This is a genomic window from Tunturiibacter lichenicola (genome assembly GCF_051013355.1).
Taxonomy (GTDB): Bacteria; Acidobacteriota; Terriglobia; order Terriglobales; family Acidobacteriaceae; genus Edaphobacter; species Edaphobacter lichenicola_F.
Genome location: NZ_CP132945.1, coordinates 1 through 115,343, shown reverse-complemented (window position 1 = coordinate 115,343; position 115,343 = coordinate 1). Strand labels below are relative to the sequence as shown.

The 115,343-nt window shown below is 55.3% G+C and carries 70 protein-coding genes and 4 pseudogenes (1 of these 74 running past the window's edge); 38 read left to right on the top strand and 36 right to left on the bottom strand.

Features of this window, described 5'->3' with window-relative positions:
- A protein-coding gene (locus tag RBB82_RS23480) for a carboxypeptidase regulatory-like domain-containing protein (protein WP_433975536.1) crosses the window boundary here: on the bottom strand, window positions 1-1,271 show its beginning. The gene continues 2,191 nt to the left of window position 1, outside the view; only the first 1,271 of its 3,462 coding nucleotides appear in the window; it begins with the start codon at window positions 1,269-1,271; its stop codon lies beyond the left edge, outside the window.
- 200 nt (window positions 1,272-1,471) lie between these two features.
- On the opposite strand from RBB82_RS23480, the gene RBB82_RS23475 reads away from it, so the two are divergent.
- From RBB82_RS23475 to RBB82_RS23460, 4 genes are all read left to right on the top strand, one after another.
- The gene (locus tag RBB82_RS23475) at window positions 1,472-2,917 is read left to right on the top strand and encodes a sensor histidine kinase (RefSeq protein ID WP_433975535.1); all 1,446 of its coding nucleotides are present in this window, start codon (window positions 1,472-1,474) and stop codon (window positions 2,915-2,917) included.
- Complete coding sequence (locus tag RBB82_RS23470; protein WP_433975534.1) at window positions 2,914-3,609, top strand: response regulator transcription factor; 696 nt, start codon at window positions 2,914-2,916, stop codon at window positions 3,607-3,609. Before RBB82_RS23475 ends, RBB82_RS23470 begins: the two co-directional genes overlap by 4 nt.
- Window positions 3,610-4,146: 537 nt before the next feature.
- Entirely contained in the window at window positions 4,147-9,006 is a 4,860-nt protein-coding gene (locus tag RBB82_RS23465) for a hypothetical protein (protein ID WP_433975533.1), read from the top strand.
- Between the two features lie 16 nt (window positions 9,007-9,022).
- A complete protein-coding gene (locus RBB82_RS23460; RefSeq protein WP_433975532.1) occupies window positions 9,023-12,883 on the top strand; it encodes a hypothetical protein in 3,861 nt (1,286 codons plus the stop codon).
- A 313-nt stretch (window positions 12,884-13,196) separates the two neighbouring features.
- Here the strand turns inward: RBB82_RS23460 and RBB82_RS23455 are convergent, their stop codons facing one another.
- The gene (locus RBB82_RS23455; protein WP_433975531.1) at window positions 13,197-14,480 is read right to left on the bottom strand and encodes a vanadium-dependent haloperoxidase; all 1,284 of its coding nucleotides are present in this window, start codon (window positions 14,478-14,480) and stop codon (window positions 13,197-13,199) included.
- Between the two features lie 184 nt (window positions 14,481-14,664).
- Between RBB82_RS23455 and RBB82_RS23450 the strand changes: the two are divergent.
- The 3 genes and pseudogenes from RBB82_RS23450 to RBB82_RS23440 all read left to right on the top strand — a co-directional run.
- Window positions 14,665-14,940, top strand: a pseudogene (locus tag RBB82_RS23450) (winged helix-turn-helix domain-containing protein); the annotation flags it as partial.
- Window positions 14,941-15,090: 150 nt separating this feature from the next.
- Window positions 15,091-16,686 carry a tetratricopeptide repeat protein gene (locus RBB82_RS23445; RefSeq protein ID WP_433976003.1) on the top strand — a complete coding sequence of 532 codons (1,596 nt, stop codon included), beginning with the start codon at window positions 15,091-15,093 and terminating at the stop codon, window positions 16,684-16,686.
- Window positions 16,687-17,052: 366 nt separating this feature from the next.
- Window positions 17,053-17,619, top strand: a complete 567-nt coding sequence (locus RBB82_RS23440) for a hypothetical protein (RefSeq protein ID WP_433975530.1) — start codon at window positions 17,053-17,055, stop codon at window positions 17,617-17,619.
- Window positions 17,620-17,946: 327 nt separating this feature from the next.
- Here RBB82_RS23440 and RBB82_RS23435 read toward each other — a convergent pair whose 3' ends face one another.
- Window positions 17,947-20,784, bottom strand: a complete 2,838-nt coding sequence (locus RBB82_RS23435; RefSeq protein ID WP_433975529.1) for a protein kinase domain-containing protein — start codon at window positions 20,782-20,784, stop codon at window positions 17,947-17,949.
- Window positions 20,781-21,374, bottom strand: coding sequence for a sigma-70 family RNA polymerase sigma factor (locus tag RBB82_RS23430; RefSeq protein WP_433975528.1), 594 nt, complete (start codon window positions 21,372-21,374; stop codon window positions 20,781-20,783). Before RBB82_RS23430 ends, RBB82_RS23435 begins: the two co-directional genes overlap by 4 nt.
- A gap of 566 nt (window positions 21,375-21,940) precedes the next feature.
- Here RBB82_RS23430 and RBB82_RS23425 point away from each other — a divergent pair.
- Entirely contained in the window at window positions 21,941-24,487 is a 2,547-nt protein-coding gene (locus tag RBB82_RS23425) for a tetratricopeptide repeat protein (RefSeq protein ID WP_433975527.1), read from the top strand.
- A 520-nt stretch (window positions 24,488-25,007) separates the two neighbouring features.
- Here the strand turns inward: RBB82_RS23425 and RBB82_RS23420 are convergent.
- The 4 genes and pseudogenes from RBB82_RS23420 to RBB82_RS23405 all read right to left on the bottom strand — a co-directional run bounded on the left by RBB82_RS23420 (window position 25,008) and on the right by RBB82_RS23405 (window position 27,402).
- On the bottom strand, window positions 25,008-25,451 hold the full coding sequence (locus tag RBB82_RS23420; protein ID WP_433975526.1) for a transposase: 444 nt from the start codon (window positions 25,449-25,451) through the stop codon (window positions 25,008-25,010).
- Window positions 25,452-25,730: 279 nt separating this feature from the next.
- On the bottom strand, window positions 25,731-26,138 hold the full coding sequence (locus RBB82_RS23415) for a type II secretion system protein (protein WP_433975525.1): 408 nt from the start codon (window positions 26,136-26,138) through the stop codon (window positions 25,731-25,733).
- A gap of 22 nt (window positions 26,139-26,160) precedes the next feature.
- Window positions 26,161-26,548 (bottom strand): annotated as a pseudogene (locus tag RBB82_RS23410) (arsenate reductase ArsC); the annotation flags it as partial.
- Between the two features lie 5 nt (window positions 26,549-26,553).
- The gene (locus RBB82_RS23405) at window positions 26,554-27,402 is read right to left on the bottom strand and encodes an arsenite methyltransferase (RefSeq protein ID WP_433975524.1); all 849 of its coding nucleotides are present in this window, start codon (window positions 27,400-27,402) and stop codon (window positions 26,554-26,556) included.
- Between RBB82_RS23405 and RBB82_RS23400 the strand changes: the two genes are divergently transcribed.
- Complete coding sequence (locus RBB82_RS23400) at window positions 27,390-27,869, top strand: ArsR/SmtB family transcription factor (protein WP_433975523.1); 480 nt, start codon at window positions 27,390-27,392, stop codon at window positions 27,867-27,869. The two genes, RBB82_RS23405 and RBB82_RS23400, sit on opposite strands and share 13 nt — an antisense overlap.
- A gap of 248 nt (window positions 27,870-28,117) precedes the next feature.
- Here the strand turns inward: RBB82_RS23400 and RBB82_RS23395 are convergent, their stop codons facing one another.
- From RBB82_RS23395 to RBB82_RS23380, 4 genes are all read right to left on the bottom strand, one after another.
- Window positions 28,118-30,928, bottom strand: a complete 2,811-nt coding sequence (locus RBB82_RS23395) for a tetratricopeptide repeat protein (protein ID WP_433975522.1) — start codon at window positions 30,926-30,928, stop codon at window positions 28,118-28,120.
- Between the two features lie 126 nt (window positions 30,929-31,054).
- Window positions 31,055-33,307, bottom strand: coding sequence for a xanthine dehydrogenase family protein molybdopterin-binding subunit (locus RBB82_RS23390; protein WP_433975521.1), 2,253 nt, complete (start codon window positions 33,305-33,307; stop codon window positions 31,055-31,057).
- Between the two features lie 10 nt (window positions 33,308-33,317).
- The gene (locus RBB82_RS23385; RefSeq protein ID WP_433975520.1) at window positions 33,318-34,325 is read right to left on the bottom strand and encodes an FAD binding domain-containing protein; all 1,008 of its coding nucleotides are present in this window, start codon (window positions 34,323-34,325) and stop codon (window positions 33,318-33,320) included.
- A gap of 13 nt (window positions 34,326-34,338) precedes the next feature.
- Complete coding sequence (locus tag RBB82_RS23380) at window positions 34,339-34,989, bottom strand: (2Fe-2S)-binding protein (protein WP_433975519.1); 651 nt, start codon at window positions 34,987-34,989, stop codon at window positions 34,339-34,341.
- A 599-nt stretch (window positions 34,990-35,588) separates the two neighbouring features.
- Between RBB82_RS23380 and crtI the strand changes: the two genes are divergently transcribed.
- From crtI to RBB82_RS23350, 6 genes are all read left to right on the top strand, one after another.
- Window positions 35,589-37,172, top strand: a complete 1,584-nt coding sequence (crtI, locus tag RBB82_RS23375; protein WP_433975518.1) for a phytoene desaturase family protein — start codon at window positions 35,589-35,591, stop codon at window positions 37,170-37,172.
- Between the two features lie 2 nt (window positions 37,173-37,174).
- Entirely contained in the window at window positions 37,175-38,674 is a 1,500-nt protein-coding gene (locus RBB82_RS23370; RefSeq protein WP_433975517.1) for an aldehyde dehydrogenase family protein, read from the top strand.
- Window positions 38,675-38,706: 32 nt separating this feature from the next.
- Complete coding sequence (locus tag RBB82_RS23365; protein WP_433976002.1) at window positions 38,707-40,227, top strand: phytoene desaturase family protein; 1,521 nt, start codon at window positions 38,707-38,709, stop codon at window positions 40,225-40,227.
- Window positions 40,224-41,066 (top strand): lysophospholipid acyltransferase family protein, encoded by an 843-nt coding sequence (locus tag RBB82_RS23360; RefSeq protein WP_433975516.1) that lies wholly within the window; start codon window positions 40,224-40,226, stop codon window positions 41,064-41,066. The genes RBB82_RS23365 and RBB82_RS23360 overlap by 4 nt, the downstream gene beginning before the upstream one ends.
- A complete protein-coding gene (locus tag RBB82_RS23355; RefSeq protein ID WP_433975515.1) occupies window positions 41,053-42,192 on the top strand; it encodes a glycosyltransferase family 2 protein in 1,140 nt (379 codons plus the stop codon). Before RBB82_RS23360 ends, RBB82_RS23355 begins: the two co-directional genes overlap by 14 nt.
- A gap of 219 nt (window positions 42,193-42,411) precedes the next feature.
- Window positions 42,412-42,657, top strand: a complete 246-nt coding sequence (locus RBB82_RS23350; protein WP_433976023.1) for a hypothetical protein — start codon at window positions 42,412-42,414, stop codon at window positions 42,655-42,657.
- Window positions 42,658-42,674: 17 nt separating this feature from the next.
- On the opposite strand, the pseudogene RBB82_RS23345 reads toward RBB82_RS23350, so the two are convergent.
- Window positions 42,675-42,749: pseudogene (locus RBB82_RS23345) on the bottom strand (hypothetical protein); the annotation flags it as partial.
- Between the two features lie 368 nt (window positions 42,750-43,117).
- Window positions 43,118-44,293: an alpha-hydroxy acid oxidase gene (locus RBB82_RS23340; protein WP_433975514.1), complete on the bottom strand. Its 1,176-nt coding sequence runs from the start codon at window positions 44,291-44,293 to the stop codon at window positions 43,118-43,120.
- A gap of 300 nt (window positions 44,294-44,593) precedes the next feature.
- Between RBB82_RS23340 and bglX the strand changes: the two genes are divergently transcribed.
- The 8 genes from bglX to RBB82_RS23300 all read left to right on the top strand — a co-directional run bounded on the left by bglX (window position 44,594) and on the right by RBB82_RS23300 (window position 61,046).
- Window positions 44,594-46,879: a beta-glucosidase BglX gene (gene bglX, locus RBB82_RS23335; RefSeq protein WP_433975513.1), complete on the top strand. Its 2,286-nt coding sequence runs from the start codon at window positions 44,594-44,596 to the stop codon at window positions 46,877-46,879.
- 308 nt (window positions 46,880-47,187) lie between these two features.
- The gene (locus RBB82_RS23330; RefSeq protein ID WP_433975512.1) at window positions 47,188-47,841 is read left to right on the top strand and encodes a TetR/AcrR family transcriptional regulator; all 654 of its coding nucleotides are present in this window, start codon (window positions 47,188-47,190) and stop codon (window positions 47,839-47,841) included.
- Between the two features lie 155 nt (window positions 47,842-47,996).
- The gene (locus RBB82_RS23325) at window positions 47,997-49,010 is read left to right on the top strand and encodes an alcohol dehydrogenase (RefSeq protein WP_433976001.1); all 1,014 of its coding nucleotides are present in this window, start codon (window positions 47,997-47,999) and stop codon (window positions 49,008-49,010) included.
- Window positions 49,011-49,120: 110 nt separating this feature from the next.
- Window positions 49,121-50,491: a TolC family protein gene (locus RBB82_RS23320; protein ID WP_433975511.1), complete on the top strand. Its 1,371-nt coding sequence runs from the start codon at window positions 49,121-49,123 to the stop codon at window positions 50,489-50,491.
- 143 nt (window positions 50,492-50,634) lie between these two features.
- A complete protein-coding gene (locus RBB82_RS23315; protein WP_433975510.1) occupies window positions 50,635-51,813 on the top strand; it encodes an HlyD family efflux transporter periplasmic adaptor subunit in 1,179 nt (392 codons plus the stop codon).
- 12 nt (window positions 51,814-51,825) lie between these two features.
- Entirely contained in the window at window positions 51,826-53,427 is a 1,602-nt protein-coding gene (locus RBB82_RS23310; RefSeq protein ID WP_433975509.1) for a DHA2 family efflux MFS transporter permease subunit, read from the top strand.
- 609 nt (window positions 53,428-54,036) lie between these two features.
- Entirely contained in the window at window positions 54,037-55,584 is a 1,548-nt protein-coding gene (locus RBB82_RS23305) for a malectin domain-containing carbohydrate-binding protein (protein WP_433975508.1), read from the top strand.
- Window positions 55,585-56,021: 437 nt separating this feature from the next.
- Entirely contained in the window at window positions 56,022-61,046 is a 5,025-nt protein-coding gene (locus RBB82_RS23300; RefSeq protein WP_433975507.1) for a malectin domain-containing carbohydrate-binding protein, read from the top strand.
- Between the two features lie 205 nt (window positions 61,047-61,251).
- On the opposite strand, the gene RBB82_RS23295 is transcribed toward RBB82_RS23300, so the two are convergent.
- From RBB82_RS23295 to RBB82_RS23280, 4 genes and pseudogenes are all read right to left on the bottom strand, one after another.
- Window positions 61,252-62,187, bottom strand: coding sequence for a tyrosine-type recombinase/integrase (locus RBB82_RS23295; protein ID WP_433975506.1), 936 nt, complete (start codon window positions 62,185-62,187; stop codon window positions 61,252-61,254).
- Between the two features lie 96 nt (window positions 62,188-62,283).
- Window positions 62,284-62,466: a hypothetical protein gene (locus RBB82_RS23290; protein WP_433976022.1), complete on the bottom strand. Its 183-nt coding sequence runs from the start codon at window positions 62,464-62,466 to the stop codon at window positions 62,284-62,286.
- Between the two features lie 86 nt (window positions 62,467-62,552).
- Window positions 62,553-62,837 (bottom strand): annotated as a pseudogene (locus tag RBB82_RS23285) (PDDEXK nuclease domain-containing protein); the annotation flags it as partial.
- Window positions 62,838-63,004: 167 nt separating this feature from the next.
- Window positions 63,005-63,337: a DUF1016 N-terminal domain-containing protein gene (locus RBB82_RS23280; protein ID WP_433975505.1), complete on the bottom strand. Its 333-nt coding sequence runs from the start codon at window positions 63,335-63,337 to the stop codon at window positions 63,005-63,007.
- Window positions 63,338-63,830: 493 nt separating this feature from the next.
- Between RBB82_RS23280 and RBB82_RS23275 the strand changes: the two genes are divergently transcribed.
- On the top strand, window positions 63,831-64,019 hold the full coding sequence (locus RBB82_RS23275) for a hypothetical protein (RefSeq protein WP_433975504.1): 189 nt from the start codon (window positions 63,831-63,833) through the stop codon (window positions 64,017-64,019).
- A gap of 364 nt (window positions 64,020-64,383) precedes the next feature.
- Here RBB82_RS23275 and RBB82_RS23270 read toward each other — a convergent pair whose 3' ends face one another.
- Window positions 64,384-65,088: a ParA family protein gene (locus RBB82_RS23270; protein WP_433975503.1), complete on the bottom strand. Its 705-nt coding sequence runs from the start codon at window positions 65,086-65,088 to the stop codon at window positions 64,384-64,386.
- Between the two features lie 1,165 nt (window positions 65,089-66,253).
- Between RBB82_RS23270 and RBB82_RS23265 the strand changes: the two genes are divergently transcribed.
- On the top strand, window positions 66,254-67,783 hold the full coding sequence (locus RBB82_RS23265) for a replication initiator protein A (RefSeq protein ID WP_433975502.1): 1,530 nt from the start codon (window positions 66,254-66,256) through the stop codon (window positions 67,781-67,783).
- Between the two features lie 54 nt (window positions 67,784-67,837).
- Here RBB82_RS23265 and RBB82_RS23260 read toward each other — a convergent pair whose 3' ends face one another.
- Entirely contained in the window at window positions 67,838-68,197 is a 360-nt protein-coding gene (locus RBB82_RS23260) for a DoxX family protein (RefSeq protein ID WP_433975501.1), read from the bottom strand.
- A gap of 44 nt (window positions 68,198-68,241) precedes the next feature.
- Here RBB82_RS23260 and RBB82_RS23255 point away from each other — a divergent pair, with 44 nt between their 5' ends.
- Window positions 68,242-68,613 carry a DoxX family protein gene (locus tag RBB82_RS23255; protein WP_433975500.1) on the top strand — a complete coding sequence of 124 codons (372 nt, stop codon included), beginning with the start codon at window positions 68,242-68,244 and terminating at the stop codon, window positions 68,611-68,613.
- 226 nt (window positions 68,614-68,839) lie between these two features.
- Here the strand turns inward: RBB82_RS23255 and RBB82_RS23250 are convergent, their stop codons facing one another.
- The 4 genes from RBB82_RS23250 to RBB82_RS23235 all read right to left on the bottom strand — a co-directional run bounded on the left by RBB82_RS23250 (window position 68,840) and on the right by RBB82_RS23235 (window position 72,576).
- Window positions 68,840-70,117: a sensor domain-containing diguanylate cyclase gene (locus RBB82_RS23250; protein ID WP_433975499.1), complete on the bottom strand. Its 1,278-nt coding sequence runs from the start codon at window positions 70,115-70,117 to the stop codon at window positions 68,840-68,842.
- Window positions 70,104-70,469: a PAS domain-containing protein gene (locus RBB82_RS23245; protein ID WP_433975498.1), complete on the bottom strand. Its 366-nt coding sequence runs from the start codon at window positions 70,467-70,469 to the stop codon at window positions 70,104-70,106. Before RBB82_RS23245 ends, RBB82_RS23250 begins: the two co-directional genes overlap by 14 nt.
- 276 nt (window positions 70,470-70,745) lie before the next feature.
- On the bottom strand, window positions 70,746-71,966 hold the full coding sequence (locus RBB82_RS23240; protein WP_433975497.1) for an AMP-binding protein: 1,221 nt from the start codon (window positions 71,964-71,966) through the stop codon (window positions 70,746-70,748).
- A gap of 250 nt (window positions 71,967-72,216) precedes the next feature.
- Window positions 72,217-72,576, bottom strand: coding sequence for a hypothetical protein (locus tag RBB82_RS23235; RefSeq protein WP_433975496.1), 360 nt, complete (start codon window positions 72,574-72,576; stop codon window positions 72,217-72,219).
- 813 nt (window positions 72,577-73,389) lie between these two features.
- On the opposite strand from RBB82_RS23235, the gene RBB82_RS23230 reads away from it, so the two are divergent.
- A complete protein-coding gene (locus RBB82_RS23230; RefSeq protein ID WP_433975495.1) occupies window positions 73,390-73,593 on the top strand; it encodes a hypothetical protein in 204 nt (67 codons plus the stop codon).
- Window positions 73,594-74,018: 425 nt separating this feature from the next.
- Here RBB82_RS23230 and RBB82_RS23225 read toward each other — a convergent pair whose 3' ends face one another.
- Window positions 74,019-75,368, bottom strand: coding sequence for a glycoside hydrolase family 6 protein (locus tag RBB82_RS23225; RefSeq protein ID WP_433975494.1), 1,350 nt, complete (start codon window positions 75,366-75,368; stop codon window positions 74,019-74,021).
- A 1,060-nt stretch (window positions 75,369-76,428) separates the two neighbouring features.
- Between RBB82_RS23225 and RBB82_RS23220 the strand changes: the two genes are divergently transcribed.
- Together RBB82_RS23220 and RBB82_RS23215 are read left to right on the top strand one after the other, a co-directional pair.
- Window positions 76,429-76,602, top strand: a complete 174-nt coding sequence (locus RBB82_RS23220) for a hypothetical protein (RefSeq protein WP_433975493.1) — start codon at window positions 76,429-76,431, stop codon at window positions 76,600-76,602.
- 950 nt (window positions 76,603-77,552) lie between these two features.
- Window positions 77,553-80,606 carry an alpha-1,6-glucosidase domain-containing protein gene (locus RBB82_RS23215; RefSeq protein WP_433975492.1) on the top strand — a complete coding sequence of 1,018 codons (3,054 nt, stop codon included), beginning with the start codon at window positions 77,553-77,555 and terminating at the stop codon, window positions 80,604-80,606.
- Between the two features lie 578 nt (window positions 80,607-81,184).
- On the opposite strand, the gene RBB82_RS23210 is transcribed toward RBB82_RS23215, so the two are convergent.
- From RBB82_RS23210 to RBB82_RS23190, 5 genes are all read right to left on the bottom strand, one after another.
- Complete coding sequence (locus tag RBB82_RS23210; protein WP_433975491.1) at window positions 81,185-82,006, bottom strand: hypothetical protein; 822 nt, start codon at window positions 82,004-82,006, stop codon at window positions 81,185-81,187.
- A gap of 66 nt (window positions 82,007-82,072) precedes the next feature.
- A complete protein-coding gene (locus RBB82_RS23205) occupies window positions 82,073-84,358 on the bottom strand; it encodes a tyrosine-type recombinase/integrase (protein ID WP_433975490.1) in 2,286 nt (761 codons plus the stop codon).
- A gap of 1 nt (window position 84,359) precedes the next feature.
- On the bottom strand, window positions 84,360-85,100 hold the full coding sequence (locus RBB82_RS23200; RefSeq protein ID WP_433975489.1) for a hypothetical protein: 741 nt from the start codon (window positions 85,098-85,100) through the stop codon (window positions 84,360-84,362).
- Window positions 85,097-86,755 carry a hypothetical protein gene (locus tag RBB82_RS23195; RefSeq protein WP_433975488.1) on the bottom strand — a complete coding sequence of 553 codons (1,659 nt, stop codon included), beginning with the start codon at window positions 86,753-86,755 and terminating at the stop codon, window positions 85,097-85,099. Before RBB82_RS23195 ends, RBB82_RS23200 begins: the two co-directional genes overlap by 4 nt.
- A 1,733-nt stretch (window positions 86,756-88,488) precedes the next feature.
- The gene (locus tag RBB82_RS23190) at window positions 88,489-91,926 is read right to left on the bottom strand and encodes an FG-GAP-like repeat-containing protein (protein WP_433975487.1); all 3,438 of its coding nucleotides are present in this window, start codon (window positions 91,924-91,926) and stop codon (window positions 88,489-88,491) included.
- A 636-nt stretch (window positions 91,927-92,562) separates the two neighbouring features.
- On the opposite strand from RBB82_RS23190, the gene parS reads away from it, so the two are divergent.
- The 5 genes from parS (at window position 92,563) to RBB82_RS23165 (ending at window position 100,986) form a co-directional block, all read left to right on the top strand.
- A complete protein-coding gene (gene parS, locus RBB82_RS23185; protein ID WP_433975486.1) occupies window positions 92,563-92,976 on the top strand; it encodes a type II RES/Xre toxin-antitoxin system antitoxin in 414 nt (137 codons plus the stop codon).
- Window positions 92,976-93,443 (top strand): RES family NAD+ phosphorylase, encoded by a 468-nt coding sequence (locus RBB82_RS23180; protein ID WP_433975485.1) that lies wholly within the window; start codon window positions 92,976-92,978, stop codon window positions 93,441-93,443. Before parS ends, RBB82_RS23180 begins: the two co-directional genes overlap by 1 nt.
- 1,066 nt (window positions 93,444-94,509) lie before the next feature.
- On the top strand, window positions 94,510-94,848 hold the full coding sequence (locus RBB82_RS23175; RefSeq protein ID WP_433975484.1) for a PEP-CTERM sorting domain-containing protein: 339 nt from the start codon (window positions 94,510-94,512) through the stop codon (window positions 94,846-94,848).
- 1,303 nt (window positions 94,849-96,151) lie between these two features.
- Entirely contained in the window at window positions 96,152-99,631 is a 3,480-nt protein-coding gene (locus RBB82_RS23170) for a carboxypeptidase regulatory-like domain-containing protein (RefSeq protein ID WP_433975483.1), read from the top strand.
- Window positions 99,632-99,762: 131 nt separating this feature from the next.
- Window positions 99,763-100,986, top strand: a complete 1,224-nt coding sequence (locus RBB82_RS23165) for a glycoside hydrolase family 5 protein (protein WP_433975482.1) — start codon at window positions 99,763-99,765, stop codon at window positions 100,984-100,986.
- 32 nt (window positions 100,987-101,018) lie between these two features.
- Here the strand turns inward: RBB82_RS23165 and RBB82_RS23160 are convergent, their stop codons facing one another.
- The gene (locus RBB82_RS23160; RefSeq protein ID WP_433975481.1) at window positions 101,019-101,264 is read right to left on the bottom strand and encodes a hypothetical protein; all 246 of its coding nucleotides are present in this window, start codon (window positions 101,262-101,264) and stop codon (window positions 101,019-101,021) included.
- Between the two features lie 309 nt (window positions 101,265-101,573).
- On the opposite strand from RBB82_RS23160, the gene RBB82_RS23155 reads away from it, so the two are divergent.
- Complete coding sequence (locus RBB82_RS23155) at window positions 101,574-103,256, top strand: patatin-like phospholipase family protein (protein WP_433975480.1); 1,683 nt, start codon at window positions 101,574-101,576, stop codon at window positions 103,254-103,256.
- Window positions 103,257-103,693: 437 nt separating this feature from the next.
- Here RBB82_RS23155 and RBB82_RS23150 read toward each other — a convergent pair whose 3' ends face one another.
- On the bottom strand, window positions 103,694-103,831 hold the full coding sequence (locus RBB82_RS23150; protein ID WP_433975479.1) for a hypothetical protein: 138 nt from the start codon (window positions 103,829-103,831) through the stop codon (window positions 103,694-103,696).
- Window positions 103,832-103,976: 145 nt separating this feature from the next.
- The gene (locus RBB82_RS23145) at window positions 103,977-104,711 is read right to left on the bottom strand and encodes a sensor histidine kinase (protein WP_433975478.1); all 735 of its coding nucleotides are present in this window, start codon (window positions 104,709-104,711) and stop codon (window positions 103,977-103,979) included.
- A 297-nt stretch (window positions 104,712-105,008) separates the two neighbouring features.
- On the opposite strand from RBB82_RS23145, the gene RBB82_RS23140 reads away from it, so the two are divergent.
- The 3 genes from RBB82_RS23140 to RBB82_RS23130 all read left to right on the top strand — a co-directional run bounded on the left by RBB82_RS23140 (window position 105,009) and on the right by RBB82_RS23130 (window position 110,621).
- A complete protein-coding gene (locus RBB82_RS23140) occupies window positions 105,009-106,421 on the top strand; it encodes an amidohydrolase family protein (protein WP_433975477.1) in 1,413 nt (470 codons plus the stop codon).
- Between the two features lie 238 nt (window positions 106,422-106,659).
- Window positions 106,660-109,290, top strand: a complete 2,631-nt coding sequence (locus tag RBB82_RS23135; protein ID WP_433975476.1) for an LpqB family beta-propeller domain-containing protein — start codon at window positions 106,660-106,662, stop codon at window positions 109,288-109,290.
- A 263-nt stretch (window positions 109,291-109,553) separates the two neighbouring features.
- Window positions 109,554-110,621: an IS110 family transposase gene (locus RBB82_RS23130; RefSeq protein ID WP_433975475.1), complete on the top strand. Its 1,068-nt coding sequence runs from the start codon at window positions 109,554-109,556 to the stop codon at window positions 110,619-110,621.
- A 1,025-nt stretch (window positions 110,622-111,646) separates the two neighbouring features.
- Here RBB82_RS23130 and RBB82_RS23125 read toward each other — a convergent pair.
- The 3 genes from RBB82_RS23125 to RBB82_RS23115 form a co-directional block, all read right to left on the bottom strand.
- A complete protein-coding gene (locus RBB82_RS23125; protein WP_433975474.1) occupies window positions 111,647-112,297 on the bottom strand; it encodes a Crp/Fnr family transcriptional regulator in 651 nt (216 codons plus the stop codon).
- 265 nt (window positions 112,298-112,562) lie between these two features.
- Entirely contained in the window at window positions 112,563-114,158 is a 1,596-nt protein-coding gene (locus RBB82_RS23120) for an oleate hydratase (RefSeq protein WP_433975473.1), read from the bottom strand.
- A 62-nt stretch (window positions 114,159-114,220) separates the two neighbouring features.
- Window positions 114,221-115,204, bottom strand: coding sequence for a universal stress protein (locus RBB82_RS23115; protein WP_433975472.1), 984 nt, complete (start codon window positions 115,202-115,204; stop codon window positions 114,221-114,223).
- Window positions 115,205-115,343: the final 139 nt, after the last annotated feature.

Sequence of the window (115,343 nt, the reverse complement as noted above, 5' to 3'; positions counted from 1 at the left end):
TTGCGGCTGAAGCGCGCGTAAACCGATTGCTTGGACGAGATCGTCTGATCAACCCGGATGTCCGCACCGTCGGTGCGTGCTGGAGTCGCTTGAAAGTTCTGGTAGTTGATGGCCTGCGTCTGATCAATCGCGCCCGGCACGTTTGGCAATGGATAGTAGGCGAGCAGCGCCTTGGCAGTCTGGCTAATCTGGGTAGATGGAATCGTAGGACCACCTATATCTGAGAGGGTGCCGTTCCTATCCGCGACCGTTGGAACGACATATTGCTGAAACACCGCAGTGCTGCGCCGATTTCCCTCATAGTCCGCAAAGAAAAACGTCTTGTTGTGCCCATCATAGACATGTGGAATCACAATCGGCCCGCTCAACGAGAAGCCAAACGTATTGAACTTCTTGGGGGCTTTCCCGCTGGAGCCATACGGATCGGCATCCAGCGCCTGGTTTTGCAAATACTCGAAGACACTCCCGTGATACTGGCTTGTCCCGTTCTTGGTCGTGAATGTTACATCGCCAACCTGAGAGAACTCCGCACTATTGTTGAATGCGGTTACTTTAACCCCAGCAATTCCTTCCTGCGATGGATAGGCGTCCTGCAGCGCGCCATTCTGCCGCACGTTGGCAGTCGAAATACCATCGACGGAGAAATTCACCATCGAGGAGCTCGCTCCGCCCAGAGCGATATTGCCGGAGCTATCTGTCTGAACGTTGGGAGACAGGCCAAGCGCGCCGAGCGGACTTGTAGTAGTCGCGCGGTTATTTAGGGGCAATTGCGTCATTTCGATATTCGTCTTCGAATCGCTGATCGTTCCATTTTCCGTATTGATTTGGTCGGCTGCGCCCGATACCTCCACAGTTGTCGACTGTGCCGCAACGTTGAGTGTGGCGCCAAGTCTCAAATCCTGTCGCGCTTCCACTGAAATTCCCGACACGACTGTGTCGGCAAAGCCATCGCGATGAGCCCGTAGCGTGTACTTGCCGGCCTTTACGTTCTCAAAGATGAAGGCTCCAGAAGCATCCGTAGCGACCGTGCGTTCCGTATTTTCATCTGTGCTGTGCAGCATGATCTGCGCGTCTGGAATCGCCGCTCCGCTCGCGTCCAAGACGTTGCCTCTAACGCTCCCGAACGTCGACTGGGCATGGGCCAACTGCCCCGCAACCAGCAACAGACCGCACATGATTGGGCAGATGACGCTGGATAAAACAGATCTCAAAACGCTTCGTCCCCCCCAACCGTGAGTGTGCTGGCCTTCGCTCTGCTGTTGAAGGGACACGACCATATCCTCTACATGGGACGTACGTGCTGCCCTGTCTAGTGAAAGAAGGCCTCTAAGGAAGTTCATGTCGAATCACCTCATATGTCGGAAAAGAGCGACACTTTCAGTGAACCGTGTACACCGTTAGCAATGCATAAGCTCCTTCTTAACGGTTTGTTTATGTCTCAATGGCTATAGTTTCCGGCAGGGGCGACCGAATGATTGCCAGACCAATCCAAGTGGTCCTACGCAGGATTGGGGGCGGTTGCGCCGCTGGAATGCTGTTGACGCTTCTCTCCTACCGCCTTCACTTCAATCTCTCCGCAGCCACCTCCATCCACCTTTTTCTAGTGGTGGTTATCGCGCTTCGTTGGGGTTTATTTGAAGCGAGCATCGTTTCAATTCTGTCCGTTGCCTGCCTCGACTACTTCTTCACCCAACCTTTATTCCACTTCTACATCACTGATTCGCACGATTGGATCGCTCTCCTCGTCTTTGAAGCAACGGCCCTGATCGTTAGCAGCCTCTCAGACCGAGTGAGCCACCACGCTCGCGAGTTAGAGCGGCGTCAAGTTCAGCAGCAGAAGCTTTACGAACTCAGCCAGCATATTCTGCTCCTCAATCGGGAAGCGGGGGTCGATCAACAACTCGTCGACCTTTTACGTTTGAGCCTGGGGGTGAAAGGAGTAGCCCTTTGGAAGGCCCATGAGATGCATCAGTGGAAGAGTGGCGATTGTGATATCTCCGATGACGAAGTTCGCTCCGCTTACTTGCTCGAAACAAATGAGGATGACTTGAGCACTGGTATTTCCAAGCGCGTCCTTCGGCTAGGAACCAGGCCTATAGGATCTCTCTTCCTCTGCGGGCATTCGCTCGACCCAGCCTCAATTGACGCAGCCTCTTCGCTTGCCGCGGTTGCAATCGAAAGGGCACGCTCGTTCTCAACCGAAGCAAACGCAGTAGCGGCAAAACAGAGTGAGCAACTCCGCTCCGCCATATTGGATGGCCTCGCACATGCGTTCAAGAGTCCGCTTACGACGATCAGAGCCTCCAGTTCCGGTCTCCTCGCGATGAACACCCTGTCGGGCACTGAAGAAAAACTGGTCGGCTTGATTGACCGCCATGCAGGACACCTTAGCGACCTCGCCAATCATCTTCTACTTACTGCGAAGCTGGATGGTGGCGATCTGAAGGTCAAGCGTGAGCAAGTCGACGTAGCTCAGTTGATAGAACGGACCATCACGGGATCATCACAGGAACTGGATGGGCACTCCATTGACTTCCAAATGGGCTCAGGGCACAACGTCGTATATGGAGATGGAAAGCTTCTTCATATGGCCCTCTTCCAGGTCCTCGACAATGCTGCAAAGTATGGTCGCCCCAACTCTCAGGTGGCCATCGCGGTTCAGGAAGAAGAAGCGGAACTGGTCATCAGGATTAAAAACGAAGGCTCGTTTATTCCGGACGACGAAAAAGAGAAGGTGTTTCAACGTTTTTATCGCTGCTCAGGATCAGTGAAGACGATCTCCGGAACCGGAATCGGTCTCTCCGTAGTTAGGCGAATCGCTGAAGCGCATAGCGGGCGAACGTGGGTCGAAAGCGATCAAGTGAATGGAACCACCTTCGCTATCGCACTACCCCGCATGGCAAAGGAGAAAGCGTGAATCACAAAAGCAAGGTGCTCGTCGTTGAAGACGATGCAGGAATACGCCAGAGCCTCTTCGAAACATTGGGAGCGCTAGGATTTGCGGTCGGGGAGGCTCACAACGGGGAAGAGGCTCTCGTGCAACTGCGCATGGTCAGCTATGACGCGGTCCTCCTCGATATCAATATGCCGGGTATGGGGGGCAAAGAGACGTGTCGAAGGATCTGTCATACCTTTCCCGGACTGCCGATCGTTATGCTCACTGTTCGTGACGATGAAGAGGATATCGTCGAGTCATTGGACGCGGGCGCATTTGACTATGTCACTAAGCCGTTTCAAATTCGTGAGCTCACCGCGAGGTTACGATCAGTCATCCGGCGTCGCCACGCCCCGATGGAAGAACCAGATCTGATCAGCATCGTGGGCGAGATCACGCTCGACGCCAATCGCCGCCTCGTAGAGAAAAAGGGCGAACAGATCCACCTCGCTCCAAAAGAATACGAGACCCTCCGTTGTTTGATGGAGCATGCCGGCAGACCCGTCAAACACGAAAATCTGCTGCGATCTATTTGGGGTCCGTCCTACAGCAACGAGCGCGAATATCTGCGAGTTGTCATCAATCAACTGCGAAAGAAAATTGAAGACGACCCTGCTCGCCCAGTTTATATCTTGACCGAGAGTCATATCGGCTATCGCTTCCGTGAAGAATAACGGACCGCGATGGCTACGCGTGTGATCAAACACGAGATGACAGAGCAGCGAATCGTTAGGTTCTGTCATTGCAACCAGGTAACAGAGCAAATTCAGGATTCCGGACGGTTCGTCGGCAACCCTTCCGTTACGCCCCCCAACGGCCAACGACGGGTTAGGTGCGGGTTGCCCGCCACTCGTCTGAAGCGGCGCCCTCACGAACATAGATGCAATCTGCATGCGCATGGAGCTCCGACGACCCACACGGACCAGGCAGGAAGTCCATATACGGCAATCGTCCTTGTGCCACAGTTTGCCATGCAAACGTCTAACGGACTTACGAGTGACGTGTCTACTTGACCTGTGAACAACATTTCAAATAAATTTGTCGCCTCACGGAACCGTGGACATTCGGACGTGAATTTGTCTTGGGTACCAATGCAGCCCAGATAGATGCTTCCACAGCCGCGGATCCGGATCCATTATTCCTCTGACACACCTTCCTTCTCTGCCAAATGCTGAGTGACGTGTACGCCACGCACGGACCACGGAGGCTGTGTGAACCCAGATCAGATCGCCGAAACGCTTGTCGGGCTTACCGCCGGATGGATCGTTGGCCCCAACCAGAAGTCTGCATCCCTCGTCACCGCGCGCAAAGCGCTGGCCACCAGCCTGGCGTTGGGCATACATCCGGCCGAGATCCATCCCGGCCTGCCGGCTGCTGCGCCCGGCGCGCGCGTAACCATCAGCCTGGACAACGTGATCGGCCACACCGAGCTCGTGAAACCAACGGTTCTCGGCCTTGTCCAAAATGCGTCAGCCCTCGATCCGAACAATCCCGGCGGCCTCCCGGCCTGTGCACGTGGCATGCAAATTCAGGAATCCCTAGGCCCATTCATTGACGGCAATGGCATTGCCCAAATCGTCCACCTCATTCCGCTCAGCACCGAGGCCAGTGTTGCCTTCGGTTTAGCCACCTCAGTCTTCGGCGTATTTCCCGTCAGGACGAGAATACTAGTCGGCCCTCCCGTACCGAACAACGAGCTTGTTCTGGGAAAGGGCAGTGTATGGTTTGTCGCCAAACTGCTGGTTCACAGCCTGCCGGTGAACAGTTATAGCGGATTCCGCATTTCCAGCGGAGGGTTGAAGGCCTCCGCTCCATTCCAGTTACAAGGAGAGGTTTATGTCCTTCCCGCGAATGCCACAGTCGAGCTCATCGCGACGCTCGATCCCCCGGCCGTGCCACCCGGAGGCAGCAGCATAGGACAAGACGCAGAGTCGGACACAGTTCAACTACCCAAGACTGTAAGGATCGTATTCAGTGAGACCGGCGCAGCAGTAGAGGCACTCGACCCCAGCAGCGCAACCGTATATGGCACCCCTTTCAATTTCACGCGCAATGCAAATTCCGCGATTGCCTTCAATAACGACACCGCCATCCTGGTGCCATGCACCTCATCCATAACCAGTTTTACCTTCGCGACAGTCAAATCCACTCAGTTCGTTCCTTCAGGCACTGCGATCGTCGCGGGTACTGGATGGACCTTGCCCGTGGCCGTTACCACAGTTGCTGCACTCGGCCAGGCCGCCGGAGCAGGATCTCTGCTCATGGGTCTTGGCGCTGGAGCCAGCGCCCAGTGGCTGCTCCATCCGTCCATCGTGCCCATCGTGGGCTGCCAGATATTCGTTGACCCGACGCAAATCATCGTGATCGTCGGCGGTGTGGGCGGCAACGCCGTGCTCACTACCTATCAACTTTGGCCCGGGCTGCGCCCCTCTAAGCGCAACTCCTCGGTCGACTTCTACACTCCAGCCGGATTCATCGTCACCTTTATCTCTACTCCAGGAACTGAGACTCTGATCGGATTGGGTACTGCCATCGCGCACCTCGACCGTCCGCTCGCCGCCGATGGAATGCGCTACGCCCTCGATGACCCGGCTTTGATCGGCATCACTCTCAACAGCACCGGTACCCAGGTGACGATTCTTGCCATGGGGTCTGCGGCCGCCAGCGTGTTTCAGGCCATTCAGCCGCTCGCTCTCGAGAACGCTCTCATTGGAGTCGAGCCGCCCTATGGTTTCCTGCTCGGTGGCCCGGTCAGCGGCACTGATTTCATCCAGTGCAGAGTTGCAATCTTTTTCAGCGCGCAATGGCTCTTGCCCACGTTGCCCGATCCCTATGCCGCCACCTTTGGACTCGACGAGATATCCGGACAGACCTCAGGCGTACTGACCGCCGACACAACCTGGACCGGCGGCAACAATGTGGCTCTTACTTTTGTGCTGTCGCCATCCAGCCAGTCGGCAACTCAGGCTTCAACCCGGGCTCCCAGCGCAGGATCGGTTATCGGTCCGCTGGGCCAGACATTCGCCCAACCGTCATCAGTCATCCACCCTTTCGCCGCCAAGGGTGTAGGCCCATTGGACTCAACTATATTCGGCACCGCATTGCTGGATCTTTCTACGAAAGTTGACCTCTTCGGCGTTGCCATCGTTTCAGCCCAGCAACGCGTCACCGGCATCGCGGGCCACGACCAACTAGTCGCCACTTCACCTGCTGCGGCAGCTCCGGCCTTTGGCATCACTGGACTCAGTCTCGCTTTCAACGGCCTCACCTGCGCTACGTTCGCGCTGCCTCAGGTCTCTTGGGAACCGATGGAGTCCACCGGTCCCGCTCCACCCTTGGGGCCTATCTTCTGCAATCCGCCATCGGATGGGCCGCCGCTGTTGCTGATTGCTCCAGATGAGCAACAGCTTGTGCCACTGGCACCTGCCCCAGTGTTGCTCAACAACATCAGCAACGTGGCTGCCGGACAATCTTTCACGGCGGACTTCAGCTTACCCTTTGGATTGGTTGCGAGCATTAAGCAGCCGAACGCACCTCCGGACGCTGACGCGCCCCCGGGAACGCAGGCGCGCTTCCTTAGTCAGGGGGGGCAATTTCAACTTAACACACCGCAATTCCCGTCATCGCTCACCGGCGCGTTTCAAGTATCGCTAAAGCCCCCCTTCCCTGACAGTCCCAGTCCGATATTCAGCGGCAGCACGAGTATCGACGACACTGGTATCACAGCTACGTCGCCCGGGTACGGATTCAATGTGCTCGGCACCGGCGGTCCGACCCCGACCCAGAGCGTGGCTGATATCTTCCAGAACGAATTTGACCTTGGTGGCAGCAATTCCGGCGTGCCCTTGCGCCGCATCGACCTCGCCGGTTATGGCGCGAGCATCTTCAGCGAGTGGGCTGACAATACGACCCTGGGCTCGCACGTCACCAAAGTCAATTTTGAGACGGTAGGTGGACGAACCGCATTTGAGGTAATCCAGGTAGCGACCGTGATGTACCACTACGGCGCAACCATGGTCAGAACCATCACCATGGAACGCCAGGCTGCGGGTTGGGTGCAGCGCACCGACAGTGGCTGGGTAGCCACATCCAACGGTCTCTTTACCTTCCCTAATGCCGCAGACTTCACTAATCGCGTACATCGCGGGGCGGTCGCCGGCGTCTTCAATATTCGGAACATCAGGGAGGTCGAGAACTACATCTTCGTTCCGGCCGGAAACCCGTCGCCTCCCGCATTCGAATTCAAACAGGTGCTCTTCGACGCAGATATCGGACTCGATCACCGCGTGACCGTTTTGCAGGGCGGATCACCCAGCCCACTGACTGATGCAGACGGGAACCCGGTGACACTGGTTCCCGCGCGCGACCTCGTCGGCTATATCCAGCTTGGCCCCGATGGTGTCTCGCCGAATTCGAACGACCTCCAGAGCCTGTTTCAACAGACGGGCCCAATCACCGCAAACTTTTCCTGCCTGGCGCAAATCGGCTCGCTGGGCCTGACCGGTGGAACCACGCTGCGCTGTTCGGCGATTGAAGGCGACATGGCCTCGGTCAGCAGTGGCGCCAGCCCGGTTCCGGCTCTCGGGGCTGCGCTGCGCAGTGCTCCTGTCCTGCCTCGCGACGGAGCCTGGGGATTCGGTCAGCGCAAGCCCACCGATCTTGGTCTGTCCGCTCTTGCTCAGAATTTTCCAGTTCCAATCGTCCAGCCCACAACGGATCCCAACAACTGGCACATAGCTGACATCGCCGATGTTCTCGCCCTCGACAATCCCGCCAATCTCTACGGCATTCTGCAAGACACCGGCACGCAGAAGCTGCTCTTTGAACAACCCACGATCCCGCTCCTTGGCCCCGGGAGCCCTCCTGGGTCAACCCCCGGCATTGCATTGCCGAATCCTCCCAACTTCGCCGATGTCGCGTCGTTGCTCAACTCCACGGGCCTCTTCCCAGATATTCGCAACACGATTGCCATGCTCGGCGGACCGCCAAATCAGTTGCAGAATGCGGGCGACAGTCTGAAGTACAGCAAGACCATCACTTTCGACCCTCAGAAGACGGCACTCCCCCTAGTCGACCTTGGCATCCTGCAGGTTGCTCTTTCGTATTGCGATGAGTCGCAAGGCCGCGATGGATCAGGCAACGCAATTGCGCCCACGAAGCTCACCTACACCCTCGATCCAACTGCCGCGAAACGCTGGTCGTTCGAGATTGACAATCTTTCGTTCCTGGTCTTCGTGCCAGCGTTCTCGGCCAGTGATGCGCTGTTGACCATTATTGGCAGCATGGTCGCCGATGACCACACCAAGCCGACCCTCTCAAACCTCAACCTCGTCTATGGCGCGGCCCTCGATACTCTCAAGTCGATCTTCAGCAAGCTACAGAAGCTGGCGCAGTTCCTGCCCGGCGGCGCGGGTGCCGGACTGAACATCGCATTGGCCGACGGCAAGCTCACCGTCACTGACGTGTTCAACCTGCCGACGCTGCCGCTCGGCTTGGGCGAACTGACTGACATAGGTATCGATATAGGCTTCGCGCTCACACTATCGCCGCTTTCGGCAGACTTCATCATCGGCGTCGGCGGTCCCGACAATCCCTTCAACTGGATCGTCTCTCCACTAGCTGGGAACGGCCTGATCGATATCGGAGTGAAGGACGGAAAGCCCGAACTCACCGTGCAGGGCGGCATCGGTCTGGGTCTCGCGATTGACCTGGCCATCGCCTCAGGATCGGCTTCGATCACCATCGCCGTTCAGCTCGACGTAACCGGCTCGACCATCACTGTCATCTTTATCCTCAACGGCCAAGCCTCGGTAGATGTTCTGGACGGGCTCGCTAGCGCATCGATTACGCTGACGGCCTCGGTTGGCGTCTCGGTAAATCCCCTACCTATCCCGCAACCAATCCTTTTGCCCGACCCTGGTTTCGATTTCCCCGCCGAAGATATCACCTTCCTCGCCTCAGTCTCGGTAGGAATACACATCAGCGTCTGCTGGGTAGTCAACGTTGATTTCGATGGCTCGTGGCAGTTCTCGCAGTCTATCCACACTCCGGAAATTAGGGTTGTTGCCTGAGGGCAAGGAGCGAATCATGGCACTTAGCGATCTCGAACTCAGCCTCATGGCCTTCCCGCAAAACTGGAACGCCACCAAACAGCAGCTGACGGTGAACCTGATGCTGTTGCCGGTGGGCAATCCTTTGGCTGCGCTCGGTACCGGGCCCCAATTCGCCGGGACAACGGTCAATCTCGACGCCGCTTTTATCGCGGGTCTGGCAAGCCTGCCCAGCACGACGAGTCCGGTGGCCTTGACAGTGCCTTTCTTAGCTATTCCACCCATCGGTTCGGTAAGCCTGTTCAACAACCTGCTGGCGAAGTTGCCGGCCGGCACCACAGTCAATACTGCGACTCCTTCTGTCCCAGCCGCTTCCGTCCGGATCAAGAAGGCTTTGCCACCCAGTTACATCTCGGCCTTTCCCTTCGAGCGACCGCGCACCACGGACGTCGTCACTGGAGACGGTTACGGCTGCGCGCTCGCCGCGCAGTCGCCAGGGCAACTCTATCCACCACAGGCTCCGCCGCCCAAGATCATCGCCTGGGGACAACTCCTCTCCTATGCGCTGCGGCAGCCGCAACTCGCTTTGGCCCTCGGCCTCATCTATGAGGTCATCCTCGACGTGCCCACGGCGACAGTTCAAGACGGAGGTTGGCTCTATTTCGCCCTCGACACCTCGTCCGTCAGCCATCCCTGGGTAAACGACTTCACAACCAACCCCGACAAGGTCAAGTCATACGCAGCGCGTATTCCGCAACTCGATGCCCTGACCAGCCGCGATCTCTTTGCCGCGACCCTCTTTCCCGTGGTTGTCACGCCTGGAAGCGATCTGACCGAGGCACAGCTTGAGGCCGAGATCTACGATGACGGGTTTGCGCAAGTGGTCCACTGCAACCAGCCCACTACCGTCGATGCTGCCACTGGCGACGACACCCAGATCACTCCCGGAGCAGAAACAGGCGTGCAGATCGGCTGGGACGACGAACAAGTGACGACGTGGTTCAATCGCCAACTCGACCTCTTGCGCTTCCGGATCAGCGGATCTCCCCCTCCTCCCCCTCTTCTTCCTCCTCCCGAATCTCCGCTGGGAGTGCTCGGCTATCGCATCGATGTCCAGCAAGCCGGAACCACCGATTGGCACTCCCTCTGCAACGTAACAGGCAACCTGCCGTTCAGCGGTTCCACCACCAACGGCTCCGGGTCAACGCCAAGCGGTGAACTATGGGTATCCCCAGCGCCCGTTCGCCCCGTCCCTACCGACTGGGTCAGTCCCAACGCGGAACAGGCATGGCTGCCGCTCTACTTCTCGCAATGGCGAGGCAGCAGCATCGTGGTCCACGACGACACCATCACCAATATCAATCCCGGCGTCATCAACATGCCGTCCAGCGCACTCACGGGCAACATGACGGGGGTGCCCCCGCTGCGCTACGGCAAGGACTATAACTTTCGCGTGCGCTTTGTCGATCTGACGGGCGGTGGTCCAGGTGCCTCCGACGAACCCATTCATCCCGGCCTGGCGCCCGTTGGATTCTGTCCTTTCCGGCGCTACTTACCGCCGAAATCACTCGAAGTGCTAAGTACGCCCCCACCCGCGCCGCCCATCATTGAAGGTGGCATCCCTGTCTACCCACGCCAGGATGCCACCCGAACCATTACCACCCTGGCTGTAAACCGTCCCCACATTGGCTATCCCGAAGCCGTCTTCGCGGGAGTAGGCCCCGCCACCTTCACCGGAGCCAGTCTCGCCGCACTCCTCGCACAAGCCCAAGCCTCTGGACGCGCCTTGAGCGTGCCCGACCCCGATGTCGATCGCTTCCAGGTCACCGTAGAAGCCCGCATCCCCGCGCACGACACCGGTACTCAGGGCAGGCTGCCCGGCGAACTCGACGGCGGCAACTATCGCGTCATCTATTCGCTGGTGGAACCGTTCCCCGCCAGCGCCGATCAAACGTTCACCTTGTCGTTGAATTACGTCGACACCGATGACGTCGCCACCCTCATAGCGCCGCCTGATAACTCAGCCGTCATTCCCATTCCCACCGGACGCGACATACGCATCCGCCTGCAACCGCTCTCCGCCATCAAGAGCAACTACTACGGCACGCCAGAGCCGCCACCAGGCTTGATCAGCGACTACATTGTGCGTCAGGAAGCGTCCAATGAAACCGACCTCTTCCCATTCGCGCCCGAAGAACAGCTAAGGGCCTTCCTTTTCCAGCCAGGAAACAATTTGCAACAGTTGCTGGCACAAAATCTTTCACTTAATGTACAGGGCCTCACGTTCTCTGCGCCTCTCGGTAAAAGAGTCGCATTTGGAGCCTCCGGAGCGCTGCGCAACTCTCTCGCGGCAGATGGCGGCGCGATCACATTTACCAATCAGGCGGAGCTGCTCGACCACTGGATTGTCGCTTTCGTCATCGACATCGCCCGCGACTGGACCTGGGACAGTTTCGCTGAACCGGCCCTGACATTCTTCCGCGAAGTCAGCCTATCACCGATCGGCCTGCTCAGCCTGCCGCGTACTGTGCCCGCGGCGGCGCTCGGAGCATTGGGGTCGCCAGCCGACCGCACCACAACCCGCCTGATTTTCTTCGATGCTATCAAGCCCGATCCCGTAGTAGGGTCTTTTCCCGCTCCGCTGAATCCTCAATACAGAGCTGTCGCATCATTCAAATCCGCACCGGCATTGCAGCAGATCTACACAAGCCTCAATCTTCCGATCACCACACGGCCAGCGCAAACGCCGAGGATCGTTGCAACTGGCATCGCTGAGTCTCCCTACGAGGCATCGCATGATTATTCTCAGACCTCGCTGCGGGACCGACACCTGTGGATCGAGTTCGACCAGCCGATTGCCGATTCCGACGATGTCTATTTCGGCCGCGTCCTCGCGTCTGGGCCAGACCCGCTCCTCGCTGCGCGGCTCATTTTCAACTACGAACTGCCGCTTTCTGATCAGCTTCCTGCGCCCGTCGAACCGCCGCTGCCCATCGACCCAGAGCCGATCCGCACCATCTTCGCAACCCAGTCCAGCGATGAATCCGGACTTGACGCCATGACTCCCCTCATCCCCGCCATTCCTTCGGGCGGTCAGCCCGACGGCGTGCACTTTATCCTGCCGTTGCCTCAAGGCATTTCTCCTGAAGCCCTCGATCTCTTCGGTTTCTGGACCTATGAGTTCCGAGTCGGGCACGCCCAGAAATGGTCGACCGCACAAGGCCGTTACGGGCGACCAGTCCGCGTCACCGGGATCCAGCACCCATGCCCACATCTGATCTGCTCGCCGAATCGCACCAAAGACAGCATCTTCGTCTCCGCACCCTACGCCACCACACTGTTGAATGGAGTGCGTCTCTACGATCTGCAGTTCGGTGATCCACAGACCGTTATCTGGTTCATGCTCTATGCGCAGGTGTTGCAGACGGACGGCGCATCCTACCGCAATATCCTACTTACCCACCTGCAGGGCCAACTACTGCCCGACCCTCCACCCCTGTTGCTTGAGGCCACGCCGGTCTTGCAGCTGCCCTTCAACAAAGTCTCGCCACACCTCCCGGCGACCCACGCTGCACCAGCTACGAACGGTAATCATTCTGTCAATCGCGAGCCGCGCGCTTTCACCGTCTTCAGCGAACAACTCATCGAAGGTCTCTTGGCCACCCTCAGCTTGCCGCTCACTTCCCCGCTAAGCGTCCTTGCAGTGGAACTGCTGCCCGGCCCTCTGAACGTGGATCCCACAGTAGGCGATCTCGATCGCACCGCAGCAGTCGGCAAACTCCGGATCGCGAACGATACTGGGACCGGGACGCCAACAGAAGATCCCCTAGGGGCAGACCTTGGACTGCGACGCATTCTACGCACTTCCCCCCTCACGCAAGTCCCTGCCATCTGCTGATCGCTTGATTGCTTTTTCAGAGTTAGCCGGTAAAACGGTCAAGAGTTGAAAACTATATGAAGCCCATTGTCGGAACCAGGGTGTGGATACACCGTTGTGACTGTTCTTTCGTCCTTGCTGACCCTGTACAGACTTCGGTGGAGAGCTTGTTCGTCGTCGTGGTGCGGAAAGTGGGAGCGCGTAGCGCTCCCAGGCCGAAGGCGTCTTTTCCGCGCCCGCTATACTGGCACAGCTGCTGACCTGTATTCGTTGCCGCAGCGCACAATCAGCGGACCGCAGGACGCGAATGGCGAATCGCTCTCGAACGGAGCGCTCAGTCGTCATCGTGCATGCGACGTAAGTTGTTTCTGTATACGGCCCTTCCTATAGCGTTTCCCAGGCGCTCGCCTGCGACCTGATCGGTTCGAAAGTGTATCCCACCGTAAACACGTGCGTCGGAGATGTCGTCGGTAATCTGCTTGAACGTCGTGTATCGCAATACGATGTCGGGCACGGTGGGATTTGACAACGTCATCAAATGCCCGCCTTCACCGTATATGCGTCTCAGAATCTCGGCGGCGCTATTAGCTGCGCTGCCGTGGTTGGAGGGATAACTCGGGAAACATGGAGTCGTGACAAAGGGGGCCCAGCTAGGATCAGGATCAGTTTTCGGATTGTCGTCTGTGTCCCCAGCATGGATCGCTGTTTCGGGTCGCCAGAAATTGTAGTGATACTTGTTGAAGAATGCCGCGACTAAGCTGTCATTCATTGCCATGTTAATTAGGGCCAGCGCACGAGCATTGTCGGTCAGAGAATGCCACCGCTCCTGCGCAACCTGCTGTACGGCCTGGTTGAAGACCTGAGTTGGCGAGGCCGCGGCATAGAAGAGCGCGACATTCGCACGATCTTGTGGTCGCTCTGTACTGTTGATGCTTCCCACCGTCATCACCTCGTTGTAGGTTTTCGCATATTCGCGGCTCGTGAGCACTGGCGGTGGGTCTAGGAGATACTCACTAACACTCGGGATACCGAACGGAGTTACGTTTTGCCATTGATACGCGATCCCGACGGAGACTCCATTCACACTTGGACAACTCGGTGTGGCTTGCCATTCCCCCGGAACCGGCGGCCCCGGTATCTTGAATTGCGGAGGCGACGATCCGTCGTTTGCGCGCAGAGCGATCGTGGCCAAAGCTGCCGCTTCCCCCGTTGCAATGCCGTCGGTCTTGGCTTGACCGTCCGGTATAGACGCGAGAGAGTTGGCGCGTTCGGTGTCGAGGGTCGAGGCGCTAGCTGTGAAATAGGTCCTAAGTACGCGATAGGCAGCCTGGATGGCTGCCGCCTCGGGTGATGCATCTCGGGGTGCTACGATCGTTCCAAGATAGGGATGATACTCGCCCGTAATGGCGTTCACGGATTCGAATACAGCGAGTTGTACGATTGCCGCGTATCGCGCCTGGGCGAACGGGTTTTGGCCGTTCGTGACCGCTGTGTTCACCGCGATCACGTTCCAATCCAATACGGCATCGGCTTTCGCGACGTCAGACCCGAATAGAGTCGCAATCAACATGCATAGCCCGAGAACCCGGTTCTTCGTGTCGCCATCTATCTTTTTCATTGCGTTTCCTCCGATTTTTCACTGGCTTTCGGTCAGTAGTAATCGACATATTTGCCGCAAGGAGGCCTATTGTCCATATCGGAGAGTGTGTCGCGGCGTTATGCTTTGTGTGTCGCTCTAAAGACAAGCGTGGTTTGCACTTGCGTCAGCCCCTACCGACGTGGTGTAAAATCACTCAGCTTCCATGGGGTGTGCCATGGCTTCCGAGCCAGCTGGAGTGGAGCAACCGATCCGGTTCGGCGAGGGCTACGAGGTTGATCTGCGTCCTCGGAGGCTCCGCCGTGGCAGTCATGTACTGAAGCTTGAGCGTATCCCGTTCGAGATCCTTCTCCTGCTGCTTGAACACCGGGACGAGATCGTTACCCGGGAGCAAATCGTTTCCAGGGTTTGGGGCCAAGGTGTCTTCCTGGATACCGACAACAGCATCAGGGGCGCGATCCGGAAGCTTCGGCAGGCGCTGAAGGATGACGCCGAGTGCCCGCGATTCATACAAACAGTCATCGGCCAAGGGTATCGTTTCATTGTGCCGGTCGTTCCTCCCGAGGAAGAAAACCGGGGGGAGACACCCAGCCCTGAAGCATCAACCGTCGGCACAAGCGAGCAGAATCTCGTGTCGGAGCCCAACGGCTGGTTGCCGACAGCTGGACTGCGCTCGGTGGGGGAGCAGCAGGATCGAACCGCGGTGAAATTGCCTGCTGCCGAAAACGGTCAGGGACAGAGGAATTGGCTTGCCCGCAGGGGGCTTTTGCTTGGAGCAATGTCTTTGCTCGTACTGATCGCTGCCACAGCGTACATCCTCACCCGGAACAGATCGGCTCATGCGAAAGCTCCCAAAATCACTTCCCTCGCGGTACTGCCGCTGAAAAACCTTTCCGGCGATCCCGCACAGGAGTACTTTGCCGACGGCATGACCGAGGAGGTTATCGGACGCCTGTCCATGATCCGTGGGCTCCGCGTCATCTCACGCACATCGGTGATGCAATTCAAGGACACCGTGCTCCTGGCGCCGGAGATCGCAAGAAAGCTAGGGGTGGATGCCCTCGTGGAAGGATCTGTGATACGAGAAGGCGACCGGATTCGTGTTCACGCGCAGTTGATTCGTGCATCGACCGACGAGCACTTCTGGTCCGAGACCTACGACCGCGAACTCGGCGACGCCCTCACGCTGGAGAGCGAAGTCGCACGGTCCATCGCCCAAAGAGTGGAGGTTACGGTCTCAGGCGAAGAGCGCGCCAGACTTGTTGCTGCACGTCAGGTGTCGCCGGAAGCTTACGAGAGCTATCTCCAAGGCATGTTTGCCAAAGGTAACAGGAGAGCCGAGATCGAAAAACGTATCGCCTGGTTCAACGAGTCGATCAGGAAGGACCCGGCATTTGCGCAAGCTTACGTCGGCCTCGCATCGGCATATGAGGCACTTGGCACAGTTTATGTCGGCGCTCCCCCGAGTGAAACGCGTCCAAAGGTGATCAACGCGGCTCGAACGGCGCTGGAGCTGGATCCTGATCTCGCCGACGCGCATGTCCTTCTGGCCAACATATATATGAGGCAGTGGAAGTGGACCGAGGCGGAGACAGAATACAGGCGCGCCCTCGATTTGAATCCGAACGACGCTGCTGCGCACGACCGATTTTCTGACTGGCTGTTGTGCCATGGACGTATGGAGGAGGCGCTGGCGTGGGCCCGCCGCGCCCGCGATCTTGACCCTCTCGGAACTTCCGGCCATACCATCGGGTGGACTCTGTTCAACGCACATCGCTATGACGAGGCAATACGAGAGTTCCGAGATGTGCTGGCGGTAAGACCGGACGACAGACTTCCCCTCTGGCCCCTTGGATGGGCGCTCATTGGCAACCATCAAGCCGACGAGGCAATCCCTGAGTTGGAGGAGGCAGTTTCTGTTACGAACAGGAGCCCAGGGGTTATCAGTGCGCTGATCTGGGCGTATGCCCAAGCCGGGCGACGAGCAGATGCAGTTCAGCTCCTTGGCGAACTGAAAAAACGCCAGCAGACTGGCTACGTTCCTGCCGGTGCCTTTGTGCATGCTTATTTGGGCCTCGGCGACAACGATGAGGCATTTACGTGGTTTGAGCGGGCCTATGAGGAACAATCCAATATCTTGATATACATCAAGGTCTTCCCGTTGTATGACCCGCTGCGCGGCGACCCGCGCTTTCAGGATTTGGTGCGCCGCGTCGGGCTGAACTGACCCTGACGGCTCCCTGGAAGTTGGGAAGCCGTTTTACCTTACTTATGTGATCGTAATTTGTCCTGATATCTCGGCTTCTGTTTACTAATTGTTCTTTCACTCGGCCGTGAAACCAGCTTCTCGGAGAAGTGGTTCCCGAGGACTGCGGTGCCGGTTGCAAGTGTCCGAGAGGCTGACTTTTCACTCAAGTGGATTGCTGCAGCTAAATGTGCCCAACGGCATTCCTTCGTCCGTCCAAGTTTTCTTCGGACGAACGAACGAGTACGTCTTCGATCAGATTCCCCGCTGAGCCATAACCGGTGAAGCGGGGAGCTCTTGATGCCAAAATTGTTGCCTTCAGTGAGGGAAATGACGGAGTTCTTGCGCATGAGTTTAATGAAGCTTCCAAGGCAAGCCTCGGAAGCTATCTCGAAGGCCAATGGAGGAAACATGCTTACTCAATTCAGCAAGGTAGCTGCAGTCGCCGTTTCCGTAATACTGTGCTGCGCCGGCGTGCGGGCCGAGGCAAATTGCCATGAAGTGGCAGGCGGGATAACCACCAACTTCGTCGATTCGTCCGACACTCTCGGCAGCGCCACCGGAGATCTGGCCGGGGGCCTCGGCGTCCATGTCTTCAACCAAGAGCAAGGCTCGGGCGGAACGATCCGGCTCACCGTGCAGCACCATTGGGTGACCGTCACGGGTGAGACCGTTTCCCTCGATCAGGCGACCGTGACGCTGTTCCCAACCCCTGTCCCCGGCCTTTACGCCGGCAGTTATCTGGACGGAGTGAACCTCAGCAGGTCCGGCACCGGGCGCTTCGCCGGCGCATCCGGCAAGATATATGCATGGGGAGCAGTCGATCTCAGCAAAGGCGAGGTGGTGCTTCGCTACTCCGGCAACGTCTGTTACGCCGATAGACACCCTGACAATTCCAAATCGAGCGAAAGCTGAGGGGAGGCGGCTGGAAGCCCGCAAGAGCGAAACTCCATGAGCCAGTTTTCTCCGGATTCCGCTCCTCCAGGTAAACCCTGGAATCGTGGCGATTCCAGGGGCCTACCGATCTACATTATTGGCAGAACCGGCAAGTTCGAAGGCGCAAGGGGGTATCTGGACTATCTCGGGCTGGCGGATCTTTATCAGAACACCTTGGTTCTGGTTCTCTGCTACGCGTTAGCTGAGAATGGGCGCGTCTTTTCTTGGAGTTGCCATACCTGAACAATGACCCTGGTTATGTTTCAGTGACGCTCCATTCTTCAAGTCAATCTGAGTGTTAGCAGTTTATCGAAAGCCCTCCGCCAGAACCAACTCGCTGCTCGGCGGAAGGATCTGGTCGTAGAGGATCCATTTACGGTCTGGGGAGACGCTGAACCCCAAGTAGGCCTGGCCAACAGGGGCTACCACTTCCGTCTTGCCGGTAGCGAAGTTAAGAAACTCGATTGCGTAGCGGTGGCCGGTCCCGGTGAGGAAATAGACGCCATCGTCCATCACGGCAAAGTTCCAACTGGTGATGGAAGGCAAAACCTGTGTCTCCTCACCGCCTCCAACCGGCATTTTGCGAAGTCTGGAGTCCGCGCCTTCGCCGGAAAAGTAGAGCCATTTTCCATCGGGCGATTCGGAAGCAATCAGCCCGCCGTCATGAGTTACCTGAACAGGTTGCCCGCCGCCGGAAGGCGCCTTCCACACTTGGGTGGCGCCACTCTCCGTGGAGGAGAAGTAAATCCATTTCCCATCGCGCGACCAGCGCGGGAACATCGCTCCGGCAGTTAGAGAAGTGAGGCGCCTCGTGGCTCCTCCTTCTGCCGGGATTACGAATATCTCGGGGTTGCCCTGCACATTGGAGTAGAAGGCAACTTGCTTCCCGTCGGGAGACCACGTCGGTACGCCAGTTGCGGAGGATCCCATTGTAGTGAGCTGAGCGCAGCCCTGGCCGTCGCTTTCGCAAACCCAGATTTCAAGGTTACCTCCCCGCTTGGATTCGAACGCCACCTTCCTGCCATCGGGAGAATATTGCTGAGCAAATTCGTCCCTGGTTGATGCAAACATTCTCTCCGGCGGCCCTCCTTTTGTATGTCTCTCCGGAATATGCATGCGCCAGATACTCTGTCCCCCGCCGTTTCTCAGGGCGTAAGCCAAACGTGGCGAGGTGAGAGAGCTCGTGATGAAGTTGAGGCCGGCGCCAGTCTCGACTGCCATGACTGCCTGACCGCGGGTGGGGTTTCGGTCTTCCGGTGAGAGCGGCTGGGTCCAGAGCCCAAGATCGTGGAAGAAGACCAGCTTCCGGCTGTCCGCCGTCCAGGCCACGCATGACCAGTTAAAGACTTCACTTGGGGTCGCAACCCAGGGCGCGAAGACCACTTCCCGGGGTTCACCCCGAGCCTTGCCGTCGATGTCCAGTCCGAGCAGATAAATGGTTCCCCGCCAGTTGCCCTCTGCATGTGCGCGTCGGAAGGCAAGAGTTTTGCCGTCCGGAGATACCGCCGGGCAATGATCTCCGATTACCCCGCTGGGCGGAAAGGTCAGTTGATGTTTTTCTCCAGTGCGGACGGAAACAAGAAACAAACCGGTGGGGCGTCCAGCGGATGCATGGTCGGTGATGATGAGTGATTGACTGTCCGGTGCCCACGCCAGATAGGGCGAATAAAAATAACCCGTTTCCCCGATCGAGACTTCAACTAGCTTGCGTTCCTGTCCACCGAGAGCCGGCATCAGCATTAGGCCGAACTGGTTTCCAACATCCGATTTACGCAGGAAAGCGATCGAACTTCCATCCGGTGACCATACCGGATTCGTATCGTCTGCCGGATCTCGCGTCAGCCGTAAAGGTGGGGCGGCCACCGCGGCTCCGGCTTTTGTGGTCTTCACATAAATGTCGAAGTTCGCCTGGTCCAGGCCGTTCCACGAGTATGCAACTTGGCTTCCATCCGGCGAAAGCGACGGTTCCTGTTCAACTCCGGGGTCAGTGGTCAGCGGAATCAATTTGATGTTTTGGATTGTCTGGCGAGTCCACCAGGTCCACGCAAGAACTCCAGCGACCAGCGCCGATACTACAACTGCAAGCGTCAATACTGATCTCCCGTTACGCTTTGTCGTTGCTACGAACACGCTCGGCGTCATGGGCGTGGATGCCGCTTTCTTCTCCAGCTCTTCGAGAACCAGCTTCACGTCGGACGCTGACCGCCACCGCGTCGCAGGATCTTTCGCAAGGCATCGTTCCACGAGATGGCGGAATGTCGGCGGCGCAAGCCTTTCAAACGCCGGTTCGCCGTGCATGATTTGAGATATCAACTCTGCTCGACTCGATCCGCCGAACGCGCGGCCGCCCGACGCCAGCTCGAAGAGCACCAGTCCCAGGGCGAATATATCGGTACGAGCATCGCAGTCGTGGCCTTCGAGTTGTTCGGGAGCCATGTAGGCGGGCGTTCCCAGAACCGCACCTTGCATTGTCAGGGTTGTCTCGGCGTCCTCTAGCAGGGTCGTTGTTGCATATTTCGCCAGACCGAAATCGAGGAGCTTGATCCCTTTGGCAGTCTCCATGATGTTTCCGGGTTTAAGATCGCGATGGACGATTCCTTGGGCGTGCGCGGTCGTCAGAGCATCGGCAATCTGCGCGCCGTATTGGAATACCTGGTTAGCAGGAAGCGGTCCCTGCTTTAGCCGATCCGCCAGCGATCGGCCTTCCACCAATTCCATGACCAGGTAATCCGGTCCAATATCGTACAGCGTGCAGATGTTGGGGTGATTCAGCGCGGAGATGGCCCGTGCTTCTCGATCGAAACGCGCTCTCAGAGGCTCAAGATAGACCTTGATAGCGACGACTCGCCCCAGCCGCGTATCGCGAGCTCGATAGACCTCGCCCATACCCCCGGAACCGACCAGACAGTCGATTTCGTATGGTCCGAGACGAGAACCTTTCGCCAGTTGTATGCGCTGCGGCGGCGCGGATTTGAGGAACTGCTCCATCACATCGGGAGCTGAGGCAAGAAGGGCGTCAACCTCGACTCGGAGAGAGGGGTCTGTCTGACATGCACGTCCCAGAAAAGCCGCACGTTCTTCCCCACCAATGTGCAAGGCACCGTCGAGGATTTCTTTCACCTGCTGCCATCGTTCGTGAGTCATGCCATTCGAGGTCCTGCGATTTCATGGCGCAGCCAAAGTCGCGCCGTCGTCCATTCACGCGAGACAGTAGCCTCCGAAATGCCGAGAGCAACCGAGGTCTCTTCCAGTGAGAGACCGGCAAAAAACCTGAGTTCGACGATCCGGCACTGGCGTTCGTCGAGTTTTGCGAGGCGTTCGAGAGCGTCATCCAGGAGAATCAGATCCACGCTTCTCTGATGCGGCAGGCCGATGGCCTCATCCAATGGAAGTTCGCCCGCACCCGCGCCCCGCTTGGCAGCTCTGAATTTCCGTGTGCGGTCCACCAGAATCTCTCGCATTAAACGAGCAGCGACTCCAAAGAAATGGGCGCGATTCTGCCAGTCAGGTGGATCCTTTCCGACCATGCGCAAGTACGCTTCATGAACAAGGCCTGCGCTTTGAATGCTATGACCGGCCGCTTCACGACGGAGATGACTGCGCGCCAGGCGGCGCAGTTCCTCGTAGACAAGCGGAACCAGCTGCTCCAGGGCCGCGTGGTCGCCCTCTCGCCAGCGAACAAGCAATTCCGTTACTTGCGAATGGGGGGCCGGGCCTTCATCTCTCGTAGCCATCGAATGTCCGGGAACGGGGCAAGCACGTTGTTTACGGAAGCATAACCCCAAAGGAATTGCAGGTCAAAGATTCCGCGATGACTAGAGTTCAGTGTCGGTTCAAAGACGATAGGGTTGAACTGAATTACCACCTAGCTCTGTGGCTTCTACGATCCTGTCTTCGGTGCCCTCAACCAGTTGTTGAACCCAGCGGCGACGATCAACAATTCAATTCTGCAGGCGGCGCTCCTAGACTGCCGGCTCCGCAGACAAGCTCCCCGCTGTAGTGAGGCAAGCCGGAAAAGCATTCTGGAGTTCCCACATGGAACACGATCCTCGGAATCCCCATGAACTTCCTCAGACCCGCCTCGATGAGTGCATTGGCCTGAATGCGTCAACTGAGGCGAAACCGGTAGGTGCACCTAGCCCACTCATATGACGAATAACGCCACACAACCTACGACAATTAAGTCCTCAACCACCGCTCAGGGTTTACACTGAAATGCGCAAAAGGTGAACCGTCCTGACATCGGCCAGCAACATCATTTGTAAGAGCAAAGCTGAAATGGCACTCACAAGAGAGAGCCGTGCAAACACCAGGACAATGGCTGAAGGCCAAACAGATCGCCGAGGCGGCATTGGAGCAGGAATCTGCTGCCAGAACCGCCTATCTAGACTCCGCATGCGAGTTGCATCCGGAACTCCGTTCTGAAGTCGAATCTCTGCTCGGGGCAGATAAAGATGGGGATTTTCTATCTGCGACCACTGTAGGGATGCCCCCGGCCGATGAAGAACCACCGGCTTCGATGATCGGACCTTACCGGTTGATAAAGAAGTTGGGAGTTGGCGGCATGGGGCAGGTATGGCTCGCAGAGCAGACCGAACCTGTCAGGCGCCGTGTCGCTCTCAAACTGATCAAAGCCGGTCTTTACGACGATACGATCGCGCAGCGTTTTCTCTCCGAACGTCAGTCGCTGGCAATGATGGAACACCCTGCGATTGCCAAGGTCTTCGATGCGGGCGCCACTTCGGCGGGACAGCCCTACCTCGTCATGGAGTACGTTGACGGTTTGCTACTCACCGATTACTGCGACCAGAGAAAGCTAAGCGTGAAGGACCGCCTAAGACTCTTTCTGCAGGTCTGCGAGGGAGTGCAGCACGCCCATCAGAAAGCTATTATTCATCGTGACCTCAAGCCTTCGAATATCCTGGTGACCGAGGTGGATGGCAAGCCCACTCCGCGCATCATCGACTTTGGCCTGGCTAAACTCATCACGCCCACTGTCCCCGGGGAGACAATGTTCACACAATACGGTGCATTCCTGGGCACGCCGGGATACATGAGCCCTGAGCAAGCCGACCCGACTGTCCAGGACATCGATACTCGCGCCGATGTGTATTCTCTCGGCGTCATCCTTTATGAACTCCTGACCGGCGACTTGCCGTTTGATTCGGGACAGTGGAAGAAGCAGCGATTCGATGAAATCCTACGCCAGTTGCGCGAGCTCGATCCAGAGCGCCCCAGCGCGAAAGTTGGTATGAATAAGAACGCGTCCGCGAGTCGTGCGGAGACCCGAAGCACTGATCCGCGACAGCTCGCATTATCTCTGCGGGGGGACTTGGACGTGATCACCCTAAAAGCGCTGGAGAAGGACCGGAATCGACGATACGGTGGTCCGTCAGAGTTGGCTGCCGACATCGAACGCTATCTCGATAACAGGCCTGTACTAGCTCGGCCTGCGAGTACCGGATATCGTCTACAGAAGTATCTGCGCCGCAACCGTCTGGCTGTGGTCCTCTCTACTGTAGCTGCATTGCTGTTCGTCTCCTTTGCAATCGTGCAGGCCGTACAGTTGCGGCGGACGACGCAGGAACGCGATCGTGCCGACGGGGTTGCCGAGTTTATGACGCAGATGTTCGAAGTTTCCGATCCCAGTGAAGCGCGGGGTAATTCCGTGACTGCCCGCGAGATCCTCGACAGGTCGTCCGCCGAAATCGATAAATCGCTGGGGCGCGATCCAGAACTACGCGCGTCCATGATGTTCCAGATGGGGAGTGTTTATCAGAGCCTTGGGCTGTATGCCAAAGCACAGTCACTTCTAGAGCAGACGCTGGAAATAGATCGCCGGACGTTCGGATCCGTCAATGAACATACGATCGCTACGATGTCAGCTCTGGCCTTAGTTCTTGCTTCGCAAGGCCAGCTTGGCGAAGCAGAAAAACTGGCGCGTGAGTCGGCGGACCAAGCGTCCCATCTCTTTGGCCTGCGCAATGCCAAAAGTCTCAAAGCCAGGCACGCTCTTTGGAATGTGCTTTATCGCGAAGGCCGCTACTCTGAAGCTGAAGCGCTTGGCCGCGTGACTCTGGACACGGCGCGATCACTGCTGGGTCCGGAGAATCCGGATACGGCAATTTACAGCATCGCCCTGGCGAGGTCAGATGCCGCCCTGGGTCGCTATCCCGAGGCAGAAAGCCTTCTTCGCAGTGCGATCGAAGTCGACACGAAGGTCTTCGGAGCCGATCATCTTCGGACGATCTACGCGATGAACCACCTGGCTGCAACACTTTCGGAATCCGGCAAGCCGGCTGAGGCGGAAAAGATTATGGGCCAGGTTTTTGACACAGAACGTCGGGTTCTCGGTCCCGATCACCCGGTAACGCTCGGCGAGGCCAGCAGTCTGGCCAACTATATCTCTGACCAAGGGCGCTATGGGGAAGCTGCGATACTCTTTCGCGACATTCTGGCGAGGCAACGCCGGATTCTTGGCCCTGATAATCCCGGTACGTTGCTTACGGCCGGTAACTTCGCAAATGCGCCGGCAGAACTCAGTCAATTCGCCGAAGCAGAGGACCTGCAAAAAGACACCCTGGAGCGCGTGCGTCGCCTCTACGGCATTCACGATCCCAGTACCTCCACTGCTGCCTATAATCTTGCGTGTATGTACGCCCTTCAGGGGCGGCGCGAAGAAGCATTGTCTTACCTTGAGCAATCCATCCAATACGGTCTTATCGTCCGCACGGGCCTGCACATCTCCGAAGACGAAGATTTGAAATCTCTTCACGGTAATCCTCGGTTCGAGGCCCTTGCTGCGGAGGCACACAGGCAAGCGCTCCATCAACAAAAGAGGGACTAAGGAAGCGATATCCTGCAGAGGCAGGAGTATTTCCTTCACGACCTGCGCTGCTCTCGCCGGGCAACGCGGATGGCGCGCCGAAGGGCGGGCGCTGCTCTCGGAGCTGAGGATGAGTCGGAGCGGCTCTGTTTGCTGGTCATTTCGTATGCGAGTGCGTCGCGATTCGGGCAGCCGCCGTCCCACGCTAGCACTTGTCCGAGAAGCCGACATCCATGATAAGTCTTTGTCAAGTGGGGCAAGGCTTTCCTTTAGCGCTCAGGAGAGCGGGTGGTTGTTTCACTGAGCGCGTTCATCACTTTGCGGTTGTGCCTCTCGGCGCGGTTCCTGCGCGTAACGTAGAACCAGACATCCATTCGCTGTGTCGGGCTGTTGAGACCGTCACAAAAGATTGAGTGAGTGTTTCCTGCCAGTCCCGAAACATTTCGAAGGAGGCATTGGGAGCGTAGCTCCGTCGCCCAGTCGGCTTCTGCGGGACCTGGCAGGTTGCGTTGGATGAATCTGCTCGTTCTTCGTAGCGGCTTCAGGCCGCTGCTCTTCGTTCTCCTGCCACTACGAACTCTCGTCCACTGCGGTCCACCGCAAGCAGATAGGCTACAAGCTTCCCGGCGACCGCAATCGAGGCTCGATTGGCATGGCCCTTCTGCTTTTCCGTGCCATAGACCAACGCCAGTTCAGGGCTCAAGCGCGGGGCCAGCTTAGCTGCTTCGATAAGCACCGATTGAAGATGTTTATTCCTCTGCTTGGAGATCGGCATGCGCTTGATTGTCTCCGCTGAACTTCGCTCTGCAACGCACAGACCGCAGTAACTGACAGCTTGCTTGACCGAGTAAAAGCCAGCTACCTCGTCGACCTCAAGCACCCAGGTCAGAGCGGTGATCGGTCCGACCGCAGGGATCGTCATCAGGCGTTCGACACGAGCATGAAGCAGCGGGTCACGGCGCAGCATGAGGCAGAAGATGGTCATAGATCCATCCGGTAAACATGGTTGCTTCCATGGCCACGGTCCACGGAACTGGTAACGTCTTCACCCAATCGTCGAGCTGTGCTCTAGTCGCAGCAACGGTGCCTTCAGAAAGAACCGTACCGCTCACGTCCTTTCACGCAATAGCTGATCGTCTTCTTGTGGATGTCTAATCCGATGAAGTGCATACTGGTCACGAGGAGCCTCCTTGGATGTCTCTGAATCAGCAAATAATCGCTGAGTTCAGCCCTTGTACACCAAAGTGCTCCTCAGCCCAACGACTTATCCATACAAACAAGTGATAGTGAGAGTCTGATCGATCGTGCAAGTCTTGATTCCTGTCTTACCTATTTCAGTCGGGGTGGACTGTGCCTTGAAGGCTGTACGTGATGAAGAAAGGATCGAGAAATTGTGCCCGTCCGCCTGACCGCTTGCGATACTTGCAGGTAAGCCTGACAGAGTACTTAAAGAATCGGTGTATGTGCCACTCGTAGCGTGATACGTAATTTCTGCTTTGCCGATCAGAGTGAGGTCGGCTGCCGCTGCAGCATCTCGCGCCGCCTCCCGCGCTTTTTGGACTGCCGGAAGCAAAAGCGCAATCAGCACAGCGATGATCGCGATCACTACAAGCAGTTCAATCAAAGTAAATCCCGAGCTCATGTTTCGACGAGTGATTCTTGCGGTATCCATTCTGCTCTCCTTTCGCGTGAAACGCATCACGAAAGACGCGTTCGACCTCCTCTGGCGAACCTTTCACCGTTGCGGGATCGGGGATTACCCAGTGGGCAGTCATCGGTTTTCCTGGCCAGAAGGGGCACACTTCATTGGCGGCGCTGTCGCAGACCGTAAAGACAAAAGTCCATGCGCGGCGCAACGGGTGCAGCAAACTCGTCCCATGATTTGCTGCGTAGCCAAGTAGTGGATATTCCAGCTGATTCAAGCTCTTTCAACGCCTCGGGCCGCGGCGTTCCCGATGGATGGCTGCCTGCACTGTACGCGGTAAAACCGCCCTTGGCCCGGTGGTTCAGAAGTGCTTCCGCAAGGATGGACCGTGCGGAGTTACCGGTGCATAGAAATAAAACGTTGTAGGGTGGCGGCATTGCCGTTAGCCTTTCTGAGCAGGGGGAACAGCAACCCGCTTCGCAGCAAGCTGTAATGGTTTCGTGGCGCGAATGAAGGCGCTCAGGAACTTGTCTTCGACCAGAGGCGCAATTTCATCCACTGCGATGCCAGCTTCGGTTAGAAATACACGTGCATCCTCGATATCGTAGGTGCGTGTTGTCTCGAAGCTGACATCAGCAAAGCCGGCGGCGAGTAGTTTTGCGCGATAGTCTTCTCTTTCGAGCGCTCCGGCGATGCAACCCACCCAGAGCAACATGCTCTCCCGTACTTCTTCCGGAACCAAGCCGTTGACGACCACATCCGACACGGCAAAGCGTCCCCCGGGCCTAAGGACCCGAAAGGCTTCGCGGAGAACACGAGACTTATCAACCGAGAGGTTGATAACGCAGTTTGAGATGACAACATCGACCGATTCGTTCGGCAGCGGAATGTTCTCTATCTCACCCTTAAGAAACTCAACATTGTCCGCCCCCGCTTGTCGTTGATTTTCTCGCGCGAGGGCAAGCATGTCATCCGTCATGTCGAGACCGTAGGCCTTACCAGTCGGCCCTACTCTCTTCGCCGATAACAATACGTCGATGCCACCGCCGGAGCCGAGGTCTAAGACGGTCTCGCCTTCCCTCAACTGGATCAACGCAGTTGGGTTGCCGCATCCCAGTGATGCAAGGACTGCATTCTCAGGGAGCGTTGCTGTTTCCGCGCTGTTGTATAAGTCCTTGGTGATAGGGTCACAGCAACGCATGGCGGGATCACAACACGCGGTTGCGCCGGAACCTGTGACATTCCGCGCTATAGAACCATACTTCTCTCGGACGGCAGATGGATTGTCCATTGGTCGGCTCCTCATATTTGCCAACACAAATGTATGGCCACCAATACATATCTGTCAAGGCGTATATTTATGACATGTGCCGAACTCCGAAGCCGTTCGATCTTGTGCAACTATTTGCTGCACTTGCCGACCCGACTCGTTTACGACTGCTAAATCTCATGAACGGGCGAGAGGTTTGTGTCTGTTACTTCGTTGAGATACTGAAGCAAGGGCAGCCGAAGATCTCACGCCATCTCGCGTATCTTCGCCGCGCCGGGATTGTGGGAACGAGACGCGAGGGCAAGTGGATGCATTACCGCATCGAGCGGCCCGATGACACGAAAGCTGCCTCGATTCTCGATGTAACTCTTAGGTCTTTCGAAACAGACCGGAAGATGAAAGCTGACCTTCTGCGGTTGGGACAAGCCTGTTGTGAGCCTCAGAGCTTCGTGACGCTTCAAGGCGCGCCAATACCGATGAACTTATAGCAGAGAACGATTGGACGAAAAGTAGGCTTCACGATTGCAGTGACTGGTCACGAGAAGCGCGTCTCTTAGGCCAGTCTGAGCTTGGTCCTCGAATCGTAGTTCGGTAGATGAGCACCAACCGATCCGATGAGACGAATGCCATATATGGCACCTGCTTAGCTCGTTCCCGCAGGACTAAAGGCGTGGCACGCGAATGAGGACGCCGAGCTTCTGCGTTTGCGTGGTGTCCCGCGAAGTCGGTCTGCGCGTCATTTCGAAGCAGGCGCGGGTTGCCGACCTGAGGCCGTTACCCTCGCTAAGAGCTTATCGAAGCGCGGGTCGTTGTGCAGCGGTTTCAAAGCTTCGTCAGCACGCATGAAGGGAGCATTGTCATAGCCGGCTTCGATAGCGTGCTCGAGATATCCGAAAGCTTCGTCCCGGCGGCCGGTGCGAACGGAGAGGGAGGCGAGGTTGTACCAAAGGTCAACGATGCTCTCGCGTGACGCATGTTTTGCGTCTGCACCGATATTTGCGATCGTGTCCGTGTACATCTTTTTCGCCTCTTCGTAGCGCCCAGTCCTGGTTAGAGCCTCCCCGAGAATTCTGAGACTCTCAAGGGTGTCCTGATGATAGGGACCGAGGGTTCGCAGTTGATCGTCGAAGGCACGTCTGGCGAACACCTCAACCTCTAGGAAGCGCTGTTCTCTGAGTAAAATGTCGGCGAGAAGCGACCTAGATGCCGAGGTGTCTGGGTCGCCCGCATCAAGCACACGTATTTGCACTTCCAGAGTGTGACGCATCAGTGTTTCCGCTTCTTCATATCTGTTTTCCTGCTTGAGCACCGTTGCGAGGTTGTATTGCGAAAGAAGCGTGTCGGTATGTTCGTTGCCGAGGAGGCGCTGACGAGTAGCCAGAACCTGCCGCAGCAATAATTCCGCCTCGGAATAGCGCTGCTCGGCGGACAGTACATTCGCCAGTCCCTCTTGGGCACGCGTCGTCGACGGATGATCCGGCCCTACGACTCGTAATTCGATCTCCAGCGCCTTTCGATATAAGTTTTCGGCTTCTGCATTGTGGCCATCGATGAATCGAATGGTATTGGCTAGCGTTGTCATCGAGTTAGCGGTGTCCGGATGTTCCGGTCCCAGGACGCGCTTCTCGATCTCAAGATTCTCCCGATACAGCTTCTCGGCTTCCTCATAGTTGCCCTGATCCAGAAACACTGTGGCGAGATCGTGAACGGTTGCCAAAGTATCGGGATGGTCTGCGCCCAGGTTGTGGCGCTCCCCATCGAGTAATTGGCGATACTCCGCTTCGGCTTCTGCAAAGCGGTTTTCGCCGTCCAGTGCATTGGCCAGCCCGTCCATAAATCGCAGTGCCTGCGGATTTTCTGGCCCTTGGCGCCGATTGCTGATAACGATCAACTCCCGTTCAAGTTTTTCCACCTGGGCATAATGCGCTTGCCGGAGTAGGATCCGTGCGAGGCGATCCCTGGATTCGAGGGTCGAGGGATTTTCCGCACCCAAGATGCGGCTTTGAGCATCGATCGTTGACCGGATCAAGCCTTCGGCCTCAGCATCATGTCCTTCGAGATAGAGTATCCATGCCATCTGGGACTTTGCCTCTAATGTCTTCGAGTTATCGGCTCCCAGTGTTCTTAGCCGGTCCTGCAAAATGCGCTCCATCAATGCGTGCGCTCGCGAAAAGAGGCCGAGGTTTTCGTAGGTCTTGGCCATAACCAACATCAACTGGGAACGAACCACGGGGTCCCGATCCAAATCTCTCTCGATCTCATTTGACGACCTGTCGAGGATCTCCCGCGCAGTTACGGTGTTGCCACGCGCTTCGCTTGGCGCAGAGACCTTAAACATGTTTGTCAGGAACTCTGTGATTCGGTCAGCCCGGTCGCGTTCGCGTCGGATACTCCTAAGCTCAATCGCTTGGGCTATCGCAAAGATTGTCCCCAGAAGTACTGACAAACTCACGAGCGTGACACGTAGTCTGTGGCGGCGGATGTATTTATGTGCTCGGTAAATAGCGCTAGGCGCATGCGCCAGAACTGGCTCGTTGTCGAGATATCTGCGGATGTCGGCAGCCAGTTCCATCGGGGTAGAGTAGCGTCGTGACCGGTCCTTTTCGAGCGCTCGCAGTGCGATGGCGTCAAGATCTCCACGCAGTAAGCCGATCAGAGATTGCGGGTCCACATTGCGATTCTTTGCGGTTAGTTGTGAATCTTCACTTTCCGTCAGAAGTCGGCTGCTCGGACTTGGTGCATCCTGATCGCGTAGGCGCCGCAGTACTTCATCGTAGGCCAGCTTTCGAAAATCGAACGGCAAGGTGCCGCTAAGCAACTCGTAGAGCACTACGCCAAGCGAATAGACATCACTTCGCGTATCGATGTCCTCCCCGCGAGAGTCGGCCTGCTCGGGACTGATATAGCCCACGGTACCAATCAGCGCACCTATCTGGGTGTACATCATCCCGACATTCGGATGTTGAGCAGTGGCCTTGGCCACACCAAAGTCAATGATGTGAGGGATCGGGTTGCTCGCTCCTTCTGAAACAAGTATGTTCGAGGGCTTCAAATCACGATGAATGATGGCCTTCTGATGAGCATGTTGGACTCCGTCGCACACCGCAAGGAGTAGTCGGAGCCGCTGCCGAATATTGAGCTTATGCCGATCGCAATAAGTAGTAATAGGTAGACCGGCCACATATTCCATCACGAAATAGGGACGACCATCAGTAGTTGAACCAGCGTCGAAGACCTTTGCGATCGACGGATGACTCATCAACGCAAGCGCCTGCCTCTCCGACTCGAAGCGGGCGATCACCTCTCGCGTGTCCATGCCAGCCTTGATTAGCTTGACGGCAACCCGACGTCGGACGGGCTGCTTCTGCTCAGCAAGCCAGACCTCTCCCATCCCCCCCTCACCGATCAATTGCAGCAGCTGATAGAGGCCAATGATCGTGCCAGCGGCTAGCCGGCCGGAGTAATAGTTGGGCTCTTCAAATATCGGCTGGTGCCCAGCTATTCCTCCCTGCGGTCGTTGGGGAGCCGTGGATTCATCTGCGTTCATTACGGTTTCCCCCGTTGGATCGGAGCCCGGAGCGTCAAGATGAGCCTACGTGCATCGACATTCGATTGCGACTATAACCTCGATTTGACCGATATCGAAAGAATAGCGGTCTTCGTCGATAAAGGATTAGGCAACATGCATGCTTTGGCTCTTTGAAACCAGCAAGTCCTCGATTCGAACTGGCAAATCGCGTACTCGAATACCAGTCGCGTGATAGACGGCACTCGTAATGGCAGCGGCAATTCCGGCGAGGCCGATCTCACCAACGCCACGGGCTCCAAGCGCGTTAAGCTCGTAGTCGGGGTAGTCGAGAAATGTTACGTCGATATCGGGAGTGTCTGCGTTGACTGCGACGACATAGTCCGCGAGGTTGTTGTTGATCGGAGTTCCGGAGCGTGGGTCGTACATCGTCTCTTCGAAGAGCGCCATGCCGACACCCATCATGACCGCACCTTCGATCTGGTTGCGGGCGGGCCGCGGATTCAGAATGCGTCCCGCATCAATGACGGTGACTACGCGACTGACGCGAAGGCGAGCAATCTCAGGTTGCCAAGTCACTTCAGCAAACTGCGCGCCATAGGAATGGAACGAGAACTTCGGCTTCGCGGACCCAAAAGTGCCATCCGATTTGTCCGTGCCCGAGACAGAGCTGACTTTAGCAATCTTCAAAATCTCTGTGATCGGCACGGCGCCTTGCGTTTGCCCTTTCAGCCGAACGGTTTCGCCGACAAGCTCGAGATCTTCCTGCTTCTTTCCTTTGAATGGAGATCCGTCAGACTTGACGGCGGCCAGTAATAGCGCTTTGCCAGCTTTTCGAGCTGCTCCGAGCACTGCCGGTGTCATGGAAGCAGTGACCCAGGAGCCCCCGGAGATCGGTCCGGGCGGAAGAGAAGAGTCTCCGAGTACGACATCGACTTTGCTAACTGGGATTCCCGTCTCGTGACTGACCACCTGCGCCATGACGGTATAGGTTCCTCCGCCGATGTCCTGTGTACCGCAAGCGACACGTGCTGAGCCATCTTGCAGGAGCTCAACTGTCGCCTCCGTTTCAATACGTGCCGCCAACCACGAACACGCGGCGACACCCCAGCCCAATGTAAGACCGTCACGCTTCATCGAACCTATCTCAGGAGTTCGCCGCGACCAGCCGAACTTGTTGGATCCAACGGTCAGGCATTCTTTCATGTGGCGTGATGAAAAAGGGATGCCCAAACTCTCGTCCAGCGCTGGCTCATTTTTCAACCGAAGCTGAACGGGATCCATCTTGAGCGCGATCGCCAACTCATCCATGCCCGATTCAAGCGCAAACAGTCCTGGGACTGCGCCTGGACCGCGCATCGCAGTTGGATTGCCGACGTTACGACGTGCGAGACCTCCGGTTACAAGCAGATTCGGAGTGCTGTAAATAAAAGGCGTGATCTCTCCGCAACCTTCGTCATAGTCATCGAGGATTGAGGTGTGGTTGACGTAATCCTGTTGGACGGCGGTCAGTCTTCCGTCTGAATCGGCAGCGAGTTGGATTCGTTGATCTATCGCAGGTCTGTGGCCGACGCTTTGGAACATCATCTGGCGGCTGACTACCAGCTTGATAGGTCGTCCGAGGTTGCGTGAGCATGCCGCAGCGAGCAACCCGTGAGGCCAAGGCCACAACTTGCCACCAAATCCTGAGCCCAGATACCGAGTGATCACTTGCACCTGCTCTTTTGGAACACCCAGCATCTGTGCCATGACATCGCGATGGTTCACAACTGCTTGCGACGTCTCGTACAGCGTGTACTTTTTTCCATCGTAGACTGCGACGGAGGCATGCAACTCGATGGGGTTGTGGGTTTCGACAGGAATCGTGTAGACCTCATCAACCTTTACTTTCGCTACTTTCAACGCTGCTGCCGTATCGCCGCGTTTACTTTTTTCATCAGGTTTGTCCGTCGTCAGCGGGGTTCCGAGAAGTTTCGCGCTGGTGTTTGGGTTCTCCTTGTTGTATGTCACCTTCACACTCTCGGCTGCGGCGCGAGCCTGTTCGACGGTCTGTGCCACAACGACAGCAAGATATTGGCCGTAGTAACGAATCGTGTCGTCTTCGAACGGTGGACGCTTCTCGTCTACGATGAGAGTGAAGCCGGTTGAGGGAGGAACGCGGTAAAGCTTACCGATGTTCTCGCGGTGATACACCGCTATAACGCCGGGCATCTTCTCTGCTCCGGCGGTATCGAGACGAGTGATCGTACCGCTCGAAATCGTCGCGCAGACCGGCCATGCGTAAAGGAGGCCGGGGAAGTTGTGGTCTGAGGCGTACATGGCAACGCCGCTCACCTTGAGTGGGCCATCTATCCGAGGCGTCGCAACGCCAATCACCTTCGACTCAGTTACCTGATCCATCGTCGTCTCCTTAGGCGTTTTGGCTCGCCTGACCCATCGCATGCACTAAGCAGCGTTTGGCCAGCTCTACTTTGAATGCGTTCTGGCTTTGAGGCTTTGCACCATGAAGTGCAGACTCGGCTGCGGCTCGGAAGTTCGAGGGAGTCGGAACCTTCCCGAGGAGCGCCCTTTCAGCTTCAGGAGAGCGCCAGGGCTTTGTTCCAACCCCTCCCATCGCGACACGAATGAAGTCGATTTTGCCACCCGCGTCCTGCTTCATCACAATTGCTGCTGAGGCTAATGCGAACTCGTAGGAGGCGCGATCACGGAGCTTTAGATAGACGCTCTGTGTGCCGGCGGGCAGTTTAGGAAGAGTGAGATGTGTCACCAGATCACCCGGCTCCAATACGGTTTCGCGCTGCGGAGTAGATCCGGGAACGAGGTAGAACTCTGCTATTGATACCGTTCGCTGCCCTTTTGGGCCTTCAATATGAACGGTCGCATCGAGCGCCACCAGTGCAACGTTCTGGTCAGAAGGGTTGCTTGCAATGCAATGATCGCTGGTACCCAAAATCGCCAGCATACGGTTATAACCGCCTATAGCAGAACAGCCGGAGTCGGGTTCTCGTTTGTTACATGATGCTGCTGTGTCTCTGTAATAGACGCAACGCGTCTTCTGCAACAGGTTTCCTCCAGTTGTCGCCATGTTGCGTAACTGCGGAGACGCACCTGCCAGTAAGGCTTGTGAGAGCACTGCATACTGGGATTTCACGGTCGGGTCATGAGCAACGTCTGCGTTTCGCGCCAGAGCTCCCACCTTCAGTCCGCCGTCCGCTGTCTTCTCGATCTTATCCAGCGGCAGACCGTTGATATCTATCAGCTGTCTGGGTCGCTCAACGTTCAGTTTCATGTAGTCGATCAGGTTGGTCCCACCTGCAATGAAACGGACGTCCGCGCCATTCTGCGCTGTGGATGACTTTGCCTGCGCCTTCACTGCGTCCGGTACCGTTTGCGCCGTCACTAGCTCGAAGAGTTCCATCGCCGGTCTCCTTTTACGCCATTCGCCGAACTGCCTGGACAGCCGCAACGATGTTTGGATAGGCTCCGCATCGGCAGATATTGCCGCTCATCGCCTCCTTCACATCACTATCCCCTGCCCCCCATGGCTCCTTCGCCATGGCCACAGCAGACATGATCTGTCCTGAAGTGCAATAGCCACACTGGAAGCCGTCGTGCTCCACGAAAGCTTCCTGCATTGGGTGAAGGTGGCCGGGTTGACCTAGACCTTCGATAGTGGTGATTTCGGCGGTCTGCTGCATCGCTGCAAAGGTGAGGCAGCTATTCACGCGTCGACCATTGATATGCACGGTACAAGCGCCGCACTGCCCGTGATCACATCCTTTTTTAGTTCCTGTTAGGTGTAGTGTTTCGCGCAGGGTGTCCAACAGGGTGGCACGTGGGTCAATTTGAACCGAGTACTGTCGTTCGTTCACTCTTAGCGTCACCGGCATCGTTCCCGTAATTGCCTGACCTTCAGAACTCGCTCTCTCTTGTGCTCCAGCTATCGTCGGAGAGATGGCGAGCGGAGCGACCGCAGTCGCAGCCGTAGCAACACCCGCCGCACCCATATGCGAAAGAAATGATCTTCGGCTTAACTTCCCGAGCGAAGACGTCGGCTCTTTATCTTTTTCATCGACACTCAAGAGCTACCTCCCATTTGTTCTCTACTAGTTAGCTCATACCGCCGTCAGCTTAACATTGGTGGCAAGATTCTATCGGCTCCAAGGCTGTCCGCGCAAAGCATCAAATAAATAACAGCTACGCCTTTTAGCGCCATCTTCATGTGGCCACGTACTAGAATGCCTGTCCTTCTGCTCAAGTCCGGGTCGCACAAATAACTTCAGGAGGCCCGATCACGTAAGCACAAGCTGTTGCACCAGTCGTTATTTTGATCCACTACGAGATAAGAGTGCCAAAGTAGTAGAAGCTCAGGGATGGAGAGGATGCGCATCGGCGCCGGTCACTCCATACTGACTGTTGCGTCAATTGAGAGCGAAACCAGATCACCGGCATGCCGTACTGATTTCCTATTCATTTAGCCGGATCATGAGATCGAGCGGGGTGAATAGTGATGAGACGCGCGGTTGGTAACGGCGTCTTGAGGCCAATTCTTTTCCGTTTAGATCGCACGGAGTTTATGAGCGCGAATATTCACACCACGAAAGCTCGAAGAACCCCGTGCAGTTAGGGCCTAGGATCGCGGATAGGCTATTGAGAACAGCACCATTGGGCTCAGAACTCTATGCGCAAAAATACAGGAAAAACGAGACGTTCACAGGTTGTAATAGTCGGGGCAGGACCGGGCGGACTGGCGGTGGCGATGCTCCTGGCAAAATCGGGAGTTCAAGTTACTGTTCTCGAGAAGCGCAGCCAAGTTGGAGGAAGGACCTCGACGATTGAACGGGACGGTTTCAAATTTGATGTTGGTCCGACGTTCTTCTTATATCCAAAAGTCCTGAGGGAAATCTTTAAGACGTCAGGATACGATCTGGAAGTCGAAGTCCCGATGACTCGGCTTGATCCTCAGTACAGGTTAGTGTTCGGCGCAGGTGGTGAGTTGTTGGCAACGCCGGATGCTGAGCGCATGAAGCAGGCAATCGCGACGATCTCGCCGCCGGATGCGGCTCGCCTCGATAAGTTCATGACTCAGAATCGAAAAAAGCTCACTAGCTTCATGCCGTTTCTGCAATCTTCTTTCGAGAGCTGGAGGGATTTGGCAAAACCAGAAATTATGAAGGTTCTGCCCTTGCTGTCTCCGTGGAGGTCCCTAGATCAAGATCTACAGCGGCACTTCAAGGATGAGAGGATTCGACTTGGTTTCAGCTTTCAGTCGAAATACCTGGGAATGAGCCCCTTCCAGTGTCCTAGTCTGTTTTCCATTCTTTCTTTTCTCGAATATGAGCACGGAGTGTTTCATCCGACTGGTGGGTGCGGGGCTGTCACGCAGGCAATGGCCAGAATCGCTCGAGAGATGGGGGTGAAGATTCTGCTCAACGAGCCGGTAGAGCGAGTTTTCGTGGAGAACGGAAATGCCATCGGCGTAAAGACAGAGCACTACACCTTACCCGCAGATGCAGTCGTGGTGAATGCAGATTTCGCAGGTGCGATGCGACAGCTGGTTCCGAACCATGTGCGAAGAAAATGGACAAATGAAACGCTGGCCAAGAAGGATTACTCTTGTTCGACGTTCATGATGTATCTGGGAATCGATGGTTGCTACAACGATGTGTCACATCACACGATCTACCTGGCTGAGAATTACAGGCAGAACTTGCAAGATATAGAAACGTTGCACCGACTCTCAGATAACCCATCGTTTTATGTTCAGAATGCGAGTGTCACAGACTCAACGCTGGCCCCGAAGGGTAGGAGCACCCTCTATGTACTGCTACCAGTTACACATGAGACTGGATTAAAAGGGAGCAACTCTGTGGATTGGGAAAAGGAGACCCCACGGTTCCGAAAGCTAGCCTTTGAACAATTGGAGAAGATCGGGATCACAGATGTCGAGAGACGAATACAAACGGAGAAGATTATGACCCCATCCGGTTGGAGCAGCGAGTTCAATCTTTACAAGGGAGCGACCTTTAGCATGGCGCACTCGTTGAAACAGATGCTGCATCGACGTCCTCATAATCGATTCGAGGATATCGGACAGATGTACCTAGTCGGTGGAGGAACGCATCCGGGAAGTGGATTGCCCGTCATCTTCGAATCGGCTCGAATTACATCACGCCTCTTGCTGCAGGACATGAAGATTGAGCCCCACTGGGAGGAATCCGTATCCCCGATCTCTGACAGTGAGCTGGTCGGCGTGGCATCATAACGATGCTCATTTCCGCGATCAGGGAAGAGGCTGCCGCCAGTAAATCATCGCGTACCGACAAGAACGCGGAAGGCAGCGTTATTGAATCTACTTCGCGTCACGACGCGCAGCTGACATGGGCCAAGTTGCCGATACAGAAACGCCTTGAGGTGCTGCAGCATGCCCGGTTTGCGATGTCGCGCATGACCGACGCATTCTCTGAAGCAATACCATCTCATCTATGCCGGACGCCTGCGGATACCAGAGTCGCAGAGATCTTGCCACTGCTGGCAGCCTGCCGATTTTTGGAACAAAGAGCAGCGAAGATTCTCAAGATCCGACCGTTGGGTAGCCGAGGACGCATTTTTTTCCTGGCACGGTGCATCAGTGAGGTTCAGCGCGTACCTCACGGAGTTGTTCTTATTTTGGGACCAGCAAACTATCCGCTTTTCTTACCCGGAGTTCAGACTTTGCAGGCATTAGCTGCGGGCAATGCCGTCGTGTTGAAACCTGGGCATGGCGGCGGCCCGATAGCGAAACTCTTTGCCGAAGCGCTCTATGCTGCGGGCCTTCCACGTTCTTTGCTGGAGGTGATGGATGATTCGATCGAGGCGGCAGAGGATGCTTTACGGTCCTCCGTGGACAAGGTGATCTTCACGGGGTCCGCTCAGACTGCGCGAACAGTACTGCGAGTATGCGCGGAAAAGATAATCCCATGTGTGATCGAGGCATCGGGATGTGACGCTGTCGTGGTGCTACCTTCGGCCGATTTGAAGCGAGTTGTGAGGGCCATAACGTTTGGGATGCGTCTGAATGGCTCGGCTACGTGCATGGCGCCGCGAAGGCTATTGCTGTTAGGTGCATCCGAGGATCGAAAGAAAATGCTGGTCGGCATGTTGTCCACTGCGTTCTATGAATGCGGGCCGGCGTATCTCAGCGAGACCCTGCGAGCGAATTTGGACGAAATGTTGCACGAGGCGGAGCGTTTTGGCGCTCGCGTGCACGGTTCTATCAGTGAAGAGCAACGACCTATCCTGGTGACTGAAGTTAAACCCGGGATGCGTCTTGCCCAAGCCGATCTATTCGCTCCGGTGTTGTCGGTGATCGACGTATCAAGCGAGGCAGAAGTGCTTGCGGCGCAGGAGGCCTGCCCTTTCGCACTGACGGCGTCGGTATTTGGCGATGAGGTGGAAGCCAAACGTATGGCATCGGCGCTCAACGTGGGCAATGTGTTGATTAACGACATCATCGTTTCCACTGTGGACCCACGGATCCCGTTCGGTGGACGAAAAGAAAGCGGCTACGGAGCCACCCGCGGCACTGAAGGACTCCTTGAGATGACTGTCGCCAAGGTGGTGTCAGTGCAGCGCAGCAAAAGCGTTCGCTCCTACGAAGGAACAGGAGATCAACATCGCGAGTTGTTCGATGGAGTGATCCTGGCGTCACACTCGCAAACGCTGCGTCAACGAGGTCAAGGCTTCGCTAGAGCACTAAGGGCTGCAATGCGGCTCCGACAGAAGTAGTCAAAAAAAGGAAGAGCATGCGGGACGGCGAAATGAAAGTTGGAGTGATCGGAAGCGGATTGGGTGGGCTGGCGGCGGCGTGTACGCTGGCTGCCCGCGGATACCAGGTAGAGGTGTTCGAGAAGAATGCATGGATCGGGGGAAAGGCTGCTCAGTTGCGTGCTTTCGGCTTCCGCTTCGACATGGGACCGACGATTTTGATTCAGCCTTCGGTGCTCAGAAGGATCTTCGAAGAAGCTGGACGACGCGTGGAAGACTATGTGCCTATGGTAAGACTCGATCCGCAGTGGCGATGCTTCTTCGAAGATGGAACAAGGATGGACTTGCACGACGACGCCTCTAGGATGGCGAAGGAACTGGAGGCAATCTGGCCAAGGATGGGCGCCGGCTACCTCAAGTTTCTTGAGACATCAAAGCAATTGCACTCGATCAGCGACCGGTTCTTCTTTTGGCGATCAATCGGGTCGATGAAAGACACGATGGATCTGGGCGGAGCATTTGACATCAAGGTTCTTAAGGACGTGATGAGGATGAGGCTGGGTAAAACGGTTGCGGGCACAATCCGAGAGTTCATCCCGGATGCGAATGTGGCACAGATGCTCGATCACTTTGTGCAATATGTGGGAAGCTCACCCGATGCTTCGCCTGCGATTCTTTGTGCAATCGGACACATGCAGATGGAAGAAGGAATCTGGTACCCACTCGGTGGAACACGTGCAGTGCCAGAGGCTCTGGTGAAGCTGGCTGGCGAACTTGGTGTGGTGTTTCATACAGAGACAGACGTATCGCGGATTCTCACGGACATACCTCGGCATGGGGGAAGAGCGGGCGGCAAGGTAACTGGGCTGGTGACGACGCTGGGCAAGGTGCATCATTTTAATGCTGTGATCTCGAATGAAGACGCAGTGCGGACCCACCGTGAACTCGTCGGCGGAGCGGCCGCACAGCAGTTTGAGCATAAGCGACACTATGAGCCGGCGTGCTCCGGCGTAGTACTCTATCTCGGGCTGAATAAGCGGTACGAACATCTGGCGCATCATGACTTCGTGTTTTCGCGCGACCCCCACGAGGAATTTCACTCAATCTATGAATTGGGTGAGCCCGCTCCCGATCCGACATGTTATCTCGCTGCCACGGCCTCGACCGATCCGACCAGCGCCCCTGAAGGCGGCGAAGCGTTATACGTACTCGTACACACACCTTATCTGCGCGAACATCATGACTGGTCCAAAATGCTTCCCGCATATCGTCAGGTGATCTTGAATAAGCTAAAGCGAACCGCAGGGCTCGAGGATATTGAAAAACGTATCGTCTTTGAAGGGGCACTAACCCCTCAGGATATTCATGAACGATATAGGGTGCTGAACGGAGCTATCTACGGGGTCTCAAGCCACGGAGTCTTCCGGGGCGCATTCAAGCCGGCCAACCGCAGTAAGGAACTGGCAGGAATGTATCTTGCCGGGGGAGCCGCACACCCGGGTCCCGGAATGCCAATGGTAATGATGTCGGGATGGATCGCGGCGGATTCGCTCGATCATGATGCTCACCGATGACAAACGCGCCACCCATTTCGCTACCGGCCCTTCGCTTCTTTCGAAGAATCGTACGGGGTTACTTTCGCCGTCACTTTCACGCCGTAAGGATAAGTGGAGCGGCTGGATTTTCCGCGCTGGCAAAATCAGATGCCGGACCAATGATTGTGTATGCAAATCACAGTTCGTGGTGGGATCCGATGGTTTCGGTCTATCTCGCTGAGAGATTCATGAGCGCCCGTCAGCATTACGCCCCAATGGATGCAGCTGCTCTCGAGCGATATGCAGTTTTGAAGCGTGTCGGCATCTTTGGAGTCGAGATGAACTCAACTCGTGGAGCGGCGACGTTTTTGAGGACAAGCGAAGCAATCCTAGCGTCGGGCGGAGTTGTATGGATAACACCGCAGGGGCGCTTCGTTGATAGCAGGACGCGACCGCTGGAGTTCAAGCCGGGTCTCTCTGCTCTGGCGTCGAGAGTAGCTGCAAGCACAGGTTGGTGCACGGTAGTTCCGCTCGCCATCGAATATCCCTTCTGGGACGAGCGGTTGCCAGAGTGTTTGCTGCATTTTGGAGAGACAGTGAGGGTTGAGTCAGGAGACGATCCTGAGATCCTGCAACCTCGATTGGTCAGTTCTCTGGAAGTGGCTATGAACAATCTAAGCGCGATAGCAATGCAACGCGATGCTCAAAGCTTCGACACCTTATCGCATGGGAAGCTAGGGACAGGCGGCTTCTATGGAGGATGGCAAAGGCTGAAGGCATTCTTAATCAGAGGACCTTATTATGCGGAGCACACGGCGAAACTGAAGCGTCGTGCAGATCTTGCCTCCTCCACGGAGCGAGCTGATGATGATGTTTGACGTCTTAACAATAGCGGTAATGCTCTGTTCTTTGGCGCCTGCGGTATTGTTTTGCGTAAACTGGCGGCGATATCTTGCTCCTCCGCAAGCCGGGTCGCTCCATATTCCCACGATCTCTGTTCTGATTCCAGCGAGGGATGAGCAGGATGGAATCGCCGACGCAGTGAAAAGCGTTCTCGCAAGCAACGGCGTGGTCTTCGAAGTGATCGTGATGGACGATGGCTCGACCGATCGAACGGCTGATATCGTTGAGGCGATCGCGAAGAAAGATGCGCGGGTCAGACTTGAACGCACTCAAACACTGCCGATCGGTTGGAATGGCAAGCAGCACGCCTGCTGGGCCCTGGCACATGCTGCCAGCCATGAACTGTTCTGCTTCGTTGACGCAGACGTAAGACTTAAGCCGGAGTGCCTGGCCCGTATGGCGACGCTCTTGAAGCAGGGTGAACGGGGGTTAGTCAGTGGTTTCCCGCGGCAGGTGACGGAGACGTCGCTTGAACGGTTGCTGCTGCCGCTGATTCACTTCGTCCTGCTCGGATATCTGCCGGTCGAAAGAATGAGAAACACCACCGAACCGGCGTTAGCGGCAGGCTGCGGGCAGTTCATTCTCGTTCGACGTAACGATTACTTTGCAAGCGGCGGCCACGCGAAGATCAAGGCCACCATGCACGACGGACTCCTCCTTCCGAGGTTGTTCCGGCAACATGGATATCGAACAGATTTGGCCGATCTAACTGATCTGGCAACGTGCAGGATGTATCGTAACGCTCTGCAAGTGTGGCAAGGGCTTGCCAAGAATGCGACGGAGGGACTCGCGGCTCCAGTAAGAATCTTGCCAATCAGTCTGCTTCTATTCCTGGGTCAGATAGTACCGTTCGTGCTGGCAGCATGGCTATGGCTGTTGGGAGGATCTTCGGTTGCGGAGAATGTTTATTTGTTGGTCGCAATTGCTGGAGCATGGCTGCCACGTTTTCTGGGGGCATACCGATTTCGTCAGAGTTGGCGCGGGGCGTTGCTCCATCCCCTTGGCATTGGAATACTGCTCGCTATCCAGTGGTACGCTCTCACGCGAAAATTAGCTGGCAGAAGTGTCACGTGGAAAGATCGCTCTTATTCTGAATTATAAGAATATGGCATCGAAAGGACTTTTAGTAATGACTCTGCGAGACGTTTCAATTATTGTTGAAGCTGGATTAGCCCTGAAAACCTTTTGTCGTCTATTCGAAATGGGCGGAACCCGAAAACTTCGAGGTTGCCCGTCGATGAGTGAAAATCTCTAGTGCCGTATCGACAGTGCTTCCTGACAGCGAAACCCCGCGCTGTAGTACACGGCCAGCAGTGCGCGATGCTTGGTGTTCGTCGTCGCATCCAGCAGAGCGCAGACCTCTTCCCGGCTTTAGACCGTGGGCAGCTTACGGCGCACCTTGGGCTTGATGATCTCCTGATCGAACCAGGTCTGCTTCAGCGTGCGCGTGTAGAGGAACTTCAACGCCGACCGGGCGCACTGGAGTGTTCCCCGGGCCAGCTTCCGCTCGTTGAGCAGATACAGAAGCTATGTACGGATATGTTCCGGACCGAGTTGATCGGGTGACTTGTGGAGTAGCTGGCGAACTCAGCCACTATCCGGGTGTAGGAATGAATCGTACGTGGAGAGTAGTTCCGCAGCCGGAGATCTTCCTGCATGCGTTGGCGTAGGTGAGTCAGGGACACCTTCTTGGGTGTCCAAAACTCTATCCAAAAGCCACAGAGGCATACCCCTGCCGCGCTTGCGGCTTAGTGCAAATCGCCATAGCACCCATCGAGGTCCGACGAGTGCTTTGCTCTGTTCTCGCCAGTCGAGAATTACCTTCAGATTGCCCGTAATTCGTCCATAACCAGAAGTTTGGGCACGTGCTTCCTTCAGCAAAGCTGATTATCCGTGTCCCTGCGTGCCTGCTCTCTGGCATCCTCCACCATCTCCCGAAAACGAAATTTGCGTGAGATCTTTTGTGGATTCTGGCGCACGTCGCCCAATGAATGCCCTGTTGCGGGTCGCTCTCTAAAATCGTAGTTTATCGGCGGTTTGCGGCGCCGAGATACGTTCCGTCGAGCTGATCGATTGACGGACATCCGAGCAGAGTGAGGGTAAGATCGAGATCGTCCTTCAGGATCTTGATTGCGCGAGCAACGCCGGCCTCTCCCGCCGCGGCAAGTCCATAGGCGTAAGCCCGTCCGATCAGCACCGCGCGAGCGCCAAGGCAAATCGCCTTAACGATATCGCTGCCTCGGCGCACGCCACCGTCCATCAGGACTTCGACTTGGCCGCCGACCGCCTCCACGATCTCAGGCAGCGCATGCAGCGACGGAGAGACGGTGTCCAACTGCCGTCCGCCGTGGTTCGAAACAACCACCGCTGCAGCACCTTCATCTACAGCACGCCGGGCATCATCGCCGGTAAGAACCCCCTTGGCCACAATCGGGCCTGGCCACATCTCGCGTATCCATCGCAGGTCTTCCCAGCTCGCTCCTGCGTGAGAAAGCGCGGCTCCCACATCGACCAGGTCCATCGGACCTTTTCCTGGAATCACAACATTGCCCAGCTTGGGAACGCCGCCATCGAGCAAGAAGGAAGCAAGCCAACGGGGATGCGCGAGGATGTTAGGAAGGAAGCGTGTTTTTGGCAGCAGGGCGGGTGCCAAGAGCTCCTTCATGCCGTTGCGCGGGTCGCGTTCGCGCTTGCCTGCCATGGGAGTATCGACGGTTAACACCAGTGCGGAGTAGCCGGCGCGGCGTGCCCGGTCAATGGCGCCCTCTGCTGCCTGGCGACCTCCAAGCAGATACAACTGGTACCAGAGCGGGCCGGTGGAGGCGGTCTTCACATCCTCCAGCTTGTGGCCGGAGATTGTTGGCACAGTGTAGATCGTACCCGCATGGCCGGCTGCGCGGGCCACGCCTGCCTCCCCGTCTGAGTGCATCAGACGGATGTAGCTTACGGGAGCAAGGATCGCGGGGAAGGCGATTTCGTGGCCGAGCACGCTCACGGTCGTCTTGCAGTCATAAACCGCAACACCGCTGCGCGGACGAAATGTCGCATCGCGAAAGGCGCGGCAGTTTTCCGCCAGTGTGATTTCGGCGTCCGCGCCGCCGTCGAGATAGTCGAAGACCGACCTGGGCACTCTTCGCTCGGCCAGCCGGCGAAGATCCTCGATATTAACGATGGCAGACGAGTTCAGCTTGCGGTTTGGCATGGATACGCCTCGAGACGGGACCGTCCTCGAAATATTATTCGGTTTCCTGAGGGAATGCTTCGTTTCGGATGTGTTGTCGGCTTCTCGTCGATAATGATAGCTTCCAAAAAGTGCGTTTGCGGGTACGAGTCAGTGCTGCGCTGTATGTGTGGGAAATAGCTGGAGTGTGGCTGTTGAGAACGATTGTGCCGGAACGGTGACTCCCGACACGTTGCTGTTCTAAAGGACTGAGGGGAGAAAATCTGAAAGATTGGAGACCACCGTGTTCCTGATCGATGATAATCGCGTGGCGAGGTTTCCATGACTAAGTTGCGCTGTCTCTGCTTTAGCGTCATCAGCTTGCTTCTCTCTGGAGCGGCAAAAGCCCAAGCTCCCATTTCGCGGAACGATACGGATCGCGCCGAAGCACTTCTAAAGCAGATGACAACGGAGGAAAAGATTGGACAACTGAACCAGCCCTTCTACATCAAACTTCCGATCCCCGGCGTGAAGACTGATCCGGTCTCATACGAAGACCACGTGCGTCACGGGGAGGTCGGCTCCTTTCTGTTCCTCACCGATCCGAAGGAGATCAACCGTCTGCAGAAGATCGCGATGACCGAGCAGCGCTTGCACATTCCAATTCTTTTTGGCTTCGACGTGATTCACGGCTTTGATACCGAGTTTCCTGTACCGCTGGCGGTGGCCGCTTCCTGGGATCCGACGATGGCCGAACAAGCGCAGGGGATCGCTGCGGAGGAGGCGGGCCATGCGGGTCTGCGCTGGAGTTTTGCGCCTATGTTGGACATCGCACGAGACCCACGATGGGGCCGGATCTCCGAGGGAGCAGGTGAAGATCCCTACCTTGGCGCGGCAATGGCACGCGCTCAGGTACGAGGTTTTCAAGGAACGCCTGAGAATCCACGGCCCTTCATCGCGACCTTGAAACATTTCGCAGGCTATGGTGCCGCTGAAGGTGGCAGGGACTACGACGCCGTGTACATTCCGGAGGAGCAGATGCAGAACGTCTATCTCCCTCCCTTTCGCGCTGGGATTGAAGCGGGCGCAGGAACTGTCATGAGCGCTTATATGGATCTGAATGATGTCCCGGCCGCCGGGAATGTGCACCTCCTTCAAGACACTCTGCGTGCAGAACTTGGCTTCAGAGGATTCGTCGTGAGCGATGCCTTTGCCGTCGGGAGTCTGGTCACTCAGGGTTTCGCTAAGGATGCGACCGACGCGGCACTTCGCGGCGCTACTGCTGGCGTGAATATGGATATGGGCAGCGCCACCTACCTGGCACATATGAAGTCCCTGCTTGATCAGGGGCAGCTAACTCCAACTCAGCTTGATGATCTTGTCCGCCCTATCCTCGCAGCAAAGTATCATCTGGGGCTTTTTGAGAACCCATATGCGGATGCTACAGAGCAGACCCACGCCGAGATGCTTGCGAAGCATCGTCAGACGGCGAGAACCGCAGCTGCACGTTCTGTTGTGTTGCTTAGGAACGAAGGCAGTCTGCTGCCGCTGCAAAAGACTACAAAGCATATTGCCGTTATCGGGCCGCTGGGCAACAGCAAGGCCGATATGAATGGACCATGGAGCCTCACTGCCAAGGCAGAAGATACGGTTTCTGTCTTCGACGGTATCCGCGCAAAGCTCCCCGATTCGCATGTGGAATACGCAGAAGGCGTGCAGATTGCCAAGGCGTTTCCTTCTTCATTCGATGGCTTCATCGGGCCTAAGATAGAAACACCGTGGAGCCCCGAAGAGGCGGATCGCCAGATGAAGAGCGCTCTACAGTTGGCCGGTAAATCTGATGTGGTGATCATGACCCTCGGCGAACTAAGCGTTATGGATTTCGAGTACTCCTCGCGTTCGTCGCTAAGTCTTCCCGGCAAACAACTGGAACTTCTCGAGAAGATTCAAGCGCTTGGGAAGCCTGTCGTGTTGCTGCTCTTCAGCACCCGGCCGCTTGATCTTTCGTGGGCTTCAGAACACATTCCAGCAATCATGGATTGTTACTTCGGCGGCACGGAGACCGGGAATGCAGTTGCCGATCTTCTGGTGGGTGATGCGGTACCCGGAGGCAAGCTGCCGGTTACCTGGCCACGAACCAGTGGGCAGATTCCAATCTATTACGCGCATACCACCTCGCATAAGCCCTACGATTCGCCGGACTTTACCTCCCGCTATTGGGACGCTCTCACCTCACCTCTTTACCCTTTTGGATATGGGCTTAGCTATTCGACCTTCTCTATCTCCGATCTTCGACTAACCGCTAAAACCGCTCCGTTGGACGGATCCATCACCGCAACGGTCACGGTTGCAAATACTGGTGCAAGAGTAGCCGACGAAGTAGTGCAGCTTTATCTGCATCAGCGATTCGGTTCGGCATCGAGACCCGTTCGTCAGTTGAAGGGTTTCCGTCGCATCACGCTACAGCCAGGGCAAAAACAGGAGGTCAGCTTCACGATCGGCAGCGACGAGCGAAACTATTGGAGCGCCGCGAAGAATGGATGGGTTGTAGAACCTTCCGACTTCGACGTATGGGTTGGCAACAGTTCGACAGCCACACTGCACGACAGCTTCTCGGTGATGCGGTAAAGGTGGAACAGGAACGTTCTTCTGGACGGGGCAAGTCGGCTCTTCGTCACCGATCCAGTCGAGACGCATCACCCGGGAGTCAATCTTGAAAGAGGGCGGCCGTCTCGGTTTCAAGCGCTTACTCTTGAGTTATTTCCGGGCTGGGCGACAAACTAGAAATCACGAAAAGGAAGTGATTTTCATTACCTTTGGGTTTTGAGTGTAAACGCCATTCCACTGACCAGCGACCGACGAATATCTTTTAAAAGCGCTCAGGGTCGCAATTGACCGTATAGTCAGTTAACGATACAGTTCTTTCGGGAGCATATATGCAATCCATCGGAGCCGTTTTAGAGTCCGCACCTCGTACCCATAAGCGGGACAGAGACGTGACCGTGCCGGCCATTCTGGCCGCGGCAGAGATTGAGTTCGCCACAAACGGTTTTGCCGCAGCACGAACGGAGAGCATCGCGGCGCGGGCGAATGTGGTCAAGGGTTTGATCTTTCATTACTTCAAAAGCAAAGAAGGGCTCTATCAGGCGGTTCTTGTGCGGGCCTATGAGCCAATTAGCGAGGCGCTCGATAGGTCTTTCGACAAAAACCTCAATGCCACGGACGCTTTGCTGACCTTTGTCGAGAGGCTGCTCGGGGCAATGAGAGAGCACCCCTTGTCTCCCATTATCTTTGTGCTGGAGAGTATTCAAGGCGGGGGCGAGCAAGTTCACAAGTTAGGAATGCCTTCGCTCTATAGCCGAGTCGAAGTCTTGCTGAAGAGGGGGATCGCGTCCGGAGAGTTCAGGGAAATGGACCCCCGACATGGCGCCATCAACATTATCGGCCTGTGCGGCTTCTATTTTTGTGCGGCCAACAACATCTCACATATTCCCGGAAAAAGCCGTAACCCCCTGAGCAAGCAATCGTTGGCCAGACACACAGAAGAAGTGATGGCCCTTGTCAGAAAAGGCATCCTATCGAGCAACTAAAAAATGTGTGTCATTTATATGTATTAGGACATCTCATTAATTGACTGACTGGATAGTCACTGAGAACTGACAAAGAGATTGCGACGATGAAATTAACGACACCACCGAGCTCGAACAAACAAGAAATAAAAGAATTACTGACAACCACAGCCGCAATAGCAACCATGAAAGCCGCCCAGGTGAACACGGCTGGTGCCGGTCTTAAGCTCGTTGAGCTTGAGATTCCCAAGCCAGGCCCGGGACAGGTGCGCATCAAAGTTCAGGCGTGCGGCGTGTGCTACAGCGACTCGATCGTCGTCGAAGGCCGCCGTCCAGGAATCCCCTATCCGCGCGTTCCGGGACATGAAGTGGCCGGCGTGGTGGACGCGCTCGGGACTGGAGTGAATGAGTGGCGAACAGGCCAGCGTGTTGGCGTTGGCTGGCATGGCGGCCATTGCGGTACCTGTCCCGAGTGCCAGCGCGGAGATTTTCGGAACTGCCGCAATGAGCAGAATCCCGGTCTCAGTTATGACGGCGGCTATCAGGAGTACATGCTGGCTCCGGTCGAAGCGTTGGTTTCGATTCCCGACAGTCTCAGCGATATCGAAGCGGCGCCGCTGCTGTGCGCTGGAGTTGCCACCTTCGACGCCCTGCGGCACGCGGGCGCACTACCTGGCGACCTGGTCGCGGTGCAAGGGATTGGTGGACTCGGCCACCTCGGAATTCAATTCGCCAATAAGTTCGGCTACAAGGTGGCTGCAATCGGACGTGGTTCGCAAATAGAACCACTGGCAATGCAGCTCGGTGCCGACGTGTATATCGACAGCAACGCGAAGGACCCAGCCGAGGAACTACAAAGGTTAGGCGGCGCAAAAGTGATTATCGCGACAGCGCCGGACTCCAAGGCAATGACCGAACTGATTGGCGGTTTGGGTCCGAACGGCAAGCTTCTTCTGATCGGCGTAACTTCCGACCCCATCGAAGTGGCTCCGGTAAAGCTCATCAGGGGCAGCAAGACAATTGAAGGATGGGGAGGCGTAACGCCGGCGGACTCAGATGACACACTCCGCTTTGCCGAACTGCGCGGGGTACGCGCCATGATCGAAACCTATCCCCTGGAAAAGGCAGCCGAAGCATACGCCCGCATGATGAGCGGCAACGCAGAGTTTCGCGTTGTGCTGACAATGTAATTACGGCAATCGTGACAAGAACGGCGTCGGAACGAATCTCGATACACCATCAGTTCAGGTTGCTTCGTAGGTTTAACCGACTGACCAGATAGTTAATTGTGAGAACTAAAATGTATATGACGATTGAACGCAGTTCCAGACAATGGTTCCCTCCAGCGAAGGTTGCAGTGCTCCTGCTCCTCATACTCGGTACGAAGGCTGAAGTGATGAAGGCGCAGGGTGCACCTTCCGCAGACCAGAAGCTATCGTTGAAGGGCGCTGTTGATCTTGCCCTGAAACAAAATCTCGACATCCAGATAGGTGATATCGAAACTGCAACGCAACAGCAGGACCGAGTGATTGCGCGCTCTGAACTGCTGCCGCACGCGAGCTTCGAGGCGGATGAGAGTGACAATCGCTACAACCTGAAAGCCCAGATTGGTATTCAGATTCCTAACGTTCCCCACAGCATCGGACCCTATCAGGCAGTTCACGTCGGCCCAACATTCTCAGCTCCTGTCTTCGATCTGACGCTAATTCGCCAATACGAGGCGAGCGGGCATCGCTTGCTGGCAAGCCGTGCTGATGAGCAGACGGTTCGCGAAGAAACTGTGCTGCTGACTGTCAGCGAATACATGGCTCATCTTCGCGCCCTTGCCAGCATCACGGCCGCCGAGTCCCGTGTGGAATTGGCAACCCGTCTCGCCCATCAAGCGGATGACCTGCTAAGGGATGGCGTAGCAAGCAAGATCGATGTATCGCGAGCGCAGGTGAGGCTCAGAGAAGAGCAGCAGCACCTGATTGATGCCGAGCGCGATGCGGACACCACCCTTTATGCGCTGAAGCGAATCATAAACGTCCCCGACAGCCAGAAGATCGAGTTCGCCGATCAGCAGGACTTCTTTCAGACGCCATCTCTCGACCTCTCAGACCCGCTGTTAACGGCCCTTGTGCAACGCCCCGAACTGCACTCGCTGGCCGAGAGCATCAAGGCCGCTCAACTAACGCACAAGGCTGCTGTGGCAGAGTCGTTGCCTAAATTTACCTTCGATGGTTTCTGGAATGAGCAGGGGCAGACGTTCAACAAAGCCACTCCCGGATACGAATACCGAGTCAGCATGAGGGTTCCCATCTTCACCGGCGGACGACTCAGAGCAGAGCGGAAGAGCACAGCGCTGGCCGAACAGCGAACAGAGAAACAGCTCGCCCAGGAGCGCAACCAGGTGACCGAGCAGGTGCGCGACGGGCAGGTCGAATTGCAGTCTGCGCTTCACCAGGTTGACCTTGGTCGGCAGGAGGTGCAGTTGGCCAATGAAGAAGTCACGCTCTCGCAGGGCCGCTTTCAATCAGGCGTCACGGACAACATTGAAGTCACCCAAGCGCAGGATTCGCTTGCCCGTGCAAATGACACGGAGATCGGCGCTTTGTTTCGCTACAACATCGCACGTGCGCAGCTTGCTCGTGCTGTCGGCAGTGTGGAACAGACCTACACGCACCCCTAGATGCTTGCTTTTTTATGAGAGGGAATGTCATGAGTCAAGCAGTAATGGAATCGGAAGTCAAAGAATCAACCACAGTACCTCAACCTCCGAGCACAAGTAGAATTGCGCGGCGGAAGAAAACACTCTTGGTCTCGGGCGGAGGCGTGGCGTTGGCCCTGCTGCTCGTCTTCGGCGTTCGATACCTCGTGTGGTCAGCTCATCATGAGGAGACGGACGATGCGTATCTGGCGGGGCATCTGCACCCAATCAGTGCTCGCGTCACCGGCACAGTGCAGCAGGTCCTGATAGACGACAACCAGCATGTAGTTGAAGGACAGACCTTGATCGTCCTTGACCCGAACGACTACAAGGTGAGACTGGACCAGTCAAAGGCCGCACTTGATGCGGCAGGCCGCCAAGCTGATACCGCCGAGGCTGCGATACGCTCCACATCGCAGTCCGCTACGGCGCAAACGACACAAGCGGTGGGCACCATTGGGGAGGCCAAAGCTTCGATCCAGGCGTCCAAAGCCGCCGTCACTGCCGCTGAGGCAGGAGTTCCGCGTGCGCAGGCCCAGCTTCAAGAGGCAAATGCGACGCTGCAACGCGAAGACACCGACCTGCACAGATACGAAGATCTCTACACGAAAGAGCAGGTCTCGAAGCAAACCGTCGATCACCAGCGCGCAAGCTACCAGGTCGCCGTCGCCGGACAAACCGCGGCCCAGGAACAGGTGCGCCAGGCGCGGGCACAACTGGTTGCGGCGCAGCAAGGCGTCTTCCGTACGGAAGCGCTGCTAACAAACTCGCAAGGGGGACTGCAATCTGCGCAGGCTACAACCCTTGAGACGCGCGTACGCGAAGGCCAGTTTGCAACGACTCAGGCCGCAATCGCGCAGGCCATGGCCGCATTGGAGGACGCAAAGCTTCAACTGTCCTACACCATCATCAAAGCTCCCGTAGGCGGACGAGTCGGCAGAAAGTCAGTCGAGGCCGGGCAGCGCGTGCAGATCGGGCAGCCATTGATGGCGATTGTGGAAGATCAGCTATGGGTCGTCGCTAATTTCAAGGAAACACAACTGGAGAAGATGCGCACCGGTCAGCGTGTCGAAGTACAGATCGATACTTTTTCAAAGCACAAGTTCTATGGACATGTGGACAGCCTCGCCCCCGGCTCTGGCAATGAATTCGCGCTGCTGCCTCCGGACAATGCGACCGGCAACTTCACCAAGATCGTGCAACGGATTCCAGTCAAGATCGTGCTCGATCAGGACAGTGTGCGTGGCTATGAGAATTTGCTTTCGCCCGGCATGTCGTCAATCGTTACTGTAACCACAAAGTAAAGGAACCCTTCCATGGCAACCACAACGATCAATCCGGTGAGGGCTGTAAATCTCACGCCTGGGGCCCAAGATCATGTGTCGCTGAAGACCTGGATATCCGTTCTCGGAGTTCTTCTAGGGTGCTTTATGGCGGTGCTCGACATCATCATTACGAACTCCTCGCTGCGCGACATTGCCGGAACGCTTGCAGCCAGTTCGGATGAGATCTCCTGGGTACCGACTTCATATCTGGTTGCTGAGATTGTTACGATCCCGCTCACCTCGTGGCTCTCCGCTGCATTTTCACTGAAGAAATATCTTCTCGTGAATTCGATCTTGTTCGTATTCTTTTCTGTTTGCTGCGGACAGGCACATTCGCTGGAACTGATGATCCTCTTTCGTGTTCTGCAGGGGTTCACCGGCGGCGTGCTTATTCCTCTCTCCTTCAATGTAATCCTCACGTATCTTCCACCGGCGAAGCAACCGATTGGCATGGCAATGTTTAGCGTCACAGCGGTGTTTGCCCCTGCGATCGGGCCGCTCATCGGCGGCTGGCTGACGGACAACTACGGATGGCCCTTCGTGTTTTACATCAACATCATTCCTGGAGCCCTGTTGATCGCGGCTGTCTGGTTCACCATGGAAAAGCAACCGATGAACCTCAGTCTGCTGAAGAAAGGTGACTGGTGGGGAATCCTCACTATGGCGATTGGCCTCGCTGCATTCGAGATCGTGCTCGAAGATGGAAATCGTAAAGACTGGTTCGGCGATCCCGGGATTGTAAAACTGGCCTGGATCGCAGCGATCTTCATACCTTCATTTATCATCATCGAACTACGCAAAAAAGACCCGCTTCTTGACCTGCGCCTCTTCGCGCGAAGAAACTTCGGGTTTGGCAGTTTCATTAACTTAATCCTCGGTGTTGGCCTCTATGGCGTCGTGTTTATCCTTCCCCTGTATCTAGGACAGATTCACGGTTACGACGCCTTACAGATCGGCGAGGTCATCATCTGGCTGGGTCTTCCGCAACTCCTCGTTATTCCGCTGGTGCCGAAGCTGATGAAACACTTCGACGCCCGGATTATTATCGGCGTTGGAATACTCTTCTTTGGAGGTAGTTCGTTCTTTACCTCTGATCTCGATTCCAATTTCGCGGGCCTACAATTCCATATTCCGCTTATTTTCCGCGCATTAGGCCAGCCACTTATCATGGTTCCACTTTCTTCCGTCTCCACGGCTGGCATGGCGAAGGGACGCGAAAGTGGTTCAGCCTCTGCACTTTTCAACATGATGAGAAACATCGGGGGCTCAATCGGCATCGCTGGACTTTCGACATTGCTTTCTGTAAGAGAACGCTTCCATTCCGCCCGCATCGGAGAGTCCGTGAGCATTTACTCAAGTGCCGTGCAGGAACGCCTACAGCAGTCGGCAACTTACTTCATGTCTCAAGGCAGCGACCCGTCTTCGGCTCACATGCGCGCGATCGGCGCGGTTGGCGGCGCGGTCCGTCGGCAGGCATTCCTGCTCGCATACAGCGATTGTTTCCTGGCGCTGGGCTGTGTATTGCTCTCGAGCGCATTTGCTTTGTTCTTTATGAAAAGAGCACGTCTCTCGGGGGCAGTTGGTGGACATTGATGTACAAAAACTGGCAGTCAAAAATGCATTCCTGACACTGGATCAATCAGAGATTGTCAGGAGCGTAGGCTGTTCGGATTTCGTTTATATCGCAATGTTTCGGCTCGCCAATCTTGCAAATTCGCAATAAAGGTGTGGTGGGTTTACACGAATCGAGACAGAAGCTCAATTGTTCTGTGGTCGTTTCTCCGCGACTGGCTCAACTGAATGCTCAACCTGCCTTATTCGCAGAAGGTTGATTCCTGACCGATACGAAGGTGTCGCACGATACCAGATGGAATTCTTCAGCGATACAGAATACGGACTGCGCAGACGGCAGGACAAGCAATATATAAAACTGGGCGCGGCCGGCAAGGATCAGAGCAAGATTGTCACAGCAGTAGCCCGAGAGCTGCTGGGAAAAAAGCAACGACAACGACAAAATCAACCCTACTGTTGCGCGGAGTTGACACGGTCACTCCATATCGGATCGTGCGATGCGAGACTTCCGACGTATGTCCCCGCCCAGAATGACGTTAGCGTTTGTTAGCGATTGAGTGTAACAACCCTCTCAGCAGTTCTTACAAAGAAGAGCCCAAGAACGAGGCGTTCTGTGTAGAATGGCGGGCTGTGGCAGCAGGCGGAACCATCTTCGAATCGGAGCATGCCCTCGGCGATGATTTAGAACTCGAGCGTGCGGAACTCGACTGGCTATTGACTTCTGGCGTCCTTGGCCGCTCGGCGAACATCGCGCGTGTGCTGAAGTACGTTTGCGAAGAGCGATTTGCTGGCAGAGCCGACCAGATCAAGGAATACAACATCGCGGTAGAAGCACTGGGCCGCCGGCCGAGTTTCGACCCACAGACCGACACCATCGTGCGGGTTACGGTGCATTCACTTAGAAAACGACTGCACGATATTTATCAGATAGCGGGCGCTTTGCGGCCATTCCGAGTCGTTATGCATCCGGGAGGCTACGTACCGACTTTCCTCCCCGCAAGCACCCCCACCACAGAAACCCGTCAGCAACTGGGAGATTTGATTGAAGACGTCGAATCACCGCCGACGCAGCCCCCAATTCTTATCCCGTCTGCGGACCCGGAATATCAAGCGAGAAACCACAGAAAGTTGGGGCGGTGGATTGGAGTAGCTCTCGCCGTCGTCGTTTGCTTTATGATATGGGCCTCGCGCTTGCACCTCCCGAAAATACAGGAATTCGTACACGGTGCAGCAGCCTCGCCGATTTCTGGCCCTCCGCCGGATCAAATCCGCGCGCTCATGGGGGTAGTGCGCAAACCCTACACAGATCGCTCGGGATTAACCTGGTCCTTTGCGCGGTACTGTCGGGGTGGAACAAACATTCACTTGCCGAATCTTCGAGTTGGCGGCACTGAAGATCCGTACCTTTACCAGAGCGGAGTGCGGGGGATAACCCACTGCATCTTCCCCGTCAAACAAGGGACCTATGAGATTCATCTTCATTTTGCCGAAGCTTCGGACCTGGAAGCGGCAACTCGGCCCGCCACTTTTTCGATCAATGCCGGATCCAACATCGGCTTCGATGTCGTAAACCAAGCCGGTGGCGACGGCATCGCAACCTCAACTATCGTGGCCGGGGTGACACCGGAGAATGACGGCGCGATTCACCTCGACTACATCAGTGAGGTCTCACTCCTAAACGCGGTCGAAATCCTGCCCGAGCCTTCTGGCAAGCAGGTTCCGGTGAGGCTTTTGGCTGGCCCAGCCTCAATGCTCGATAGCAATAGACAGTTCTGGCTCTCCGATCGATACTTCAGCGGGGGCAGGCGGGGGCAAACTCCCCAACAGGCGCGACTTGCCAACCTCGGGATGTACGCATTCGACCGCATCGGCCGATTCCGCTACAACATACCGGCGGAACCGTTCGCAAAATATCGACTACGGCTCTACTTCCGGGAGCCATGGTTTGGCCGCGAGAACGGCGGCATCGGCGGATTAGGCAGCAGAGTCTTCGACGTAGCCTGTAACGGAAACATGCTGCTCAAAGACTTCGACATTCTCCGCGAAGGTGGCTCAGCGCCGGTCGTGAAGACTTTCGAAGGCATACAGGCGAGCGCCGACGGCACGATCGAGCTATCCTTCTTGCCCGTTGTGAACTATGCGGTTGTCAACGCGATCGAAGTGGTTCCCGAAGATTAGATCCACCGTCCCCGCATGGTGCGAAGGCACCGCCTCCAGATTCCCGCCGCCATCGTTTTCAACCAACCCGTCTGAAATATACTCGTCGCATTCCCTCCCCCGGCACGTGGCGTTAAGGGTGATGCTCTTGCAAGCGGCCTCACAAATTCTGTAACACCCCGCATATCACCCTCCGAAATCTCAGCTCTACAAAAATTAAAATGCCCCAGTAACAATCTGTAACAGACAGCTTTGGAACGTTCACTTGATGTAACAAGACGGACGCTGTATCTCAGTGCTAGGTTTCGGGCGTCACGTCAGAGACAACGTAACCGCTCCTCCAATTCTTCCGGCTCTTCCGCCAAAGATCGGATCGCAGCGAATAAAGCCTCCAGCCACGGCTGAGTGGTCAGTCCCGAACGTGAACACTTTTACGAAGGCCCCGAGGACCAAGCCAGATGAGATGCCACATCCCGAAGTCGATCCCCGGAACATTCAAGTCTCGCCTCAGCCTGGCGGTGCTCATTCTTTGGGCCGCGGCTTCCTTCACAGCCCCGGCATCCGTTCGTGCCCAGGCGCCCGACTTCGGTCCGAACGTTAAGATTCTTGATCCGAGCATGTCTGCTGCCGACATTCAGAGTACCCTGGACTCCGTTAACGCGGAGGCCCAGTTCAGCACAAACCGGTACCAGGTCTTCTTTATGCCGGGCACCTATAGCCCGCAGGCGCAGGTAGGTTATTACGAGGCCGTGGCTGGCCTTGGCCAAAGCCCCCAGTCGGTGACCATTAATGGCTATCTCACTGCCAACCTCACCGACAGCAACGGCAACGTCACGGATAACTTCTGGCGATCTCTCGAAAATATGACGATCAACGCCCCGACGACCCTGCAATGGGCCGTCTCGCAGGGGGCCGACTTCCGCCGCATGAACATCAACGGCCCGTTGCAGCTCACTAACACGAACTGCGGTTTTGCCAGCGGCGGCTTCATCTCCGACACCCTCGTCACCGGGAACGTTAACCCCTGCTCCCAGCAGCAGTGGTACACCCGCAACAGCACCATCGGGAGCTGGTCGGGCGGCGTGTGGAACATGGTCTTCTCCGGCGTGCAGGGCGCGCCTGTCCCGCAGTACCCCACCGGCAACCGCTACACCGTACTGCCTACCACCCCAGTCAGCCGCGAGAAGGCCTTTCTCTACGTCGACGGCAACGGCGCCTTTAACGTCTTCGTCCCCGACGCCCAGCGGAACTCCTCCGGCGCTACCTGGGTAAACGGCAACCAGAGCGGTTACTCGCTGCCCATCAGCACCTTCTTCATCGCCAAGCCTTCCACCGCGCTGGCGGACATCAACAACGCCCTGCTTCTCGGTCAGAACCTCATTCTGACCCCAGGTATCTACCAGTACGCCGGCTCGATTAACATCACCAATCCCAACACCATCGTGCTCGGCCTGGGCTATGCCACGCTCGTGCCGCAGAACGGCACGCCAGCCATCACCGTAGCGGATGTGGATGGCGTCCAGATAGCCGGGCTCATGATCGACGCCGGGCCAATCTCCTCGCCGGTGCTAGTGCAGGTCGGGACGCCCGGGGCGCCGGGGGCCAGCCACCACGACAATCCCACCTGGATCAGTGACGTTTCTTTCCGGATTGGCGGTGCTGCCAACGGCCTGGCCGACACCAGCCTCGAGATCGACAGCAGTGACGTTATCTTAGACAACACCTGGATCTGGCGTGCCGACCACGGCCAAGTCCCCGTCGGCTGGACTGTGAACGTCGCAAACCACGGCTTGGTCGTCAATGGCGACAACGTCACCGCACTCGGCCTGGCGGTCGAACACTTCGAACAGAACCAGGTCGTCTGGAACGGCAATGCCGGCGAGACCATCTTCTATCAGAGTGAATTACCCTACGACGTGCCCAGCCAGAGCGCCTGGATGAACGGCAACGCCAATGGCTACTCGTCCTATTCCGTCTCCAGTCAGGTCACGTCGCACGCGGCTTACGGTCTCGGGGTTTATTCCTTCTTCAATCAGGGCCTCCCCATCATCTTGGACAGCGCCATCACGGTGCCGGACGCGACCGGCGTCATCGTCAACGATGCCGTCTCGGTCTTCCTCAACGGCAGCGGCTCGATCACCCACACGGTCAACAACGCCGGAACCATGGTTCAGAGCGGCAACATCACAAGCTACGTCACCGTCTACCAGGGGGTCCCCTGCTCCACCACCTGCCCGGCGGCCCCTACGGCCCTCACGGCCACGTCTATCTCGCCCACCCAGATCAATCTCGCGTGGACGGCTAGTTCCACACCCGGCGTCCTCTACAGCGTTTACCGCAGCACCACGTCTTCATTCACGCCCTCGACCGCCAACCAGATCATCACAGGCATGGCCGGACTCTCCTACGCCGACACGACAGCGAGCCCATCGAGCACTTACTACTACCTCGTCCAGGCCACCGGGACCGTCGGCACCTCCGCCCCGTCGAATCTGGCCAGCGCCGCGACCGCAGCCAACGGCGGCAAGATCACCACGGACGTCCTTAAGATCGACAGCGGATACACCGGCACAACGCCTCCAGCCGGCTGGTCCGTCGATGGTGGATTTACAGGTGCCAGCACGCCTGGAAGCTCGACCACGCACGCCATCACGATTCCCTCCTCCATCCTCAACCCCGCCCCAGCAGCCGTGTACCAGACCAATCGCCGGACCAACGGCGGTAGCTTCACCTACACAGCTCCCGGACTCACCCCGGGTGGCAGCTATATCGTCGACCTGCACTTCTCGGATAACTTCTCCACGGCCGCAAAGCAGCGCCAGTTCAACGTGGCCATCAACGGCACGCAGGTGCTAAATAATTTCGACATCTTCGCGACCGCCGGGGGCGAATTCACCGCCACCGTGCAGTCGTTCTATGCCGTCGCCGACACCAACGGCGTCATCACCATCCAGTTCTCCAACGGTGCCGCCAACAATGCCCAGATCAACGGAATCGAGATCGGACTCGGCACGGTGCCCGTGCCGGTCGCGCCTTCGGGTTTGGCCGCCTCCACACTCTCCGATACGCAGATCAACCTGAACTGGACCGCGAGCTCCACCAGCAACGCCGTCTACGAGCTCTTCCGCAGCAACACACCCGGCTTCCAGCCCTCGTCCAGCACGCTGGTCACCACCACCGCCAACACCTCGTTCACCGACACCGCCCTGACACCCGGCACGACGTACTACTACATCGTCGAGGCGAACAACTCCATCCTCACCTCGCTGCCCTCCAATCAAGCCACCGCCGCTACTCAGAGCTCTTCTGGCACGTCCCCCACCGCGCCGACCGCTCCCACCGCGCTCAAGGCCTCAGTCGCCTCCAGCCGTGAGATCGACCTCCTCTGGACCGGAAGCTCCACCCACAGCGTGACGTACCAGCTCTTTCGTTCCACCACCTCGGGCTTCACTCCCTCGTCGGCCAATCTGGTCATCACGACCTCAGCCACCGGCTACTCCGACATCGGCCTCACGGAAGCCACCGCCTACTATTACGTCGTCGAGGCCACCAACACTAACGGTAGTTCGTCGCCGTCCAACCAGGTCACAGCCCAGACCGGCGGCCCCGGCAGCATCACCGCCGTTTCCGGCTCAGGCCAGACCGCGCAGGTCGGCACAGCCTTCGCCAACCCGCTGGTCGTCTCCGTGCAGGACGCCGAGTCCAACCCAATCGCTGGCGTGACCGTGACCTTTGCCGGTACTGGTTTGACCTTCCCATCTGGCGCCACCGCGATCACCGATGGCAACGGCCAGGCGCAGGTCGCGGCGCAGCCAAGCTCAAGTGGAACCCTCACCATCTCGGCGAGCGTCGACGGCCTCAGCGCCCCGGCCAGCTTCTCCGAAACCGGCACCGCTATCCCCCAGACCATAACCTTTAGTCCGCTATCTCAAGTAACCTACGGGGCTGGGCCGATCACACTCTCGGCCACCGCCTCGTCCAACCTGCCGGTGAGCTTCACCGTCTCCGGACCGGCCACAGTTTCAGGCTCTGTCCTCACGATCACGGGCGCCGGACAGATTACGGTGACTGCGAATCAGGCAGGCGACACCACCTACGCTGCGGCCAGCCCGGTCTCACAGAGCTTCACCGTCGCTCAGGCCGCATCCACGATAACCTGGGCTGCACCGGCAGCTATTACGTACGGCACACCGCTCAGCGCAGCCCAGTTGAACGCCACCGCGTCCATTCCCGGCACCTTCACTTACTCTCCGGCGTCCGGAATCCTCCCCGCCGGTGCGCAAACTCTTTCGGTCACCTTCACCCCCAACGACACGGCCAACTACACCACCATTACGACCACCGTGGTTCTGCAGGTCAATCGCGCCACGGCGACCATCACATGGGCAACACCCGCGACCATCATCTACGGTACGCCGCTCAGTGCATCGCAACTGAACGCCACCGCGTCCGTTCCGGGCAGCTTCACATACTCTCCGGCTCCTGGAATCATCCTTGGAGCAGGTGCGCAGACTCTGTCGGCCACCTTTACTCCTGCTGATCTCGCCAACTACAACACGGCTAACGCGTCGGTCTTGCAGCGGGTCAATCCGGCGGTCCTCACCGTCACAGCGAACAGCCTCTCAGCGCCGTTCGGCTCCACACCCACGCTGGGAGCCACGATCACCGGTTTCGTCAACGGCGATAACAGCTCCGTCATCAGCGGCGCGCCCGCGTTGGCCACCACTGCCAATGCGCTGAGCCTGCCGGGTACGTATCCGATCACTATCGGCACCGGCTCTCTGTCCGCGGTCAACTACATCTTCAGTTTCGTAGGTGGGACCTATACCGTCACCTTCACAGGCTCTGTGCCTGCCGCAGGTGCGAAATGCAACGGCGCGTATAACGGCGCGTATAACGGCAACATCACTGTCTCGGCCAACCAGGTCTGTGTCTTCGTCGGAGGCTCGGTCAGCGGTAACCTCACCCAGAGCAACGGCACAGTCGAACTCGTGCAGACAAGCCTCGGCGGAAACCTCCAGATCAGCGGCGGCACCTTCTCCATCACGTCCGGCACTATCATTGGCGGCAATCTGGCGGTCCAGAGCACGCAGGCGAACTCGGCCACCAACCATATCTGCGGCACCACGGTGAAGGGTGACCTCGCCCTGCAGAGTAACGGCGCCCCAGTGCTGATCGGTACTACGGACGGCTCCTGCCCGGGCAACACCGTCCACGGCAACGTCACTGTCCAGAGCAACAACGCCCTGATCAGCGTGCTAGGCAACACCATCAGCGACAACCTCACCGTGCAATCCAACTCCGCCAGCACTGTCGTCACCGGCAACACTCTCCAGGGCAATCTGGTCGATCAGAACAACACTGCCAACACTCAGATCTTCACTAACAAGATTCGCGGCAACCTCCAATGCTCGGGCAACACGTCAATCACTGGCGGCTCAAATGTCGCAGCTTTAAAACAGGGTCAATGCGCCAACTTCTAGTTTTCGATTAGGTCGTAAGCGAATTGCCGATTCAGCTTTGACCTCAGCAACACAACGCCCCGCTTGTTTGGGATCAGCAGGTTTTGAAAGTTTCTCGTTAGCCCAGAATGGCCGTGCAAGTCGTAATCACCCGACAAGTTATCGGTTGACCGCGAGCGAGGCACGAACCTGTGCACCCCGGATGCTGAGATGCGTAGATGTCAGATCACAGTCCCAGATTATCGTTCACCGCGACGACAATCTCCTGTTCCGACCCCAGATATCGTTCCGTTGTTTGAATGGAGCTATGCCCAAGTAAGAACTTTATCTGTTCCAGATCGCCGCCATTCTTGCGACAGAGCTTCGCACATGTCCGGCGTAGATCGTGTGCACCGAAGTGTTCGATTCCAATCTCCTTCGCAGATTGCTCGACGACCGACCAAATGGCCCAGTCGCCCAGCTCGTCGCCGATCACCTTTCCGCTCTTCGAGAGCGGTCGCAGCAGACGGCCTTTCTCAATCTTGGCTGCTACCATCCATCTGTCGATTGCTTTCTTAACCCATAGCGGAATCGCCACCGTTCGCACTCGACCGCCCTTGCCGCGCAGATCGGCCACCACCCATCGCCCCTCGCGGAGCTGGATATCGTCAATGTCCAGGCGGGCCAGCTCCTGCCTCCGCAGGGCGCAGCCCAACAGTAAGGCCAAGATCGCATAGTCTCGCTCGCCTTTGATCTTGGAACGGTCAGGGACCGTCAGCAGCTCCTTGGCCTGATCCCGCGTCAGCCAGTTCCCCAGCCTGGTTCCCTTCTGGGAAAGGTTGGGAACACCGGCGAGGTTTGCGGCCTCATCAGCGTCAATGATTCCGTTGCGCTGCGCCTCGCCGACGAGCTTGCGCACGGCAGACAAGCGAACGTTCACGGTGGAGGCGCTCAGTTTCTTCTCCACCATGGAAGCCCGATATTCCATGAGGAGAGCGCGAGAGAGCCCCTGTGAGCGATTCGCGCACAGGGTAAACACCTCGTCCAGCGCTTTGGCGTAGTTTCGCTTGGAATGGTCGGAAACGACAGAGTTCAGCACCATGTCCCGCAAGGCCCGAATTGCGGCACTGCGATCGAGCGGCGAGTCCCCCGACGAAGGGATGAGAGCCAGGGACGAGCTCATAGGAGCCTACCGGCGCAATGACTATGCAAACTCCAATTTTGCAACGGCCAGTTGCAAAATTGGCTGAGACTGGCGATTCTATTGATATGGAATGCTTTACTCATCATAGGGTGCGTTCCCACGCAATGTCTCCATCTTCGCACGGAGCTTGTAAATGACCTCCTGCAGGTCCTCTACGCTCGGCAGCTCCTCCTGCATGGGCGCCGGCAGCTCACGAGTGACTTGATAGGTGGACACGCCAATCGGCTGATTGGTGTTCTCAAGAGCAAATTCCACCATAGGACCGCTCCGGCTCTCGCACAGGAGAACCCGATGCTTGGGCCTTCGACCGAAGTGCTCATAGTGCGGTTCACTGCCGCCAGGTAAAAGCTCAGCTTACCGGCATGTTCGGGCTGGAAGGCACCGACCTTTAATTCGAAAACGAAATATCGGTGCAGCCGGACATGGTAGAAGAGCAGATCGATGTAGAAGGTCTGCTCGTCCACGGTCACGGGCACCTGGCTCCCAACAAAGGAAAAGCCGCGACCCAGCTCCAAAAGGAAGTCGCGCAGATGGGTCAACAGCCCCCGTTCGATCTCCCGCTCTCTGGCTGTGGCCGTCGCGGTGAGAAAGTCGAAATTGTAGGGGTCCTTGAGGATCTGCTCCGCCATGTCCAAGTTAGGGGAAGGCAACGCACGCGGGAAATTGGTCAGGGCCTTCCCCTCCCTCTCGTGCAAACCGCTCTTGACTCTGCAGGACCAGGGACATCCCGACTTCAGCCGTATGCGGCGCGAAGATACCATTCTCGTGTGGGGCGGTCCTTGATGCGGTCCAAGACTCAGACATTGTGACTCCAGGGCAATTTTGCAACGAGCTGCAAAATTTCATCCTCGGGCCAAGCCTCTGCCAGAGAATGCATGTAGCGGAGGGTTCCGAGGGCTGAACCCTTCGACTCCCGGGAACTTAGTCTGCAATCACGGGCGAGCCGGTCGATAATCTTGCCGCCCCACTTCTCAACCGCAAACCGCTGGCTCAGGTCCCGGCCGATCGACCAATAAAGGAGGATCAGCTCCCGGTTGACGGCAAACACCGCCTGCATCTGGGCGGCCCGGACGCGGCCCTTCAGGTCCTGAAGGAGTTCGTGATAAATATTTGCAACGACAACTGACATTATCGTGGGTAATAAGAGGTCGAGAGATTTTTTGTTATTGCGTATACACGCAGATATTCCCGACCTTAAAAAAAGGTCCTAAACTATTGTTCAGACTTAGCTTCCCCTTGGAGGTCATATGCCGCGTCCTATCTCCTGGCTCACTCGGCTCCACCAAATTCGGCAAACCGTAACCGCTTCTGTTCGCTCTCACTATGAGCGCCGAGAAATTGAAACACTCTTTCAAATTCAACCCAGGACTGCACAGCTGCTTTTGGAGCTGCTTCCGACCACTGAAGTTGGGAGATCGCGACTCGTGGAGCGTCAGGTGCTCGCGGACTTCCTCGAAAGGATCCACGACTCCAAGAGTCCATCCTTAGAGCTTGAGCGTATCCGAACCGAAGGAAATACCACTTCTCGCAAAAAACTTCGAACACTCGTGCGCAGAGACGTAGGCGAGTTGGGAATCGATTCCCTGCCGGCGAATATTGAACTGAGTCCAGGGCGAATGGTGATGTCCTTTCGCACCATTGAAGATCTCGCTGAGGCAATGTATTCGCTTGCTCGGATCATCGAAGCGGAAGGCGACGCGTTAGCTGAACGATACGAATTTCACAAGACTCCCGAAGCTGAGGCAGACAGTTCCGAGCTGATAGCAATGATGGAGGAGCTCGAAGAACTAGAGAGGATGCACGAAAGATAAAACCGGGTTTGGTACCTTTGGTTATTCGTCAACAGAATCTAAGAGTTTAGAGATGGCTTCGTGATATGTAATTTTGTGACGGTCAGCATAGGCTACAAAACGGTCATATTGGGAAGATACGAGACGAATCGCTAGATGTCTCGTCGGTTCCGCGGGTATGGCCCGTCGGCGTCTGGCGTGAAGTTTTTCTTCAGTTGAAGTTGATGCTTCCCGACTGATGAAACCGTGAGGTGCAGCAGCAGCGTCAACGGCCTTAAGGTCGATCGGTGACCGCGGCCGGACGGATGGAAATGCAGTGAGCCTATCGCTTAAGCTTGGGATTTCACTCGAACGATTGTCGGTTTCATCCTCAATAAGGCCAAATTTATTCATTTGGATACCTCTCTCGTTCAATGGCATGCAGCGTCTCCACTAGCTCTTCCACGAGATCATGGATGTTTTGGTAAGCTGCCTCCAAATTTCCTACTTTATGCTCTCCAAGCTCAGACAAGGTCAGTCTTTCGACGAAAATAGCCTTGAAAGCCAGACGTTCGGCCAAACTGGTGCGGAAGCGAGGGACACCGGCGGCAATCAATTCGGCTTCCAACTGGCGCTGCACCGAAGACACCGGCGCACCCGGCGCTGGTGTTCTAGTCATTAGAACCCTGAAAGGAATTTTGCGGGTGAGATTGGATCTCTGCGCGACCTTTTCCTCATCCCGAACGGCCCTAATCGCCTTACCGGCCTGTCTAACATCTACCGCGCTGGCTTGAACGGGAATAATCACGAAGTCAGACATGGCAATGGACCTGGAGACAAGAACGCTCGCGGTTCCTTCAAGATCGATAAAGACAAACTGATCATTTTGAGCGTCAAGTATCTCCATGAGGTTCGACTCTTTGACCCCACCGATCACGCTCAGGGTCGTTTTTGAGTCGCCATTGAGCTTCCAATCTATGATGGGCTGGTTTGGATCAGCGTCCAATACGCACACTGAAGCCCCGCTTTGAGCGAGATAAGTAGCAAGGAGTAGGGTAGTCGTACTTTTCCCCGCTCCACCCTTCGGATTTGAGACTGCAATTACTGGCATCTGATTCCATTCTGCACGCTGCGATATCGCAACTACATTTTGATATTGCTACTTTATCGCAGGTTATCGTCGTTATCGCAGCGATATCGCTCTTTTATCACCACAAGTACCTTTTGAATCAACACGGGCGACAACGATTGTTGGTTGGTTTATCGCAGCGATATCGCAATATTGCATCTTGATAAAAGTTCTCTCGATTTGTCGCAGCGATATCGCATATAGCAAGTTTTTGGAGGGAGCAACACACTCCGCGTCCATTTATTGTCGCAGCGATATCGCTGTATCGCAAACTTCCGGCGGTCACAGCAGCCAATTTGTTATCGCAACGATATCGCAGCAATATTTCAACGATATCGCAAACAATAACACTTATCGCGAGCCGGCCGATCTGACCCACGGTGCGACGGATCGCAGCATCTCCTGCTGCCACGCCGACCCGTGGCTTACGTTGCGTGTATTTTCCTTTGCTGATAAACCCAAGAAATCTTGGCCGACTAGGGGTACAAAGTTCAAGTGGGGAACATGAAAGTAGCGCAGACCGGTGCCAAATTGCTCACTTGGGGGCGAACGTCGCAGAAACGGACTCCTCTCTAGTGCCGTGCCAACACACCTCTCTATAGACTTTGGCGAGAGGTTGGCTGGCAAATGGTTATATAACCCTTTTGTAATCAATGATGAGCGGCTGACAATGTCAGCGAAGGATCCGTATTCTGCCAGCCAACCTCTCGAACATTAGGTGCCTCAGGCTCTAAAAATACAATTCGCAGCAAAAGCGAGAGGTGCGCTGGCACAATCTGCACCAACTTCTATGCATTTTTGCCGCAACTAGCGGCTGAAACGAGGGCGCGGCCCCTGCCTCCAATCATTCCCGCGCATTAGAGAGGTGCATTGGCACGAAGCGAGAGGCTGGGTGGCAAAAGTAGGGAGGTCCCGTGGCAGAAGTAGCGAGGTTGGATGGCAAAAGCGTGAGGATCGCTGGTTCTTCGAGCGCGAGGTCCACTGGCAACTTTAGAGAGGTTTGCTGGCAAAGATAGAGAGGTGCATTGGCAAAGATAGCCAAGTAAATAATTTGTTATCAACCACTTACCGGAGTCTATAGTACTTAGCTGTCTTTATAGTTCTTGCATTTATTAAAGCAATCAACAAACATAAGGCAGCAAACCACATGACGCGAAAAAACATTACCCAAAAACTCGATAATAGGCCATCCTCGCTGATGCCTATTGCTGTTGATGTTGATCTAGTGAGATTCGAAAAAAATCTCCTCCAGATCGGGTTTTTCGGTGCTAATGATGCGCGAGACAAGAATCGGACGTCTCGACGGATTGAGCAAATCGTTTTTCGGAACGGACACAAGGTCAAAGTTGCAGCTGAATTTCGGGGATCTGAACAGTTGGGATTGCCTTCAACCACTGACCGGGACAAATTCATAGCTTTGCTCAAAATCATCAGTGAAGAACGAGCCAAGACTGGTCAGATTAGCAATCCGATTAGATTTAGCGGCTATCGAATGATTCAAGAATTGGGACTTTCAAGGAACGGCGAAATCTACGAAGAAATAGTTCGTTGGGGTAAGCGTATGACCGATACTACGATTACTTCAGAACAAGTTGTATACCGCGCCGCAAAAAAGGTTTATTCAGACGAAGTACTACACGTATTTCGCGCTTTCAAGCGGACCGGGAGCAGCAATCTAAACGGTACCGAAAAACAGGAACATTACGAAGTCACTCTTGAAGATTGGCTTATAGAGAATCTGAACCAACGCTATGTAATTCCAGAGGATTTCAATGCCTACAAACAGCTCACTCGCCCAACAGCAAAGGGGATTTTTGGAAACCTGCACCTCTGGTTCCATGCGAGTCAGGGAAGGCAAGTAGAGAAGGATTATGCGGAACTATGCAATCTACTGAATGTGCAGGCCTACCCACATCTCTCGAAGATAAAGTCAACGATGGGCCTCGCACTTAATGAACTTGTGAAGATCAAGTACATTTCGAAATGGGATGTGCTGCCAATGACCAGTAAGAACGGATACAAAATCGTTCTTATGCCTGGTGCGGAGTTGCTTCGAGTGCTTCACAACTCACGGCCAGAACAACGCGAACTGAATACTGTATCGCTTGATGAACCGACGGTACCAAATGCTGAAGAGGACGATTCCACAAAGCTCCTGATGAAGCACGGAATCGCAGTCGCAAAGGCTCGGCAGCTTGTCGATCGGTTTGGTCCTGATACTGTTACCGACACAGTGGAGCACTTCGAAAGTGAAACGAGTGCAGGGAAGCGCAGCCGTGTAGATAATCCATCGGGATTGATCATCTGGTCCTTAGAAAACGGTGTAACAGTGCCGGCAGGTTTCATCAGCAGTCGCCGCAGAGAAGCGTTACGTCAGGCATCGGAAAGAGACCGGGCCAAGCAAGAAGCAATACAGGACCTCCAAAACACCTATCAAAGTTGGGTCGATGCGAAGAGGAAGGAAGCAGTTGTCATCCAATATCCTGGGGAGAAGCTACTGGAAAAGTTAAAAGAGATTGTAAAGAGTAGGCGTACTGATCCATATTTTATGAAAGCTCCCGCAACGCAACGAATGAATTTAGCGATGCAGATCATTAACAAAGATGTTCGCGATACCCTGGTACTTCCTTCCTTTGACGAATGGCGTTCTGAAAACAGCCAAATAAGACTGTTCTAGGAAACAATATTCTCAGAAAGCTTGAAGAAGGCTCTTCGCATCGACCTCCCCAACTCAAAGAGCGGCCACAACGATAAAAAAGTTCAGAGCAAAGAGTAGAAATGCAGGGATTGCGGCGTACCAAGGATCGCGAATTTTGATGCGTGTGATCAACGCAAGAAACATCATTGTTGTGAGCCCCCCGGCTGACAACAGCAAGATAGGACGAAAGAAGTGACCCATGACCAGCCCTAGGCTTCCGGCAACTTGTAACAGGCCAGTGAGTATTCGAAAACGGGCGAGACGGTAGCGGTCAAATTCGGTAGTCGTCTTTTCTGATAAGAAACAGCTCATGCCATACCAGGCGAAAAGAGCGGCCGAGATGTCTTGAGCTATTTCTGGGATGGAGTGCATTCCTGCTTCTACGTTATACACTCGGAACACCTCCACCAGCGCACTACCCAGATGAGGTCGGAAAAATGAAAGCACTAATTCCCATTATTCAGGTCATAGTGGCCTTCGGCCTGTTGAATGTCTGGTTAGTCCGTTTTCACCAGAGCACCCTCTATCGCGGAGGTGGTTCTCACTCGATGCGAGAAGAATTCGCGTATTATGGTTTTTCAGTTTGGTTTACTTATGTGATCGGGGCTCTGAAGGTAGGAGCGGCGCTTTGCTTGATCGCGGGACTATGGCTTCACATCTTAGTGTTTCCGGCAGCCTTTCTGATCTGCATACTAATGTTGGGCGCGCTGACCATGCACTTTAAGGTTCGAGACCCCCTAAAAAAGTTCCTACCGGCACTTATCATGCTAATCCTCAGTATCAGCGTCTGTTTCGGTTCATTTAGTTGACGCATATTCATTCGTTTGAGCTACCCGCCGGTACCGAGCTCAATTGGGATAGGTCGCGCCACCCCTAGAGCCAACGTGCTCGTAGATTCGTCTTACAAGTCCAGCCATAAAATCGCAGTTTGAAAAGTCGCTTGCCGGTTAGTAGCGAAGGACAATACGGCCTGCAGCAGACGGTTAGGCTTCGGCGGCAGGCGTTCATTTTCTGCTTACTAACTGCAGTGAACGCTTAGGACGCCAGTATCACCCTGTTACGTCCGCCCGTTTTTGCCGCATACAGTGCTGAGTCGGAGCGGCTCAACAAGTCGCTAGGACTATCGCCTGTCGATACGGCGACGCCGATGCTGATTGTGAAGCGGATGGGTGAGCCTTCAGGGGAGGCCACCTCCATGTCCGATGCTGCGGCGCGCACCCGCTCGGCGGTGGACATGGCCTCAGACGCGTCGGTGTCGGGTAGTACCAACAGAAACTCCTCGCCCCCCCAACGCACCACCATGTCTATGGATCTCAGCGTGTTTTTGCAGATTCGTACGAATGCACACAACACTGAATCTCCGGCGGTGTGTCCGAACCCGTCATTGATTGCTTTGAAATGGTCGATGTCCAGCATCAACACCGCGAACGGACGCCCATTACGCGCGTGTCGACTGGCCTCCGCTATGAGGAGCGTGTCACCTTTTCGGCGGTTGTAGGCGCCAGTGAGCGAATCGACCGTCGCGAGCAACTTCATTTTGTCTTCCAGCCCCTTACGCTCGGTAATATCGCGCGAGACCACTACGAAACCACGCACGGTTCCGGACTCGTCCGGTAGTGCGGTGACGACGGAGTTTGCCCAAAGGCGGGATCCATCGCGCTTTAGCACCCAACCTTCTATCTCTGTGGATCCGATGCGCTGTGCCTCAGCCAGCAATAGGTCGATTCGAGGCCTATCAGGGTCGTCCGGAGGGTGTAACAAACTCATGCTGCGACCCTCCACATCGGCGGCGAGCCAGCCGGCATACCGTTGTACGGATTGGTTCCATTCTTCGATTAAGCCGTCCATCGTGATCGTATAAATTGCATAATCTCGTACGTTGTCAAAGATTGCGAAGAATTTCTTCCGATCAACGTATAACTTCTCCTCCTGTTTCGAGAGCCTACTGACATCTGTTAGTACAGCCATATAAACGTTGTGTTTAATTTGGTTAACTGTGAGCGAAAGCACCAATTCCTGCTCGCCTGCGAGCGCTCTAAGCCACTGCTGTTCCACGATGGTTCCGGCCGGCCCGGAGAACCGTGCCACCCGCTGGCGAAGATCGGGCGCGATGGGTGCGAGAGCCGAGTAAATATCTAGAAGTGTGTCGGCTGTCGTGATGGACGCCAATAGCGCTGACGCAACTGGGTTCATCATGTCGACTGCTCCATCGGCGCTAAATTTTACGACGCCGACGGGCATCAGATAAAGAAACTGAAGAAGGTCTTCCATAGCGGGCATCACGCTGGAGGTGGAGAAATTACCTGAGTTCAACGGCGAGATACATTCGGTGCCGAGTGGGCTGCTTCAGTAGTCTCAGCCTCACCGCAGTAGGTCTCATACCCAGTGTGAAGACATAATCTATAACAGAGTCAATCGTCGGTTCGGTTTCGAATCGATGTGCCACCATGAAATTGTTTGTACAGGGCGCCACAGAGAAAAAAAAATTCCTCCCAAGGACGGTTGCCTTCGTCAGGCCTGACAATCGGCTTTCTGCCGCGTTATAGCTCGTAACTGTGCCGTCTTCCGACATCGCCACGACTCCGAAGGGCAGCGTATCCAGTTCTATATCGTCCGCCGCCTCCAACTGATTAAGCAGGGCTGTATCTCTGAAGTTGCAGTCCATATTCTTTCCCTCGCGTTGTGCGTTACGACTGTTCTCATAAGGGCTTTAGCACCCGACGAAAAAGCTATAAGCTTCGTCCAGCGGAGCTACGTTGGGCCTAATAGTATTCTTTTTCTTTCGCCAAAGCGTATGCGATTTCGTTTATCGGTGACGTTGCTACAGAGAACACCACGACGGGCGAGTTTGCTCAAAGCTGTTGCCGGTGCTATTGACCTGATAGCAGCCTCGGCGAAATAGTCACCAGATTGCTGTACCAGCGTAGACGGGTACGAGAGCCTACCAGTCTAACTCACCGGTGAGGGGATCTATTGGCTTTGCCAAACCGAAGGTAAATTTCTTCGGGCGTTCGGCGGTAGTCAAATGTGTCTCAATCCAGAACTCCAGTTCTCGGCGCAGGAGGTCTTGAGGTAACTCTGAATTTGGAACGATAAAAGCTTTTAGCCGCATACCCTCGTCGGTTCGCATCAAACGCACTGCGGCGTCCGCAACGCCGGGACGAGAAACCAACAAGGCGGCTATTCGCGCGGGATAGACGTTCGTCCCGCCCACCTGCACCGATCCATCCAGACGTCCAGCGAGATAGAAGCTGCCGTCATCGCAAAATTGAATACCATCCATAAGCTGAACCCGCATCCCCGAATTATGGATGAGGTTAGTCTTCCACCAATCGCTTGTGGTCACAGGTTGCCAGTGCGGCATTAATCGATAGGTTTCTTCAGGCCATGCACGAGTACCTACTCCGGACGTTTCCGTCGAGCCGTAGATCTCCGTCATCCTGTGTAAGCCTCTTTCCATAAGCGAATCGATTAGCCAACGCGAACAAGGAGCCGTTGAGACCACGCCACTAACGCCTTCAGGCCACTTCGACAGTGTCCGGTTTAGAAATTGCCAATGCTCCGGAATGGAAACGACCAAGTCCCCACGCCGCGGCCAGTGATCTGACCCCGCTTGGCGCATACGCTTGTCAGATAAGACGTCAATGCCGAGTTGGTCTGGCAGCATCGCGGTAAAGATAAACCCATAGATGTGATGAGGCAGCGCCAGAGCGACGGCGCGCGTCTGGGTCGCAAACATTTCAGTAAGATGACAAACCTCAACTTGCAGGTGTGTAAATTCGTGTGTACATCGTTTCGGTGCGCCGGTCGAGCCGGACGTCCGGAACGTGATGTGGACCACGCCTGCCTGCCACGCACCCTCGATAATGTCTAGCCAATCCCCAAACGTCGTAGCGGAGGAAACCTCGATGTCGATGTTCGCTTCGGACAGGTGAAACATCTCATTCATAGCCGCCGCGAGCCCTATAACTTCGAGTGAGTCACAGCCGAGTGAATGTGAACCGTCTCCGGCAATCTTTACATCTTCAGGCCATGCCCCTGACAAGTGATGCGGGAATTCTTCGTCGCGGGAGGCACGTCCCCTAGCAGCTTTGAGCTCTGTTTCGAGCAGGCTCTGAAGAACTCGGGTTAATGCATGGCGAGATAGAAAAGGCGATGTCATATCCGGAAGTGCTCTAGATCATGTGTCAGCGTGAAGATACTTTACGCTTTGACCATATTTCATATCGGCACGATCAAATTTGTGCGATACGCAGCTACGACGTTCTAACTAGCCTAGGCGCCCGGCGCTCCCTCGCTCGGCGCGTAAACATCTATCTGCATCCGCACGCAGTCATACCGCTCCATGTGACAAGAATCGGATACCAGACGCTGATTTTAGGAGCCTACCGCAGTTTCGGTTTCAGGCGTCATTACGGCTCGAGGCCTTCTTTGCCTCGCCTGGCTTTCTTCTTGCTTCGCTTTGGCTTCGATTCAGACTTGATTGTTCTTGTTATCGTCACGGAAGCCAACTTCGTGGACGCCGGCTTGGCAGGCCTAATGGCCGAAGTTCGTCTCACCTTTCGTGCCACAACAAGCCCCGTGTCAACTTTCTCGCTCATCGTCGGCGTGAAAGTGTGTGTAATCGCTTTTTTCTCCAAATTTCCGAAATAATTCCGGCGTCCTCGGTATTTACTAAGCTTCTCGGTCTTTACGAAGTCGGCGAGCAATGCTCGCGCTTCCAGTAAATGTGAGATACGTTTATCAATAGCTCCCAGTAGTTCGTTAGTCATGGTCTCCTCAGCATCAGCATAGTTTTCTTAATCTCATCTACTTGAAGAAAATCATCCTGGTGTAGGTTCCACATTTTCATCGCCAACAGTGAAGCAATACTCCTGCTATTACAGACCCCGTTGAGATATCGCCCGTCTAGAATTGCTCTGGAGGGGTTCTATGTGGTAAGCCTCGAATTCCCGTCGGCCTCTTACGTCGCGGTAATGGTGGATGAATTTTGAACTGTGGTCGCACAAGAGTCGTCAACCGCTTTTCTGTGCCTGGGAAAGATGGAGCAATGTCACAGTCGCCTAAGCGAATAAAACGGTATTGGCGGAGGATATCATGCCTGGACTTCCATTTACCCTAACGCTACTCGACATTCCAGAGCCGCGCATTATGCTCTGCCCAGTCGTAAGAAACGTCCCCAGGCAGAACATCACGATTTTTGTAGAACGGAACTGTTTGTTGGCCAGATTTTATTAGATCGAGGCCTAGTATCGCCCTTTCAAACAACTATTAACTACCCATTATCGACAAATTCCTTGAGTCTTCTCCTGCAAGACGCAATTAGGTCTGGATCTGCTTCAAATGCGACAACGCGAAAAAAAAATTGCGTAAATAGAATGCTGCGTCCTCTCCTTTGTGCAGCCCAAGTCTAAACAGGTGGAAAGAAGAGGAACTAAGAACGAAGCCACTTTGAAAGAAGAACTGGAAACAGCGAACTTTCACTGGTTGCGCTTTCCGAATTTGTCCAAAGAGGACACGGCCGAAAAGAAGCTAGGTGCACGACACTTTCGCGCGAACATGGATACAAAATCGCCGAAGTAACGATGAGCTTCGCTAATTACGCTTACAACAAGCCTTACGCACAGTGCATGGCCAGCGGTGAAAACGGCTCAGTAAGAAAACTGGAGGACAGCTACCTGCAGAAGGCGTTGAGGGGACTTGGATATGTGCACAAGATGTGCATGGATCTCTATGGCCGTGACACCCTATGCCAGGCAAAATCCCCGGCGATGTTCCCGGCACCTTGAATGAAATTCTGGAACAACTCAGGCTTGTAGAAAAAGTGATCGTGGAGTACCTGCCGCTATTGCCGCCGCCGCCTTCTGTTCCGGCTCCAAGGCCAGGTCCTCCCCCTATCTCTATGCCGTGCTCTCCGGCTAGGAGAGTTTCCCTACCATCCATGCTCCGGCGTTCGTGCTCTTTGCGGTGCCTCACGATTTCGGTCCGACGGACCACTCCGCATCCCGCGCTCTGCTAGAGGCACGTGATCTGAAGATCACCGAGTACTATGGATGCTACATCTCTGCTCTACCGGGTGGCGAACCCGTGTATACAGTTGCGTCAGCTGTGAGTATTAAAGGCCCAAGATTGCCCGATTGTGTAGAAGTGCAGAAATACGAAAGCCGCTACTTGAATAAGTAGCGGCCTTGTGCTGAACGGGGAAATACGCTGGTTAATGGAGCGGAGGATTGGCGCGTTGGACAAGATCGAGCGCCTGCTGTGGGAACCATGCGCCTGCTGCTGGATCGTAGAGTCTCCAGAGCGGATCGAAGGTAGCCTGCTGAGCAGCGGTGGTGGGCCAGCTGGCTGGATCGTAGACGCTATAGTCCCAGGCGCGTGCACCACCCGCAGAGTCGCAGGTGCCATCAGATTGGCCAGGGGTTTTGACCCACAGGTAAGCGTCTAGCAGCGCAACGCCGGTCTTCGCCGTCGGAGGAGTGCCGAGACCGCGGGCGGGCGGGTTACACCAGCCTCCGTTGCTGAGGGTCGTAATGACGGATGCGGGTTGGTTGTAGGGCGGGTTGGCGTAGCTAGCTGCGTTGAAGGGGCCCTGTCCGTTGCGGCTGGTATCGATGACGAAGTGAGTGGTGGGGACTGCGCTGCCCATATTTTGCTGAAACCACTCGTCGGTGTACACCCAGGTGGTGATGTCGTTGGGGTTCACGGTGCCAAGCGGAGAGTAGTACTGGCTGGCGCAGTAGGAGTAGTTGCCGAGGCGCCAGCCACCGTCGGCAGGGTTCATGCCGAAGGCCATGCAAGCGGAGACCCACGTGTCGAATTTGGATTCATAGGTGGAGAGGTTGAAGTTCGAGACGTTGGAGAAGAAACCCTGGGCCTGTTGAACACCGGCCGTAATCAAGCGCTGAGTGATAACGGGAACGGCCTGCCAATGGCTGTTGCCAGCATCTATATAGACGCTGGTTTTGGGCTGCTGCTCAAGTCGGGTGATGGCGTAGTTAATCTGGGCGTAGCGGCTAGCGACGGCCTCGGGTATGTTGACCTGCGTGGGATCGTATCCGCAGTCACTGGGAAGGTCGGCGATGGCGTCGGGCTCGAGCATGATGACGACCTTCTGGTTGCCGATGGCGCCGGCAATCGCGTCGACCCAGGTCTCGTAGTCGGTGGTGTTCTCGGCGCCGCCGGCGGAGTAGCTGCCGCAGTCGCGGCCGGGAATGTTGTAAAGAACGAAGAGCGGAATGGCGCGCTGGAAGTTAGCCTCGCGCAGTGTATTGGTGACGGTCGAAGCAGTTTGGGCAGCGGTATTGCCGGTAAGCCACACCGCCTGCGGGGTGGCCTCCATCGCGGCGATCAACAGAGCGTTTTTGAGCTGAAACTTCTCGAGCAGATCCACAGCCTGTTGAATGGAACCACTGGCTGGTTGCGGGACGAAGAAGCGAGTATTGGTGGGGAGGGTTTTGTCAGTTAGGGTTTGCGCGTTTACCTTGATTGCAACGGAAGTAACCGATAGCAGAGCGGCTGCGAGCGCCCTAATGGTGATGCTTCGGATGAAGCGATGATGCATGGGGAGCCTCCTGAGTAGTGTTCACGAGCGGGTATGCGATCGGCACCTTCCGACGAGCGTGGAAGGCTCAATGCGCCGCGCAACAACTTATTGAGTCCGGCCCGTGTTTGTCAATCAGATCGACGACGCGCATCGCATTTACCAACTGCTTATTCAGCGAACAACTCGTGAATTTCGGTTTGCCCGTAGCAACACTGCTCACTTGTAAGGCACGTCTAAGAGCTCAACAACAACAACAAAGCTCATGATCTCCTAACCGAGGGGTGGCTTCTTTTTGACCTCAACCGAACTTTTCTTACCTCGTGACTGTGTTTGGAGGTTAAAAGAATTCGTTTATTGCATACAACCTAAGGCTTTGTCGTATTTCTTCACGAAGCACAACAAGACCCGGCTGAAGAGCATCTATATAAAGAAGAAGGAATTATGGGGGTATCCATGAGAGCTTTGAAGAGTTGGTTATTCGGACTTGCTTTAGTCGTTGTGTTCCTTGGCACATCTGCATCTTCAGCGTCAGCACAGGTTGTAGTGAGAGTGGGCCAGGATCATCCCCATCACTACCATCACCGATATCATCACCACCACCATCACTACACACACAACTATCGCTAAGATCAGCAATAGCCCTGTTGCTCTCAATCTTCCGAGCACAGCAGGGCATCCTTTTGCAACTATGGCGGTTATTTTTTTGCGACGCCGAAGTGCATAGTTCATGCACCCTCGGCGGGAAGGGTAACCGTTACACTTTGTTGTACATCCTAAACTTTGCCTTCTGGGGTTGTCCGAGCTTGCTCAAATGAAATGCCATTTGATCCCGTATCGTCTCCTGCATTGAACAGAAGTTCCCATATTTTTGTAGTGGTCTACACTGCCTACCGCAAAAACCCGTTCCTTTGCTCAAACAACAGTCACAAATGCCAGAACATATCTGACCGGGCTGCCTTGCAGCGCTCGCCAACCACCAACGCCCACCAACTAGCGTCCGCACCGTGGCGGTGTAACCCACCAGCGACCCAGCACTGATCAATACACTAAAGCCGCCGCCCTCACCGGGATCGTTGGGATGAACGCGATCAATGTCACGCATCCGGAGTGGGTCGAGATCGTCAGCTGGAATGACTTTATTGAGGGCACCTATGTAACCCAGATCGACGATCCTAGCAAGGATTCCGTTCGCCAACTTCCTCGTCCAGAGCGGACTTCCCACGCAACCGGGACCTCTAAGTTATTTCCATAGCCATGCAGGGCGGGCCTGGGAGTTGTTGCCATACTTCATCCCTTGGTACAAGACCGGCTCTCAGCCAGATCTAGACAAGAACGCCGTCTGGACCTATCGCACGTAGTCAGTCGCGGACAACGCCACACCGGCATCCCGGCCCTCGGAACGCTGAACGGTCCTATCGCCGATAAGATCTACCTCACCGCAAACCTTATTCAGCCCGGAACGCTTACCGTCACCTCCGGCACGCTCACGACATGCTTCATCTCTCGGAAGCACGGACGTTCAGGCTCCCTTCATGGATGGTAATCCTCCAATCTTCAACTTCACACCTAACGACAAAACTGCGCCGCATTGATCGGCAGCGGTAGAGATCCTATCGGAAATTTACATCTACTTCCCGGCAGGTGGACCCTTAATGCAGTACAACGATGAGGATCATTCCACCGGCCATGTGAGTGCGGCCCGCTGTGCATCATCCAAAGAAGGGTGGTGAGGGGACGACCAAGACAATGGAATGTCCGACGTCACCTCGACAACATTTCAACGGTGATCGAAGTGGCAGCCGGGCAAATCACTCATCTTGTGCGCGAGAAAATGGAAGGCAGCTCAGATTTGCCTGAGAGGCCGCTCTACTGTAAGGATGCGGGGGCAATGGCGCGCTGGAAGTTGGCCTCCCGCAGCGTACTCGTATCAGTGAGGCAGTTCGTGCGGGATGATCGAAGCGTGAATTGGCTTGCGCTTATCGTATGCAATCCGCTATCTTGACTGCCGTGCCGAACCGCTCGGTCTGACCGTCTTTCGCGCATGGGTCGTTCAGTAACAGGACAGGCTGAGCGGTAACAGGTTCATTCTCGAGCTTCAGGAGTCTCGCGATGATGCCCTTTGCCTCCCCTCTTTGGACACGTACGATACCTACGCCCACAAGATCCATAGCGAAATGCCTGCTGCTCTTTACAGTTGCGCTTATGTGTTTGTTACCCTCCCTGCGTGCACAGTCGGATCCGCCGATTCCCGCCGGCGATGTTCGCATCCACTACTTCCGTCCGGATGGGAACTATGCAGGGTGGGCGTTGTATACGTGGAATGCGTCGACGGAGAACGCCTCGTGGTGCGGCAGCGAGGTTCAGGTTTCAGGGACGGATGCGTATGGGGTGTACTTCGACGTGTCAGTGAATCCGGCGTTGGGAACTCCGACGGGCGATCTTGGCTTCATCATCAATAACTGCGCCGAAAATCAGGTGAAGGATCCTGGCCCCGATCAACATCTTCAGATCACGACGTACAGCCAGGGGTGGATTATCTCGGGGGATGCGACTGTGTATACATCCGAACCCACCGATGCCCAGAAGCTAAACAGCAACTTCCTCAAAGAACAGGCGTACTGGCTGGATCGTACCCGCGTGGCAATACAACCGGCATACCTGCAGAGCGGAAACACCTATGCGACCTATTGGAGCCTCACGGGCGGGCTGCAGTTGACGGCGACAGGGGTGACGGGAGGGCAGGCGATTCCGCTGACTCCGGGTGGCACGCTTACCCACGAAGAGCTGACGCGTTATCCGCAGCTGACGAGCTATGCTGTGCTGACGGTGTCGCCACGTATACCGCTGGCGACAATCGAGCAGGCACTCAAGGGACAAATCGCGATTTCGTCAGTCAGCCAGTCCGGCGCATTGACCTATGCGACGGGCATTCAGGATGCGGGTGTCTTGGACGATCTCTATTACTACTCGGGAAAGCTCGGTGTGGTGGTAAAGCACGCAGCGGATGATGACTGGTGGTTCGATTGGGCCGACGACAACGATGCGGCGGTGAAGCTGAAGCTGTGGGCGCCTACCGCGCAGAGCGTCTCGCTGCAGTTGTTCGATCACGAAAATGACACGGCGCCGAAGACCACGGTAGCCATGCACGAGCACAACGGTGTCTGGGTCGCACGCGGAACCCCGGACTGGAAGGGCGAATATTACCTGTACAGCGTGAACGTGTATGTCCCCGTCGATAAGGCGGTGGATACGAACGTCACTTCAGATCCGTACTCGATAGACATTGCATTGAATGGTGCAAAGAGCCGCATCACAGATCTGGACTCGCCGACGACGAAGCCGTCGGGATGGGATTTCTCATTCTCGCCGCCGTTGAATTCGCTGAACGACATCAGCATTTACGAGCTTCATATTCGCGACTTCAGTGTGGGCGATGTGACCGTGCCGGCAGCCCACAGGGGCACGTACGACGCGTTCGCGGATGAGAATACGAATGGGATGCGTCATCTGCACGCACTTGCGGAGAGCGGGCTGAAGGCGGTTCACATTCTTCCGTCGTTCCACTTCGCCTCGGTGAATGAAGACAAATCGACCTGGAAGACAACGGGCGACCTATCGGGAGATCCGCCGGACGGCCAACAACAGCAGGCGGTCGTCGCCGCGATTCAGTCCAGTGATGCCTATAACTGGGGCTACGATCCGGTTCACTATATGGCCCCGGAGGGGATTTATGCGATCAATCCAGATAACCGCGTCTTTGAGTACCGCACGATGGTGCAGGGGTTGCACCGTGCGGGGCTGCGAGTGATACAGGATGTGGTCTTCAATCATACGAACGCCAGTGGAGAGGCGCCGAACTCCAATCTGGACGAGGTGGTGCCGCTTTACTATCACCGGCTTGATGCGAATGGTTCGCTGGAGACAGGATCTTGCTGCCCTGATACAGCGAGTGAACACAGGATGATGGAAAAGCTGATGATCGACACGCTGGTACTGAACGCGAAGCAGTACAAGATCGACGGCTTCCGATTCGACCTGATGAGCTTCCACTTTACGTACAACATGCAGCATATCAAGCAGGCGCTGGCAGCACTGACGCCGTTAAAAGATGGTATAGATGGGTCGAAAATCTATTTATATGGTGAGGGCTGGACGACGGGCGAGACTGCTAATGGCGTGATCGGGCCGAATGCGAGCCAAGCGAATCTGTACGGGTCCGGTGTCGGCACCTTCAATGATCGGATACGAGACGGGGATCGCGGAGGCAACCCGTTTGCGGATCTCCGGGTCCAGGGTTTTTCAACGGGGCTGCTGACCGATTCCAGTGACTACACAACGAGTACCACTGCACAGAGCGATCAACTGACGGCTCTGCTGCAGGACGAGGATTGGATACGCCTGGGGCTTGCCGGCAACCTGCGCAACTATACCTTTACGTCCTACACCGGCGCGACGGTGACGGGAGCGCAGGTCAACTATGGCGGTCAACCCGCGGGATATACGGCATCGCCGATCGAAGCAGTGAACTACTGCTCGGTGCACGACAACCAGGACATCTTCGATGCGGTGCAGATCAAATCGAGTCTGAGCGATTCGAGCGCCGTACGGGCACGACGGCAGGTGATGGCGCTGAGCGTGATTGAGCTTGGTCAGGGAGTGCCGTTCTTCCAAGGCGGTGACGATTTGCTCCGTTCAAAAGATATGGATCAGAACAGCTACGACTCGGGGGACTGGTTCAACAAGATTGACTGGAGCGGCCGCGGGGCGAACTGGGGTATCGGGTTACCGATTGCAAGCCAGAACCAGAGTCAGTGGCCGTTGATGCAGCCGCTGTTGGGCAACGGCGTATACACGCCGCAGCCGCAGGAGGTCTCTTTATCCGGGGCGGCCTTCCAGGAGTTCATGCAGATTCGCTACAGCTCGGGCCTCTTCCGGATGTCCACGCTCGAGGAGATTCAACAGAACCTCAGCTTCCTCAACACGGGTACCAATCAGACGCCGGGAATCATCGTGATGAAGCTCGACGCAACTGTCGGGAACTACGGCCAATACAAACACGTGGTCGTGGTCTTCAACGCTACTAATGCGCTGGCGACCTTTACCGATAGCAGACTCGTGGGGTTGAAGCTTCATCTCCATCCGGTCCAACAGGAATCAAGTGATGCTGCGACGCGCGAGGCCACATTCAGTTCGAAGACTGGAGCCGCGACGGTGCCCGAACTGACGACCGCTGTGTTCGTCTCTGAACGCAACTGAGTCGGCAGATCCCCACCTCTGGAGATATTCGTAAGGTACGGATCTTATATTTCAAAAGATACTGCCGTTCCTCCCGGGCCGGCGTACGCCTTCGATCTCCCTCATCGTAGCTCGGCAAGGAAACGCAGCCGTCGGCTCTGAAGTACTAACCGACAATCCACCCGGGACTCAGCTCCATATTGCTCAATTCGGACTGGCATTCCGCCAATCTCACCCGTCGATATGCCTACAAATTTCTCGCAATGTGAGGCACGCAAGATATTCATTTATATACATTTATTCAAAAAATTACTAAAATCTTTCGCTTTGTCGCTAGGTTGGTAAGGCACTCCTGGAGAGCAAAAATGACAAAATTATGGAAGATTTCGATGAGATTCAAGCGAATTTGATTCTGTTGAATCTGTGCAAGCGGCCGGGACTCGACCGGGAAATCAAGAATGAATTGAAACAATTACGGCATCTGCCGGTGAGAAATCTGTCCTAATTTCCGCGGACATATCGGGAAGTTTCCGTAAGTGAAATCACACGAGGCGGCACGCATTGCAACTTTCACGCAGGCATTGGCGCGTCTATGTCTGTCATCGATGTTCCTGAAAATCTAGAATTTCCTCTTCGGGCGTCAGCCAAATCTTGCGGATTAGCGCGAGAGCCATGACGATCCGAAACGCATATGAAGAATGAAATTGTTCCTGACCGCAACGCATTGCGAGACTGCCAATACCGATTCCCAACTGATCGGAATTGCTTTTACTTTTGGGATTGGGTGGCTTGATGTATTCCACTGTGCCGCGCCCGGCTCCTAATTCTTTCAATCTCCTGACAAGATTCGGCCTTTTTTCATCGCACAGATAACCAAAATACTGCACCTTAAGGTTTGCGATATTGAGCCTCTCTACGAGGCGGATGATGTTCCGAACCCCCTCAATTCTTTCGCATGGCTCACCTGCATTGTGCTTCGTCCAATCGCGCACACCGAGCATAATCTTGTGGGAAGCCTCCACACTTCCAGCGTAGAAACGAATTGCATGCTCAAATAAAGCCGGTTCTTCCGGAGCGAGTTTGGCCAGCCCATTGGCAATCGCGCGGGCCATTTCCGCCGATGACTTATGCTTGAAAGCAGGTACGTACTTACTACTCTGGAAACCTCCCTGCTCGAAATCCCTGAAGATTCTGAGGTTACTCAGTCGCCGGGTTTCCGCAATTCTGGATGCCACCGCGGGAAGCGTTAGATTGAGCTCCCTGACGACGACGTCGACCGATGCGTCATACCTGAAGTGCCTCTCCAGCAATGACCGCGTGTCGTCGGCCCAATCTCTTGGTGGTTGAGATTTCTTTCGTCTTCCAGGCGAGCGGGCCGGTTGATCCTCGCCGAACATACTCATTTGTTTATCGGATTGCACCTTGTCAGATTCACCTCTCCGGAACCGAATTTGCGACACCTCATCTGTTATTTCGGCCCGTTGCGTCTATTCTGTAGACAGACACCAGTCGAAGCAATGGATGTAATGTTCAACGCTGGTTCCCGGACTTCCGTGCCCGAGCAGGTGAGCAATCCCTTGAAGGTCCGCACCTCGCATCTGATCCGTTAGGAACAGCTTGCTACGAAACGCCTCTCGATCCTTGAGCCATTCAAGAGTTTCGGGGTGGCGAGCAAACAGCCTGGAGGGAAATGTTTGCATGTGCGGCAGGAGCTTCGCCGCCAGCAAGGTGGCAAAGCTATGCCTCAGGTGATGAATCTTCAGCGACTGGTCGCCAAGGGAATCGCGCATGCTCGTTATGATCTTGGAGTAGACCGCTTTAGGAGACAGGAACACAGAGGCGTCATCCTGCCGAGAAAAGAACAGGGCTATCGCGCTGCTCCTCGGAGCGTATTCGCGCTCCTTCGCCCATTGCGCGAGTTCTTCGAAGAGCTCCTTCGGCAGGAATGTCGCCACCGGAAGGGAGCGAGTGGCGTTGCTTGTTTTCAGTTTTCGCTTCGCATAAGGCCGTATATGCAGGTGGCCGGCAGCATCCAGATCGCTGACGCGGAGGCCGAGTGCTTCGTCCCTGCGAAGCCCGCCCCAGAAGCAGAGTGAGACGAAGAGCTGGAGCGCTTTCCGCATGTAAGGATCATTCAGATTTGTGTCTGCGTCGATGTAACTCAGCACGCGTCGGTATTCGTCAATGGTGATGAAATTCGCATCGACCGGTAGCAGCCCATTGGGGGTCAGTCGGTCCTTCAACTCATCGAGCTTGCCCACTTTATAGACTGCAGCCAGGAATTCATGGAACTTCAGGATAGCCAGAACGGTCATCCTCTTATCACGGCGGATTTCCTCCTCCTGCGTATCCGGTGTGACATCATCCCAGTCCTCCTCGAGAATCTCCTCATACAACGATTCAAGCTCGGAAACGCTTACATCGGCTGGGTCAAACTCCGTCTGGTTCTCCTGCCTGCATCCCAGGCGTCTACCGATTAACAGACTGAACCTGCTTGCAGTGCTGATCTCGTGTGTCTTCAATAGATGCTGGGCGAATTCGGCCACGAGCGATCCCATGGATCCATAACGGCCGCCAATTTGGGCAAGTTTCGCGCCCGCTTGGGTCTTCTTCCCGCATTCAAAAGCTCTGAGCATCTCGATGTACCATTGAGGCTTAAGCTCGGATGATTCCTTATTGGCCACATCAATAGGTTGAAGCGCCTCTTCTGAATCCTTGGGAATTATGGGACGCGTTGTGTCGCCGGTGACCGGGACTCCAGACGAGATCCTCCGCAGCACAGCCATTCGTGGCGCATGCGAAATGGTCGTTCGTCTGCGATAAGCGGCGACTGCTGCTGGCACATGCAAATACACCAGCGCCCGGGCCGCCCTGGTTGCGTCAGACAATTTGAACCTTCCACCCCTGAGGGGCCTGGCCGCAATATATTCATCCACTGTTCTCTGAAGGAATTTGTAGATACTCGCCCTGTTCCGGATGGTCTTCTTGGCTGTATTCGAACGCGACAGCGATTGATGATGATTTTTCCTGATGCCTTCTAGGATGTCCCTAAGATCCGCGTCCTTGATTTTCGCGATCAAGCGTCGAGTATTGCGGTCGGGGATGTAGAGTCTGCGTTCGGCGTTTGGTTGATTTCCCCATTGCACCTGCAACTCAATGCACTCAATCTGGTTTTTGAAAGCCAGAATGTCATTACTTGTGTCCGCAAGAGCCTCGAACCATGCGACCTGAAGATCCATATGCAGAAGTTGGAACTGGGCGATGGCTGACAGAAGTGCCAGCGCAATCATATCGTTCGGTTTGCTGGGCTGAATCTCCCTGCTTTTGCTGATTACCTGCTTAAGTACAACGAATGTCCGTTCTGCATCGGACAGATCGTCTTTGAAAGGATTTGTTTCCAGGAGGATTCGGGAAATATAGCGAGGCCTGGGCGCTTCATAACCGACTTCGCTGACGATCCGATCCACAACCTTTGCGAAGCAATCAGAGGTATTCTTCAACTCGTCCGCCAAACGTTCCTGGGCGTCAACTTCCAAGCTGCATTCCGTCTCTGAGTTCAGCATCGTACTGATTCTTGTGTTTAGCTCAGCCTCAATATCCGAGAGGTCCTGCGGAGTCCACTTAGCATCTTTCCCCTCGCAAAGCAGCTTGGCGGCCGGGAGCTTGGATTTCAGGAGGATCTGCTTCAATCGCTCGAAAGCCGGTAACTGCTTGTCGGTGATATGAAGCGCGTTCGGGTCCCAAATGATTTTGTTCAATTTCGTCTTCGACACGTTACCCTGCTCCGTTGCGGTCGGGCCTGGTGCCAAAGCCCAGGTCCGACAGGATCTCCGGGACAAGATGACGCAGACACGCCAGGTAGTCGCTGTAATCGAGACTCGACCATTTGCCCCAGGGTTCGCGCCGTTCCCTCCAGTGGCCCATGAAGACATCGACGTACTCGGGAGACAGCCCTCGGTTCTTGAGCAGGTAACGCATTACCCGGCGGGGGGTGTTGGCAGGAAATGGGAAAAATTCCTTGCTGAGACGGCTAATCCCTTTCCGAGTGATGCTTTCGCAAGGACCCCTGTCAGAGTCGAATGTGATTTCACCAAATGGCAGATGGCGTGGACGGCCAACCCCGCGGCGGTCAATAATGTAGCGTGCCTGGTCGAGTTCGCTCATCTGCCACACAAGTGCGGGAGGCATCCATACCAGCCGGGACTTGTAACCGTTCTTGTTGTCTTTGTCAGAGAGGCGCGCGAGACCCGATTTCGTGTTGAAAGCAGAAGACTCGATGTATAGCTGTTTACTACTGCGAGCGCCGATTGCAAACTGCTGGTGCCAAATGACGTGGAGGACTGCCAGATTCCAGTGATCAAAACGGTCCGGCGATCTTTCCACGAAGGCTCGGAAAGAGTCTCCTGTGATGGTTATGGCCTGCCGTACACAGTCGAGGGTTGGGAATGCGCGACATCCGATGAAGGCCTGACGCCCGCTCCAGGAAGGCTCCATGGAAATGTTCGGTTCCGTCAAGCGCAAATCTCCTCTCCCCAGAGAACACGGGTGGCATCCTTAAACAGTCTCTGGGCGTCCACAACCGTCATCAGAGAGTAGTAGAGAGGAACTCGGGCGCGAGGATGAAGATACCCTAGAACCATGCTCACTTCGGAGTAATCATTGCCAGTGAGTTGCAACAGGATAGACCATTGGAGCTTGGACAGCTTTGCGATAGTAATACGCCCGGTTGGGTCTAGGCTTTTCAACCAGGAATTAGTTCTCCCGCGATATTCGTCTTCCGAATTTGTGAAGAGATAGTTGTCACCTTTCTCGCGCGTTTCGAACATCCGAGTGAGGAGCATTTCAGTTGTATTGGTGATAGGGTTGACGATGAAATGCGTTAGCGATGCTTCCTTATTATCGACAAACGGCAACTCTTTTTTGTACTCCGGCTTGATAGCCCTCCAGCACCATTGCACTCGACGAGCTGTTCCTGGACGATAGAGTAGAGAAAAACTTCCGTTGGGGTCCTCGCCAAATGGAAGATTGAGAAGTTGCTCAAGCGGGCGGCCTGTTTCAAGGCAGACGGCAACCAGCGTCGCTGTCTCATATTCCTCAATTGAGCTCGAAGTTATATTTTTCAACGCACTCAGAAGCGTTGAAGAAATCTCTGCCACCCTAAGCTGGCTTGCCGACCACGGCAAGCTCTCACGGTCAATTTCAAGCCTCGCGACACTGGCACGTACGCGGGCCATCTCGCCTGGACGAACGCCTCTTCGATCCGCTGAAGGATGTATGGCAATAGTTACTGGTATCGCGCTCTCATCGCGATGTTCGTCTTCATCTTCCAGCTCATCTGCATGGCCGGACCGCACCATCTGTACTTCCTGTTGGGGCTCGTTCAGGTTAGGGTCGTTCGGATCGAATGACCCTAAGTACATACCAGACAGTGTTGGACTGTATTCGATGTAGCCGAAACTGAAACCGCTTGACGCCGAATGCTTCTCGCGAGCCTTGCGAGGCGCGAATTTGCGCGAAGATGATTTCCCCGCGCAATAATTCATGATGGTGCTCGCCCACGCACTGAAGTGCTCGCCCACAGGAATCCCTCCTTTGGCGACGATCTTTTTTCCAATGCCGGCGGCAAAAGCTGTTGGAATCTGTGGCGGTTCCAGAAAATCCAGAAGGGATACGCCAGACTCTGTTCCGAGCATGCGAACAGCCCACGCAACATGATGCGGAAACCGCAATTTGGCTTCGATGCGTTTCTTATCCGTGTTGAGTTCAAACGATTCGTACTTATCTATATATGACCGATGGCTGCTCTCAAATATCTTCTTCAACTCCCGCTCGCGCGCGCTGAGGACTTGTAGCCGCAACAGATTGTAGATGCCTAGATATAGATGGATCTGATACTCGTGACACATCATGGCATAGAGCGGATAGACCCCCACAAGGGGGGGCCTCTCCTCAGCAATCACGGCGGAAAGTCTGTTTGAGTTTGCAACCACCCAGCCAGCAGCTATTCTCAGCGGGTCAAAATTTTCGGTAAGGGCCCAGTTTTTCGGTACCGAGGCAATCGCATTCTTCAAATTACCTGCGACCAAAAGGAGGCAGCGCAGGTCGGAGGGTGCTTCCAGCAGAGCGCATAACCAGCGAAAGTCCTCTTCTACGCCCCCCTTCTTGGCCATCGCCCGCACCTGCTGATAGTGGGGGCTTACGCAAGGTGCCGGAAGGTGTGAGGAAGAGCCAGTCATCTGATACTTTCATCGGTTCTTCGCCAAAAATCTTGAATGCACGTGACGATTCGCAGGCCCGCATCCACTGATGAGGGCGAACACGTCTTCAGTAACGGTGGCGTCTTCGATTGAGGTTAGGCGAGCCCTATGAGCAGTGAAGATTGTTGTCCCCGTTGGGACTTAATGGCGGCCGTCAAATGAGATCTCTTACGACAGCCCTCCTCATATTCGCAGACGATCTACGAACTAGACCTCAGCCTTTTTTCCTGAAGCGCTCCAAAGAATCCTTTCCACAAACGAGGGCGGACTGTCCCTGCATTCCGACCCTGCCGCATTCTCACACCTCTGCGGAGGACCTTTCCCTAGGAGCAATCTTGACAAAAGGCAAACGAAAAGCACAGAGACTTGCGCTCTATCTGAACAGTATCGGCATTCCACTTGTCCCTTTTGCCAGCAGCTATACGCAATGGGCAGCAGTTTTACAAACACAATACAACGCACTCGATCCCGAGCGCCGAAAGCTCGCTCGAAGGACGGGACGACATCTCATCAAACAGGCGGGCTCGATTGCGAATGCAGTCGCCGTTCTCCCAAGCCCCATTGTTCCAAAGCCACCTACCAACAACGCTCCGCCGGTCGCTTGGCGTGTCCGGTCCAGAGAAGAGCAGTTTATCTCTATTTGCAGGCGCTGGTCCGCGCTCACGCCTCCATGCCCGTCCTGCCGCATGCGCAACGGTTTTCCCAAACGTTCCTGGCCCAGTAGGGAATGGGCCGATGAGGTTTGGGAAAGGCAGCACGATCGTGATTCACTACGCGTCTACGCGTGTCCAGCTCAGCCAGACGTCTGGCATCTTGGTCACCTTCGTCGCCAGTTGCCTCTGTCGTCGCCCCGGGAGGAACTCTCCATTCCCCTTCCAACTCCTCGCTAGTCCCTTTCGAAATAGGAGGACACGCATGCCCCGAGAGAGTCTGATTCAATGTGCGACTTTACTGCAACTGCAGTAGAGTCGCATCTGCACGACCGCAGAAACGGCTCGACGCCGTGAAGCAGCCGATATCGCCTAGCGAATCGTTGGCTTGCTTGGACTCATCGAGGCAGCCGAACGTTTGTCGCGCCGATTGCCGATCTTGCTAACGCTCGCACGGCGAACAGGCTCTATAGACATTGCGACTGTGTCTCTGCATTACCAGGATTCCAAGGTCTTTACTCGAGGCCGAAGCCATTCATCGCAACTTCCACTAAAACCAGAGAGGAACAATCTCAGGGTGCCACTGGCCTCGAAGTAGAACAAGTGAATAAATTCATAAGTACTTGCATATTCACGGAGGATCATCTGTGGGTTACCCCATAAGATGAAATTTGAACTCCATAAAGCGAAATCGGTGCCCCCATAAGTTGAAATTGGTGGATCCATAATCCAGAGCGAGAACCGTAATGGCCCCTTCGATCAAGAAGGGGCCATCACTATACGGAATCATCTTAAGAGGCGGTTCAATATACTCTGCTAACGCACCTGCATAGTTCAGGCGGCAGATTACTTCAATGGGGCGCGTTTTTCGATACTAAGCTGAAATCCGTGGAGAAACGTCCTGATGATCAAACGTCTCTCCGTTTTTATTCAGCAATGATTTTGAATGTAACTTTGCTACTAGATTGATGGGCAGTGGGCTCGTGGTTGGAGGTTTCACTGAACTGTCACCTGGAAGGTGGCGGTGTGCGAGAGTTTGCCTGCCGAATCGGCGGCGGTTACGGTTATGGTTTGAAGTCCGGCCGGAGTTCCAGGATTTGTAGTCGTCGGGTTTTTGGGTGAAGAAGAGCACCCGACGAGTGAGAGTAAACCCGCGGCGAGGAGGACGGTTAGAAGACTCGCACGCATCAGACGACGACTGAACTTGCGCAGCCGATGTGGGGAAAAGACCAGAAGGACAAGGCTGGCAAAGGCGATTCCATGAAGCGGCAGGGTGAGTCTGGGTAAAAGGGCGGTCGTTGGTGCGGTTGTTGTAATCGTGAGAGTGGTTGTAGCGGTTGCTCCGCTGGCCGGGGTCACTGAGGCAGGGGCGAAGGTGCAGGCCGCTCCGAGTGGCAGGGTTCCGCAGGAGAACGTCACGGTTCCGCTGTAACCGCCGAGTGGCGCGACGGAGAAGGTCGTCATTGCCGATTGACCGGCCGCAATGGTTGCTGCGGCCGGTGAGGCGGAGAGTGTGAAGTCTGGTGCTGCGACTGTAACGGTAAGTGCGCTTGAGGCGCTGGCGAGGTTGGCCGCATCGCCTGCGTAGTTCGCTGTGACGGTGAAGCTGCCGGCGACGGTGAAGGCGAAGGGTAGTGAGGCGGTGCCGTTGGTTAGAGAGGCCGTGCCCAAGGTTGTGTTGCCGGAGGTGAAGGTCACGTTCCCGGTTGGGTTCGATCCCGTGACGGCTGCGGTGAAGGTGAGTTGCTGATTTGGATTGGCGCTATTGGCGGAGGCCGTGAGTGTTGTCTTGGAGGCCACCGGAGCTACCGTAACGGAGACTGGACTTGAGGAGCTTGGCTGGTTGTTCGTGTCACCGGCGTAACTCGCGGTGACAGCGTATGTGCCCGTGGCTGGGAATGAGATTGACAGGGTGGCCACGCCGTTCGTGATGGAGGCCGTGCCGAGGGGTGTGCTGCCTGAGGTGAAGGAGACGCTGCCGCTTGGCGAGATGACGCCTGTAACGGTGGCGGTGAAAGTCAGTTGTTGCGTTGGGGCTGCGTTGTTTGCGGAGACAGCGAGCGCTGTCTTTGAGGGGAACAGGGACGGCGCTGTTGGCGCGGGGTTGGTTTGATTGAGGAGCGCGGTTGCGCCGCCGCTTGTCCAGGTAAGGTAGTCCAAGGCGGCTGTTTTCGACTGTGGTGACACTTGATTGTTCAATCGTGCGAGAACAACGTTTGAAGGCGTTTCTGTCCCGCCATCGGCTTCTCCGATTATCCCGCTTGGATTGCCAGCGTAGTAGGTATTACTGTCAGCGGTAAAGTTTCCTTTGCCATCACCCAAAAATGGAGTGAGGCTCGTCCTTGACAGTTGATCGTCGATTAAGACGTTATATTGCAAGAGCAGATCAGGGTGACTGTCAGCATTGACGTCGGTGATGGTAGCCACGCCCATCTGTGCGAAAGTTGGCAGCGTTGCGGTATAGAAGGGGGAGTTCTGGAAGGTTCCATCACCGTTGCCAGCGTATACACTCGCACCTACGTTGAAGCCACCGGTAACGGCATCGGGAATGCCATCTCCGTTGAGATCGCCTACCGCCAATGCGGGGGCGGGCAAAGTGACCGTACTGAGTTGGAAGGTTCCGTCCCCATTCCCGAGATAGACGAGGCCGTTCCATAGGATATCGAGCTTGTGGTCGTTATTGAGGTCGGCCGCTAGTATCAAAGATTCGACAGACGTGGGATTGTGTGACGGAAGAGCAACGGGAGTGCCGAAGGTTCCATCGCCTTTTCCGGGAAGGAAAACAATACCGTAGCTTGAGGTGGGATCGTCATAGCCGTTGGAGTAGGCGGCGACGACATCAATCTTTCCGTCGCCGTTGAAATCTCCGGAGACTGCGCTGATGGCTCCGACAACCTGCAGATCGACAGGGGAGGCTGAAGGCTGGAAGGTTCCGTCGCCATTCCCTTTGTAGAAGATGAGCGTGGAATCTACTACGGGCTTAGCGGGGTAGAGAGACCCGTCTCCAGGAGTTATGATGGCGGCGTCCTGATCTCCGTCGGCATTGAAATCCGCAGTGACGATAACTTTGGCTGCGGCGCCGGTGGTATGGCTGGTCACAGTGAAGGTTCCATTGCCTCGCCCGATTGCGGTAACCAGGTTGTTTCGTGCGTCTAGGGTGAGCACATCGGTGAGACCGTCGTTGTTGAAATCTGATGCGGCGAAGCTGGACGATCCGACGGGAAGTGTAGGTATTCCTTGAAATGTTCCGTCGCCGTTTGAAACAAGACGAGTGATCTGATTTTGTATCTGGTCCGCGTCAATGACCTGGTTGGATAGTTCAAGGGCAAAGTCAGTGTTCCCATTCTTTCCGGGAATAGGAAACAGAGTTCCACTGAATGGATAGGACGATCCTTGAGAGAAGTTCCCGTTACCGTCACCTCGCAGGATTGTGGTTGTCTGATTGATGAAGGCGAGGTTGACGTTTCCGCCAGTTGTTCCAGCTGTGACTAAACCCAGCTGATAGGGGCCGGTAAAACCCAAGGGAAGGTTCGATCCGACGGTGAAAATACCATTGGAGTGGCCAAGCATGACCTGTAGTGAGAGCAGCGTGGAGTTGGGTGCGGCGAAGGCCAGATAAGCAATATCGGAGACGCCGTCTTGGTTGAGATCTGCGGCTACAAAGTAGGCGCCCCCGGGGAGGCTGGCGGGAACGGGTGGCGACTGTTGCGTCTGGAGGGTTCCGTCGCCGTTTCCGTAAAAGACAGCGGTGTTAGTGCCTCCAACAAAGATATCCTGCTTGCCGTCGCCGTTGAAGTCTCCTGACCCGATGGTTACTGTTGAATTTAACGTCGCGTAGGTGATGGATAGCGGATAAGAGGCCGACGGGGAAAAGATACCTGGAGCGCTGCTGCCTTGATTAAGTAGAACCTCTACTTGGAATGAGAGTAGGGTCTTTGCGGTGATAAAGGCCAGGTCGAGATAGCCATCGCCGTTAAGGTCTACGGCCGTGATATTTCCAGGTCCAACGATTGGATATACGACAGGCGGTTGGAAGGTGCCGTCTCCGTTGCCGATCAAGACTGCAGTTCCGCTGGCGACGTTGCCGACAAGGTCTAGCTTCTTATCATTGTTGATATCAACAGCGATGAGACTGAACGGGGCGAAGTTTAGTGCGGCTGTTACGGCCAGCGGCGGATTGGTGTTGCCCTGATTCAGGAGGGTTATCAGCGTGGAGTTTTGGTTGTTGGGCAGGATGGTGATCAGGTCAGGTTGTCCGTCTCCGTTGAAGTCGCCAGTTGCGAGAACCTGTTGGTCGCCTATGTCGAAGAGTGGAGTGACCGGGAAGAGAGGCTGATTTTGAGCGCGTGCGGGGGAGGATATGAGTATTGCGATCAGGAGGGCAAGGAGTGATCGGACTCCGAGGGGGGCCTTGAGGCAGTAGTTCGCAGACATTGTGGCACAGTCCTTCAATAATGAGGCGGTGGTAGAGGTTGGAAGCGAGTGTTTTTTTGCTGCATGCTCTATTCGCCGGCGAGGCTTAGCGGTTGATTATGAGCAAGATACATATGTGTGTGATTTCAAGTACAAGATGTCTATCCGGCAATGTCAAGATGTGGCGACGCTTTATTGAAAAAATGCAGAGCCGCTGGTATGGAATGGGGCAGCTGTGCCTGTGCGAATCTCAGGCCGGTGGAGGACAGGACGAAAAGCCGCTAATGATCAAAGCAGTTGCGCTTTAATGGGGGCCACGCAAGAAGAGATTGCAGCTTATGGGGACACGGTTCCACCGCAAGCTGCTGATTTTAGGATGAGCCTGCTCTCACGTTATGGGCCAATCCACATGATCTTCACACGCCAGCGTCGCCCAGCAGTTCTGGCGAGGTCTCCGGCGGTAGAGCCCGTGGTCTCACATTTTCTCGCAAATCGCTCGCTTGGCAGTTGCCAAAGCATGGCTTCGTGATCGCGGCCGCAAACTGAGCGGTCTTTCTAGGAGTCTTATAGTCGAAGATCACCAGAACTTAGGGGGAGAAAAAGAGAACATAGGGCCAATGGGACATAATGCCGCGCTAGTTGTGGCATAATGTCTGTATGGCTCAAGCTGTCCACGTCGCTGAACCGTCCCGCTTTCTGGTATCTCTGCGGTTCGATCTGGAAAGCGTCGAAGCGGGAGTATCGGTCGAGACGATGACAAACTTCGTTTCGGCTTCCGGAGTGGATCTCAAGGACATTTACGACATCGTAATCCCGGCGCGCACGCTCAAACATCGGCGCTCACGCAAGCAATCGCTTTCGTCGGACGAGTCCGACAAGTTGGCAAGGTTAGTGCGCGTCTTCGACCAGGCCGTGTCCGTCTTCGGTGACGTGGAGCAGGCACGCAATTGGCTCAACAAGCCGAAGAAGCGCTTCGATGAACGGACTCCGCTCCAGATGCTTCGCACCGATTTCGGCGGCCGAATGGTCGAGGAAATGTTGGGGCAAATCGACGAAGGCATGTTCGCCTAGTGGGAGTGAAGGACCTCTGGCGTATCAGTAATCACCGTTCACTCAGCGGAGAAGGCGGGCTCAAGTATGCGGCACGATGGCATAGCGTGGGTCGTCGCATCGTCTATCTTGCAGAGTCGCCAGCCGGTGCAATGGTCGAAGTTCTCGTCCATCTGGAACTCGACGACGATGATTTGCCAGTCGGATACACGCTTCTTCGCGTGAGTGTGCCGGATGAGCTGCCGCTCGAAGAGATCAACGTCCCCGTGAGCGACGCATGGAAATCAGATCACAGTCTCAGCCGGAGCCTAGGAGACGAGTGGCTCGCGAGAAGGACAACAGCCTTGGCGCGGGTTCCCTCTGCCATCCTCCCGAACACATGGAACTATCTACTTAACCCGTTGCATCGCGACGCGGAACTCATTCAGATCGTAGATACCACCCGAGCGGAGTTCGATCCTCGGTTGCTGAAACACCTACGCGGCTAAGGAGATCGATGCGGAGGCCACCACTTAGAAGTGGCGCTTCTCTGCCATCTCCGCATTCACGGTTTCTTGTGTTGTAAGGAGGGCATCGACCTAATGGTGAGCGAGGTGCCTGAAAAACGATTTCGCGCCGCCGAGATCGGCCTTACGAATGGATGTGGTGCAACGGACCTGAACTTGGGTACTGAACCAAGTACGCCTACTAAAGTAGGAAGGGAAGAAGCGGCTGTTTCGTGCGGTAGATTCTAACTTTAAGTGCCCTATTTTACAGGGCGCCGAAGTGCAAGGTTTTCGGGTACACGTTTGGGTGGGCGTCAGTTCACCCTAATTTCGGCAAGTTAACGCTAATAGATAGGAATGCTTTTAGCCAGTTCGCTAATTACACTCACTTTTCATATCTATTACGACTTACCGGATTCCTCAGAGCCTTCAAATTCCCATCGAACGATCTAGGGGAAGTCGAATTCACCGCGGACGCGAAGATGTTGATTTCCGCTGTTCAATAAACAATATCAAGGCTTTTGGGGTCGCTTGGCAATTTGATCCACGATGATATCTCCCAATGCGGACTGTCCGTGCAATTTAGCCGGGATAACTTGTCGAAATTGAGACAAGAGTCGACCCGCGTCGTCGAGGCATTGCAAATGCCTCTATTCATATCTAGAGCCTGTTATGACCTCTGGACCATTGTCCTTGATCTGTTTGTAACTCAAGTGCTAGTACGTTCGCCTGCACTCTACCGAGAGGCTCCGCCTGTGGTTGATCCGGCAGGAGTGGGCATAACTCCTGCGACAAAGGTCGGTTGACATTTATTAGAGAGAGCTTCTTTAAGTATGGATAATTACTCTAAGATGATCCAACGTCCCAATTGATTTCTGCGTCGAAGAATTATCACTCGAGGTGACCTGTGCATTCTTTTCGTCTGCCTATAACTATCGCCCTTTTTAGCGTCCTAGCTATCACAGGTTCAGCCTATGCTGACACCTTTGACTTCACTGTAACTGGATCGTCAGGAACGTTCAGCGGATCTGGAACTCTCACTGCATCATCGATTGGGGCCGGAGAATACATGATCACTGCTATTACTGGTACCGGAGTAACAGGCTTAATCGCACCTGGAAGCTTTAACGGCAACGATAATCTACTATTTCCCTCAACCGTCCCACAGGTAAATTCGAATGGATTTAGTTTCGTAGACGTAAACGGGCCTGATAAGTTCGACGTAAATATATTTAGCGGCGGCTCAGGATACTTCGCTTATCTACAAGACGAAGACCACTTTACCGAAACCGTACCTGTCACTTTTGAGCTTGCCTCAACAGTTCCAGAACCTTCTACGTTATTGCTACTGAGTACAGGCATCCTTGGCCTGACTGGGGTAGTGCGCCGCCGTCTTTCCTTTTGTTAGATCGCCGAGTACGCCGGTCTTTGGCAAAGCACTTGTAATGTTTAGAATACTGACGATGTCTTTCCCGGGCAAGATCGATCCTTCACCATCGTTAGGCCGATAACCGATATGTTCCGATGACTCGGAGGGTCAGGCGCCTGGGAGGGCGTTCACCGGTCTCTATGAGACTAATGCGCTTCTCTTATGACTGCCATACGTGATGTTGCCATATCCACACCATCTCGGTTGTGGCTTTGACCTTATTCACCTCCAGCCGCCGGCAGGAAGTTTGCGCCTTTGCGACGTACTCCATGGTGTTTGCAATAGGTCAGGATTGACAGTTCCCGCGTTTCGGGCGAGTAACCTCCATACGAAGCACAGTTCGTAGGCAGGGAGGTCAGATCGAAGTTTTTATTAGCCCAGTAGAGAATGAAGCGGGCTCCGCCGTTCTTTGGACGGACGGATCGAGGAGGTCGCGAACCCGTATGCAATGTGCGCGGCGAAAGCGTCGCGATCCGCCCATTCGCTCACTGCTCGGACGAACTCCTGTTCCGTTTGAGCATCCAACGCAGATTCGCGAATGCATTTATCTAGCTTCGCGATAACGCCCCCACCGACACCTCGCGCCTCTATCCTCGCCCACGATATCTCCCCAACGATTGTCCCGTGCTGCCGCAGTTGGCACATCATTCTCGTCCGCGTCCAACGACGGGTCTAGAAAAGAAGAAAGAGCTAGCCACATTGCTGTCGAAGGTCACTCTCATAACTCTGCCTTGGATTTACCTTGAACTGTCTTAGCGATTCGAACGGTCGCTTCGTGGGAAAGATTCACGAAGGGACTTTCGTTCATCCCTACTCACTGCGTCGAAGTTAACCGACAGACCCACTCGCATCCCACTGACTTTTATCTGGGCAACGCTCGCTGTGTTTGTTCTTGCTGCGTGCTCGGCTCAGGATGCCACTGCTAGGCTCGACAAGCTTTCCGAGGTTGACGAGGACGAAAGGCAACCACTGGCTTGCACCTGTGCTGACAACAGAACTCCGATTTCGTGAAGGGCCTCATTATCATGGGCGTCCTTCGAGTCGTCAAGAAGCGCCACGCGAATGCTCATGTGTTTATTCATCAATCAAAAAAATGACAAAATTTTGACAAGTGAAGCTTGACGATTGTTGCAGCGCAATGCGATAACTGCTTGGCGTCCATATAGTTACGTCCAGACAAACCTTTTTTGCTAAAGACAAGAAGATGTCGGGAAGATTTCACGTAGCGGCGGTCGAGTTGCACCAATTTATACAGGCAGAACACTTCGGAGAGGCGAACAAGATGAAAGTCAGAATGATGCTCACGGTTCTTTTTTGTGGGCTGGTTGGGGGAGTGGGATTTGCTCAGAATACGAATTCTGGGGATCTGCGCGGCACGGTCACCGATACCACGGGAGCAGTAATTCCCGGAGCGTTGGTTCAGGTCAAGGACGTCGACAAGGGTGTAGTCAAGACTTACGTTACCAATGCGGCGGGTTTGTACGATACCGGTTCGATTACGCCGGACCATTACCTGCTTACGTTTACTATGGCCGGTTTTTCGACCTTCGTGCGCGGCCCAATTACGCTGGACGTTTCCATTCAGACCATCGACGCGCAGCTCAGGGCAGGCTCGACACAGCAGGAGATCGTGGTAAACACGGATGTGCCACTGTTGAACACGGAGACGGGCTCGCAGGAGGCTACACTGTCCTCCGACGTTATCTCGCAACTGCCCCAGACCAATCTTGGTGCGGACTGGGAGTCTTTCACCGTGTTGCTACCCGGCGCCGCGGGCGCGCCTGAGAACGCCAGCAGCGCCTCCAATCCGGGCCAGGTGGCCGCCATTAATGGCAACCTGCCCTTCGAGAGCGTGTTGGCCGACGGTGCTACGACCACCTTGCCGATGAGCATGAACTCTGATGTCACGATCTTTGAGACAACCTCTGAAGTGAAGATCAGCAGCAACGGCTTCTCGGCGCAATACGGTCAGGGAGGCATCATTTATAACCAGATCACAAAAGGTGGAACGAGTCAGTTCCATGGCGCCGGTTATGAGTACTTCGCTAACAACGCGCTGAATGCCAACCCCTATGAGTTCGGCACCACCGGCGTGGAACTTCCCAAGCTACGCTTCAACAACTTCGGTTTTTCCGTCGGTGGTCCGGTTATTTCGCACAAGCTCTTCTTTTATTTCGACTTCGACAAGACAATCAACAACGGTACGAGTATTGGCAAAGAAACACTACCGCTAGGGCAGAACGCTGCGATGGCGAACGGCGATTTTACCGCCCCTGGAATGCCGACTATCTATGACCCAACCACGCAGACGATCCAGTACACCGGAAGTCACACGTACACGACATCTGCCGGCCCTGTCACCCAGCAGTGTCCTTGCGCCATCCGCAAGTCTTTTGCCGAGGAGTATGGGAATGGCAACCGCATCCCGACTGCCATGATCAACCCAGTCGCTATGAACTTCCAGACTCTTCTGCAGACGCTGGGCAACAACGCAGTGCTGCAGCCGGCCAATGTTGGCGCTTCACAGATCGTGCAGGGAGTTGTCACCAATAACTATGGGTATAGCGCGCCGAACATCAATCCGTTTACCAAGTACTTCGGCCGTCTGGATTACGATGTCAACTCCAAGAACCGGATCACCATTTCGCAGACGGAGAGTGATAATCCTGGCGTCAACTTTGGGCAGAATGCCTGTCCTCTCAACTGTGAAACAGAAGATGTAAGTCGCGAAAATGCCCAGATCTCGGATGTATGGTTCTTCAGTTCGACGTTACAGAACGAAGCGCGTTTCGGTTTTACCGATCAGTTGAACTTCTTTGGTCCAGAGACTCAAGGAAAAGGCTTCCTGGCAATGGTTGGGTACAAGCTCGCCAAGGTGGATGTCGTTCCGGGGTTCGGCCCAGGCAGTAGTATGACTGGGTTCAGCACTGGCAATACCTCGCCATTCATCTACAAGGAGTTTGTCTACGATCCGTCCGACGTGGTGACGCTTATTCGTGGGCGGCACGTCCTGCACTTCGGCGGTGAGTTCCTGATCAGCCTTGCCGATTCTACTCAATACGGTTATCTCAATGCCGGAACTCCGAGCTTTGGAGGTCTTTATACCTCTCAGGGCGGACAGATTACTGCATCACACGGCACGGGCGACGGCTTTGCTTATGCAGACTTCCTGCTAGGCCAGATGAATAGCTACAACGCAAGCGTGACGCCGGAGTATGGTGCTCGGACCAAGAGTCCGCAACTCTTCATTCAGGACGATTACAAGCTGCGTCCCAATCTGACCGTCAATCTGGGTATGCGCTACCAGGTCCATACCGGCTGGAATGAGGTCAAGGGTAATGAGAGTGTCTTCGATCCCACCGTGGCAAACCCAGCCGGCGGCCTTGGCGCTATATGGTATGGCTTCAGCAAAGCCAATGGTCGCGGTCAACTGATTGCGCCGAGCTATAACAACTGGCTTCCACGCCTCGGCTTTAGCTGGCAGCCTATGAAAGATACAGTCATTCGCGGCGGCTGGGGTATATATGCCTCAACTCTGAGCCTCGACACCTACGGCGCAGGCATGGGCGGTGCATTTGGCAGCAGTGGAGGTGTCAGCGACACAACAAACGGCATCTGTCCCGTTGCCCAGATCGACAGTGACGGCAGCAAGTCCGATACGACCGATCCCGGTTGCGGCGTTGTCTCCAACGGCACGAACTTCAATTCGTTGACACCCAATGCCGCATATCTAACCGCGCCGACCACAGCGGATGCCCGCAATGGCCAGGGCGTAAGTTACAACCAGTACCATACCCCTCTACCGAAGAACTATCAGTGGAATGTGTCGCTGGAGCGTCAATTGGGTCAGAACTACGTAGCTACTCTTACTTACGTGGGCAACCATGGGGCCGACCTGAGTTTCCCTGTGGATATCAATCAGGTTCCTGAGAACAAGCTTAGTGCCAACGACCTCGGCAACAAACCGTATCCGGTGTTCCTCGGTATCACCGGAAGCACCAATAATGCCATCTCGAACTACAACGCACTGCAGGCCCAGATGACCAAGCGTCTGACCCAGGGCTTTCAGTTAAACGTAAACTACACCTGGTCGCACTTCCTTGATGATCTGGACTCGTCCGGCTGGGGAGCCCGTGAAGGCTACCAGAACTATCAGAACGCCTTCAATCCTTCCGCTAACTATGCCAACAGCAACTTCGACATTCGAAATATGTTCAAAGGGCAGGCAATCTATCAGCTTCCCTTCGGCAGAGGAAAACAGTTTTTGAATAAGAACCTCCTGCTGGACCAGGTATTGGGCGGATGGCAGGTCTCCGGTGTATGGGTGATCGAAGGCGGTAATCCCATGGGCATCACGACCGGAAACAATAACTCCTCGAACAATCAGTCTGGCGGGTACACACAGCAAGCGAACCTGGTCGGCAATGTCCATCTGCATGGCAGCACGAAGTCTCGCCTGAGGGAGTGGTACAACCTGGACGCGCTGGCGGTGCCTGCTCCTTACACCTACGGCAACTTCCTCAGGAACCAGGTGTATGGCCCTGGAGTTGTCAACGTGGCTGCTTCGCTGGGCAAGTCGTTCGACGTCTGGCCGGAGCGCGGTGTGAAGCTTCTGTTCCGCGCAGATGCAGGAAACGTGTTGAATCATGCCAGCTTCGGCCAGCCTGGAAACAACGCTATTGGACCCGGACAGAGCGCAAATATCACAAGCACGACAGTCGGCGGCAGACAGATTCAGTTGTACGGCCGCGTCTCGTTCTAGTTCAGGTCGGTAAACCTTCCGAAGAGAGACGGCGATCTTCGCCGTCTCTGCCTTTTGCGAGGGATACTTTATGAATGAAGCTACAGCCCAGCTGCAACATCTACCTCAAAAAACAATCCGGGGAATAGACCATGATGTTACGTCGACTAGTCAGACTCGTCGCTTTCTCAATCTGCCTTACGCCTCTTTCTCTCCTCGCCCAGTTTGCCCATACACGTCAAAAACAGATCGTCGATGGAAGCAACAAGCCTCTCCTGCTTCGCGCCATAAGCCTGGGCAACTGGTTTGTTCCGGAGGGCTACATGTGGAACTTCGACGGAGGCCCGCAGTCAAGCCGCGAGATCGAGGCCCTTGTCGCAGAGCTCCTCGGACCGGACAAGTCAGCCATCTTCTGGCGTCGGTACCGCGAAAACTACACCACACAGCGGGACATACATCTCCTGCACGAAGCAGGCTTCAACGCCATCCGCGTTCCCATTCACTACAAGTACTTCGAAACCAGTAACGCGGAGGGATTCGCGCTGTTGGACCACGTCATCCAATGGAGCCGTGAAGAGGGTCTCTACGTCATCATCGATATGCACGCAGCTCCCGGCGGACAGACCGGCGCAAACATCGATGATAGCTACGGATACCCCTGGATCTACGACAGTCCGATCGAGCAGGCGCATCTTGTCGCGATCTGGCAGCGCCTGGCAAAGCGTTACAAAGATAATCCCACCGTCCTCGGTTACGATCTGCTGAACGAACCTATACCGAACTATCCCGGTCTCGCCCCCCTCAATTTAAAACTCGAACCGCTCTATAAAAAACTCACCGCGGCTGTCCGCGAGATCGATTCACATCACATCCTCTTTCTTGGTGGCGCCCAGTGGGACAGCAACTTTGGCGTCTTCGGGCCGCCCTTCGACAGCAACACCGCCTACACCTTTCATCAGTACTGGATGACGCCAGATCAGAAGGCGCTCCAGCCCTATCTCGACTTTCGTGACCGCTACAACGTTCCGCTGTGGCTTGGAGAATCCGGAGAGAATACCGATGAGTGGGTCGCTCAGTACGTTGCGCTTCTCAACAAGAACGATATAGGTTGGGCCTTCTGGCCGTACAAAAAAATGCTGAAAACATCAAGCGTCGTAACTATTACGCCGCCCGAAGGTTGGGATCAAATTGTAGCCTTCGCAAAGTTGCCGCGCGACATGGGCAAGGTTAAGGAACGGCTTACTGCTCGGCCCTCGCAACAGATCATCGATCATGCATTCGACGGCCTCCTCGAAAATATTCAACTTGAGCATTGTCAAATCAACTCCGGTTATCTGAGGGCCCTCGGACTCAAGTCGGCTCCGTTGCTTCAGTAATAATTAGGCAGAACAGAGAAAGCAAACTTGACCTAATCTTGGAGGTCTGCTTCGCTGTGGGTATTGGCAAGATAGAGGAAATAGAGAAGATAGCTGTCTTTGGAGACGCCAGCGGCGTGTTCCAGCAAAACTCGCGACACTGTTGCGAGTTTTAGATCAGACTGCATCGTCCGTTCAAACGCCGACTTCTTGATTTGTCGTTCGAATTCGCGATGCGACCATCGTTCGGTTGATCGATTTCGCTCGGCTAGACGAAACTCGTGAACCCACCCATTCACTACTCCTGACCAGCTTGTAGTCTGAAAAAGGTTGAGGCGGTCGGGCCGATGACCGACGAGCGCTAATAGACAGCCACGTCCGTCGGTCTGGAGTCCAGTTGCCCCGCCGCATCTTGGGACTTTCTGAAAATTCCGGGCTGTAATCTCGGTCAACTTGAGTTGAATCACTCTGAGCGTCGAGAAAGGCGGCACAAATCATGCGTCACAGGGTGTTAGGAGTCCCAACCAACCCTCTTCATTGGCCGATCCCCAATTAGGTATATGGTTTCCGGTTCGGAATGGTGCTCTAATTCTGCTGCGAGGAGAGATATGCCGAAGCGGCTGGCTATTACGATTGCAGGTGCGGTGTCCTTGGGGAGTTACGAGGCGGGGGTTCTGTATGAGGTGCTGGATGCAATTCATCAGCACAACTCCGCCGAGGGGGTGACAGACGACGAGAAGATTCTTATCGATGTCATGACGGGCGCCTCCGCCGGTGCGATGACGGCCGCGATTGTGGCGCATAAAATGTTGTATTCGGCCGATGAGTTTCGCGACGCGTATGATAACCCGCTGTACAACGTGTGGGTAAAACGCATCGACCTCAAGGGATTGTTGAAGACGGTGGACGAAACGACAGGCGCGGTGGAACCGCCGCTTCGTTCGATCTTTTCGTCGAATGTTGTGGAGGGAATCGCAAAAGATATGCTGCTGGGACGATATGCAGCGGGGGAGTGGCACGCTCCCATAACGCACATAGCTGCTGCGCGGTCGATCTCAATAGGAATGACGCTGACGAACCTGAACGGCGTGGACTACGGCTATGACATGCAGCCTTGCGGGAAGTTTATCTACACGCGGCATGAAGACCAGATGACAAGAGTTGTAAGTGTGGACGGGAGCGACAAGCCAGAAGTGTGGCGTGAGCTAGCAGACGCTTCGGTGGCAAGCGGAGCATATCCGTTGGCATTTCGTGCAAAGGAGGTGGACCGCCGGCGGGCGGATTACCCGAAAAACGGTCTGGAACCGTGGACCGATGATCCGTCGAGGTTTACGTACACCGATGGCGGAATCTTGCAGAACGAGCCGCTGGGAATGGCGAAGAACCTGGTGGATGAGATCGACAAGCATTGGTACAACGACAGTCGGTTCTATTTGTTTGTGTCGCCGCATGGAAGAACTTCGAGCGCGGATTCAAGCTTTTGCGAGATGAATGCAGACTACTTTCAGATGATGAAGCGGTGGGCGAAGGTACTCCTAGGCCAGTCAGAGTTTCAGGACTGGATTACAGCGGTGGAGATGAATGAGCAGATTGCTCTAATGGATGCTCGCGCCAGCGAACTGGTAGAGAAGCTGCGTTCCGGCCAAATTAAGAGCGGAAGCCTGAAGAGGACCGCGGATGGTTTGCTGAAGGTATTGTTTTCGCAGCCGACGCGGACGGGGACGAGGCAGGTCGCGAAGATCGGGAAAGAGAGCCTCGCTGATGCCAGGCGGCGGATTGAACACCAATACAAGGAGGAGATCGCGCATCTGGGGGCAGGAAGCTACGCCGCCGATGCATTTCGCGATACCGTGCTTGCGTTTGAGACGGCGGCGAATTTGGGACAGTGCGACTATATGCGGATCTATGGAATCGCGGTTTCCGAGGAGTTGCTGGCGGGGGCAGACCTGACGGGCTTTCTGGGGTTCTTCGACGAGCGGTATCGCGTGCATGACTATGACCGGGGACGGATGGTGGCGAGAATGGTGTTGACCGATCCCGTCATGAGTGAAGCGGGAGAGCTAGGACCGATACGGTATACGCCGAAGCATACGAACCCAATCGACAGCACCCTGAACGGGCTGCAACTGGCGCAACTGTCGGTCGAGGAGCAAAAGGAATTTCGCGACGGTGTGAAGAAGCGCGTGAGCGAGATGGTGCGATACCTGATCGGGTTCTGGTCTTATCCGGCGGACGTGGTGGTGATCGAACCGCTGATGAATGCGATTCTGAATCATTTGTTTCGGGAGTAGCAATGGCGTGGGCTGGGGCGCGGACGCCTCGAAAGCTTTCCATCAGATCGGCAAGCCGCCACGTCATGCGGGTAGAAGCCGCGAAGTTGGCACCGGGACAGAGCCACGAAATGGCTGTGATTTATGACCAGGAAAGGCAAAAAGGAAATAGCAATCGGGCGACACTTGCCGTAGCGCGGAAGATGGTCGCGTATCTGCTTGCTGTAGATCGGCAACAGAGAGACTTTACCCCTGCTGAAGAACGCAGGACTACGGCAGCATAAAATACTGCCGAAATAAAACAGGATGAACAAAATGCGCAGACTGCCAGGTCCTGCATGTTGCCGACTGAGCGAAGGAGATCACACTCCCGAGGCTCTCTACGAATTGTTTCGGGACCGGCAGAGAACACAAACTCAATCTTAGGGGATCGCCGTCACGGGCCGTGTTGAGCGATATTAGATTTTCGCTAAGGGTTTGCGCGTCTGAACCGAGTGCATTTGCACTGCTCTAACCAGTTCCAGAACTCCACCCAGGAGAAGGCCGACGACTACGGAACCACCAGCAGCATAAGCGACCATCTTGAGGATCTGCATAGATACCTCCATTCCTAATGGTAGTCCATGCCAATCACTACGGGTGTAAGGTGCGTTTGCCCGTCACTCGGACGCAATTATCGAGAGGGCCGCGGCAATCTGCGCTTCGACCGCAAGACTTGCGATGAATTCTCCTAACACTCTGCTAATTTTTCGACCATTCCGGATTCAAAGCTATGGAATTAGGGACGGACAGCGCGACTTCCGTACCTGCCGCGGCGCGGCTCCAAACCTTGAGTCTGGCGCCCACTCTTTCCGCCCGTTCGCGCATACCAGTGAGCCCCCAATGTCCCTCGCGTCCCGCACGCAACACTTGAGGATCGATCCCGCAACCGTCGTCGCGGACGACTATCCTGAAGAGCTTCGGGGCATACTCAAGCTTGACTTCGATGCGGCTGGCTCGGGAGTGGCGGAATGCATTCACCAATAGTTCCCGGCCGATGTGATAGACCTCGTCCCGAATGAGCGGATGTAGCTTTCGGGCCGAACCTAACACAATCACCCGAAAATCAATCTGCACTTCGATGCCCAAATCTTGCGGAATTCGGGAAAATGTCTGCCCTAGGTCGTCGAAGTCTGAATTGGATGAACGGAGTCCTCGAACCGCGTTGCGGCCCTCTTCCATGACGCGTCTCATCAATTCGAGAACACGGCTTAACGGCAGCTTAGCGGGCGAATTCGCGGGTAGCTGGTCCACTGCAACATCTAGCTGCATAGCTGCGCTGACAATGCCTTGCAGCACTGTATCGTGTAGGTCTTGGGCAATTCGCGTACGCTCAGCTGCGCGTTCCTCGAGACGGGCACGCATCTCCCCGAACGTTGGCCGCAAACGCGACACATAGGGGCTTCTATACGCAAGAGACAATCCATCGAGCCGCATGACAGATCCTCCTTTCTGCAAGTGAAGGCCGTCTTCCTGACTTCTTACGCTCACCAGCCTGGGACCCGGGCGCAGCATGAAGCTATCAAGAGCGCCCGTGTTCCAGCTTTGACTGGATCGTAGCGGCGAGAGATGTTCGTGTCCATTACATGTTCCCGCTAGGAGGCGATCGCAGGCCATCACTCGGCATAGAGAAAGGGAGCAAACCCATACCCGTACCTAGCGAGAAGTCATTGCAACCACGCGCCCGAGGCTGCGGAGAGTGCCAGAAGGCAACGCAAGTTTCAACGCGGCGAAATGTCGTCCGAGCATTACCATAACTCTGTGCCGATCCTCCAAAAGTTCCTTCTCTTCCTGCCGCTTCTGGTGCCCTGCGCAAAGGCGCAAACCCTTACCATCACCCACGCAACGCTCATCGATGTCACCAACGGCAAAAGTCAGCCCGACACCACCGTGGTCATCAACGGCAATCGCATCGCCAGCATCGCTCATTCCACCAAAGCCAATCCCAAAGCAGGCCAGATCGTCGATGCCAAGGGCCAGTACCTCATTCCTGGCCTCTGGGATATGCACACCCATGTCTACTTCGATAGCACTGCCGCTGACGGCACGGACCTCATCCTTCCGCTTTTCCTCGCCAACGGTGTCACCGGCATCCGCGATATGGGCAGTGCCCTTGACTCCGTCCTCCAGGCCCGCGATGACGTAGCCGCGCACCGCATCTTCGGACCGCGCATGGTTGTCTCGGGTCCCATGCTCGACGGTCCCAAATCCCACTACAAAGCAGCCGTTCCCATAGCCACACCTGAGGACGGACGCAACGCTGTGGACATGCTCAAGAGCCGAGGGGTCGACTTCATCAAGGTCCAGTCCGGTGTCCCTCGTGAAGCCTACTTCGCCATCGCCGAAGAGTCGAAAAAGGTAGGTATCGAATTCGAGGGTCACGTCCCCGACGCCATTCGCGCCTCCGAGGCCGTATCCGTCGGCCAGCGAACGTTCGAGCATCTCATCGGTATCTTCGAGGCCAGTTCCCTCGATGAGCACAAATACCTTACCGGTACAAAGACCCCCGGAATGTTCCTCGAGGGCTACGATCCAGCCCGCGAGGCAGGCATCATTCAGCTTCTAGCGAAGAACCATGTCTGGCAGTGCCCAACCCTTTTCTGGGAGCGTGGCCAGTGGCTCGTCGACGCCATCGACTACACCAAAGACCCGGACCTCGTATACGCTGGTCACATCTGGGCGACCAAGCAGTGGCCCGCAGCTCAGAAGAGCATCCTCAAATCCCTCGACACCGACCCTCTTGCTGTTCGTGAGAAGTTCGTCGATCACGAACTCGACATCGTTAGAAAGCTGCACGCTGCGAATGTGGCCTTTCTAGCCGGCACCGATACACCTGCGGGAGTCGATGTCATTCCGGGCATCAGTCTCCATCTTGAACTGCAGCGCTTTGTAGCGGCAGGCTTCACCCCACTCGAAGCCCTTCAGACCGCCACCCTCAATCCGGCAAGGTTCTACAACAGGCTCAACGACTTCGGCACTATCCAGACAGACAGGATTGCCGATCTCGTTCTTCTCAGAGCCAACCCGCTGGACAACATCGGCAACACCCGCAAGATCGCGGGAGTCATAGCCGATGGACACTACTTCTCACCACAGGACCTAGACCAACTCCGCGCCCTAATCAAACAGATTGCCGCCGCGAAATAGTTCTTCGATCTGCCGTTTCGAAAGAATCCTGAACCTCGGTGCGGAACTTCGTAACCACAGCCAAGGACTCAGTGCGTCTTTAGAGGGAGAACAGGCTTCTCGGGATCGTTCGGAAAGTCGCAGCCAAACCCAGAGTAGTCGGACGGGCACTGTAACAGCACAACATGGGACGACTGTTGCGCAAGCCCGTGAGCCTGACTTTCCCGCTCATTTTTGTTCAAACAAGTACAGTGCCGGCGTGAGAGGTATAATCCGCCTCACCATGCCGTTACTTCCGGGCGCGAAACTTGATGGCTACGAAGTTCTCGGCCTATTGGGCTCAGGTGGAATGGGCGAGGTGTATTGCGCGCGCGACCCTGTTTTGAAACGTGAAGTTGCGATCAAGATACTGCCGGCCCTTGTTTCGCAGGATCCCGATCGGCTGCGACGTTTTGAACAGGAGGCGCAAGCAGCCGCGGCTCTGAACCATCCCAACATACTCGCGATACACCGCTTTGGCGTCTTCGAAGGCGTGCCATATTTGGTGTCGGAACTGCTGGTAGGCGATACTCTGCGACAACAATTGGAACGTGGCCCACTGCCGCTCCGCAGAGCGATCGACTACGGCGTTCAAATCGCGCATGGATTAGCGGCAGCTCACACCAAAGGCATCGTGCATCGGGATCTCAAGCCGGAAAACCTGTTCGTTTGCAAAGACGGCCGCCTCAAAATTCTGGACTTCGGTCTTGCGAAATTACTCCAGCCGAAACCCGATCCGGACGGTAATGCGCTGACTCAGGCCCACGGGACGCATCCCGGAATGATAATGGGCACTGTCGGATACATGTCCCCGGAGCAGGTGCGTGGGACGACGGTCGATCATCGGGCTGATATTTTCGCCTTCGGCGCAATCTTGTACGAGTTGACGGTCGGCAAGCGGGCGTTCCAACGTCCGACTTCGGCAGAAACGATGACTGCGATCTTGAACGAAGATCCGCCCCCCATTTCGCAGATTGTCCAGAGCATTCCTCCTGGGCTACAGCGCGTCGTGCATCGCTGCCTAGAGAAGAACCCCGAAGAGCGCTTTCAGTCCGCGTCGGATTTAGGATTTGCGCTGGAAGCTTTGTCGGGAATATCCCTAGGTGTTGACGTCCCCGCGCCGGATCGTCAATGGCTGCGAAGAGCGCAAGCGCTGTCGATCGGTCTCATCGTAATCGTTGCCTTGGCGGCGGTCTTCTACTCATATCGGGCTTCTCACGCAGGTCACCCCGAGTCACGATTAGCGCATAGGCAGATCACTTTCGTCGGTAACGCATATATGCCTGCCATCTCCCCCGATGGAAAGTCTGTAGCTTATGTGACACACTCAGGAACCGAACAGAAACTGATGCTGCAAGATCTATCAGGTGGCCCCAGCCTTGAACTGCTACATGGACAAACGCTAGATGATCCCACATGGTCGTCGGACGGTTCTAGGCTGATGCTTGCAGTGGGGAATCAGGGTAAGGAAGAAATTTTTGTCATTTCTCGCCTCGGAGGAACGCCGCGACTAATAGGTGATGGAGTCTATTCCTGCTGGCTGCCAAGCGGGACTGAGATTGTGACGTCATGGCAGAACCCTGGTGCCGGAATCCGGTTGGTAAGCCTTCTAAACGGAGAAAAAAAACAGATACCCGCACCTGAATACCAATGGCTCTTCGGCATCACCTGTTCAACCAAGACCGCTACGCTGCTGCTTCTGACCGCGACCGCAGATCGGTATCAGATATGGTCGATGAAACTCGACGGAACCGAGCGGCGCAAGCTCATTGAAGGAGAGAGCGGAATCACGATTCGATCTGCAGTATGGTCTCCTCGAGGCGATGCAGTCTACTATCTCCGATCAGAGGGAGGCGTAACTGCGCTTATGAGACTTCCAGTTTCGGGTCAGTTAGGAAAGCCAACAGCGTTGGTCAGTGGATTGGAAACTGGAGGCTATCTCACGCTTTCGACGGACGGGTCGCAATTGGCGTATACACGGTCACAGTCTTACTCAAATTTGTGGTCGGTTGAACTACCAGCGTCTGGTTCAACCGCAGAGGCGCGCGAAAAGCCACTTACGTCGGGAACTTTGTCATACAACGAGCCCGTAATCTCCCCGGACGGTCGCTCTGTAGCCTTTACGATCGGATCCGACATCAAGGCCAACATTTATAAAATGGCGGTCGGCGGTGGCGAGCCGGTTCAATTGACGTCGTTTGAAGCCGCCGGAACCTGGAGTCCTGGATGGTCCCCGGATGGCAACGAAATAGCGTTCATCAGTAATCAAGGAGGCACTCCAAAGGTGTGGATAGTCAACGCCGAGGGCGGCACCGCTCGACGGTTAGATGCTACAGACGATACGTATTCTAATCATTTCCTCGCCTGGTCTCCGAGTCACGATATCGTCTATGCCAAAAAAGATATGCGCAATCTTCGCCGTGTAAACGTTCAAACTCAAGAGGAGAGATTACTTCTTCCGGTGGATTCAGGAGGTTGGCTAACCGCCAAGCCTATAGTCTCGCCAGATGGAAAAAAGATTGCCACCTACTGGAATCGTAGCCCTGCTGCCGGCACATGGCTTATTACCTTGGAAAACTTTTCAACCAGTTTGTTGTATCCAGATGTTGTTCCCTTCGGGTGGTCTTCCGACGGAGATTTTATATACGCGTTTGCTGATCCCGGTGGACGAGTGATTAGCGAGATCAAGCTTGGTGATTCGAAAAAACTTAGATCCGTGATCGCTATGCCCGGAGATCTCACTGCGGGCACGGTTAGCCCCGACGGGCGAAAAATCATAGTCAGCGTGGGGGAAGAGAAATCAGACGTGTGGTTACTGAAGGATTTTGATCCTCAAACTCAAGCCCAATAATTTCTTGCGTAAGTTCCTCGCGTGGAAATTGCTACTAACATCTTGTGCACATCGAGCAAACGCCATCTGTTTGACCTGCAGGTAGCGTAACCATGCAGTCAGTTTGAGGCGACGGATTTGTTCATGCAAGATTGGCACTCATTTTTGGACGACGTTTGCGAGATCAAGCAGTGGCAGAGGGAAATATAGCTGACGCAATATAAGAAGGCGCCCCCTTGGACTAGGCTGTGAGCGGTATCTCACCGTCAGAAAGGAGCGCTCTTATGGAAGGCACGAAGTATATCGGAATGGATGTTCACAAGGACTCGATCTCGATCGTGGTTCTGAACTCTTCGGGCAAGATGGTAATGGAATGCATCATCGAGACCAAGGCGATTACAATTCTCGAGTTCGTGCATGGACTGCGCGGGAGTCTGCATCTGACGTTTGAAGAGGGCACCTGGGCAGCCTGGTTGTATGACCTGCTGAAGCCGCATGTGACCAAGCTGGTGGTGTGTGATCCGCGTCGCAATGGCTATCTGAAGCAAGGCAGCAAGAGTGACCGAAACGACGCCCGGAAGTTGGCCGAACTGCTGCGCTCGAATATGCTGCGGCCGGTTTACCACGGCGAGCATGGAGTGCGGTCCCTGAAGGAACTGGCGCGGAGTTATCTGACCATCACCAAAGACCAGGCGCGCGTCATGACCCGGGTGAAGGCTATATATCGAAGCTGGGCGATTCCATGCGTGGGCAAACAGGTCTACGGACTGCGGCATCGTCGGGAGTGGCTGGGCAAGATCGAGGAACCCGGCGTGCGCCGGCGGGCTGAGTTTTACTACGCGGAGTTGGACGCTCTGCGCTCGCTCCGCTTAGTCGTGCTTCGCGAGCTACTGCTGGAGAGCAAGAAGCACACCGTATCGACACTGTTGAGTCAGATTCCGTCGATTGGCCCTATCCGGGCTGCGCTGCTGATCGCGCTGCTGCAGACGCCGGATCGTTTTCGCTCCAAGCGACAGCTCTGGGCTTACAGCGGATTGGCGATCGAGACTCACGACAGCGCAGAGAATCAGTTCGTCAATGGACAACTTCAGCGATCCAAAAAGAAACAATCGATTCGCGGTCTCAATTCGAATCACAATCACGATCTCAAGAATATCTTTAAGAGCGCCTCAGCTGTTGCTGCAGTCAAGAGCGGACCGTTTCAGAAGTTTTACGCTGCTCAGATCAGCAAAGGAATAAGGCCCGAGATGGCGCGGCTGAGCCTGGCACGCAAAATTGCAGCGATCATCCTGACCGTCTGGAAGAAAGGAGCTAGCTTCGACGCCAGTTATCTGAACCCACAAACAGCTTGAGTGTTCCCATAGTTCCGTTCCATCCCGTGGTTCCAATCCCCGCGGTGGTTTAACCGGTACTTGAGACACTTGGGTTCGAGAGCGAGTCTCAACTGCAAAGTTAGACGAGTGGTGCCTCGGGCACCCAGTCTCACACCTGACCATAGTCCCTCTCGGATAACCAGAAAAAGCAATGGACACGAGTCCCAGATAGAACCATGGTTGCCACATAACCAACGTTCTGCTTGATGGTTTCTCAAACTACTGGCATCGTCGCAAATCGAGTATGAACACCACAAGGGAAGAAGCCACCAGCGCTGCGCGGCTGTCTGCAGTCCGCAACGTCCCGGAGCCTTTGGAGGTGAATGCAAGAACAAGCCCGCTCAATTTCAAGGGGGCTGAAAGTCAACAAGAATTCAGCCGAGGGGGAAGTGTTTCTTGTTGACTTTCCTTCTTATAGAACTTTGCAGGTCTTCATTGGGGGCGCGGGATGAATCATCGCCAGTAATAGTCACATGCCTTCACATCTCTGAACCATGTCATGGCTCCCAATAGTGCAGCCATGACATTGTTCTCTATCAATTAGTAAAGGTGGGAGCACGCACTACTTTCACCCGCGACAAGCTTCTCAAGTTGAGATCCAAATCTTGCCGGACCTCTTAGGGCCTCCATCACGTCAACGGTCGCTTCAGCAGAGGATCTTGAGTTGGCGGCGGATAAGACGCAGGTCCTCGTGCTGGGCCAACGTGAGTGAGTGAGGGCAATGGCGCGTCCACACTCCTGTTTCGAAAAAGAGTGGCTGAGAACAAGAAGATCAAGTCGCGGCACATTGCTCACGATCTTGTTGACTTCAAGTAGATTTTTAGCAATCCAAACCTGACGGCCAATTGTGTTGAGCACACGCTGGCGTACTTCCAGCTTATGTTGATCTGGGCCGTACAGAAGAATTGAGATAGGTTCTTGATTCATCGGGTAACCTCTACTAAGGAAGTTAGACCGTTTCTTCGATGAAGTCGGTGATGGGCGTCACAGTTAGCCTCACAGCTTTAAACGGCCAGCCGTTCCAACCTTTCAGGAGCCAGAATCAGAATGGAAGATCCTCGCATCTGGATAAGCTCTTCCTTCCTGAAGCGGGATAACATTCGAGTCACCGTCTCGCGTGAGCTGCCGACCATATTCGCAAGCTCTTCATGCGTGAGTGCCATGGTAAAGCGCATCTCGAACTTACCGCAGGTCGCGGCAGTCTTCCCCCAATCGAGCAAGACGCCAGCTAGTCGCCCCGCAGAGGAGCTCGACAGAGCAAGGCGACGAGCATCGAAGAACGCTGCCTTGTAGTCGTCAGAGAGTGCTTTGGCTGCATGTAAGCTGCCTTCACCATGTTTCTCCAGGAAGGAAAGAAAGTCATCGCGAGGAATGCTCTTGATCTGTGTCGGTTCAAGAGTTTCGGCAGTCACTTCATAAGCGGAGCCAGAGATGACTGCTCCGAGACCCAAGACGTCACCGGGCAAGGCGATCTTCAGAATAAGCGTCTTGCCCTCTTTGGAGGTACAGAACAGCTTTACCTGGCCTGTACAGATGACAAAGACACCCTTGCTTCGTCCGCCTTCATTGAATAGGGTTGTGCCGCGGGCAAAACTCGTTTCGACGCCGATAGTCGCGTAGTCAACAAGTGCAGCTCCGTCCAAGTTGCAAAACATCCGCAAGGAACGGTGCTCACAGTTGATGCAATCCAGTGGTTGTGGATGCCGCGCTGATAAAGTTGGCAAGGATAGTCCCCGATCCATAGGAAGAGGAACCCTATGGATGCGACTATATACCTCTTGTCTGAAGGTTCGGGGTGTATTGCAAATCTATTACCTAACACTCCGGGCTGCTGAGTATCCTTTCGCTAAAGGCGCCGCTAACCCCTGTATTTAAGCCTCGGATTGTAGACTGCACGCTCTCAGCAGTCGCATAAGAGAACTAAGTACTGATTGCGTGAAGAGCTTCGAAAGCCTTAAGGAGGATTCGGGGATCATGGTTGCCTTTGAAGACCGGAGGTACAACGCGATCGAGCCCAAGTAGCGAATATACCGCCGTCTGTGCGGAGCGAACGGAATATTCAACGGTGAACACGACGTCTTCCGGAAGCTCGCAGAATTGACCCACAAAGGCAAAGTTCTTCGCACCTTCAGGCCTAACCTTTGGGCGGTCACCCTTTTCCCTGCACAAAAACTGGCTTGTGATGAAGGGCATCATACATGGTATGCAGTTGCAGCCTTTGAGAATGTCATCCAATTGCGCCTCGGCGCGAAGATGACCCAGTAGTTCCGTCATGATTTCTCGACCGTTGCACTTTGACATTGGTTTTGCAACGAAGTTTCCAGGTTCGTCGACGTGCAAACCGTAGCCCCAGAAGACGTACACTCCTGCAGGTTGATCGATGAAGTGTGGCTGATGTGGCAGCACGATCGACGCCAGCCAGTTGGAATCGGGGAAGGTAATGAGGCCACCCTCGCCCGGTGCATTGCCGGTGAGATCTCGAATAAGGTCGAAAAAGGTTGACCCTTGAAGGGTAGTCGTGAAAGAAACCCACTTCGATTTATCTACATGAGCGGAGAAGATCTCAGGATGGCCAAAGTCCGTCTCGCGCTCCACTATCCTCTCCCATAACGTCCAAGCCCCTCCATCCCGCTTGTCCTTCAAGGTCGGTGCTGCACTCATGGAGCCAAGACTCGACCCCTCCGTCATCGAACCGAGTGTAACAATAACTAAGTCACTCTTCTTCACCAAGATCTTTTCTGCACGCCCGTCCTGCTGGTAAGAGATGCGTTCAATCGATCTCCCTTCATAGTCATGGCAGAACCCGAGATCAACGACTTTGGCGTTGAAGACAAATTGCACGCCGCGCTGCTCCAGCCACTTACTCAGAGGGCGAACCATCGAATCGTACTGGTTATAAACGGTTCGCATAATGCCATTCAGCTTGCTGAAGCCCGCGACCATATGAGTAAACCTAACCAAATATCGCTTGAACTCAACAGCACTGTGCCACGGTTGAAAGGCAAAGGTCGTACACCACATAAACCAGAAATCGGTACTGAAGAAGCTCGAATCAAACTGATCGGCGATGCTGGTTCGCCCGAGCATGGATTCAGGCTCGAACTCCAGGCGTTCAATAGTGCGGATATGTCTCTCACTCAGGCCGAAGTCAGGAGTGTCGACTGCTTCACCGCCGCGGAAGAGGCGGGATCGGGAAGAGGTCTTCATCGTCTCGTTCCATTTGAATATCTCCTGAGTTACTGTTTGAGTCTCGTCAAGCGTCGGGATCGTTGAGAACAGGTCGTAAGTGCATACATACTTGCTCTCGATCATCCGGCCGCCGCGCATTATGTAACCCCGTTCAGAGTCTCCTGAGGCATCTAGACTTCCTCCGAGTTGAGGCGACTCCTCAAAGATGCGGATGTTGTGCCCTTTGAAGTTGCCATCTCGAATCAAGAAAGCTGCAGCTGCCAGCGATGCTATGCCGCCGCCTATCAGGTAAGCGACAGCGTCGACCTGAGTGTGCTTGTTTTGCATAGACGCCTTCTTTCTTATGGGACTTAGCGGTTAAGTCAGTCGATAAAACATACTTAGATGAGCTATTGAATCGTGGGCTGCCTGAGGCGCATCAGCGGTTGCCCTTCGTTTATGTCTTGCGCATCTCGCATCGGATCCAGACTGCCCGTCTCATGTCCCAACGGAAACGCCACCGTAAGAACAGGGCAGGGAGCTTCAGCGATGATTCGGTAGGCTATATGGGCCGGTGTATGTGAGGCCGCCAAAGATGCTCGACGAACGCCAAGAACGATCAGTCTGGCCTTGTGCGCCTGAGCATAATCAACGACTGCACTAGAGATTTCACTACCGTAGGTGACTGCACATACCGGTGGACCGGTCTTATTCTCCACCGTCGCCACCAAATGCTGTAAAGCCTCCGTGATGATCACAGGGATAATCCCCTTATGAAAATTGTCTTCAACTCCCCTGGGTAGTACGTGCAGGCAATGCAGCGACAGATTCATCGAAGAGCAGAACGAAGTAGCAATCTGTAATGCCTCAGTCGTCGTGTCGTGAAAGTCCGTTGCAAATACCACAACTCCTGGGCCGGCCCCTTCTTCTGGTCTTTGCGTAGCTGCTCGCGGACCCACAGTGAAAACAGGGCAATTCGCTCCTCGCAGGACGGCTTCGGCAGTCGAACCGAAAACAAGACGCTCAAAACCGTGAATGGACCTCGTTCCCAACACGATGATGTCGGCGTGTTCGGCTTCTGCCGTTTCGAGAATAGTTGAATGAGAGGTTCCACTGCCTATCCAGCCATCACAGGTGATATCGGAGTGCCTTGCCTCCTTAACGAGGCTGTCGAGGGATTGCTCCGCATCGTGATAGAAGCTATCAAGTTCAAGCAACATCCCTCCGGATTCGGGAGGGTTGGCGTTGGCGTACTCGAAGACATTAAGGATGTAAAGATCCGCTCGAAAAGAGAGACACAGCACAAGCGCGGCCTGGAAGGCTGCCCGCGAAGCTGCGGAGAAATCTGTTGCGAGGAGCACTCGCGTCGGGGTGGAATTAACCACAGCAAACATCTTTCTGGGCGTTGAACATAGAGTACCTCTTGGGAAAGTAGGCAATCCAGATTGCGAATGCCGACGACTTATTTCTTCCTCATTAGACCTGTCAATTCTCGAGCTGTCTGTGACGGCGGTCACTGCCAACACCTAAACA

What these genes read in the sequence shown, in the direction of transcription:
- RBB82_RS23355 (WP_433975515.1), top strand. Translation starts at nt 41,053, where the DNA reads ATGATGATGTTTGACGTCTTAACAATAGCGGTAATGCTCTGTTCTTTG.
- RBB82_RS23350 (WP_433976023.1), top strand. Translation starts at nt 42,412, where the DNA reads ATGCTTGGTGTTCGTCGTCGCATCCAGCAGAGCGCAGACCTCTTCCCG.
- RBB82_RS23165 (WP_433975482.1), top strand. Translation starts at nt 99,763, where the DNA reads ATGATGTTACGTCGACTAGTCAGACTCGTCGCTTTCTCAATCTGCCTT.
- RBB82_RS23370 (WP_433975517.1), top strand. Translation starts at nt 37,175, where the DNA reads ATGCTCATTTCCGCGATCAGGGAAGAGGCTGCCGCCAGTAAATCATCG.
- RBB82_RS23220 (WP_433975493.1), top strand. Translation starts at nt 76,429, where the DNA reads ATGAACGCGATCAATGTCACGCATCCGGAGTGGGTCGAGATCGTCAGC.
- RBB82_RS23190 (WP_433975487.1), bottom strand. Translation starts at nt 91,926, where the DNA reads ATGTCTGCGAACTACTGCCTCAAGGCCCCCCTCGGAGTCCGATCACTC.
- RBB82_RS23215 (WP_433975492.1), top strand. Translation starts at nt 77,553, where the DNA reads ATGTGTTTGTTACCCTCCCTGCGTGCACAGTCGGATCCGCCGATTCCC.
- RBB82_RS23310 (WP_433975509.1), top strand. Translation starts at nt 51,826, where the DNA reads ATGGCAACCACAACGATCAATCCGGTGAGGGCTGTAAATCTCACGCCT.
- RBB82_RS23460 (WP_433975532.1), top strand. Translation starts at nt 9,023, where the DNA reads ATGGCACTTAGCGATCTCGAACTCAGCCTCATGGCCTTCCCGCAAAAC.
- RBB82_RS23175 (WP_433975484.1), top strand. Translation starts at nt 94,510, where the DNA reads ATGATCACTGCTATTACTGGTACCGGAGTAACAGGCTTAATCGCACCT.
- RBB82_RS23230 (WP_433975495.1), top strand. Translation starts at nt 73,390, where the DNA reads ATGAGCTTCGCTAATTACGCTTACAACAAGCCTTACGCACAGTGCATG.
- RBB82_RS23145 (WP_433975478.1), bottom strand. Translation starts at nt 104,711, where the DNA reads ATGCGGCTCGATGGATTGTCTCTTGCGTATAGAAGCCCCTATGTGTCG.
- RBB82_RS23290 (WP_433976022.1), bottom strand. Translation starts at nt 62,466, where the DNA reads ATGGTGGAATTTGCTCTTGAGAACACCAATCAGCCGATTGGCGTGTCC.
- RBB82_RS23195 (WP_433975488.1), bottom strand. Translation starts at nt 86,755, where the DNA reads ATGGCCAAGAAGGGGGGCGTAGAAGAGGACTTTCGCTGGTTATGCGCT.
- RBB82_RS23155 (WP_433975480.1), top strand. Translation starts at nt 101,574, where the DNA reads ATGCCGAAGCGGCTGGCTATTACGATTGCAGGTGCGGTGTCCTTGGGG.
- RBB82_RS23435 (WP_433975529.1), bottom strand. Translation starts at nt 20,784, where the DNA reads ATGACTCACGAACGATGGCAGCAGGTGAAAGAAATCCTCGACGGTGCC.
- RBB82_RS23115 (WP_433975472.1), bottom strand. Translation starts at nt 115,204, where the DNA reads ATGTTTGCTGTGGTTAATTCCACCCCGACGCGAGTGCTCCTCGCAACA.
- RBB82_RS23225 (WP_433975494.1), bottom strand. Translation starts at nt 75,368, where the DNA reads ATGCATCATCGCTTCATCCGAAGCATCACCATTAGGGCGCTCGCAGCC.
- RBB82_RS23455 (WP_433975531.1), bottom strand. Translation starts at nt 14,480, where the DNA reads ATGAAAAAGATAGATGGCGACACGAAGAACCGGGTTCTCGGGCTATGC.
- RBB82_RS23330 (WP_433975512.1), top strand. Translation starts at nt 47,188, where the DNA reads ATGCAATCCATCGGAGCCGTTTTAGAGTCCGCACCTCGTACCCATAAG.
- RBB82_RS23440 (WP_433975530.1), top strand. Translation starts at nt 17,053, where the DNA reads ATGAGTTTAATGAAGCTTCCAAGGCAAGCCTCGGAAGCTATCTCGAAG.
- RBB82_RS23240 (WP_433975497.1), bottom strand. Translation starts at nt 71,966, where the DNA reads ATGACATCGCCTTTTCTATCTCGCCATGCATTAACCCGAGTTCTTCAG.
- RBB82_RS23300 (WP_433975507.1), top strand. Translation starts at nt 56,022, where the DNA reads ATGAGATGCCACATCCCGAAGTCGATCCCCGGAACATTCAAGTCTCGC.
- RBB82_RS23170 (WP_433975483.1), top strand. Translation starts at nt 96,152, where the DNA reads ATGAAAGTCAGAATGATGCTCACGGTTCTTTTTTGTGGGCTGGTTGGG.
- RBB82_RS23385 (WP_433975520.1), bottom strand. Translation starts at nt 34,325, where the DNA reads ATGGAACTCTTCGAGCTAGTGACGGCGCAAACGGTACCGGACGCAGTG.
- RBB82_RS23475 (WP_433975535.1), top strand. Translation starts at nt 1,472, where the DNA reads ATGATTGCCAGACCAATCCAAGTGGTCCTACGCAGGATTGGGGGCGGT.
- RBB82_RS23390 (WP_433975521.1), bottom strand. Translation starts at nt 33,307, where the DNA reads ATGGATCAGGTAACTGAGTCGAAGGTGATTGGCGTTGCGACGCCTCGG.
- RBB82_RS23400 (WP_433975523.1), top strand. Translation starts at nt 27,390, where the DNA reads ATGGATTGTCCATTGGTCGGCTCCTCATATTTGCCAACACAAATGTAT.
- RBB82_RS23340 (WP_433975514.1), bottom strand. Translation starts at nt 44,293, where the DNA reads ATGCCAAACCGCAAGCTGAACTCGTCTGCCATCGTTAATATCGAGGAT.
- RBB82_RS23280 (WP_433975505.1), bottom strand. Translation starts at nt 63,337, where the DNA reads ATGTCAGTTGTCGTTGCAAATATTTATCACGAACTCCTTCAGGACCTG.
- crtI (WP_433975518.1), top strand. Translation starts at nt 35,589, where the DNA reads ATGCGCAAAAATACAGGAAAAACGAGACGTTCACAGGTTGTAATAGTC.
- parS (WP_433975486.1), top strand. Translation starts at nt 92,563, where the DNA reads ATGGCTCAAGCTGTCCACGTCGCTGAACCGTCCCGCTTTCTGGTATCT.
- RBB82_RS23265 (WP_433975502.1), top strand. Translation starts at nt 66,254, where the DNA reads ATGACGCGAAAAAACATTACCCAAAAACTCGATAATAGGCCATCCTCG.
- RBB82_RS23120 (WP_433975473.1), bottom strand. Translation starts at nt 114,158, where the DNA reads ATGCAAAACAAGCACACTCAGGTCGACGCTGTCGCTTACCTGATAGGC.
- RBB82_RS23295 (WP_433975506.1), bottom strand. Translation starts at nt 62,187, where the DNA reads ATGAGCTCGTCCCTGGCTCTCATCCCTTCGTCGGGGGACTCGCCGCTC.
- RBB82_RS23125 (WP_433975474.1), bottom strand. Translation starts at nt 112,297, where the DNA reads ATGTTTTGCAACTTGGACGGAGCTGCACTTGTTGACTACGCGACTATC.
- RBB82_RS23320 (WP_433975511.1), top strand. Translation starts at nt 49,121, where the DNA reads ATGTATATGACGATTGAACGCAGTTCCAGACAATGGTTCCCTCCAGCG.
- RBB82_RS23395 (WP_433975522.1), bottom strand. Translation starts at nt 30,928, where the DNA reads ATGAACGCAGATGAATCCACGGCTCCCCAACGACCGCAGGGAGGAATA.
- RBB82_RS23430 (WP_433975528.1), bottom strand. Translation starts at nt 21,374, where the DNA reads ATGGCTACGAGAGATGAAGGCCCGGCCCCCCATTCGCAAGTAACGGAA.
- RBB82_RS23150 (WP_433975479.1), bottom strand. Translation starts at nt 103,831, where the DNA reads ATGCAGATCCTCAAGATGGTCGCTTATGCTGCTGGTGGTTCCGTAGTC.
- RBB82_RS23420 (WP_433975526.1), bottom strand. Translation starts at nt 25,451, where the DNA reads ATGACCATCTTCTGCCTCATGCTGCGCCGTGACCCGCTGCTTCATGCT.
- RBB82_RS23365 (WP_433976002.1), top strand. Translation starts at nt 38,707, where the DNA reads ATGAAAGTTGGAGTGATCGGAAGCGGATTGGGTGGGCTGGCGGCGGCG.
- RBB82_RS23275 (WP_433975504.1), top strand. Translation starts at nt 63,831, where the DNA reads ATGTCCTTTCGCACCATTGAAGATCTCGCTGAGGCAATGTATTCGCTT.
- RBB82_RS23415 (WP_433975525.1), bottom strand. Translation starts at nt 26,138, where the DNA reads ATGGATACCGCAAGAATCACTCGTCGAAACATGAGCTCGGGATTTACT.
- RBB82_RS23405 (WP_433975524.1), bottom strand. Translation starts at nt 27,402, where the DNA reads ATGGACAATCCATCTGCCGTCCGAGAGAAGTATGGTTCTATAGCGCGG.
- RBB82_RS23140 (WP_433975477.1), top strand. Translation starts at nt 105,009, where the DNA reads ATGTCGTCCGAGCATTACCATAACTCTGTGCCGATCCTCCAAAAGTTC.
- RBB82_RS23360 (WP_433975516.1), top strand. Translation starts at nt 40,224, where the DNA reads ATGACAAACGCGCCACCCATTTCGCTACCGGCCCTTCGCTTCTTTCGA.
- RBB82_RS23270 (WP_433975503.1), bottom strand. Translation starts at nt 65,088, where the DNA reads ATGCCAGTAATTGCAGTCTCAAATCCGAAGGGTGGAGCGGGGAAAAGT.
- bglX (WP_433975513.1), top strand. Translation starts at nt 44,594, where the DNA reads ATGACTAAGTTGCGCTGTCTCTGCTTTAGCGTCATCAGCTTGCTTCTC.
- RBB82_RS23235 (WP_433975496.1), bottom strand. Translation starts at nt 72,576, where the DNA reads ATGACTAACGAACTACTGGGAGCTATTGATAAACGTATCTCACATTTA.
- RBB82_RS23255 (WP_433975500.1), top strand. Translation starts at nt 68,242, where the DNA reads ATGAAAGCACTAATTCCCATTATTCAGGTCATAGTGGCCTTCGGCCTG.
- RBB82_RS23245 (WP_433975498.1), bottom strand. Translation starts at nt 70,469, where the DNA reads ATGGACTGCAACTTCAGAGATACAGCCCTGCTTAATCAGTTGGAGGCG.
- RBB82_RS23130 (WP_433975475.1), top strand. Translation starts at nt 109,554, where the DNA reads ATGGAAGGCACGAAGTATATCGGAATGGATGTTCACAAGGACTCGATC.